Below are 110230 nucleotides of genomic sequence, written 5' to 3'. Positions count from 1 at the left end.
TGACCGCCAGCGGCCGTTTCCAGCAGGTGGCGGTGCAGGTGCGCCTGCGTTGCGGCGTGCCGCAGCTGGCGGCGGCGTTGCACGCGCTGGAAAGCGGCTCGCCACGGCTGTTCGTCGACAACCTCAACGTGCTGACCCAGCGCGGGTATCCGGGGCAGGCGGTGGCCAGCGGCGGGCTGGACGTCAGTTTCGACCTGTTCGGCTACCTGCGCCCGTCGGCAACCAGTGCAGCGGCGATGGACGCGAACGGGAATGGAGGCGCCGATGATGCGCCTTGAGACGATCGCCCCGCGCACCTGGTTGCTGCTGTCGATCGCCGCCTGGTCGGTCGTGGTCTGGGGCCTGGCGCTGTTCGGCCTGGGGGGACGGATCGTGCCGTTGCCGCTGGACCCCGATCAGGTCGCGAACCTGCCGCACTGGCAGTCGCCGCCGCCGGAGCGGCTCGGGTCGCTGGATCAGTATCCGGACTTCGGCTCGCGTCCGCTCTACTTCGAAGGGCGGCGGCCGTTGCCGTTCTTCATCGAAGGCGCCGACGACGGCGCGCCGCGCGAGTTCGATTACCGGCTGAGCAGTGTGCTGATCACGCCCGGCCTGCGCATGGCGATCCTGGCCGGGCAGGACGGACAGCGGCTGCGGGTCCGCGAGGGCGAGGCAGTGCAAGGCCTGCCGAACTGGCGACTGCAGCAGGTGCAGCCGCGCAGCGCCGTGCTGGAAGGCCCGGACGGCACGCGCACGCTGGAGCTGGAGGTCTTCGACGGGGTCGGCGGCGAGGCGCCGACCGTGCTGGCGGTGCGCCCGGCGCCGGCGACTCCGGCACGCCGCGCTGCGGAAACACCGGCGTCGTCGCCTGCGCCGCCGCCCGGAGCGGTGACGGATGCCGCGGCGCCCCCCGGCACGCCGGCCACGACGGCACCGGCCGCCGAGGCGCCGGCGATGACCACCGAGCAGCAGATGGACGCCATCCGCAAACGCATCGAAGCCCGCCGCCGGCAGATGCGTGAATCCCCGGCTTCACGGCCTTCCCCCGCCCCGACACGGTAAAGTGCAGATTCCATGAAGTTTCGCCACGTTCCATCGATCTTCCTGTGCGGCCTGCTGGCCGCGTGCGTCAGTGCGCCGGTGCCGGAGGTGCGCCGCGACGCCGATGTGGTGCAGGGGACTGCCGCCGACGGCGCCCAGACCCTGCCGTTGCCGTCCGCACCGGAGCCGGTCGCCGGGCCGCAGGCGCAGATCCGCCGCGGCAACGGCCAGGTGATCAATCGTGCCGCCGCGTCCGCGCCGCTGCCGTCGCCGTCGGCGGCCAGCAGCGGCAGCGCGACCTTCAATTTCGAAGGCGAATCGCTGCATGCGGTGGTCAAGGCGATCCTCGGCGACATGCTGGGGCAGAACTACGTGATCGCGCCGAATGTGCAGGGCACGGTGTCGCTGGCCACGCCGCGCCCGGTCAGTCCGGCGCAGGCGCTGACCCTGCTGGATCAGGTGCTGGCGCAGAACAACGCGCGCATGGTTTACAGCGACGGCCGCTACAACATCGTTCCGGCCGACCAGGCGCTGACCGGCAGCGTCGCTCCGCGCACCGGCGGCGCGGCCAATGCTCGCGGCTATGAGGTCAGGGTGGTGCCGCTGCGGTTCATCTCGGCCGCCGAAATGAAGAAGGTGCTGGAGCCGTACGCACGCGCCAACGCCATCGTCGCCACCGATCCGGCGCGCAACCTGATCACCCTGGCCGGAACCCGCAGCGAACTGGACAACTACCTGCGCACGGTGGAGATCTTCGACGTCGACTGGCTGAAGGGCATGTCGGTCGGGGTGTTCCCGCTGCGCTCCGGTCGCGCCGGCAAGGTGGTGGCCGACCTGGAGAAGGTGTTTGGCGAGGACAGCAAGACGCCCAGCGCCGGCATGTTCCGCTTCCTGCCGCTGGAAGGGGCCAATGCGGTGCTGGTGATCACCCCGCAGTCGGCCTATCTGGATGAAATCCAGTCCTGGCTGGACCGCATCGACGGTGCCAGCGACGGCGCACAGTTGTATTCCTACGAGCTCAAGTACATCCGCGCCCGCGACCTGGCCGACCGCCTGGCCGAAGTGTTCGGCGGCGGCGGTGGCGGCAGCAGTGGCGACAGCGGCAATGTGTCGCTGATGCCGGGCACCAGCCCGGTGCAGATGAACGACAGCGGCCTGGACGGACGCGACAGCAGTGTCGATTTCGGCAATGGGTCCTCGTCGTCGGGGTCGGGTACTGGCGATTCGATGTCGCTGAATCCGCGCAGCGGCGGCGGCAACGGCCGGGTGACGCTGGAAGTCGACGGCGATCGGGTCGGGGTGTCGGCAGTGGAAGAAACCAACACCCTGCTGGTGCGCGCCAGCGCCGGCGCGTGGCGCTCGATCCGCGATGTGATCGAGAAGCTGGACGTGATGCCGCTGCAGGTGCATATCGAAGCGCAGATCGCCCAGGTGTCGCTGGAAGGCGAGCTGAGCTACGGCGTCAACTGGTATTTCGAAAATGCGGTCACTGCCGCTGTCGACGATGGTGGCGCCGGCCTGGCCAGCGCGCTCGGTCGGCCGATCTGGGGCGATATCGCCGGCAGCGTCACCGGTGCCGGGGTGGGCTGGACCTTCCTCGGCAAGAATGCCGCGGCAGTGATCAGCGCGCTGGACAAGGTCACCAACGTGCGCATGCTGCAGACACCGTCGATCTTCGCCCGCAACAACGCCGAAGCCATCCTCAACGTCGGCAGCCGCATCCCGGTCACCTCGGTGACGGTCAACTCCGGCCTCAGTGACAGCAGCTACAGCTCGGTGCAGTACCTGGACACCGGCGTGATCCTGAAGGTGCGGCCGCGGATCACCCGCGACGGCATGGTGTTCCTGGACATCGTGCAGGAAGTCAGTTCGCCGGTCGGACAGCCGGACGAAAACGGCAACTACACGATCAAGAGCCAGAAGGTGAAGACCGAGGCGGCGGTGCACGAAGGCGACACCATCATGCTGGCCGGACTGATCGAGGACAGCGTCAGCGACGGCAGTTCCGGCTTGCCGGTACTGAGCCGCATCCCGCTGATCGGCGGCCTGTTCGGCAGCAAAAGCACCAGCAACAACCGCAGCGAAACCATCATCCTGCTGACGCCGACCATCGTCCGCGACCCGCAGGAAGCGCGTCAGCTGACCGACGAATACGGACAGCGGTTCCGCGCGCTGGAACCGTTGCATCCACCGCGCAAGCAGTGAGCCAGGCGCCGGCGCTGCCTGTCGTGCTGTTGCCGGTGGGCGTCGACGACGACGCCCTCGACGCCTGTCTGGCCGCGCTGGACGCCGGCACCCCACCGCGGACGCGGGTGTGGCTGGCCGACGACGCCCAGGCCGGGCCGCGCGGCTTGGCGATCATCGAACGCTGGCTGCAGCGCACGCCGTTGCAGGCCGAATACACGCGCCGCCAGCAGGTGATCGGCGAGGTGGCGCACCTGGACGAAATGCTGCGGGTCTGCGCCGGCGACGACGTGGTGGTGCTGGCGCCCGACGCGCAGCCGCTGTCGGGCTGGCTGCTGCAGCTCTCGGCCTGCCTAGCGCGCGATGCCGCCATCGCCACTGCCACGCCGTGGTGCAACGCCGGCGAATCGGTGTCGTGGCCGCGGCTGGGCGACGTTTCGCCGCCGCCGCTTGATTCCGAGCGTACCGCGCTGGCCTGTGCGGCGATGCCGCCGATCCATCCGGAGATTCCGGCTGCGGTCGGTCACGCGGTGGCCTTGCGCGGCAAGGCACGCCAGCGCGTCGGCGGACTGGACGCCAGCAGCTACGCTTCGTGTTATGCGGCGCTGATCGACCTGTCGCTGCGACTGGCCGGACTGGGCTGGCGCAACGTGCTGTGCGAAACCGCCTTCGTCGCCCGCGGCGGCGAAGGCGGCCCCAGCGATGGCGACATGGACGTGCTCAACGCGCGCTGGCCAGCCTGGAACGCGCGCATGGCCCAGTTCCTGATGCAGGACCCGCTGCACGAGCAGCGCGAACGCCTGGCCTCGCTGTATGTCGATGCCGGCGCCCCGGAGCGGCAGCGTGAACTGTTCCTCTGAATCCGCGGACACCATCGCCGCCGTCGTGGTCAGTCACCAGAGCGCCGAAACCATCGGCGACTGTCTGCAGCGTCTGCGCCAGGCTCAGGGTGTCGGCGAAATCCGGGTGGTCGACAACGGCTCGGATGATGGCACCCTGGAGATCGTGCAGCGGCTCGCGCTCGTCGACCCGCGCCTGCATTTCATCGGCAATCCGGACAACCCGGGCTTCGCCGTGGCCTGCAACCAGGGCGCGACCGATTCGCAGGCGCCATGGCTGGCCTTCGTCAATCCGGACCTGCTGGTCGAACCGGACACGCTGGCGCGATTGCGTACGCACGCCGTCGCGTCCGGCGCCGCGCTGCTGGGCGCCGACCTGGTCGACGAAGCCGGCAATCATGACGTCGCCGCGCGCCGCCGCGATCCCGACTTCGCCGCGATGCTGGCCTCGCCAGCTGCGGCACGGCTGGGACTGGCGGCGGACCCGGCGCTGGTCGTGCAGCCGGTCGATGCGGTGTCCGGCGCGCTGATGCTGACGCCGAGGCCCTGGTTCGAACGCGTCGGCGGCTTCGACGAGGGCTACCGGCTGCACGCCGAGGACCTTGACCTGTGTCGGCGCATCCGCGAGGCAGGTGGCCAGGTGGCGGTTGCCAACGACATTGCAGTACTGCACGTGCGCGGTGTTTCCAGCCGCGCCCGGCCGCTGTTCGTCGAGTGGCACAAGCACCGTGGACTGTGGCGGTATTTCCGCAAGTTCGAGTCGCCACGGCGCGGTGTGGCGACTCGCCTCGCGGTATGGCTGGCAATCTGGGCGCGGTTTCCGCTTGCGGCTCTGAAACGCATCCTGGACCGCTAGGAGCAGCGTCAGCCGCGACCGGGTTTTCAGGGGTAGGCCACTCGCGGCTGACGCCGCTCCTGCCCCTTTGCCGCAAGAGGCCTACTTCAGTGCCTTGAACCGCAGCCGATGCGGACCGGCGTCGTCGCCGAGGCGGCGCTTCTTGTCTTCCTCGTACTCGCGGTAGTTGCCCTGGAAGAATTCCACGTGCGAGTCGCCTTCGAAGGCGAGGATGTGGGTGGCGATGCGGTCCAGGAACCAGCGATCGTGTGAAATGACGAAGGTGTTGCCGGGGAACTCCAGCAGCGCGTCTTCCAGTGCGCGCAGGGTTTCGATGTCGAGGTCGTTCGACGGTTCGTCCAGCAGCAGCACGTTGCCGCCCTGCAGCAGGGTCTTGGCCATGTGCAGGCGGCCGCGTTCGCCGCCCGACAGCGAGCCGACCATCTTCTGCTGGTCCTGGCCCTTGAAGTTGAAGCGGCCGATGTAGGCGCGCGACTGGATCTCGGTGCCGTTGATGTTGAGGATGTCCAGGCCGCCGGAGATTTCCTGGAAGACGTTGTGGTTGCCTTCCAGCTTCTCGCGGCTCTGGTCCACGTAGGACAGCTGCACGGTCGGGCCGATGACGATTTCGCCGGAGTCCGGCTTTTCATGCCCGGTGATCATCTTGAACAGGGTCGACTTGCCGGCGCCGTTGGGGCCGATGATGCCGACGATCGCGCCCGGCGGCACGATCATCGACAGGTTGTCGATCAGCAGGCGGTCGCCGAACTTCTTGCTGACGTTCTTGAACTCGATCACCGAGTTGCCCAGGCGTTCGCCCGGCGGGATGAAGATTTCGTTGGTCTCGTTGCGCTTCTGGTAATCGACCGACTGCAATTCCTCAAGTCGCGCCAGTCGCGCCTTGCCCTTGCTGCGGCCGCCCTTGGCGTTCTGCCGCGACCATTCCAGTTCTTTCTGGATCGCCTTCTGCCGAGCCTTCTCCTGGTTCTCTTCCTGCTTCAGGCGCTCGTCCTTCTGCACCAGCCAGTCGGTGTAGTTGCCCTTCCACGGAATGCCGCGGCCGCGATCCAGCTCCAGGATCCACTCGGCGGCGTTGTCGAGGAAGTAGCGATCATGGGTGACCGCCACCACGGTGCCGGTGTAGCGGGCCAGGAACTGTTCCAGCCATTCCACCGACTCGGCGTCCAGATGGTTGGTCGGTTCGTCCAGCAGCAGCATGTCCGGCTTCTGCAGCAGCAGCCGGCACAACGCCACCCGGCGTTTTTCGCCGCCGGAGAGCTTGCCGATCACCGCATCCCACGGTGGTAGGCGCAGCGCGTCCGCAGCCACTTCCAGCTGGTTCTCCAGCGTGTGCGCGTCGCCGGCGGCAAGGATCGCCTCCAGCCGCTCCTGCTCCTTGGCCAGCGCATCGAAGTCGGCGCCTTCCTCGGCATAGGCGGCATACACGGCGTCCAGCGCGGCCTGCGCCTGCAGCACGTCGCCGACGCCTTCCTCCACCGCTTGGCGCACGGTCATCTCGGGATCCAGCTGCGGTTCCTGCGGCAGGTAGCCGACCTTGATCCCGGGTTGCGGACGCGCTTCGCCTTCGAAGTCGGTGTCCACCCCGGCCATGATCTTCAGTACGGTCGACTTGCCGGCACCGTTCAGGCCCAGCAGTCCGATCTTGGCGCCGGGGAAGAAGCTCAGCGAGATGTCCTTGATGATCTGCCGCTTGGGCGGAACCACCTTGGACACGCGGTTCATGGTGTAGATGTATTGCGAAGACATGCAGGCTCCGGAGGCATGCGCCGCCGCCCGTGCGGACAACGGGCGCAACGGCAAAAGGGATGCGCCAATTATAGCCGCTGGCTGGCAGATGAACGCGGTCCGGGCGATCCGGCGATAGCAGGCTGGGGTTCAGACGCCGGGCGCATCATCGAAGCGTGTCAATCAGTTTGGGGGTCGCTATGAAAACCAATCGAATCGCCCTGATCGCCCTGTCGGCCGTACTCGCTGCCGCCACTGCCGTTCCGGCCATGGCTCGCGACCATGACCGTGGCCGCGGCAACGATCGCCAGAGCCACAGCCAGTCCGACAAGGGTCGCCACGACGACCGCTATTCGCGCAGCAACGACAGGTCGCGCAACAACGACAGGAACCGTCGCAACGACCGTCGTCATGACGATCGCAGTCGCTACTACGCCGACCATCGCGACTACCGGGCACCGACCCGTACCGTGGTCTACAAGCAGCGGCCCGTGCGTACCGTGGTCTATCGCCCACCGACCCGTACCGTCGTCTATCGTCCGGCGCCGCCGGCGTATGGCTGGCGGCGCGGCGTGCGCTATTACGACTACGGCTATGCGCCGACCTACGTGGTCAACGACTACTACCGCTACGGCCTGCACCATCCGCCGCACGGCTACTACTGGCGTCGCAGCGACGCCGGCGACTACCTGCTGGTGGCCATCGCGACCGGCATCATCGCCGACCTGATCCTGAACCGCTGAACGGATCGGGATTTGCTCCCCGCAAGCGCGCCTCCGGGCGCGCTTGTCGTTTTGGAAGACATCGGCTCAGACCTGGCCCATCAGCGACTGCACCAGCAGGCTGCTGACGGCGACCGCGACCCAGGTTCCCAGGCCCAGCAGCAACGGTCGCGGGCCGGTCGCGGCCATCCGGCGCAGGTCGGCCGACAGGCCGATGGCGGTCAGCGCCACCACGATCAGGAAGCCGGCGGCCAGGTGCAGCGGTTCCTGAAGCGCCACCGGTACCGCGCCGGCGCTGCGTAGCGCCGAGGCCAGCAGGAAGCCGAGGATGAACCACGGAAAGATCCGCATCAGGCTGAAGTCGCCGCCACCGCGCCGATGCTGGCGCCAGGCTTCCCACAGGGCCAGCACCAGGCAGATCGGGATGATCAGGGTGGCGCGGGTCAGCTTGACGATGGTCGCGTAATCACCGGCGGCATGGCTGTACTGGTAGCCAGCGGCGACCACCGACGAGGTGTCGTTGATCGCGGTGCCGGCCCACAGCCCGAAACCCGCATCGGACAACTGCAGCAGGTGCCCCAGCCACGGGAACAGCAGCACCGCGACCAGGTTGAACAGGAAGATTGTCGAGATGGCGAAGGCGGTGTCGTGTTCGTCCGGCTTGACGATCGGGGTGACCGCGGCGATCGCCGAGCCGCCGCAGATGGCGGTACCGACGCCGATCAGCAGGCTCAGCTTGCCATGCACCTTCAGCAGCCGGCCCAGCCCCCAGGCCACCAGGAAGGCCGTGCTCAGCGTGATCATGGTGACCGCCAGCGAGTCCAACCCGGTCCGCGCCACCTGGCCCAGGTTGAGGCCGAAGCCGAGCATGATCACCGAAGCCTGCAGCACGTACTTGCCGGTGAAGCCGACACCGGACGCGAAACGGGCGCCGGGGCGGAACAGGTTGCGCACCAGCATGCCCAGCACGATGCCGAATACCGCGCCGCCGACCAGCGGCAAGGCCCGGCCCAGGCCCCAGGCCAGCACCGCCAGCGCAAGGCTCAACAACAGGCCGGGCCACAGCGAAGGCGCACGAGGGGAGGCGGGAGTCGTGTCCATGCAAGTACTCAGGAGGATCGGGAGGCGCCAGTGTCCGCCGGCTTCATATTCAATAAAAGTTTCAATTTCTTACTTGATAGGTAAGATTATCTGATGATTCATGTCAGTCCACGCCAACTCGAGGTGTTCGTGCAGGCCGTGGCCGGCGGCAGCCTGCGGGCGGCCGCCGAGGCGCTGCACCTGACCCAGCCGGCGGTCAGCATGGCCCTGGCCGACATGGAGCGGCTGCTGGGCGGACAGCTGTTCGATCGTCGGCGTGGGCGCCTGCATCTCAATGCCCGCGGTCGCGAAGTGCTGCCGCTGGCGCAGGAGCTGCTGGAGCGCCATGCCGAACTGGTGGCGGTGGCGGCCGACGGTGGCGGGCCGCATGGTGAACTGCGCATCGGCACCAGCAATACGGTCGGCAACTACCGGGTCGGGGAACTGCTGGGCGAGTTCGTCCGCCGCCACCCGGACGCCGGGGTCAACCTGCAGGTCGGCAATACCGGGGACATCGCCCAGGCGGTACGGGAGCACCGGCTGGACGTGGGCTGCGTGGAGGGCCCAGTGATCCACGCCGAACTCGAGTTGCTGCCCTGGCGCGAGGACCGCCTGCAGATCTGCGTGGCGCCCGATCACCTGCTGGCCGGACGCAGCGGCCTGGAGCCGGCCGATTTCGCCGACCAGCGCTGGATCCTGCGCGAACCCGGTTCGGCCACCCGCAGCCTCAGCGAGCAGGCGCTGGCGCGGTTGCCGGCGCCGCAACGGGTGCTGCAGCTGGACCAGACCGAAGCGATCAAGCAGGCGGTGGCGGCCGGGTTGGGCATCGCCTGCCTGCCCGAGGTCGCGATCCTCGACGCGGTGGCGGCCGGTCGCCTGTGCGCGCTGCAGACGCCGTTCCTGCAGCTGCAGCGCACGTTGTCGCTGCTGCTGCACCGGGGGCGCTATCGCGGCGCCCTGCTGCGGGCCTTCCTGCAATCGCTGCAACTACCGTCGGCTGGCTGAAACGGACTAGAAACGGCCGAATTGGTCGCCGGCAGCGGCGGGGAATACAATTCGACATCCCATCCCCTGCGCCTTGGCCGGCGCCCGACCCCGGAGTGACGATGTTCCCGCGCGATGCCCGCATTGAAGGTTACGACCCCGAACTGGCCCAGGCTATCGCCGACGAGCGCCAGCGCCAGGAAGACCACGTCGAGCTGATCGCCAGCGAGAACTACGCCAGCCCGCGCGTGCTCGAGGCCCAGGGCAGCGTACTGACCAACAAGTACGCCGAAGGCTATCCGGGCAAGCGCTATTACGGTGGTTGCGAGTACGTCGACGTGGCCGAGATGCTGGCCATCGAGCGGGTCAAGCAGCTGTTCGGTGCCGACTACGCCAACGTGCAGCCGCACAGCGGCTCGCAGGCCAACCAGGCGGTGTATCTGGCGCTGTTGCAGCCGGGCGACACCATCCTGGGCATGTCGCTGGCCCACGGCGGCCACCTGACCCACGGCGCCAAGGTCAACGTGTCCGGCAAGCTGTTCCACGCAGTGCAGTACGGCGTCGACGACGACGGCCTGATCGATTACGACGAGGTCGAGAAGCTGGCACTGGAACACAAACCGAAGATGGTGGTGGCCGGGTTTTCGGCCTATTCGCAGGTGATCGACTGGGCACGCTTCCGCGCCATCGCCGACAAGGTCGGCGCGTATCTGTTCGTCGACATGGCCCATGTCGCCGGCCTGATCGCCGCCGGCGTCTATCCTAATCCGCTGCCGCATGCGCACGTGGTCACCAGCACCACCCACAAGACCCTGCGCGGCCCGCGCGGCGGCATCATCCTGGCCAAGGGTGCCGACGAGGATCTGGTCAAGAAGCTGCAGAGCATCGTCTTCCCCGGCATCCAAGGCGGCCCGCTGATGCACGTGATCGCGGCCAAGGCGGTGGCGTTCAAGGAAGCGCTGGAGCCGGAATTCGCCGCCTACCAGCAGCAGGTGGTGAAGAACGCCAAGGCGATGGCGAACACGTTGATCGCGCGCGGTTACAAGATCGTGTCCGGCGGTACCGAGAACCACCTGATGCTGATCGACCTGATCGGCAAGGACGTGTCCGGCAAGGACGCGGAAGCGGCGCTCGGCAAGGCTCACATCACCGTCAACAAGAATTCGGTGCCCAACGACCCGCGCAAGCCGTTCGTCACCTCCGGCCTGCGTATCGGTACACCTGCAGTGACCACGCGTGGCTACAAGGAACCGGATTGCGTCGCGCTGGCCGAGTGGGTCGCCGACGTGCTCGACAAACCGAACGACGAGAACGTGATTGCCGGGGTGCGCGAGAACGTAACCCTGCAATGCAAGCAGTTCCCGGTATACGAATGAGAAGCGAGGAACGCGTGGAGAGAAACGAGGAATGAGTGCTAGCGCCGCCACTCGTTTCTCACTCCTCTTCGCTCTACACTGATCCTATGCATTGCCCTTTTTGCCAGCACAGCGACACCAAGGTCATCGATTCGCGCGCGTCGGAAGACGGTGCGACGATCCGTCGCCGGCGCGAATGCGAGGCTTGCGGCGAGCGCTTCAGCACGCTGGAAACCATCGAACTGAAGCTGCCGGCGATCATCAAGGGCGACGGCCGCCGCGAGGCGTTCGACGCACGCAAGCTGCGGTTGAGCATGGAGCGCGCGCTGCACAAGCGCCCGGTCTCCGAGGAGCAGTTGGAAGCCGCGATCCGTTCGGTGGTGCACCAGGTGCGGATGAGCGGCGAACGTGAATTGCCGTCGCGCCGGATCGGCGATTTCGTCATGGCCGAAATGCGCAAGCTGGACCACGTCGGCTACGTGCGCTTCGCCTCGGTGTACCGCAGCTTCGAGGACGTGGCCGATTTTCGCGAGGAAATCGAGATGCTGGAACGCGACCTGCCAGTCGGCAGCGAGCAGTTGCCGCTGCTGCAGGCCGATGTGATCCCGATCGACAAGAAGTCGGGCAAGAACGGCAAGCGCTGATCGCTTGTCCTTCTGTCGCCAGAGAGCCGGATCGTCAATCCGATGAGTGCATTCACCGCGATCGATCACGAGTGGATGACCCGCGCGCTGCGTCTGGCCGAACGCGGCACTTACACCACCAAGCCCAATCCGATGGTCGGCTGTGTCATCGTCCGCGACGGCGAGATCGTCGGCGAAGGCTGGCACCAGCGCGCCGGCGGCCCGCATGCGGAGATCCATGCGCTGCAGGCGGCCGGCGAGCACGCCCGCGACGCGACCGCCTACGTCACCCTGGAGCCCTGCGCGCATGAAGGCCGGACCGGACCCTGCGCCGATGCGCTGATCGCGGCCGGCGTCGGCAAAGTGATCGCGGCGATGCGCGACCCGTTCCCGAAGGTCGATGGTGCCGGTTTCGACAAGTTGCGCGCGGCCGGCGTCGAAGTCGCAAGCGGCTTGCTGGAAGCGCAGGCTAGGCAACTCAACGCCGGCTTCTTTTCGCGCATCGAGCGCGGTCGGCCGTGGGTGCGGGTCAAGCTGGGCACCAGTCTGGACGGGCGCACGGCGATGGCCGATGGCGACTCCAAGTGGATCACCGGCGAGGCTGCGCGGCGCGACGTTCACCACTGGCGCGCCCGCAGCGGCGCCATTCTGGCCGGTGCCGGCACCGTGTTGCAGGACGACCCGCAACTGACCGTGCGTCTGGAAGACGGTCGCGATTTCGTGCCGCCGCTGCGGGTGATCCTTGATCCGGGACTGGCCACCGTTGCCCGCGGCCGTGTGCGCGAAGGCGATGCGCCCACGCTGTACGTGCATGCGCCCGATGCCAAGCCGCCACGCGAATTGCAGGCGCAGCGCGTGGCGGTGCCGGTTCGCGACGGTCGCTTCGACCTGCATGCGGTGCTGGCGCTGCTGGCCGCGCGCGAGGTCAATGAGGTGCAGGTCGAATCCGGCGCCACCCTGGCCGGTGCCTTGCTGGCCGAAGGACTGGTCGACGAGGTGCTGCTGTACGTGGCACCGGTGCTGCTGGGCGAAAACGCGCGTCCGCTGTTTGCCGGGCTGGGCATCCAGGCCATGGCGCAGCGGTTGCAGTTGCAGGCCGTGGAAACCCGCCAGGTCGGAGCCGACACCCGCCTGCTGTTGCGGCCAGGCTCTCCATAGGAGCGGCGTAAGCCGCGCCGGACTTTCATCGGAAAGCTTCATCGCGGCTTACGCCGCCCCTACCAAGAGGGCGGGCGTGGAATGCTCCGTCGCGTCCAGCGCCGCAGGGCCGGGTGGTAGAATGCGCTCCGCCGGTTCGCCGGCATCCATGACGTCTTCAGGGCGGGGTGCAATTCCCCACCGGCGGTAGGCGCGGCTTTCATCGAAAGCTCCGCGCAAGCCCGCGAGCGCTTCGGCCCCTTCGGGCGGAAGGTCAGCAGATCCGGTCCGATGCCGGAGCCGACGGTCACAGTCCGGATGAAAGAAGACGGCGCATGTCGCGTTCCGCATTGCGGGGCGGTCATGCCTGCGCCCTGGGGGCGTTCGCGCATTCGTCATTGCGGAGAACGTTCCATGCCTCTTTTCATCGTCGCCCTGTTCCGTCGCTTCCGGCCGGAGGCGCGCTGACATGTTCACGGGCATCATCGAAGGTGTCGGCCGGCTGGCTGCGCGTCAGGATCTGGGCGGCGACGTGCGCTTCACGTTCGAAACCGGCAGTCTGCCGTTCACCGACGTGCGGATGGGGGAGAGTATCGCCGTCAATGGTGTCTGCCTGACCGTGGTCGAATTCGACACCACCTCGTTCCAGGCTGACGCGTCGAAGGAAACCCTGTCGCTGACCACGCTCGGCGCGCTGTCGATTGACGCGGCGCTGAACCTGGAACGAGCGATGCGTCCGACCGATCGATTCGGTGGGCATCTGGTCAGCGGCCATGTCGATGGCTGCGGCAAGGTCGTTTCGATTGCCGAAGACGCACGCGCTCAGCGCTGGCGCTTTTTCGCACCGGCCGCGCTGCTGAAATACGTGGCGAAGAAGGGCTCGATCTGCGTCGATGGCGTCAGCCTGACCGTCAACGCCGTGGACAGCGAAGGCTTCGAAGTCGCGCTAATCCCGCACACGGTGGCGCAGACGCGCTTCGCGCAGACTGCCGTCGGTGACGCGGTGAATCTGGAAATCGATCTGGTCGCGCGCTACGTCGAGCGCCTGTTGGGCGAAAGGAGCGCGTCATGAACTTCGCCTCCATTCCCGAATTGCTTGATGAAATCCGTGCCGGTCGCATGGTGGTGATCGTCGACGACGAGGATCGCGAAAACGAGGGCGACCTGATCATGGCGGCCGAACAGGTGTGCCCGGCCGACATCAATTTCATGGTCACCCATGCGCGCGGTCTGGTCTGCCTGTCGATTCATCGCGAGCGCGCCGCCCAGCTCGGGCTGGCGCCGATGGTCCAGCGCAACACCGCGCAGTTCCAGACCAATTTCACCGTCAGCATCGAGGCCGCCGAGGGCGTGACCACCGGCATTTCCGCCCATGACCGCGCGCACACCATCCGCACCGCAGTGAAGCCGGATGCGCGGCCATCCGACCTCAGCCAGCCGGGGCACATCTTTCCGCTGGTCGCCCAGCCCGGAGGCGTGCTGACCCGGGCCGGGCATACCGAGGCGGCCTCCGACCTTGCGCGGCTGGCCGGATTCGAGCCGGCCGGGGTGCTGGTCGAAGTGCTGAACCCAGACGGCAGCATGGCGCGGCGACCGCAGCTGGAGGTGTTCGCCCGCGAGCACGGCCTGAAGATCGGTTCGATTGCCGACCTGATCGCGCACCGGTTGCATACCGAGCACACCGTCGAGCGCATCGACGAGCGCGATATCGACACCGAATTCGGCCCGTTCCGGCTACTGACCTACCGCGACCGCATCGCCCACGACCTGCACTTCGCCTTGGTCAAGGGCCAGCCGACGGCCGAGACCCCGACCCTGGTGCGGGTGCAGGTGGAGAATCCGCTGGCCGATCTGCTGCATTGGCGGCGCGAGGATTTCGGCGTGGCTGCCACCGACGCGCTGCGTGCGATCCAGGCCGAAGGGCAGGGGGTGATGGTGGTGCTGAGTGAGCCGCGCGACGGCGATGCCCTGCTGGCGCGGTTGCAGGCCAGGCCGGAGCGGCGCGATGCCCGCGACGTCGGCCAGCGGCGGCGCAACGGCGCCGGCGCGCAGATTCTGGCCGACCTCGGCCTGGGCAAGCTGCGCGCGCTGGGCACGCCGCGCCGGCAGATCGGCCTGGCCGGTTTCGGGCTGGAGGTGGTCGAATGGGTCGGGGCGTCCGCAGCGGCCCCGGCTTGTTAAACTGCGCTGCCCCGTCCGATCGGCGACCCCATGACCCATTACGAAGGCGATCTGCGTGTCAACCCGGACGCGCGCTTCGCGATCATCGCCAGCCGCTGGAATGCCCGTATCGTCGATGCGCTGGTGGCCGGTGCGCGACAGAGCCTGGCCGACAACGGCATCGATGAGGCGGCGGTGGACGTGATCCGGGTGCCGGGGGCGTGGGAAATCCCGGCGGCGGCGGCGCGTGTGGCCGCTGCTGGCCGGCACGCGGTCATCATCGCCCTCGGCTGCGTGGTGCGCGGCGATACCCGTCATTACGAACACGTCGCCGACGGTTGTGCCGATGGCCTGATGCAAGTGTCGCTGCGGTCTGGTTTGCCGGTATTGAACGGTGTGCTGGCGGTCGAAGATATCGTCGATGCCGAGCGTCGTGCCGGCGGCAGCCACGGCAACAAGGGCGAGGAGGCCGCGCTGGCGGCGATCGAGATGGTCAACTTGCTGGAGCAGCTGTCTTGAATTCGCGGCGCAAGGACGGCATCGACCCGGTGACCCGCGCGCGCGCGCGCCGGCGTGCGTTGCAGGCGGTCTATGCCTGGCAGGTGTCCGGCGGCAACGCGCAGCAGGTGATCGCCCAGTTCGCCCACGAGCAGGCGCACGAAGTGGCCGACCTGGAATACTTCGAGGATCTGGTTCGCGGCGTGCTGGCGCATTGCGCCGAGCTGGACGCCGATCTGGCCGAGTACCTGGACCGCACGGTGGAGGAAGTCGATCCGGTCGAGCGCGCGGTGCTGCGCATCGCCACCTACGAACTGCGTCACCGGCTCGACGTGCCGTATCGCGTGGTGCTGAACGAGGCGGTGGAAATCGCCAAGCGCTTCGGCTCCGAGCACGGCCATACCTACGTCAACGGCGTGCTGGACCGGGCGGCGATGCAGTGGCGGCCCGCCGAAACCGGCGCCCGAGCCGGTTGAACGACGCGGCGCGGCCGGCATGGCAGCCCACGAATTCGACCTGATCCGGCGCATCCGCGAACGCGTCGCCAAGCGCGACGATGTCGTGCTCGGCATCGGCGACGATACCGCGCTGTTGCAGCTGCCGCCGGATCGGCAACTGGCGGTCACCACCGACACCCTGAATGCCGGCGTGCATTTCCCGATCGATACCGCTGCCGCCGACATCGGCTGGAAGGCGCTGGCGGTCAACCTGTCCGATCTGGCGGCGATGGGCGCCGAACCGGCCTGGTGCACGCTGTCGCTGTCGTTGCCGCAGATCGACGACGACTGGCTGGACGGTTTCCTGCAGGGTTTCTTGTCGCTGGCCGAACGACATGGTGTCGCCCTGGTCGGCGGCGACACCACGCGCGGACCGTTGTCGGCCTGCGTGACCGCGATGGGAACGCTGCGCCCGGGCGCAGCCCTGCGCCGGGCCGGTGCGAAGGTCGGCGACGATATCTGGGTCACCGGCACGCTCGGCGACGCGGCGGCGGCACTGGCCTTGTTGCAGCAAGGCGAGGCGCCGGATGCGACGCTGCGCGAACGACTGGACCGGCCGACGCCGCGGGTCGCGGCCGGCATGCGTCTGGCCGGGCTGGCGCATGCCTGTGTCGATGTCTCTGACGGACTGTTGGCCGATCTGGGCCATGTTTGCGAGGAAAGCGGCGTTGGCGCCGAAGCCCGCATCGACGCCTTGCCCGCTTCGCCGGCCCTGCTGCAGATCGGCGCCAATTCGCGCAGCGCCTGGCAGGCTGGTGGTGGCGATGACTACGAACTGTGCTTCACCGCATCGCCGCAGCTGAGCGAAGACATCCAGCGGGCGATGGATTTCGCCGAAACCGCAGTCACGCGCATCGGCAGGATCGTTGCAGGGCAAGGCGCGCGTGCGCTCACCGCGCATGGCCACGAATGGGAGCCGCCACTGCTGGGCTACGAGCACTTCGCGCGCTAGCGTGGATCGTGCGTGCGCGGCGATCGCGTCATCAGCCGCCAGAGCATGGCGCCGGTCAGCATCGGCAGCCAGACCCAGCGCAGTTCCGACAGCAGGGTCGCCAGTCCGCGCGCGCTGAAGAAGCCGTTGGCAAACGGCGACACCAGGATCGGTCGCCACGGTGCGAACAGGCGTTCGTTGCTCCAGGGCCAGTACAACGCCACCCCCAGTCCGCCCGAGGTCATCGCATCGAGTAACGGATGCGAAAGAGTGCACAGTCCCAGCCACAGCCCGGCTTGCAGTGGGGTACTGCGCAACGGTCGCGCGCACACGGCGCCGAGCGCGGCCAGGATCAGCGCGAACAGCAGCGAATGGCTGGCGCCACGATGGCCGAAGGCGTCTGCGTAGGGAATCTTCAGGGCGAAGGCCAGCACGTCGGCATCCGGCAGCATCGCCGCGGCGATGCCGGCCAGCAGCAGCCGGCGCGGGATGACCGGTTTGCCGTCGCGACGGCCGGCCGCCAGGCTCATTGCCAGCGGCACTACCGCATGAGTGAGGATGCTGGGCATGTCAGATGTCGTCGGCGCGAAATGCGTCCTTCAGCCAGGCGATGCGCGGGGCTTGCGGATCGCCATCGGCCTCGACCACGTCGAAGCGGCACGGCAGATCGGCATACGTGCCGGATTCGGCGAGGAAGGCCTGCGCCGCATGCACCAGCTTGCGGCGCTTGCGCAGGTCGACCGAGGCCGCGCCGCCGCCGAAAGCGTTCGATTTCCGGTAGCGGACTTCGACGAATACCAGCACTTCGCCATCGCGGTCGCGGTCCAGCATCACCAGGTCGATTTCGCCGCCGCGGTACTGCGCGTTGGCGCGTAATTCGCGCAGGCCCGCGCGTTGCAGGGCGTCGCGGGCGGCGCGTTCGGCGGCCTGGCCGCGGCGCTGCGGTTCAGCCACCATCGGCGATGGGCGTGGCCACACCGCCGCGGAAGGTCGACCAGGCCGGCGTGCGCAGGACGTTGCCGAAGCCGTCCAGGTACAGGGTGCCGGTTGCACCTTCGAGTTGCGCATTGCCGCGGGTGACCAGCTTTTCCAGATAGGCGGTCAGTTTCCAGGCGTCGTAGCCGAAGGCGAGCAGGCGCGCGGCCGGGCCGCGTGCGGTCGGCAGGGTGATCGCGGCGACGCTGGCCGCGGGCAGGCCGGGGCTGCCGCGCGAGGTCCAGGCTTCGGTCGGGAACACGATGCCGTCCAGCGCGCTGTCGACCTCCGGTTTGCCGGTGCCGGACAGCAGTTGCGAGGTGCCGACGCGACTGCTGCCGCCCAAGCCGGCCAATGCCAGCTGTGGCGTCAGCGCACGGGCGATGTCGCCCTTGACCGCCAGGAACACCGCGTCGGCGCCGCTGGCCTGCGCCAGACTGGCCGACAGGTCGCCGGGCGGGTCGCCGACGTTCAGCGTGGCGACCACGTTGCCGCCGCGTTCGATGAAGCGTTCGCGGAAACTGCGCGCCGCACGCGCGCCGCTGTCGTCGTTGCCGGCGATGATCAGCACGTTGCCGCGCTCGCGTGCCAGCAGGTATTCGGCGGCGATCACGCCATCGTCCTCCGGCGCCAGCGAGAAGCCGGCGTTGCCGGCCGGCGGCGCGACATCGCCGCGATTCAGCGCCAGCACCGGGATCGCCAGATCGCCCTGGCGGAACAGCGCGCTGACCTCGTCGCGGCCGAGCGGGCCGAGCACGAAGTCCGCACCGTCGGCACTGGCCTGGGTATACGCGGCCAGCGTGCCGGTCGCGGTGCCGGCGGTATCGTAGAAGTCGATCTGCGGGCGGCGGCGGTTTTCGCCGTAATAGCCGGCCAGCAGGCCGTCGCGGACCGGCGCGGCGGCCACCGCCAACTGCCCGGATAGCGGCAGCAGCACGGCCAGTTTCACCGGCGGCCGGTAGCCGTCGGCATCGGCCGGCGGCCGGCCATTGAGGTCGAAACGCCAGCGCGCGGCGCTGTCGAATGGACGCGGCAGCGGCAGACCGCGGCGCAGCAGCGCTTGCCCGGCGAAGTCGTACAGCGGATCGCCGACCGGCAGTGCGGCGGCGTTGCGCGCCAGTGCGGCATCGTCCATCCGCGCCAGCAGCGCATAGATCTGCCGCGCGTTGTCGGCGCGTGCATCACCCTGCAGCGACGCATGGTTGCCGGCCAGTGCGCCGGCTTCGACGAACACCGCATGCATGGCGCTGGCCGGGGTTTCGCGAACGTTCTGGCTGCCGGTGCAGGCCGCCAGCAGCAGCGCCAGCAGAACCATCAGTGCAGTAGCGCCTTTCCGGATCGTTCGCCTGTCCATTTGCTTGTCCAATCGCATGTCCATCGGCACTCGCTCGAATCCGTCGGCAACCGGCCGGCGTTCGGGGAGTAGGATTCTAACCCCTTGCCCGGATCGTGACCGCCGATGTCGAACGCCGCTTCTCCCGGTTGCCTGTACGTGGTCGCCACCCCGATCGGCAACCTGGCCGACCTCTCGCCGCGCGCGCAGGAGACCTTGCGCACGGTCGATGCGGTCTGCGCCGAGGACACCCGGCACAGTCGCCAGCTGCTGGCGCATTTCGGCATCGAACGGCCGCTGCTGGCCCTGCACGAACACAATGAGGACGAACTGGCGGGCCGACTGGTGGCGCGGATGCAGGCCGGCGAATCGCTGGCCGTGGTCAGCGATGCCGGCACGCCGCTGGTCAGCGATCCGGGCTACCGGCTGGTGCGGGCGGCGCGCCAGGCCGGGCTGAAGGTCAGTCCGGTGCCCGGACCCAGCGCGCTGATTGCCGCGCTCAGCGTGGCGGGGTTGCCCAGCGACCGCTTCGCCTTCGAGGGCTTCCTGCCGGCGAAGGCATCTGCGCGGCGTGAGCGGCTGGCCGCGCTGGCGGGCGATACGCGCACGCTGATCTTCTACGAATCCGCGCACCGGATCGACGAAATGCTGGCCGATGCGGTTGCGGCTTTCGGCGGCGAACGTCCGGCGGTGCTGGCGCGCGAACTGACCAAGCTGTTCGAAACCGTGCTGGACGGCAGTCTGGCCGAGCTGCAGGCGCGGGTCGGCGCGGACGCCAACCAGCGCAAGGGCGAGTTCGTGGTGATGGTGCAGGGCGCGGCCGACGAAGGCGAGGCGAAGATCGTCGAAGGTCGCCGCGTGTATGCCCTGCTCGGCGCGCACCTGCCGCCATCCACCGCGGCCAAGCTGGCCGCCGAGATCAGCGGCGCACCGCGCAAGGCGCTGTACGGGCAGTCGGGCTGAAACGCACCGTACGCGGTGCGGCTTATTCCGCCTGCGCGGTGAATTCCTCGTAGGCGCGCACCGCTTCGGCGGCGTACATCAGGGTCGGGCCGCCACCCATGTAGGTGCACACGGCCAGCGTTTCCATCAGCTGTTCGCGGGTCACGCCCAGACGGATCAGCGCCTTGACGTGGAAACCGATGCAGGCGTCGCAGCGCGAGGACACGCCGATCGCCAGCGCGATCAGTTCCTTGTGCAGGGCGCTGACGCTGCCTTCCTGCAATGCGCCCTGGGCGAGGGCGCTGAAGCCTTTCATCGCGTCCGGGGCCTCCTTGCGCAGGGTGGCCAGCGCCTTGGAGACATCGCCGGTGATCCGGGTGAAAGATTTGCCTGCCATGAGCGGATTTCCATTAAATTAGAAAAGACTAATATAAATAAACCAAGCGCAGCGGGCAAGTACCGCGTTGGCAGCGTGCGACAATGCGCCCTGGCGGAGTCGGCCAGACAGTCGCGTCACCCCTTGCGGGTGCCGAGGAAAGTCCGGGCTCCACAGGGTACGGTGCCAGGTAACGCCTGGGCGGCGCGAGCCGACGGAAAGTGCAACAGAAAGATACCGCCGATGGCCCGCAAGGGATCAGGCAAGGGTGAAATGGTGCGGTAAGAGCGCACCGCGAGCCTGGCAACAGGCCGGTACGGCAAACCCCACCGGGAGCAAGGCCAAATAGGGACCTCATGACGTGGCCCGCGTCGGGTCCGGGTAGGCTGCTCGAGCGTAGCGGTGACGCTGCGCCTAGAGGAATGACTGTCCACGACAGAACCCGGCTTATCGGCCGGCTCCGCCGCTTTCCTCTGCGCCGCAGGGCGTTTCACTGTCCTGGCTTGACGGAATCGGCAGTGCGGTTTCGCCTTCGAACACGCCATCGGGGCCGAAGCGGCGTTCGCGGATCCAGCCGGTGCCGTCGTGGCCGATGGCGATGAGTGTGCAGGCGCGGGTGCCGTATTCGCGGCCATGGATGAACACCGGCGACAGCCGGCGCTCCAGTTCCGGCCCCACGCCGGTGTCCGGCAGTTCGGCGTCGGTTGCCGGGGTGTCGTCGGCCAGCGCCTGCCACAAGGCATCCGGGTCGTCGGCGGGGCCTTGTAGCCAGTCTTGCAGTGCCGTGCACAGCCGCCGGGTCTTCGGCCAGGGGGTGTCGAAGCCGCCATTGGACATGCCGTGGATACCGGCCGGCACGGCGCGGGTCTCGATGGCCGGGTGATTGCCCAGGTAGTGGCAATGGTCGGCATCGGCCATCAGCAGGTTGAACGGGGCGTACTGGTCGGCCTGCGGCAGTAGTCGCGCGGCGGTTTCGGCCGGTGTCGCGGTATCGGCGAGGAAGGCCAGCGGCAGGCGGCCACGGGTGGGTCTGGCCGAAGGCGGCGCCAGCGGGTCGCGCACGTTGGTGACCACCGCGCAGCGGCCGCGAGCATCCACGCCGGTCCAGGTACCGCCGGATTGCAGGTCGCGACCGGCCAGCAGGCCCGGGATCTCGGTCCAGGCCGCCAGCGGCGCGGCCGGTCGCGGGTGGAATTCATCGCGGTTGCCGGCCAGCAGCAGGCGCCAGCGGGGGTGGGTGTTCCAGGCCAGGGCGACGACGCACATCGGCACATTCTGGACCGGCGGGCGCATCGGCGGCAGTCCGTGATTGACGGTCTTCACGGCGCCTGATCGGAGCTGAATCAGGGGTCATTCTCAAAAATTGAGACGAATCAGTTGCTTGTGGATAAAGCTTGAACAACTTTATAAAGTTTGCTGCAAGTCATTGACTGTGAAGGTGAAATCTCGTCCCGAAACATGTTGACAACCCGATGACCGGCTCATAAGGTGGCACTTCGTGGGAAAACATGGTTTTTAGTGGTTTTCCGGATATAGTGAAGCCCGCTTCAGACGGGCATCAAAGGGCAGGCTGTCTGTGTTCCAGGGCGAAACCGCCATCACGATCGACGACAAGGGCCGGCTGGCGATTCCGACCAGCTACCGGGACCTGGTCGCGCGCGAGTGCGGAAACCGTCTGGTGCTGACCTACAACCCGTTCGAGTCCGGCAGCCTCTACCTGTACCCGCAGGCGGTCTGGGAGCGCGTGCGCGACCAGGTCAACGCCCTGTCGCGGACCAAGAGCACCAACCGCGCGCTGCAGCTGAAGCTGGTGGGCGCGGCGACCTTCCTCGAACCCGATGGCAGCGGCCGCATCGGCTTGCCGGCCAGCCACCGCAATGCGGTCGGCATCGAGAAGAAGGCGGTGCTGCTGGGCATGGGCGAGAAATTCGAATTGTGGGGCGAGCAGGCGCATCACGCACAGATCAGGCAGACGCTGGGCGATGCCGATATGGGCGACGACCTGGTCGATTTGCAGTTGTGACGGCGGAGCGCGCGGAGACCTGCTCCGCGCACCTTCCGGTGATGTTTTCGCAGGTCATGGAAGGGCTGCGCGTGAGGGAGGACGGGACGTATCTGGATGGCACGTTCGGGCGCGGGGGGCACGCACGCGGCGTGCTGGAGCGTCTGGGCGCGAAGGGGCGGCTGCTGTTGATGGACAAGGATCCGGAAGCGATCGCGGTGGCGCAGGCCGAATTCGCCGGCGATGCGCGCGTCTCCGTGCGCCGCGGCAGCTTCGCCGGCCTGGCCGACTGGGACGCGACCGCCGACGGGCTGGACGGAGTGCTGTTCGATCTCGGCGTGTCCTCGCCGCAGCTGGACGTGGCCGAACGCGGCTTCAGTTTCGGCAAGGACGGTCCGCTGGACATGCGCATGGACCCCGAATCCGGCGAGAGCGCGGCGCAATGGCTGGCGCACGCCAGCGAGCAGGACATCGCCGAGGTGCTGTGGAAGTACGGTGACGAGCGCATGAGCCGGCGCATCGCCCGCGCCATCGTCGCCCGCCGCGGCCAGCAGCCGATCGTTCGCACCGCCGAACTGGCCGAACTGATCGCCGCGGTCGTGCCGCGCGCCAAGCCCGGACGCGGACACAAGGAAACCCATCCGGCCACGCGCTCGTTCCAGGCCATCCGCATCCACGTCAACCGCGAACTGGAGGACGCCGGCGCCGGACTGGAAGCCGCGCACGCGCGCTTGCGCCCCGGCGGCCGACTGGCGGTGATCAGCTTCCATTCGCTGGAAGACCGGCTGACCAAGCAGTTCATCGCCCGGCACGCCAAGGCGCCGGCCGGCAATCGCCGGCTGCCCGAGGCGCGCCCGTTCGTGCCCAGCCTACGCGCGGTGGGCGATGCACAGAAGGCCGGTGCCGACGAACTGGCGAGCAATCCGCGCGCGCGCAGCGCCGTGCTGCGGGTAGCCGAGAAACTGCAGGTGGCGGCGTGATGCGCGTGCTGCTGACCATGCTGATCGTGCTGAACGTGGCCACCGCCATCGGCATCGTCTACGCGCGGCACAAGCATCGCGTGCTGTTCGTCGAGCTGACCCGGCTGGAGAAGGATCGCGACGAGCTGAACATCGAGTTCGGCCGGTTGCAGCTGGAGCAGGCCACGGTGGCCGAAAGCACCCGCATCGACGCGATGGCGCGCGGCAAGCTGGACATGAAGTTTCCGGAGGCGACCGACGTGGTCGTGATCCGCCCATGAAGCTGCCGCAGATCAAGTGGCCATGGCGACGCGACGGCGAACGCAAGCCGGCCGCGCCGATGCGCAACCGCAACCGTGCGCGCTTCGACCTGCGCAACCGCCTGCTACTGGTCGGTGGTGCGCTTGCGTTGTGTTCGGTCAGCCTGGTCGGCCGCGCCGCCTACGTGCAACTGGTCGACAACGAGTTCTACCAGAAGGAAGGCGATGCCCGCTTCGTGCGCGAGATCGCCATCCCGACCTCGCGCGGCATGATCACCGATCGCAACGGCGAGCCGGTGGCGGTGTCTTCGCCGGTCGAATCGGTCTGGTGCGACCCGCAGGAGCTGATGGAGAAGGCGCCGGACCGGTTGCCGGAGCTGGCGCGCGCGCTGGGCGAGCCGGCCGACGCGCTGACCCGTCGCGTCGGCCAGCGCGCCGACAAGGAGTTCATGTACCTCAAGCGGCGGATGAACCCGGACGCGGCCCGTCGCATCGTCGACCTCGGCATTCCCGGCGTGTACTCGCGGCGGGAATTCCGTCGTTTCTACCCGCAGGGCGAGGCGATGGCCCACGTGCTGGGCTTCACCAACATCGACGACCGCGGGCAGGAGGGGCTGGAGCTGGCTTTCGACGACTGGCTGCGCGGCAAGCCGGGCACGATGCGGGTGATCCGCGACCGCAAGGGCCGCATCGTCGAGAACCTCGACCTGGTGCAGGCGGCCGAACCGGGCCGCGACCTGACCCTGAGCATCGACCGCCGCATCCAGTACCTGACCTATCGCGAACTCAAGCGCCGGCTGTGGGAAACCGGCTCCAGCAGCGGTTCGGCGGTGGTGCTGGACGTGGCCACCGGCGAAGTGCTGGCGATGGCCAACCTGCCGACCTTCAATCCGAACGCCTCGGCGCTGGGCAAGCCGGAGACGCACCGCAACCGCGCGATCACCGACGTGGTCGAACCGGGATCGACGATGAAGCCGATCACCGTGGCCGCGGCACTGAAGGCCGGTGTGGTCACGCCGAATACGCTGGTCGACGTGTCACCCGGCTACATGGCGCTGGATCGGCGCTGGACCGTGCACGACACCCACAACTACGGGGTGCAGACCGTCACCGGCCTGATCACCAAGAGTTCCAACATCGGCGCGGTCAAGCTGTCGGCCAAGTTGCCGGACCAGCAGTACTACGATTTCGTCCGCAGCTTCGGTTACGGGCAGAAGCCCGGCAGCGGTTTTCCGGGCGAAAGCACCGGCAGCGTGCCGCCGCCGCCGCGCTGGAGCGGCACCACCAAGGCGACGATGTCCTACGGCTATGGCCTCAACGCCACGCCGCTGCAGATCGCCCGCGCCTACGCGGCGCTGGCCAACGGCGGCAAGCTGATCGCGCCGAGCTTCGTCAAGGGCCAGCACAACGAAGCGCAGCAGGTGCTGGATCCGGCGATCGCCGGCGAAGTGATGAAGATGATGCAGACGGTGACCGAGCCGGGCGGTACCGCCACCCAGGCCGCGATCCTGGGCTATCACGTCGCCGGCAAGACCGGCACCGCGCGCAAGTCGGCCAACGGCGGCTATTCCAATCGCTACATCTCGCTGTTCGCCGGGGTGGTGCCGGTCGAGCATCCGCGCTTCGCGATGGCGGTGGTGGTCAGCGAACCCGATCCGTCCAAGGGACATGGCTATTACGGCGGTCTGGTCGCCGCGCCGGTGTTCCACAACGTCATGGACGGCGCGCTGCGGTTGATGGACGTGCCGCCGGACGACATCGAAACCTGGCTGGCGGTGCAGGCGAGGACCGAGGCGAAGGCCGGAGGCGCGCGATGAGGCGCTCGATGGTGCTGGCCGACCTGCTGCCGGACGTGGACGTGGCGCGCGGTACCGTGATTCGCGGGCTGGTGCAGGACAGCCGCATGCTGCAGGCGGGCGACGCCTTCGTCGCCATCGCCGGTTTCGGCACCCATGGGTTGGCCTTCGCCGAGCAGGCGCGCGAACAAGGCGCTGCGGCAATCCTGTTCGAACCGCCGGCGCCGGCCGAATATCCGGCCCCGGCCGACGCCATCGCCGTGCCCGGTCTGCGTGCGCGGATGGGAGAGATGGGCGACCGTTTCCACGCGCGGCCTTCGCGCGAGATGCGGGTGGTCGGGGTCACCGGCACCAACGGCAAGACCTCGACCGTGCAGCTGCTGGCCCAGGCCTGGCGCCTGCGCGGCCAGCGCGCCGGCAGCATTGGCACGCTCGGCGTGGGACTGGATGGCGATGTGCAACCGACCGGGTTCACCACGCCGCTGGTGCTGCAGGTGCATGCGCTGCTGGCGCAGCTGCGCGACGCCGGTGCCAAAGCCGTGGCGATGGAAGTCAGTTCACACGCGCTCGACCAGGGGCGGGTGGACGGCGTGCGCTTCGAGGTGGCGGTGTTCACCAACCTGACCCGTGACCATCTGGATTACCACGGCGACATGGCCGGGTATGGCGCGGCCAAGGCCAGGCTGTTCGCGACCCCGGAGCTGCAGGCCGGGGTGGTTAACCTGGACGACGATTTCGGCCGCGAACTACTGGCCGGGTTGCCGGCGGGTGTGCGCGCCATCGGGGTCAGTTCGCGTGGCCAGACTGAGGCGACGCTGCGCGCCGAAGGCTTGCGGCTGGAACCGGCCGGGATCGGTTTCGAGCTGACGATCGGCGACGAGGCCTGGCCGGTGCAGTCGCCGCTGCTCGGGCGCTTCAACGTCGACAACCTGCTCGCGGTCGCCGGTGCGATGCACGCGCTGAGCGAGCCGGCGGCCGACATCGCGCGCACGTTGTCGCGCCTGCAACCGGTGCGCGGTCGCATGAACCGCCTCGGCGGCGAGGCGGGGCAGCCGCTGGTGGTGATCGACTACGCGCACACCCCGGATGCGCTGGAGCAGGCGCTGTCCAGCCTGCGCGAGCATGCGCACGGGCGCATCGTCTGCGTGTTCGGTTGCGGCGGCGAACGCGATGTCGGCAAGCGTCCACAGATGGCGGCGATCGCCGAACGGCTGGCCGATGCGGTGATCGTCACCGACGACAATCCGCGCCGCGAGGACGGCGACGCGATCGTCGCCGACATCCTGGCCGGCTTCGCCGCACCGGATGCGGTGACCGTGCAGCGCGACCGCGCGCAGGCGATTGCGCGCGCGGTCGGCGAGGCCGGTGCTGACGACATCGTGCTGATCGCCGGCAAGGGCCACGAGCCTTACCAGGACATCGGTGGGGTGCGCCACGATTTCGATGACACCGCGCAGGCGCGCAAGGCGTTGGAGCAAAGGCAGGCGGTGGAGGTGCGCGCATGAGACGCCTGCCCCTGTCCCTGCTCGCCCATTGGGCCGACGGCGAACTGCATGGCGAGGACGTGGCGGTCGATGCCCTGAACAACGATACCCGCAGTCTGGTCCCGGGCAGTGTCTATGTCGCGCTGCGCGGTGAACGTTTCGACGGTCACGATTTCACCTACGACGCGGCGATGCGCGGCGCGGCGGCGTTGCTGGTCGAACACGCGGTGGAAGTCGAGGTGCCGCAAGTGGTGGTTGCCGACAGCCAGCTGGCGCTGGCGAAGATCGCCGCGGCATTGCAGCGCGACCGTACCGGCAAGGTGGTGGCGATCACCGGCAGCAACGGCAAGACCAGCGTCAAGACGCTGGCGCAGGCGGTGTTCGAGCGCGCTGGCGCCACCAGCATCAATCCCGGCAACCGCAATAACGAGATCGGCCTGCCGCTGGCGGTGATCAACGCGCCGGAAGATGCCGAGTTCTATCTCTACGAAATGGGTGCCGGCAAACCCGGCGACATCGCCTACCTGACTGACATCGCCCGCCCGGACGTAGCCCTGGTCAACAACATCGCGCCGGCGCACCTGGAGCGGATGGACACCCTGCTGGGCGTGGCCGAGACCAAGGGCGCGATCTATGACGCGCTGCCTGCGGACGGGGTGGCGGTGGTCAATGCCGACGATGCTTTCGGCGAGTATTTCGCCGCGCGTGCGCAGCCACGCCGGGTACTGCGCTTCGGTCTGGACGTCAGCGCCGACCTCACCGCCGCCGACATCGACCTGCAGACCAATGGTTCGCGTTTCATGCTGCGCACGCTGCAGGGTGATGCCGCGGTCGCGCTGGCCCTGCCGGGACGCCACAACGTGCTCAACGCGCTGGCGGCGGCGGCACTGGCGACGGCCTGCGACATCCCGCTGCCGGTGATCGTCGCCGGCTTGGCCGCCGCGCAGCCGGTGCCGGGGCGGCAGGTTGCGCACCGGCTGCCACACGCGGTGCTGATCGACGACAGCTACAACGCCAACCCGGGTTCGTTGGCCGCGGCAATCGACACGCTGGCGGTCGGCGACGGCCCGGCCTGGTTGGTGTTGGGCGACATGCGCGAACTGGGCGCGGAAGGGGAGCGCCTGCATGCCGAAGCCGGACGCCGCGCGAAGGCCGCCGGCATCGCCCGCCTGTATGCGCTGGGCCCGTTGAGCGAAGCGGCCGCCTCGGCGTTCGGCGCCGGCGGACAGGTGTTCGACAGCCATGCGCAGCTGGCCGAGGCGCTGGCCGCCGACATCGCCGCGGCCAACGGCGCCGATGCGCTGCGGGTGCTGGTGAAGGGGTCGCGCGGCAGCGCGATGGATCGCGTGGTCGCGGCATTGCTGGCCGCCGACAACGACAACGACGGCACACGGGGGACCGCGAATGCTGCTTGAGCTTGCCCGCTGGCTGCAGCAACTGGAGGACCTGTTCCGGCTGTTCGGCTACCTGTCGTTCCGCGGCATCCTGGCCGCGCTGACCTCGCTGTTCCTGTCGCTGTGGCTGGGGCCGGCGGTGATCCGTCGTCTGGGCCAGTTGAAGGGCGGTCAGCCGATTCGTCAGGACGGTCCGCAGTCGCACTTCTCCAAGGCCGGCACACCGACCATGGGCGGCGCGCTGATCCTGGTCACCGTGCTGCTGTCGGTGTTGCTGTGGGGCGACCTGCGCAACCGCTACGTGTGGCTGGTGCTGGCGGTGATGCTGGCGTTCGGCGCGATCGGCTGGTACGACGACTGGATCAAGATCGTCCGCCGCGATCCGAACGGACTGAAGTCGCGCTGGAAGTACCTGCTGCAGTCGATCTTCGGCCTGGCCGCCGGCGTGTTCCTGTACTACACCGCCGACGTGCCGGCGGCGACCACGTTCTACATTCCGCTGTTCAAGGCGGTGGCGCTGCCGATGGTGGGGATCAGCTTCGTCGCCATCGCCTATTTCTGGATCGTCGGCTTCTCCAACGCGGTCAATCTGACCGACGGCCTCGACGGGCTGGCGATCATGCCGACCGTGCTGGTCGCCTGCGCACTGGGCGTGTTCGCCTATGCGACCGGCCACGTGAAATTCTCCGAATACCTGCAGATCGCCTACATTCCCGGCGCCGGCGAGCTGATCATCATCTGCGCCGCCATCGCCGGCGCGGGTCTGGGTTTCCTGTGGTTCAACACCTATCCGGCGATGGTGTTCATGGGCGACATCGGCGCACTGGCGCTGGGTGCGGTGCTGGGCACGATGGCGGTGATCGTCCGCCAGGAACTGATCCTGGTGCTGATGGGCGGCGTGTTCGTGATCGAAACACTGTCGGTGATGATCCAGGTCGCCTCGTTCAAGCTGACCGGCAAGCGCGTGTTCCGGATGGCGCCGATCCACCACCACTTCGAGCTGAAAGGCTGGCCGGAGCCGCGGGTGATCGTGCGCTTCTGGATCATCTCGGTGATCCTGGTCCTGATCGGCCTGGCCACGCTGAAGGTGCGCTGATGAACGACCATCTGCGCCAGGCTACCCGACTCGAGGCGATCAGCGGCCGCTACGACCCGTGGCTGCTCGGCGCCGCGCTGGCGCTGGCCGCGCTCGGCGTGGTGATGGTGGCCTCCAGCTCGATCGCGCTGGAGAGCGACCCATTCCACTACCTGAAGCGGCACGTGGTGTTCCTCGGCATGGGCATCGTCATGGCCTGGACGGCGATGCGGATCGAGCTGAAGCAGGTGGAGAAGTACAACCAGTTGCTGCTGCTGGCCTGCTTCGTGCTGCTGGCGCTGGTGTTCGTGCCGGGGCTGGGCGTGGTGGTCAACGGCGCGCGGCGCTGGATCAACCTTGGCGTGTCGCGCTTCCAGGTGGTCGAGGCGGTCAAGGTGCTGTACATCGTCTGGCTCGCCAGCTATCTGGTGCGTTTTCGCGACGAGGTCAACGCGACCTGGCCGGCGATGCTGAAGCCGGTGTACGCGGTCGGGGTGCTGGTGCTGCTGCTGCTGTTGCAGCCGGATTTCGGCTCGTCGAGCCTGCTGCTGGCCGTCACCGTCGGCATGCTGGTGCTGGGCGGGGCGCAGATCAAGCGCATGATCCTGCCGATTTTGCTGCTGCTGCCGGGCATGATCGCGCTGGTGATCATCGAGCCGTACCGGGTGCGCCGTTTCACCTCCTTCCTCAATCCGTGGGCGGATCAGCAGGGCTCGGGCTACCAGCTGAGCAACGCGCTGATGGCGATCGGTCGCGGCGAATGGTTCGGTGTCGGCCTCGGCAGTTCGGTGCAGAAGCTGAACTACCTGCCGGAAGTGCATACCGATTTCATCTTCTCGGTGATCGCCGAGGAGCTGGGTTTCGTCGGCGTGTGCCTGGTGATCGGGCTGTACGCGCTGCTGGTCGGTCGCGCGTTGTGGCTGGGCTATCGCTGCGTGGAGATGCGCCGCCACTTCGCCGGCTACATCGCCTTCGGCGTGGCGCTGTGGATCGGCATGCAGACCTTCGTCTCGATCGGAGTCAACCTTGGCATCCTGCCGACCAAGGGCCTGACTCTGCCGCTGATTTCCTCCGGCGGCTCCAGCGTGATGATGACCTGCGCGGCGATCGGCTTGCTGCTGCGCGTGTCCTACGAGCTGACCCGCGCCGAGAAGCAGGTCGCGCTGTACCGCGGCGACGTGCCTGCCAATCGCGATGACGCGCCGGAGCTGGCGCAGCCGTCACCCGCTCCGCGCAGTACCAGCCGGCTGAAGCCGCGGATCGAGCCGACCTTCGAGAGGATCCTGTGAACGAAGTGGCCAGCCACGACAACGTCGTCCGCATCGGCGCCCGCGAGGATGCGCCGGTGATGATCCTTGCCGGCGGCACCGGCGGGCATATCTTCCCGGCGCTGGCGGTGGCGCGCGCGTTGCGTGCGCGCGGTGTGCCGGTGACCTGGCTCGGGGCCGAGGCGGCAATGGAAACCCGGCTGGTGCCGCAGCAGGGCATCGAACTGGACACCATCGCCATCAGCGGTCTGCGCGGCAAGGGCAAGCTGGCCCTGCTCGGCGCGCCATGGCGCGTGCTGCGCGCGGTGGTTGCCGCGGGCAAGGTGCTGCGCCGGCGCGATCCGCGCGCGGTGGTCAGCTTCGGCGGTTTCGCCGCCGGTCCCGGCGGCATGGCCGCGGCCCTGCAGCGTCGTCCGTTGCTGGTGCACGAGCAGAACCGCGCACCCGGATTCACCAACCGGGTGCTGGTCCGCTTCGCGCGGCGAGTGATGAGCGGTTTTCCCGGCGCTTTCCCCGGCAAGGAGGAAGCGGTCGGCAATCCGGTGCGCGGGGAAATCGCCGCCGTCGCCGCGCCGTCCGCACGCCTGACCAATCGCGACGGCGCACTGCGCCTGCTGGTGCTGGGTGGCAGTCAGGGCGCGCGCGCGCTGAACCTTGCGCTGCCGAAGGTGCTGTCGTCGTTCGGCGATCACGTCATCGAAGTGCGCCACCAGTGCGGCGAGAAACTGCGCGACGAAGCCGTTCGCGCCTATGCCGAGGCCGGCGTGCCGGCCGGCGTGGAAGCCTTCATCGCCGACATGGCCGCGGCCTACGCCTGGGCCGACCTGGTGGTGTGCCGCGCCGGCGCCTCGACCCTGGCGGAGTTGTGCGCGGCCGGTGTCGGCAGTGTGCTGGTGCCGTTGCCGACCGCGGTCGACGACCACCAGACCCGCAACGCCGAATACCTGGCCGAACACGGCGCCGCGATCCTGCTGAAGCAGGACGAGCGCTTCGAAACGAACCTGCAGGCCGCGCTTGCCGAGCTGCTGTCCGATCCGGCGCGGCGCCTGGCCATGGCCGACGCCGCGCGCCGGCTGGCCCGCACCGATGCCGCCGAGCGCATCGCTGACATCATCTTGGAGGAAGCGGCATGATTTCCGCCGCGCGCGAGCGCCGTCTGCAACATACCGGTGACCTGGCCGAAGCGTTCCGTCGCGTGCATTTCGTCGGCATCGGCGGTTCCGGCATGAGCGGCATTGCCGAAGTGCTGTGCACGCTCGGCTACGAAGTGTCCGGCTCGGACATGGCCGACAACGCGGCCACCCGCCGCTTGACCGCACTCGGCGCGCGGGTGATGCGCGGCCACAACGCCGCCAACGTGCTCGGTACCGACTGCGTGGTGGTGTCCAGCGCGATCAAGTCCGACAACCCGGAACTGATGGAAGCGCGCAGCCAGCGCATCCCGATCGTGCCGCGCGCGGCGATGCTGGCCGAATTGATGCGCTTCCGCCGCGGCATCGCGGTAGCCGGCACCCACGGCAAGACCACCACCACCAGCCTGATCGCCGCGGTGCTCAGCGAAGGCGGATTGGACCCGACCTTCGTGATCGGCGGCCAGCTGCTGGCCGCCGGCGCCAACGCCAAGCTTGGTGGCGGCCAGTGGCTGGTGGCCGAGGCCGACGAGAGCGACGGCAGCTTCCTGCGTCTGAATCCGCTGATGGCGGTGATCACCAACATCGATGCCGATCATTTAGAGAACTACGGCAACGATTTCGCCCGGGTGCAGGCGGCGTTCGCCGAATTCCTGCAACGGCTGCCGTTCTACGGGCTGGCGGTGCTGTGCGTGGACGATGCCGAAGTGGCGGCGCTGGCAACGGATACGCCGCGCCACGTGATGAGCTACGGCTTCGCCGCCCATGCCGATGTGCGCGCCGAGGACGTCAGTCAGGATGGCGCGCGCATGCGCTTCACCCTGCGCCTGCCGGAAGACACCAGCCTCGAGGTCGGCCTGGCCCTGCCCGGCCGGCACAACGTGCAGAACGCGCTGGCCGCCGCCGCGATCGGCTGGCAGCTGGGGGTGGCGCCGGAGGCCATCGCGCGCGCGCTGAGCGGTTTCGCCGGCGTCGGCCGTCGCTTCAACGATCTCGGCGAGGTGATGACGCCGACCGGTGCGCGGGTGCGCCTGGTCGACGACTACGGTCATCATCCGCGCGAGCTGGCCGCGGTGTTCGACGCGGCCCGTGGCGGCTGGCCGGAGCGGCGGCTGGTGGTGGCGTTCCAGCCGCACCGCTACAGCCGTACCCGCGACCAGTTCGACGCCTTCGCCGCGGTGCTGTCCGATGTCGATGCGCTGGTACTCAGCGAAGTCTATCCGGCCGGCGAGGCGCCGATCGCCGGCGCCGACGCGCGTTCGCTGGCGCGGGCGATCCGTGCGCGCGGGCGCAACGAACCGGTGGTGGTCGGGCAGGTGGGCGATCTGGTCGGCGTGCTGCCCGACGTGCTGCGCGACGGCGACTTGCTGCTGCTGATGGGCGCCGGCGACATCGGCCACGTCGCCCAGCAACTGGCGGCCAACGGTTTCGGGGGGCGCGAATGAGCCAGCCGTCGCTGCCGCCGCTGCGCATCGCCGACCCGGCCCGCTTCGGCCGCGTCGCCGTGCTGATGGGTGGCGAATCGAGCGAGCGCGAAGTGTCGCTGGATTCCGGCCGCAACGTGCTGGCGGCACTGCGCGCACGCGGCGTCGACGCGCAGGCGGTGGACGGCGTGCCGAACCTGGTACGCGAACTGCAGGAAAAGCATTTCGAACGCGTCTTCAACATCCTGCACGGCGGCGCCGGCGAGAATGGCGTGGTGCAGGGCATGCTGGAGGCGCTGGGCGTGCCGTACACCGGGCCGGACGTGCTCGGTTCGGCGCTGACGATGGACAAGATCCGCACCAAGCAGGTGTGGGTTGCGGCCGGGTTGCCGACCGCGGCCTTCGTGCGCATCCCGCCCGGCGGCGACCTGGCCATGGCGGTGCGCGAACTGGGCCTGCCGGTGTTCGTCAAACCGTCGGCCGAAGGGTCCAGCGTCGGCGTGTTCCGCATCGCCACGGCCGCGGACCTGGCGCCGGCGGTGGAATTCGCCGCCGACTATCGTGGCGAACTGCTGGCCGAACAGATGCTGAGTGGCGGCGAATTCACTGTCGGCGTGCTCGGCGAGGTGGCGTTGCCGTCGATCCGCATCGTGCCGGCCGGCGACTGGTATGACTACCACGCCAAATACGTGGCCGAAGACACCCAGTATCTGTGCCCGGGCCTTGAAGGCGAAGAGGAACAGGCGATCCGCGAACTGGCGTTGCAGGGTTTTCGCGCCGCCGGCTGTGGCGGCTGGGGCCGGGTCGACATCATGCGTCATGCCGACGGCCGGCTGATGCTGATGGAGGTCAACACCGCGCCCGGCATGACCAGCCATTCGCTGGTGCCGAAGGCGGCGCGCGAGCTGGGCGTCGATTTCGAAGAGTTGTGCTGGCGCATCCTCGAGCAGACCGTGGCGGAGGTGGCGACGCGATGAACGCGATCCTGCGCATCGCCGCCTGGCTGCTGGCCCTGGCCTTGGTCGTGCTGCCGGTGGTGGCCGTGTTCAACGGCTGGATCGGCTCCGATCGCTGGCCGCTGACCCGTTTGCGCGTGCATGGCGAGTTGCAGCGCGTCGATGCGGCGCAGTTGCGCCAGGTGGTGCAGCCGTATGCGCAGCGCGGTTTCTTCGCCGTGCGCCTGCGCGATGCCCAGGATGCCGTGCAGGCCTTGCCGTGGGTCGAGCACGCGGAGGTGCGAAAGCGCTGGCCCGACGTGATGGAAATCCGGATCGTCGAGCACCGACCGTTCGCGCGCTGGGGCGAAGACCGGCTGCTGTCCGAGCAGGGGCGGCTGTTCCCGGTGCCCGAGGGGCTGGCGGTGGATGCGTTGCCGCAGCTGGACGGCCCCGACAACCAGACCCGTGAAGTGGTCGCGCTGTACAACGAGGCGCGGCAAATGTTCGGTGCGCTGGGCCTGGGCGTCGACACCCTGGGCATGGACCGCCGCGGCAGCTGGTCGCTGCAGTTGAGCAACGGCACCCGGGTGGTGGTCGGCCGTGCCGACGCGCGTCCGCGGCTCGGTCGTTTCGCGCGGATGCTGCCGCAGCTGCTGTCGCGCCACGCGGCGCCGTTGCTGCGCGCCGACCTGCGCTACACCAACGGGTTCGCGCTGCAGTGGGGCAAGGCCTCCGCGACCGCGGCCGTTTCCTTTTCTTCTATTGCTGGCATTACGACATGAATCGCAAGGGCGACAAATCGCTGATCGTCGGCCTCGACATCGGCACTTCCAAGATCACCGCGCTGGTCGGCGAGTATTCGCCGGGCAACCCGATCGAGGTGATCGGCATCGGCACCCACGAATCGCGCGGGCTCAAGCGCGGGGTGGTGGTCGACATCGAATCGACCGTGCAGTCGATCCAGCGCGCGGTCGAGGAGGCCGAGCTGATGGCCGGTTGCGAGATCCGCTCGGTCTACGCCTCGATTTCAGGCAACCACGTGCAGTGCAAGAACTCGCCCGGGATCGTGCCGATCCGCGACGGCGAAGTCACCTGGGGCGACCTGGACCGGGTGCTGGACGCCGCCAAGGCGGTGGCGATTCCGGCCGACCAGCGCATCCTGCACGCGATCCCGCGCGAATACGTGCTGGACGACTCGCAGGAAGGCATCCGCAACCCGGTCGGCATGACCGGTGTGCGCCTGGAGGTGCACGCGCACCTGGTGACCTGCGCGCAGTCGGCGGCGCAGAACGTCAGCAAGTGCGTGCAGCGTTGCGGCCTGCAGATCGACGACCTGATCCTGTCCTCGCTGGCCTCCAGCGTCGCGGTGCTGACCAGCGACGAGCGCGAGCTGGGCGTGGTGTTGGTCGATATGGGTGCGGGCACCACCGACCTGGCGGTGTTCGTGCAGGGCGCAATCTGCCACACCGCCTCGTTGCCGATCGCCGGCGATCACGTCACCAACGACATCGCGCACATGCTGCGCACGCCCACGCCGGAAGCCGAGCAGATCAAGGTGCGCTACGCCTGCGCGCTGGCGCAGCTGGCCACCGCCGAGGAAAGCATCCAGGTGCCCAGCGTCGGCGACCGCCCACCGCGGCGGCTGCCGCGGCAGTCGCTGGCGCAGGCGGTGCAGGGCCGCTACGAGGAAATCTTCGAAATGGTGCAGGCCGAACTGCGCCGCTCCGGCTTCGAGGAACTGGTCCGTGCCGGCATGGTGCTGACCGGCGGCGCTTCGAAGATGGAAGGCGTGGTCGAACTGGCTGAGGAGATGCTGCAGATGCCGGTGCGGATCGGCATTCCGCAACACGTCAGCGGTCTGGGCGAAGTGGTCGGCAACCCGGTGCATGCCACCGGCGTCGGCCTGCTGCTGATGGGCAGCCAGATCGAACATCCACGACGCCCGTCCCTGCCCACCGGCAAGGCGGGCAGCGTGTTCAAGAAGCTCAAGAACTGGTTCAGCGGAGAGTTCTGAAGGGACGGGAAGTGAGCGTAGAGGAGCGAGAAGTGAGGCAAGACATGTTCTCACTCCTCGCAGAAAGAGGCGAAGACGAAGGCAGTGCAACCCCGCATCACCGATTCACGCAACAACACATAACTAAACTAGAGGACACGGACATGGCACATTTCGAATTGGTCGAGAAGATGGCACCGAACGCGGTGATCAAGGTGGTCGGCGTCGGCGGCGGCGGCGGCAACGCGGTCGCGCACATGGTCAACAGCAGCGTCGACGGTGTGGAATTCATCACCGCCAATACCGACGCGCAGGCGATCAAGAACTGCGGCGCCAAGCTGCAGCTGCAGCTTGGCAGCAACGTCACCAAGGGACTGGGCGCCGGCGCCAATCCGGAAGTCGGCCGCCAGGCCGCGCTGGAAGACCGCGAGCGCATCATCGAGGCGCTGGACGGCGCCGACATGGTCTTCATCACCGCCGGCATGGGCGGCGGCACCGGCACCGGCGCCGCACCGGTAGTGGCGCAGGTGGCCAAGGAGATGGGCATCCTGACCGTGGCCGTGGTGACCAAGCCGTTCCCGTTCGAAGGCCGCCGCCGCATGCAGGTGGCGCTGAAGGGCATCGAGGAACTGAGCCACCACTGCGACTCGCTGATCACCATTCCCAACGAGAAGCTGATCACCGTGCTGGGCCGCAACGCGACCATGATCCAGGCCTTCCGCGCCGCCAACGACGTGCTGCTGGGCGCGGTGCAGGGCATCGCCGACCTGATCGTGCGTCCGGGCCTGATCAACGTCGACTTCGCCGACGTGCGCACCGTCATGTCCGAAATGGGTCTGGCGATGATGGGTACCGGCCATGCCAAGGGCGACGACCGGGCCCAGGCCGCCGCCGAATCGGCGATCCAGAACCCGCTGCTGGACGATGTCAACCTGTCCGGCGCCAACGGCATCCTGGTCAACATCACTGCCGGCCCGGACTTCACCATGGCCGAGTTCGACGAGGTCGGCCGCACGGTCGAGGGCTTCGCCTCCGAGGACGCCACCGTGGTGGTCGGCACCGTGCTTGATCCGGAAATGAAGGACGAGGTGCGAGTGACCGTGGTCGCCACCGGCCTGAACCGCGCCGTCGCCCGCCAGCCGGTCCGCGATCGTGGCGATCTGTCCGGCGGCTTCCGCGAGCCGATGCGTGCGCCGATCAAGCTGGTTCGTGACGCCACCACCGGCCTGCCGATCGACGACGTGGCCCCGGCCGATCCGATCGCCAATGCGGTCGGCGGCCTCGGCCTGCGCCGTGGTGGCGTCGAGACGGCGGCGGCCTCCGCCGCGGCTCCCGCCCCGGACGCGGGCCACGCCGAACTGCCGGGTGATTACCTGGACATTCCGGCGTTCCTGCGTCGCCAGGCCGACTGAGCGCGGCTCCGTTCCGGAGTCCGGGACGGGCGGGCGTCAGCGTGGGTCGGGCGGATCGCCGCCTGGCCCGCGGCGCTTCCGCCGCGGACCCGAGGAGTGTTGTACAGATTTCCATGTCCCTTGCTGCCGGGCCGTCGCTGGCCCGGCAGGTTTTTCCACCAAGCTGAACAGGCTCCTGCCAAATCCTTGTTGCAAAGGTGAGACAGAGCGATCCTTCCGTTAAGATTCAGCTAATTACGTGCTATTCTCGCCGCCCGCTCATTCCATGACCGCCTTCGTTCCCACCATGTCCAGGCAGCGCACACTCAAGAATGTGATCCGCGCCACCGGCGTGGGCCTGCACAGCGGCGAGAAGGTGTACATGACCCTGCGGCCGGCCGCGGCCGATACCGGCGTGGTGTTCCGCCGCATCGATCTGGACCCGGTGGCGGAAATTCCCGCCCAGGCCCAGCTGGTCACCGAAACCACCCTGTGTACCGGCCTGACCGGCGACGGTGCCAAGGTGCTGACCGTCGAACACCTGATGTCGGCGCTGGCCGGGCTCGGCATCGACAATGTCTACGTGGAACTGTCCTCGGCCGAGTTGCCGATCATGGACGGTTCCGCCGGTCCGTTCGTGTTCCTGCTGCAGTCGGCCGGCATCGAGGAGCAGGCGGCGCCGAAGCGCTTCATCCGCATCGTCGAACCGGTCGAGGTGCGCGACGGCGACAAGATCGCCCGTTTCGAGCCCTACGACGGCTTCCGGGTCGGCTTCACCGTGCAGTTCGACCATCCGATGATTCCAGCCTCGCAATCGCGTGCCGAGGTCGATTTCTCCTCCGACGCCTATGTCAAGGAAGTCTCCCGCGCACGCACCTTCGGCTTCATGCGCGACCTGGAGTACATGCGCGAGCGCAACCTGGGACTGGGCGGGTCGATGGACAACGCCATCGTGCTGGACGAGTTCCGCGTGCTCAACGAGGACGGCCTGCGCTATGCCGACGAATTCGTCCGCCACAAGATCCTGGATGCCATCGGCGACCTGTATCTGGCCGGCCGCCCCATCCTTGGCGCCTACGAGGGCTACAAGTCCGGGCATGCACTGAACAACAAGCTGGTGCGCGCGCTGCTGACCCAGACCTCGGCCTGGGAAGAGGTCAGCTTCGGGCTCGACGACGATACCGCCGCCGCCGCGCCTTCCATTGCCTATGGTCTGCCGTCGACGGCCAGCTGAGACGCCGTGCCGCCACAGGCCGGGTATCCGGCGGCCGTTCAAACTGTGAGGTCGGGCGGTTCTCCCGGCACTATATAACGAAAATTTAACTTCTGACTAACGACTGCGGGTCGATTGGCCGGTACCATGCGCGGAATGCGTGCACCCGCCCCGGTCAGCGTTTCGGGCGCCGTGCCGCAGAGGAAGAGTCACCGGGTTTCGCCGGCGTGCCGGCGTTGCCCGGAGCGTCCAGGGAGTCCAGCGCGGCCTGCAATGCGGCGCGCGCGGAGGCTGAAATGGAGATTCCTGCCGTCGGTTCGCCGGCGGCGGGCGCAGGATGCAGAGGTTGCAAGGTGGTCTTGACCATCACTTCGGTGACGGTCATTCCGATGGATTGGGCCTGATCGACCAGTCGGGGGGCGGCCAGCCGCAGTTTGGCCTTCCACACCGGCGAGTCGACGAGATATACCAGCCGGTTTCCGGTCACGTTGGCCAGCCTGCAATGGCCGGCCAGGACAGGGGGCAGGAGGGGGCGGAGCAGCTGTTCCAGCGCGTCCAGCCGAATGGCGCGGCGCACCGGGTCGGTTTCGGCGTCCGACATCGCGGCCTGCAGGGCCGGGAGCGGAGTCGATGCGCGGCGCGGCTTGGACATAGGACTAGACATCGGAACCCATGAAATTCCACGACATCGTAAACAATTCCCGCGCCCGACTGGCCCATGATCTGGCGCGCCGTTCGCTGCAGGCGCAGCACCGCTTCCATTCCCGCCCCTGGCTGTTCGCCGGCATCGTGCTCGCGGCCGGTCTGCTGGTCGGCGTGGGTGCGCGCAGCGCATTCGGCCTGGTTCAGGTGTCGATGCTGCAGGCCAAGGTCGACCGTCAGCAGTCCGAGCTGGAGCAGGTCCGCCGCGGCGCCCAGCAGGAGGTCAATGCCCTGGCCGCGCGGCTGGGCGAATTGCAGGCGCAGGCCAACCGGCTGAACGCGCTGGGCGAGCGCCTGACCCGGATGGGCCAGCTGCAGGACGGCGAATTCGACTTCGAAGAGCCGGTCGGCATCGGTGGCGCCGAGGCCAGCCACGACATGGCGCCGGGCGAACTGGCGGGCGGCCTGGACCAGTTGGGGCACACCTTCGAGGACTCCGGCAAGCAGCTCTCGGTGCTGGAAGCGCTGCTGTTCAACCGCGAGCTGGACCGCAACGCCACCCCGTCGCGGGCGCCGGTCAACAGCTATATCACCTCGGGCTTCGGCGGCCGCGCCGATCCGTTCGGCGGCGGTGGCCAGTTCCACAAGGGCATCGACTTCAAGGCCTCGGTCGGCGACCCGGTGCGGGCGGTGGCCGATGGCGTGGTCAGCTTCTCCGGAGTCAAGAGCGGCTACGGCAACGTGGTCGACATCGATCACGGCAACGGCTACGTGACCCGCTACGCGCACAATTCGCGGCTGTCGGTGAAGGAAGGGCAACTGGTCCGGGTTGGCCAGGAAATCGCCAAGGCCGGCTCTACCGGTCGTTCCACCGGCGCCCACGTCCATTTCGAGGTCTGGGAAAACGGCAACGTGGTCAACCCGCGCAAGTTCCTCGGCAGCGGCCCGACTCCGGTGCAGGCCGCCAAGCACGGCTGAGCCGCGGCGAGGGCGCCGATGCGGGGTTGATTCCCCGGTGGCCGCCCCCAGCTACAATAGGCACTTGTCCAGACGGGGCGCATTGCGCCCTGTCCTGTTTTCGGGCCGGCGACGCGGCCGCCCCGGGCTCCCTTCCAACCGGTTCCGTACATGATCAACAACCTGCTCACCCGTGTTTTTGGCAGCCGCAACGAGCGCCTGTTGAAGCAGCTCCAGCGCACCGTCGCCAAGATCAACGCCCTCGAGCCGGAACTGGAAAAACTGTCCGACCAGCAACTGAAGGACAAGACCCCGGAATTCAGGCAACGCATCGCCGATGGCGAGTCGCTGGACAAGGTCCTGCCGGAAGCGTTCGCGGTCTGCCGCGAAGCCGGCAAGCGCGTGCTCGGCATGCGCCACTACGACGTGCAGCTGATCGGCGGCATGGTGCTGCATCTGGGCAAGATCGCCGAGATGCGTACCGGCGAAGGCAAGACCTTGGTCGCGACCCTGCCGGTGTACCTCAACGCGCTGGAAGGCAAGGGCGTGCATGTGGTCACCGTCAACGACTACCTGGCGCGCCGCGACGCGGCGTGGATGGGCCGGCTGTACAGCTGGCTGGGCCTGAGCGTCGGCGTGGTCTACCCGGGCATGCCGCACTCGGACAAGCACGAGGCCTACGGCGCCGACATCACCTACGGCACCAACAACGAGTTCGGCTTCGACTACCTGCGCGACAACATGGCGATGTCGAAGGACGACCGTTACCAGCGCGGGCTGCATTACGCGATCGTCGACGAGGTCGATTCGATCCTGATCGACGAGGCGCGCACGCCGCTGATCATCTCCGGCCCGGCCGACGAATCGCCGGAGCTGTACATCAAGGTCGACCGCATCGTCCCCGAGCTGAGCCGGCAGGAAAGCGAGGAAGGCGAGGGCGACTACTGGGTCGACGAGAAGTCCAAGCAGGTGCACCTGTCCGAAGCCGGGCAGGAGCACGCCGAAGACCTGCTGCGCCGGGCCGGCATCCTGGCCGAGGGCGACGACCTGTACTCGCCGCAGAACCTCAGCGTGGTCCATCACCTGAATGCGGCGCTGCGCGCGCACGCCATCTACCAGCGCGACGTGGATTATCTGGTCCGCGACGGCGAGGTGGTGATCGTCGACGAATTCACCGGCCGTACCTTGGTCGGTCGCCGCTGGTCCGACGGCCTGCACCAGGCGGTCGAGGCCAAGGAAGGCGTGCCGGTCCAGCGCGAGAACCAGACCCTGGCCAGCGTCACCTTCCAGAACCTGTTCCGCATGTACGACAAGCTGTCGGGCATGACCGGCACCGCCGACACCGAAGCCTACGAGTTCCAGAGCATCTACGGACTGGAAGTGGTGGTCATTCCGCCCAACCGGCCGACCGTGCGCAAGGATTCGTCGGACCAGGTGTTCCTGAACCGCAACGGCAAGTTCAACGCGGTGCTGGCCGACATCCAGGACTGCTACCAGCGCGGGCAGCCGGCGCTGGTCGGCACCACCTCGGTGGAGACCTCCGAGTTCCTGTCCGACTTCCTGCGCAAGGCCGGAGTGCCGCATGAAGTGCTGAACGCCAAGCAGCACGAACGCGAGGCGCACATCGTCGCCAACGCCGGCCGTCCGGGCGCGATCACCATCGCCACCAACATGGCCGGCCGCGGCACCGACATCGTGCTGGGCGGCTCGCTGGAAGCCGACCTGGCCGCGCTGGGCGATGAGGCCGGCGAGGCCGAGCAGGCGCGGGTCAAATCCGAATGGCAGCAGCGCCACGACACGGTCAAGGCCGCAGGCGGCCTGCACATCGTCGGTACCGAACGCCACGAGTCGCGCCGCATCGACAACCAGCTGCGCGGCCGTTCCGGTCGCCAGGGCGACCCGGGTTCCTCGCGCTTCTACCTGTCGCTGGAAGACAACCTGATGCGGATCTTCGCCTCCGACTGGGTGCAGAAGGCGATGAAGCTGATCGGCATGAAGGAGGACGACGTCATCGAGGACCGTCTGGTCAGCCGGCAGATCGAGAAGGCGCAGCGCAAGGTCGAAGCGCACAACTTCGACATCCGCAAGAACCTGCTGGACTTCGACGACGTCAACAACGACCAGCGCAAGGTCATCTACGCCCAGCGCGATGAGCTGCTGGAAGCCGAGTCGGTCAAGGACAACATCGACGGCATCCGCGAGGACGTGGTCGCCGACCTGGTCGCGCGCTACGTGCCGCCGGATTCGATCGACGCCCAGTGGGACCTGCCGGGCTTGCAGGCCGCGCTGGAGGCCGAGTTCGGCCTGCAGCTGTCGACCGCGGAATGGTTGAAGGAAGAAACCGAACTGGACGCCGAAGGCGTCGAGCAGCGCGTGCAGGCCGCGCTGGCCGGCCACTTCGAGGCCAAGGAAGCCGCCGTCGGCGCCGAGACCATGCGCATGCTGGAAAAGCACGTCATGCTCACCGTGCTGGACAAGAGCTGGAAGGAGCACCTGGCGCGCATGGACTACCTGCGTCAGGGCATCCACCTGCGCGGCTATGCGCAGAAGCAGCCCAAGCAGGAATACAAGAAGGAAGCCTTCGAGCTGTTCTCGGAAATGCTGGAGAACGTCAAGCGCGAGGTGGTCACCATCCTGGCCCGCGTGCGCATCCGCACCGAAGAGGAAGTGGCGGCGATGGAGGCGCAGGAGCGCGCAATGGCCGAGGCCCGTGCCCGGCAACTGCAGTTCCAGCACCAGGACGCCGGCGGCTACGGTGCCGACGAGGAAGCCGCGCAGGTGCAGGCGGCCCAGGCCGCCGCGCAGGCGCAGCAGACCGTGCAGCGCGAGGGTCCCAAGGTCGGCCGCAACGATCCCTGCCCGTGTGGCAGCGGCAAGAAGTACAAGCATTGCCACGGGCAGTTGAACTGAGACAGCACGCGGCAGGAGCAGCAGTAGGAGCGGCGTAAGCCGCGATGAGGCTTTCCCATGAAAGCCCTTTCGCGGCTTACGCCGCTCCTACTGCTGCTACTGCACGAGTCAAGGTGGATATCCGTTCCGGGATGTTCCGGATTTGCCTTCCGCCCGGCGCAGCCGGCAAGCTAGCGGCATGAAGTCTTCCCTGCGCTCCATCCACGTCGTCGCCGGCCTGATCACCGATCCGAAGGGCAGGGTGCTGCTGGCGCGGCGCACCGAGGCCAGCGACCACGGCGGGCTGTGGGAATTCCCCGGCGGCAAGCGCGAGCCCGGCGAAACCTCCGAACAGGCGCTGGTGCGCGAACTGCAGGAAGAACTCGGCATCGCCGTCGAAGTCGGCGAGCGGCTGATGGAAGTGCCGCAGCGGTATCCGGACAAGCGCCTGCGGCTGGAACTGCGCCGGGTTACCAGCTGGAGCGGCAAGCCGCGCGGGATCGAAGGGCAGGCGCTGAGCTGGGTGGCGAGGGACAAGCTCACGCGCTACCACATGCCTCCGGCCGACCGGCCGGTGGTCGGCATGCTGCTGGATCCGGATCGCTATCTGGTCACCCCGGAGCCGCAGGGCGACGGCAGCGACTGGCTGTTGCGACTGGGCATGGCGGTCGACGACGGCATCGCCCGCGTGCAGCTGCGGGTCGGCGATCCCGCGCGCTGGTCGGGGTTGCTGGAACAGGCGGTCGCGCGCTGCCGCAAGGCCGGTGCTGAAGCATTGGTTGGGGGCGACATCGAACTGGCACTCCGGCTCGGCGCCGGGGTGCAGTTGCGGGCCGCGCAACTGGCCGGACTGGACCGACGCCCGTTACCGGCGGAACTGCCGGTGGCGGCGTCCTGCCATACGGCCGAGGAATTGCAGCATGCGCAGCGGCTGGATTGCGATTTCGCCGTACTCGGTTCGCTGCAGGCCACGCCCAGCCATCCGGGGATCGCGCCGCTGGGTTGGACCGGCTTCGATGCGCTGCGCGAGTCGGTGTCGCTGCCGCTGTACGCGATCGGCGGACTGGGGCCGGACGACATCCCGCAGGCCCGCAACCACGGCGCCCAGGGCATTGCCGCCATCCGCGCCCTGTGGCCGAAGGACTTGTAGGAGCTGCGTCAGCCGCGATCCGGACGTTTCCCATGTAGGAGCGGCGTCAGCCGCGACCGGGCTTTCAGGGGGAAGCTTCATCGCGGCTTGCGCCGCTCCTGCCGCGTGGCGGCCAGCCGGCGGTACAGCGCATCCAGCCCGGCGGCAGCCGTGCGCAGGTGTTCGGGATCGCCGTCGTTGACCACGATATCGTCGGCGATGGCGAGTCGCCGTTCGCGGCTGGCCTGCGAAGCGATCATCCGTTCCGCCAGCGCGGCGTCGATGCCGTCGCGCTGCATCAGTCGCGCCTGCTGCGTTCCCACCGGCACGTCCACGACCAGGATCCGGTCCAGCCACGGATAGCTGTCGCGCCCGCTGCCCTCGGCCAGCAACGGGATCATCGCCACGGCATACGGGCCGGCAGCCTGGCGGCAGCGTTGTTCCAGCCGCTGGCGGATGCGCGGGTGGGTGATGGCTTCCAGCGCCTTGCGTTCGGCCGGGTCGGCAAATACCCGCCGGCGCATCGCGGCGCGGTCGAGGCGGCCTTCGGCATCCAGCATGTTCGTACCGAAGCGGGCGGCGATTTCATCCAGCGCCGGCTGGCCGGGCTCGACGATCTCGCGGGCGATGGCGTCGGCGTCGGCCACGGTCACGCCCAGCGCGACGAATTCCCGCTCCAGCGCGCTCTTGCCGGAGGCGATGCCGCCGGTCAGTCCGATCAGGTAGTCGCTCATGTGCCGATTATGCCGTCCTGGCGAACGGCGGGTTCCGTGGGAGCGCGTAGGAGCGGCGCAAGCCGCGATGAAGCTTTCCCATGAAGGCCGGGTCGTGGCTTGCGCCGCTCCTACAGGGGGCTGCCGTGGCCTATTTCAGGCCGGCGATGCGCATGTAGGCGTCGATCAGCTGCTCGCCCCACATGAACACGATCCAGCCGGCGATCGCCAGGTACGGGCCGAACGGGATCGGCGTGGCGCGGTCGCGGCCCTTGATTGCCAGCCAGATCGAGCCGATCACCGCCCCGACCAGCGAGGACAGCAGGATGGTCGGCAGGATGCCCTTCAGCCCGGTCCAGGCGCCGATGGCGGCCAGCAGCTTGAAGTCGCCGTGGCCCATGCCTTCCTTGCCGGTCAGCTGCTTGAACAGCCACCACACCGACCACAGCGAGACGTAGCCGGCGATGGCGCCCAGCAGCGCCGGCTTGGCAGGCATGTACAGGTTGTCGGTGCTGGCGATAAGCCCCAGCCACATCAGCGGCAGGGTCAGCTGGTCGGGCAGCAGCTGGGTACGCAGGTCGATGCCGGACAGCGCGATCAGGAAGCAGCTGAACAGCGCCGCGCCGAAGCCCTGCCAGCCGAAGCCGAACTTCCACACGCAGGCCAGGGTCAGCAGGCAGGTCAGCAGTTCCACCAGCGGGTACTGCGGCGAGATCGGCGCCTTGCAATGCCGGCATTTGCCGCCCTGGATCAGCCAGCTGAACAGCGGGATGTTCTCGTACCAGGACAGCCGGTGCTTGCAGTGCGGGCAGTGCGAAGGCTCGACCACGATGCCGGGCGGCGGCGGGTCGTAGATTTCCGGTTGTTCCAGGATCTCGACGGCATCGCGCTTCCACTGCCACTCCAGCCGCCGTGGCATCCGCAGGATGACCACGTTGAGGAAGCTGCCCACCATCAGGCCAAGACCGGCCGCCAGTGGATACCCCAGGGCGGGGTTCTGGTCGAGGAATGCCATCGTGCAGGGTCAGACCGTAGCGGCCAGCTTGAAGATCGGAAGGTACATGCCGATGACCATGCAGCCAACCAGGCCGCCGATGAACACCATAATCAATGGTTCAATCAGGCTGCTCAACGCATCGACGGCATTGTTGACTTCCTGCTCGAAATATTCAGCGACCTTGAATAGCATGGTGTCCAGTGCGCCGGCTTCCTCGCCGATGGCGGTCATCTGGATCACCATGTGCGGGAACAGGGCGGTCTGCTTCATCGCCATGTTCAGCGGGTAGCCCACGGCCACATCATCACGCATACGGTGTACGGCCTTCTCATACACGGTATTACCGGTGGCACCGGCCACGGTGTCCAGCGCCTCGACCAGCGGCACGCCGGCCTTGAAGGTCACTGCCGTGGTGCGGGCAAAACGGGCGATCGCACTGTTGTGCATGATCTGGCCGATAATTGGCACTTTCAGAATCAAGCGGTCAAGGAAATGCTGGAAAGTTGGCGAGCGCTTCTTGAAGAAAAAGAAAGCAAACAAACTACCCACAGTAACAAGCAATCCCAGCCACCAATAATGTACTGCTATACGTGAAGCTGCGACTATCAATTTGGTGAAAGCAGGGAGATCGGCGCCGAAGTTTTTGAATACCGATTCAAACTGAGGCACCACGAATATCAACAATATCGCGCTAACGATCAGGGCAACCGCGATGGTCATGGTTGGGTAGAACAAGGCCTTCTTGATCTTGCCCTTCAGGGTTTCGATGTTTTCCTTGTAGCTGGCGATGGTGTCCAGCACTGTTTCCAGCACACCGGCGCCTTCGCCGGCACGCACCAGGTTGCGGTACAACTCGTCGAACTGGACCGGATGCTTGCTGATGGCTTCATGTAAAGACGAGCCGCTCTCGATGTCGGCACGGATTTCACCGACCAGCTTTTGCATGCGGACGTTCTTGTGGCCGCTGCCGATGATCTCCAGCGCCTGCACGATCGGCACGCCGGATTTCATCATCGTGGCCATCTGCCGGCTGAAGAAGGCGATCTCCTTCGGCGTGACCGGCTTGCCGGCCGAACCGAACAGCGGTTTGGGCTTGGGCTTGACCACGGTGGGGGTAATGCCCAGGCGGCGCAGCTCCGCGCGCAGCAGGTTGGCATTTTTCGCCTCCTGCTCGCCCTTCATCTTGACCCCGCGCTTGTCGGTGCCCTCCCATACGAAAGGCGCCAACTGCTTGGTCTCGCGCTGTGCGGGCGCGCTCTTCTTGATGGCGGTACGGCTCACGGACATGTCTCGATCCCCTGCCGGCATCCCCGGCCGGTCTGGCTATGCCACGGATGGTAACTGGTTACAAGGCCAAGGGAAAATCCCGGGTGTGACGGGCGGCAAGGTTCGCCCGGCAATCCGTTCATGGAACGACCTCGGCGCTCTTGCAGGAGTGGCGTAAGCCGTGATCCGGCCCCGTTCCTCCTCCTTGTAGGAGCGGCGTAAGCCGCGAATGTCTTTCATTTGGATTGTCGCGATTTGGCCGAAAGGCATTCGCGGCTTGCGCCGCTCCTACAAGGGCGATGTTCCCTCAGTCCTTGGTGACGCGGTTGATCTCGGCCAGGCTGGTCACGCCCTGTTTGACCTTCCACAGGGCCGATTGGCGCAGGTCGCGGACGCCTTCCTGCTGCGCAACCTCTGCGATCTGGATGGCGTTGCCGCCGGCCAGCACGATACTGGCGATCTGGTCGGTCATCGGCATGACCTGGTAGATGCCGGTCCGGCCCTTGTAGCCGTCGCTGCATTCGTCACAACCCACCGGCTCGTACACGGTGAAGCCTTCCCGGATCTCGGCCTCGGTAAAGCCTTCGGCCAGCAGGGCATTCTCAGGCAATTCCACCGGTCGTTTGCACTTGCTGCACAGCCGGCGCGCCAGACGCTGGGCGATGACCAGGGTGACCGAACTGGTGATGTTGTACGGGGCGATGCCCATGTTCATCAGGCGGGCGATTGTCTGTGGCGCGTCATTGGTATGTAGGGTGGACAGCACCATGTGGCCGGTTTGCGCCGCCTTGATGGCGATCTCGGCCGTTTCCAGGTCGCGGATTTCGCCGACCATGATGATATCCGGATCCTGGCGCAGGAAGCTGCGCAGCGCAGCGGCGAAGGTCATGCCGCGCTTGTTGTTCTGCTGCACCTGGTTGACGCCCGGCAGGCGGATTTCCACCGGGTCTTCGGCGGTGGAGATGTTGCGGGTTTCGTCGTTCAGGATGCCCAGCGCGGTGTACAGGCTGACCGTCTTGCCCGAGCCGGTGGGACCGGTGACCAGCACCATGCCGTAGGGCTTGTGGATGGCTTCTTCGAACAGTTTCTGCTGATCCGGCTCGTAACCCAGCTTGTCGATGCCCAGCTTGGCCGCGCTGCCGTCCAGGATGCGCAGCACCACCTTCTCGCCGAACAGGGTCGGCAGGGTGCTGACGCGGAAGTCGATCTGCTTGCTCTTGGACAGGTTCAGCTTGATGCGGCCGTCCTGCGGTACGCGCTTCTCGGCGATGTCCAGCTGGGCCATGACCTTGAGGCGGGCGGCGATGCGCTGGCTCAGCTTGATCGGCGCCTTGGCCACCTGCTTGAGGATGCCGTCGATGCGCAGGCGGACCCGATATTCGGTTTCGTAGGGCTCGAAGTGGATGTCCGAGGCGCCGCGCTTGATGGCGTCCACCAGCACCTTGTTGACGAACTTGACCACCGGGGTGTCGTCGCCCTTGGCGTCCACGCCACTGTCGCCGCCCGGCTCTTCGTCGGCGTTGCCGACTTCCAGGTTTTCCAGCCCTTCGTCGTCCTCGCCGAAGGTCGAACCCAGTGCGTCGGAGGCATTGCTCCACTGTTCCAGGCTGCGGCGCAGCTGGTCCTCGGCCACCAGGATCGGTTCCACCACCAGGTTGGTGTGGAACTTGATGTCGTCCAGCGCCCGGGCCTGGGTGGGGTCGCTGATGCCGACGAACAACCGGGTGCCGCGCTTGAACAGCGGCAGCACCTGATGCTTCTGCAGCAGTTCCTCGCTGACCAGCTTGATGGCGCTGTGCTTGGGGTCGAAGGCGGTCGCGTCCAGCAGCGGGATGCCGAATTCGATGGCGTTGGCCGCGGCCATGTCGGCCGGGGCAACCAGTTTGTTTTCCGCGATCCACTGCGCCAGCGGTTGCCTGGCCTCGGTGGCATTGGCCATGGCGGAACGGGCGGTGGCCTCGTCCATGGCGCCGTCCTGCACCAGACGGCGGGCGATGCCGGTAATGCCGACTAGGTTGGGAGCAGCGACTGCGTTCATGGGATGCCTCTGATGGGACAGACCAAAGGTTACTGCAAACTTCGTGCCATGCTCGAAAGTGCGGTGCTTGTTTCGCAAGCTGCTTCGGAGGGTGTTCGGCCAAACTCCAGGAGAGGTGGTCATTTGGCCGTGAAGGAGGGGGCTTTCTCAGGTCCGGCATTCGGCCGGAACATGTTTGTTCTCGCCGGCGGTGCGTTCGCAGGTCCAGGTGACAGGCTCGTCAGCTCCGAAGGCAGGTGTCAGCGTCAAGGTCACGGAACCTGCCGCTGCCGTGGTGGTTGCAGTCAGCACGCCATTGCCGGCGCAATCGAAGCTGGCTAGGTTGGCGGTAGCCGCTGCCAAGGAGGTAACGCCACTGCATGCGGAGGCATTCAGCGCATTTTGATTGCTGATGTTTTCGGTAACGGCGGCCTTGGCGGCGCCTGCAAAAACGAGTGCTTCAGAGACTCTGGCGCGGACGGTTAAGTCTTGATACGCCGGCAAAGCGATAGCGGCCAGAATGGCGATGATGGCGACAACGATCATCAATTCGATCAAGGTGAAGCCTTGTGTAGATCGTTGCATTTTGAATCCCCCGGCCGCCTCAGCTGAGCGGCTTAAGAGGTTCACGCACGTACCATGCCAAAAAGAAACCCCGCCGAAGCGGGGTTTCTTTGGGAACGGCTGTTCCGATTTAGCCGAAAATTAACGGCACTGCGACGGGAGGTACTTCGTCGCGATGGTGGTTCCATCGGCCGCTTTGCAGCCCCACTCGATGACATCGGCCGGGATGGTGCCGGCGGCCAGGTCGGCACCGGCAGAGGAAGGCTTGAACACCAGATTCGCGCCACCGGCGATAGCAGTGGTGGTCACGGTGATGGTGCCGTTGGTGCCATCGACGGCGACCGCGGCCACATTCTCCGTAGCGGACGGAGCCGTGAAGCCACTGGCAAGGCTGGCATTGCCGCTGGCGGCGTTCTCGGCCACCAAGGTCTTCAGCGCGTCGGCAGCGACAGCTGCTTCCGAAACGCGGGCGCGAACAGTGTAATCCTGATACGCCGGCAGAGCGATGGCGGCCAGGATGGCGATGATGGCGACAACGATCATCAGTTCGATGAGGGTGAAGCCCTGCATGTTCTTCTTCATTGCGTAAATCCTTCTGTTTGGATGGGTTGGTTCTGGGACACTCATCCCCCGTGTCCCTGGTGTGTGGACCGTGGGTGCCGTGGACACTCCACGTGCAGGAAGGTAAATGCAGAAAGCGTGCCAACTGTCACGGAATCCGCTCCGTGACGCGGTATCCCCCGGAACTGCGACGGTTTCGACAGTGCGGGACCACGGTTTCACCCTCGTGACGCCCAACGTCACAATGTGACGCTGGCAGTCATATCGTCCGGGACCGGGGCAGAAACGAGGTCAGCCGACCGCCTGTAATGTGAGGATTGGCCCGTGTAGGAGCGGCGTGAGCCGCGAAAGGGCGTTCACGGGAAAGCTTCATCGCGGCTGACGCCGCTCCTACATGGGAAACACCCGGGTCGCGGCTTACGCCGCTCCTACATGCCCCAATGTGCGCCCGCTTGTCATTCCGATGCGGAGATAATCGATTACCACTGATGTGGAGGAAACCCCTGTGAACCGTCCTGTCAATCACATGCGACCCGTGCATCCGGGCGAGGTCCTGCGCGAGGAATTCCTGATTCCGCTGGGATTGAGCGTGAATGGCCTGGCCAATGTCCTGGCCGTGCCTGCCACGCGCATACACGAAATCGTGAAGGAGCGGCGCGGTATCAGCGCCGATACCGCCGAGCGTCTGGCGCGCTATTTCGGTGGTGACGCCGCCAGCTGGATGAACTTGCAGGCGACCTACGATTTGAAGACATTGCCGACCCGCGAGGAAATCCTGCGCCGGGTGGAGCCGCGAGCGGCCTGAGCGTTTTTGCAGGAGCGGCGTGTAGGAGCGGCGTAAGCCGCGAAAGGGCGTTCACGGGAAAGCTTCATCGCGGCTTACGCCGCTCCTACCTGTCGCGATTACTCCATATCCAGCTTTTTCAGCTTGTAGCGCAGGGCGCGAAAGGTGATGCCAAGCTGGGCGGCGGCCTTGGTCTTGTTCCAGCGATTGTCTTCCAGTGCCTTCTGGATGGCGGCGCGCTCCAGCTGTTCCATGTAGCCGGGCAGGGCGGCGTTGGCGTCGGGGCCGGGCGGCAGGCCGGGATCGGCGGCGGCCGGTGCGGCTGCTCCGGGGCCGGCCTGGGTGGCTGCGGGGGCCGAGTCGCCGATGCGGCGGTTGTCGGCCTGCGGCAGGTGCAGGTCCGGGGCGGCGATGACCTCGCCGTCGGCCATGGCCATGGCGCGTTCCAGGATGTTTTCCAACTCGCGCACGTTGCCGGGGAAGGGGTAGGAAGACAACGCAGCCACCGCGTCGGCGGCCAGTTGCGGTACCGCGCGGCCTTGGCTGCCGGCCAGGCGGGCGAGGATGGCGCCGGCCAGCTGCGGCAGGTCGCCGCCGCGCTCGCGCAGCGGCGGCACGCGCAGCTCGATGACGTTGATGCGGTAGTACAGGTCGTGGCGGAAGCGGCCATCGTTGGCCAGTTCGCCCAGGTCCTTGTGGGTGGCCGACAGGATGCGCACGTCCACCGGCACTTCGGCGGAAGCACCGACCGCGCGCACCGACTTCTCCTGGATGGCGCGCAGCAGCTTGACCTGCATCGGCAATGGCAGCTCGGCGACTTCGTCCAGGAACAGGGTGCCGCCGTTGGCGGCCTGGAACAGCCCCGGCTTGTCGGCGTGGGCGCCTGTGAAGCTGCCCTTCTTGTGGCCGAAGAACTCGCTTTCCATCAGCTCGGCGGGGATGGCGCCGCAGTTGACCGGGATGAACGGACCGGCGCTGCGCGCGCCCTGCTCGTGGATGGTGCGGGCGACCAGTTCCTTGCCGACGCCGGATTCGCCCAGGATGTATACCGGCGCCTGGCTGCGGGCGACGCGGGCGATGGTGTCGCGCAGCTGGACCATGGCCGGCGATTCGCCGAGCAGCTTGTTGGCGTGCTCCGGCGGCGGCGGCGGCGGCGCGGGGCGCTCGCTGTTGTTCAGTTCCAGCGCGTGCTGCACCAGCCGCCGCAGCACGTGGATGTCGACCGGCTTGCTGACGAAGTCGAAGGCGCCCGCCTTCAGCGCTTCCACCGCCAGCTCGACGTTGCCGAAGGCGGTGATCATCGCCACCGGGGTATCGGGATGGTTCTGCGAGATTTCGCCGACCAGCTCCAGACCGTCGCCGTCGGGCAGGCGCATGTCGGTGAAGCACAGGTCGTAGCGGTTGCGGGTGAGCTGCTCGCGGGCTTCGGTCAGGTTGGCCGCGGTGTCGATGCGCAGGCCCATGCGCCCCAGGGTCAGGGTCAGCAGCTCGCGGATGTCGCGTTCATCATCGACGATCAGGGCGCTGCGGGTCTCGCTCATGGGTACCTCGGGGATCCTTCGCGGCAGTGTGCCAGTTTCACATTAGATATTACAGCGTGCAGGCGGTTTCAGCCGTCGTGCAGGGCGTGCGGGCCGGGCAGGATGATGCGGAAGCAGCTGCCGCCGCCGGGCACGGTGACGTATTCCAGGGTGGCCTGGTTGGCCCGGCACAGCTCGCGGGCGATGTACAGGCCCAGGCCGGTGCCGTGCTCGGAGGTGGTGAAGAACGGCCGGAACAGCTGTGCGGCGGTGGCCTCGGGAATGCCGGGTCCGCGGTCCAGCACGTCGATCATCGGCCGGCCTTCGGACTGGAAGGCGCGCACCCGCACCCGCGCCGGTTCGCCGGGCAGGCGGCCGTAGTTCAGCGCGTTCTGCACCAGCACGGTCAGCACCTGCTGCAGGTGGCGCGGATCGACCAGGGCGCGGATCGGCGCGGTGCCGGTGACCGCGACCAGGCTGTCGGTCTCGATCGACATCGATTGCTGGTAATCGTCGACGAAACGGCGCACGTAGGGGTTCAGCTCGACGTGTTCGGGCGAGGCGCGTTCGCGCCGGGCCAGGCCGAGCACGCTTTCGACGATGCTGTTGGTGCGCTGGCACTGCTGGTGGATGATCTGCAGCAGGCGGCGGTCGCCGTCGGCCAGCTGTCGCGATTCTTCCAGCAGCTGCACGGCGTAGTTGATCGCCGCCAGCGGGTTGCGGATCTCGTGGGCCAGGCTGGCCGAAAAGCGGCCCAGCGCGGCCAGGGTCAGCGATTCGGCGCGGCGCGAGACCACGGTGGCGTCGTCGAGGAAGATCAGCGACAGCTCGCTGCCGGCCAGCAGGCGGGCGAAGCGCGGCTGCACCTCGGCCTGGTCCGGGGCCAGTTGCATCGGGCTGTCGTCGCCCTTGCTGTCGTGGCGCCAGCGTTGCAGGCGGCGGTACAGCTCCGGCGCGGCCTTCGGCAGGTAGACGCCTTCGCCGTGGCCGTGGTCCTCGCCACTTTCGCCGAGCAGCAGGTTGGCGGCTTCGTTGGCCAGCTTGATGTGGTTCTGCGCGTCGATCACCAGCACGCCGGTGCGCATGCGGCGGATGATCAGCTCGTTGACCTCGACCAGGTTGGCGACCTCGGCGCTGCGCTGTTCGGCCAGGGCGGCATGGCTGCGCGCGCGCTGGCCGATCTGGCTGGCCAGGATGCCCACCGCCAGGTAGCTGACGGCGAACATGATCACTTCGGCGACCGGACGCTCGTCGCCCTGGCCGGCCAGCAGGATCATTACGAAAGTCGCCAGGGTGGCCGCTGCGGCCAGCGTGGCCTGGGTGATGCCCAGCCGCATCGGCAGCAGCACGCCGGCGGCGGCGACGTTGAACAGCAGCAGCATGGCGATGCCGGCGGTGGCCTTGGGCATCGCGTAGGTGGCCAGCATGGCCACCACGATGTCCACGCAGACGCCGGTGAACACGATCCGGTTCAGCCATTCGGTGCGCCGGCTGAGGAACAGCATGACCAGGGCGAAGACCAGATAGACGATGGTCAGGGCCTGGGCCAGCGCGGGCGCGCGGATGACGCCGACCACGTCGGACAACGGGCTGTACAGCAGGCCGGCCAGGATGCCGGCCTCCAGCACGCGGTACAGGGCGAAGAAATAGAACTCGCGTTGCGGGGCGAATTCCAGCTTCGCGAAGATCGAACTGGCTTGGCTCAAGCAGGACAGCCATCGGGGGACTGGCCGACAGTATAAGGAGGTGCCGCACCGTGGCGAAGTTTTGCACCGCAGCAGTCGGTGCGCGACAATATGCCCCCCTCCACGCCCCCGGGCTGCGCCTGACGCGGCCGCAAGGGGCGCGGCGCGCCCGGATCCTCCCACAGACGGTGACCCATGAACTTCCACGAATACCAGGCAAAACAGCTGTTTGCCGACTACGGCATCCCGGTTCCGGCCGGTCGCATCGCAGCCACCGCGGAGGAGGCCGTCGAGGCCGCCCAGGCGCTGGGCGCGGGTCCCTGGATGGTCAAGGCGCAGATCCACGCCGGTGGCCGCGGCAAGGCCGGCGGAGTCAAGTTCTGCAAGACCACCGATGACGTGAAGGCCGCTGCGGCCGCCATGCTGGGCACGAAGATGGCCACCTACCAGTCGGCCGGCGTCGCCCTGCCAGTCAACCTGGTGCTGGTCACCGAAGCCGGCGACATCGCCAAGGAACTGTACCTGTCGGTGCTGGTCGATCGCGGTACCCGCTCGGTCACCTACATCGCCTCGTCCGAGGGCGGGGTGGAGATCGAGAAGGTCGCCGCCGAAACCCCGGACAAGATCCAGACCCTCAACGTCGACTTCGTCGAGGGCCTGCAGGCCTACCAGGGCCGCGAGATCGGCTTCAGGCTGGGCCTGACCGCCAAGCAGTCCAACCAGCTGGCCGGGATCATGGGCGGGCTGTACAAGCTGTTCAACGACAAGGACCTGTCGCTGGTGGAACTGAACCCGCTGGCGATCCTGGCCGACGGCAACCTGTTCGCCCTGGACGGCAAGGTCAATTCCGACGACAACGCGACCTTCCGCCACAAGGACTTGGCCGCGATGCGTGACAAGAGCCAGGAAGACGAAACCGAGGTGCTGGCCTCGGAGAACGACCTGAACTACGTGACCATGGACGGCGACATCGGCTGCATGGTCAACGGCGCCGGCCTGGCGATGGCGACGATGGACGTGATCAAGCTCAACGGCGGCGAGCCGGCCAACTTCCTCGATGTCGGCGGCGGCGCGACCAAGGAGCGCGTGACCACCGCGTTCAAGCTGATCCTGTCCTCGGACAAGGTCAAGGCGATCTTCGTCAACATCTTCGGCGGCATCGTCCGCTGCGACATGATCGCCGAGGGCATCATCGCCGCGGTCAAGGAAGTGGGCGTGCAGGTGCCGGTGGTGGTGCGGCTGGAAGGCACCAATGTCGAGGCCGGCAAGAAACTGCTGGCCGAATCCGGCCTGGCCATCATCCCCGCCGACGACATCAACGATGGCGCCAAGAAGGCCGTCGCCGCGATCGCCTGATTCAGTGAACCCTTCTCCCACTTGCGGGAGAAGGTGCCCATAGGGCGGATGAGGGTTTTTGCCAAGGCGCCCTCACCCCAACCCTCTTCCGCAAGCGGGAGAGGGGCCAAAACACCTAAGGATTAAACATGAGCGTTCTGGTCAACAAAAACACCAAGGTGATCGTGCAGGGCTTCACCGGCCAGCAGGGCACCTTCCACGCCACCCAGATGGTGGAGTACGGCACCCAGGTGGTCGGCGGCGTGACCCCCGGCAAGGGCGGCACCACCCACATCGAACTGCCGGTGTTCAACACCGTGCGCGAGTCGGTGGACGCCACTGGCGCCGATGCCTCGGTGATCTACGTGCCGCCGCCGTTCGCGGCCGACGCCATCCTGGAAGCGGCCGCGGCCGGGATCAAGGTCATCGTCGCCATCACCGAGGGCATCCCGGTGCTGGACATGCTGCGGGTCGAGAACGTGCTGAAGTCTCACCCGGACACGGTGCTGATTGGGCCGAACTGCCCCGGCATCATCACTCCGGGAGAATGCAAGATCGGCATCATGCCGGGCCACATCCACCAGCCGGGCAAGATCGGCATCGTTTCCCGTTCCGGCACGCTGACCTATGAGGCGGTCAAGCAGACCACCGACGTCGGCTTGGGCCAGTCGACTTGCATCGGCATCGGCGGCGACCCGATCAACGGCCTGAACTTCGTCGACTGCCTGACCCTGTTCAACGAAGATCCGCAGACCGAGGGCATCATCATGGTCGGCGAGATCGGCGGCGACGCTGAGGAAGCCGGTGCCGAGTACATCAAGGCCCACGTGAAGAAGCCGGTAGTCGGCTTCATTGCCGGCGCTTCGGCCCCGGCCGGCAAGCGCATGGGCCATGCCGGTGCGATCGCCTCCGGCGGCAAGGGCACGGCCGAAGGCAAGTTCGCCGCGATGGACGCTGCAGGCGTCAAGACCGTGCGCTCCCCGGGCGACCTGGGCGCGGCGATCGCCTCGCTGCTGTAAGCCGGCGCTACGCACCATCGTGTTGTGGAAAGCCGCCTTCGGGCGGCTTTACTTTTGGGGTTCGCCCTCATCCGCCCCTTCGGGGCACCTTCTCCCGCAGGCGGGAGAAGGGGGCTCGTGCGGCGTGACTTCAGACTCCACACCCGGAATTGAACCCCTCTCCCGCGTGCGGGAGAGGGGCAGGGGTGAGGGCGGAGCATTGCCAATCCCACCGGACAACGCGGGATTTCCCTACAGACAGGCCCCGGAGGTCTGGCGATGCTGCTTGTGGTCCACGGAACGGATGCCACGACCATGCGCGAAGGACGCAAGACCGCATTCGCCCGCCACTTGCGGCGCACGATGACGGATGCCGAGCGTTTGCTCTGGCACCATCTGCGCAATCGTGCGTTGGTGGGCTTCAAGTTCCGGCGCCAGCACCCGCTGGGGCCGTATATCGTCGGTTTCGTCTGCCTGCAGCGCAGTCTGGTGGTCGAACTGGATGGCAGTCAGCATCTGCAACCTGGGTTCGACCGGCATCGCGATGCCTTCCTGGCGCAGTGCAGATACCGCGTTCTGCGTTTCTGGGACAATGAGGCCTTGTCCCATCCACAGGCGGTGCTTGCCGTGATCCTCGATGCCCTGAATGTTTCTTTGCCCGTCGCCGAACCGCAAGCGGGTGAACGGGCATGACCGGCACCTTGCGCATCGCCCTGGCCCAGTTCGATTTCCCGGTGGGTGATGTGAGCGGCAACGCCGAGCGCATCGCCGCCATGATCGTGCAGGCGCGCGACGAGTACGCGGCCGACGTGGTGCTGTTCCCGGAATTGGCGATCAGCGGCTATCCGCCGGAAGACCTGTTGATGCGGCCCTCGTTCCTGGCCGATTGCCATGCGGCGCTGGAGCGGGTCGCGGCGACGGCGACCGGTATCGTCGCCGTGGTCGGCTGGCCGGAGACGGCCGGCAGCGTGCTGTACAACTCGGCCAGTGTGCTGCGCGAGGGCAAGGTGGCCGCGACCTACCGCAAGCGCGAACTGCCCAACTACAACGTGTTCGACGAGCGCCGCTACTTCCACGTCGATCCGGATGGCGGTTCGTGCACGTTCGAGGTCAAGGGCGTGCCGCTGGGCGTGGTGGTTTGCGAGGACCTGTGGTTCCCCGAGCCGCTGGCCGATACTGCCAAAGCCGGTGCGCAGTTGGTGCTGGTGCCCAATGCCTCACCGTTCGAGCGCGAGAAGCATGCCCAGCGCGACGCGCTGCTGGCCCAGCGCATCGCCGAGACGGGAGTGGCGCTGGCCTATCTGAACGCCGTGGGCGGGCAGGATGCACTGGTATTCGACGGCTCGTCGGTGGTCGCCGATGGCGACGGCACCGTGCATCCGGCCGCGGCGGCCTTTACCGACCAGTGGCTGGTGGTGGATTACGACGTGCGCCAGCGGCGTTTCTCGCCAGTGCAGTGGATCGACGATGGCGACGAAAGCCGCGATGCGCTGGCCTGGCGCGCCATCGTGCGCGGCATCCGCGACTATTGTGGCAAGAACGGCATCGGCAAGGTCTGGCTTGGCCTGTCCGGCGGCATCGATTCGTCGCTGGTGCTGGCGCTGGCGGTAGACGCGCTGGGAGCCGATGCGGTGACCGCGGTGCGGATGCCGTCGCGCTATACCGCCGGGCTGTCCAACGATCTGGCGCAGGAGCAGTGCGACGCGCTGGGGGTGAAGCTGATGACCCTGCCGATCGAACAGCCGTTCCAGGGATTGCTGGACACATTGGCCGATGCGTTCGCCGATACCGAGGTCGACACCACCGAGGAGAACCTGCAATCGCGTACCCGCGGCGCGTTGCTGATGGCACTCAGCAACAAGTTCGGCGGCATCCTGCTGACCACCGGCAACAAGAGCGAATACGCAGTCGGCTATGCGACGATCTACGGTGACATGTGCGGCGGCTATGCGCCGATCAAGGACCTGTACAAGACCGAGGTGTTCGCGCTGGCGCGCTGGCGCAATACCGTGGGTGGCGCGCCGGTGATTCCGCCGGCGGTGATCAGCCGGCCGCCGACCGCCGAGCTGCGCGAAAACCAGCTGGATGCGCATTCGCTGCCGCCCTACGACGTGCTCGACGCCATCCTGTTGCGCTATGTGGATCAGGAACAGTCGCGCGACGACATCGTCGCCGCCGGCTTCGATGCGGCTGTGGTGGACAAGGTGTTGCGGCTGGTGCGGATCAGCGAATGGAAGCGGCATCAGGCCGCACCCGGCCCCAAGGTGTCGCGGCGCGCCTTCGGCCGCGAGCGGCGCTACCCGATCAGCAATCGCTATTCCGGCTGAACGCCGGCCGCTTGGCCGGCCTCAGTCTTTCGGCGGCGTGTAGTCGACAGCCGACTTTTCGCTGGCAAACGGGTTCAGTCGGCGCGCCAGCCACGGTTGTTTTGGCCAGTCGCCGCTCAGCCAGGGGTGCTGCGGGTCGTTGAGTTCCAGCACGCGGCGGGCATCGGCGGCCAGGGTCTCGTTGCCGAGGTGGGTATAGGCTTCGCCAAGTACGGCGACGGCGTCGTTCTGGAAACCGCTCTGCGGATAGGTCTCCAGCAGGTACTTGGCGCGGCCGGCGGCGGCCACCCAGGCGTCGCGGCGCAGGTAGTACACGGCCGTTTCCAGTTCGTGGCGGGCGAACTGGTCGCGCAGGCCGATCATCCGCGCGCGCGCGTCGGCGGCGTAGCGGCTGTTCGGGTAGCGTTCGGCCACGGTGCTGAAATCGTTGTAGCCCTGCATCGGCGTAGCCAGATCGCGGCGGCTGGCGTCCAGGCGCCAGACCTTCTGCAGGAACACCGCGTCGCGGCTGGAGTTGGCCAGTCCGCGCAGGTAATACATGTACGGGATATTGCGCTGGGTCGGATAGGTACGGATATAGCGATCGATGCTGGAAATGGCGTCATCCAGCTTGCCGGCCTTGTACTGGGCGTAGGCGGTTTCCATCATCGCCTGCTCGGTATACGGGCCATAGGGATACTGCGCGATCAGCGCGCGGAAGCCGATCTCGGCCTTGGCCCAGTTGCTGTGGGTCATGGCTTCGTGCGCTTCCTGGTACAGGGCTTCGACCGAGCGCCCCTCCAGCGAGTCCTTGTCCTTCTTGAAGATCTTGCCGCAACCGCTGGCGCCAACGGCGACGATCAGGGCCAGGGCAATGGTGCGCAGCAGGGCGGAACGGGAAGACGGAACGACGGAACGCTGGGTCATGGGACGGCAGGCAGGGAAAGCAGAAGGGCGATGATAGCCTAGGCGGGCCCCGGGCCATGAACGCCCGGCCAACATCCCGCCTGCCAATGACCCCGACGGACCCCATTCCTGCCGATCTTGCCGATCCCGCGGCCCCACGTAGCGCCACGATCCCCGGATCGGCTGCCGGTCGCCGCTTCGACGCCGTGCTGGCCGAGCTGTTCCCCGAGTACTCGCGCTCGCGGCTGAGCGCCTGGATCAAGTCCGGTGATGCCCGCCTGGACGGCGAAACCGCACGACCGCGCGATCCGGTGCGGCCCGGCCAGCAGGTCAGTTTGGCGGCGGTGGACGAGGTCCGCACCGAGGCCGTGGCCGAGGACATCCCGCTGCGGGTGCTGTACGAGGACGCGCAGGTCTTCGTGCTGGACAAGCCGGCCGGGCTGGTGGTGCATCCCGGCGCCGGCAATCCGGACGGCACCCTGGTCAACGCGCTGCTGCACCGCGATCCGGCGCTGGCCGCGTTGCCGCGCGCCGGCATCGTGCACCGGCTGGACAAGGACACCAGCGGGGTCATGGTGGTGGCGCGCACGCTGCAGGCGCAGGCGGCGCTGGTCGAACAGTTGTCGGCGCGGCGAGTGCACCGGCAATACCTGGCAGTGGTGGTCGGGGCGATGGTGGCCGGTGGCACCGTCGATGCGCCGATCGACCGGCATCCGCGCGACCGCCTGCGCATGGCGGTGCGCGAGGACGGGCGCGAGGCGGTCACCCACTACCGTCTGCGCGAACGTTTCCGCATGCATACCGCGCTGGAATGCCGGCTGGAAACCGGTCGTACCCACCAGATTCGCGTGCACATGGCGCACATCAAATACCCGATCGTCGGCGATCCACTGTACGGCGGCCCGGTGCGGTTGCCGAAGGGCGCCGACGACGCGTTGGTCGCGGCCCTGCGCGGCTTCGGCCGTCAGGCCCTGCATGCCGAAGTGCTGGAATTCGAGCATCCGGCTAGCGGCGAACCGCTGCGGGTGCAGGCCGAAGTGCCGGCGGACATGCTGCGGCTGATGGACCTGCTGCGCGCCGACGCGCAGGCGCATCCGGCATGAGCGCAGTCCCCGGTGCGATCCTGCCGGCCAACTGGCCCGCGCCGGCGGGCGTGCACGCCTTCACCACGTTGCGCCACGGAGCCGGGGTGTCTGCGCCACCGTTCGACAGCTTCAACCTGGGCGCGCGTTGCGGCGACGATTCGGAGGCGGTGCGGGCCAACCGCGCCGAACTGCAGCGCCGAGGGTTGCCGGCGGCCCCGCACTGGCTGCAGCAGGTGCATGGCACCGGTGTGATCCGTTTCGACGCCGCGAGCCTACCCGGGCAAGGCGACGAACCGGAAGCCGACGCGGCGGTCACGGCCAGCGCCGGCACCGTGCTGGCCATCCTGACCGCCGACTGCCTGTCGGTGGTGTTCGCGGCGAAGGACGGTCGCGAGGTGGCCGCGGCTCATGCCGGCTGGCGTGGGCTGGCCGGCGGCGTGCTGGAGCGGACGCTCGAGGCCATGCATGCGCCTGCGACACAGGTACTGGCCTGGCTGGGGCCGGCGGCCGGACCGCAGGCCTACGAGATCGGCGCCGAAGTGCGCGATGCCTTCCTCGCGGAGGATGCCTCGGCCGGGACCGCCTTCGTTCCGACCCGGCCGGGTCACTGGACCGTCGATCTGTACGCGCTGGCCCGCATACGGCTGCGGCGTGCGGGGATGGCCGACGCCGACATCCACGGTGGCGGCCTGTGCACGATTTCGGACCCGCAACGGTTCTATTCGCACCGGCGCGATGCGCGCACTGGGCGCATGGCGACTCTGGTCTGGATCGACCCGTGAGCGCGCCCGCGCCCACCCTGTACCAGCGACTGCTGGGCGCGGCCTTCTTCAAGTTGCCCGAAAGCCTGCGCCGGCTGCATGCGGTACGCGGTCGCGCCGTGTATGCCGGCATGTCGATGATCGAGCGCGGCGACGGCCTGTTGGCCCGGTTGTGCGGAAAGGTCGCCGGGCTGCCGCCGGCGATGTGCGATGCGCCGACCCGGGTCGAATTCCTGTGCGACGAGCGCGGCGAGACCTGGCGCCGCGAATTCGGCGGCCACCGGATGACGTCGCGGCTGTCGTTCCGCGATGGCTGGCTGCACGAGCGTCTGGGCCTGCTGCGGTTCCGTTTCGATCTGCATGCGCGCGACGGCATCGTCTGGTGGAGTTGCAACGGGGCACGGCTGCTGGGCGTGTTGCCGCTGCCGGCGCGGATGCTGTCGCAGTTGCAGTGCCGCGAGCGCGAACACGAAGGCCGCTACGAATTCCGGGTCGATGTGCGGATGCCGCTGGTCGGGCGATTGATCCGCTACGAAGGCTGGCTGCAACCGGCGATGCAGGCGAGCCCGGACGAAGGTCGGGAAGCGCTTTCCGTCGCCAAATCCTGAGCCTTGCACGGGCGCTGCCGGATGCCCGGTCCCAGGCCGGGGAAACCCTTGAAACAACCCCGTCAGCCCGCATTTCAGGAACATTGCCGGCACGGCCGGCCCCCGAATTCCGGAGTATCCCCATGCGGATGGACAAACTGACCTCGCGCTTCCAGCAGGCCATCGCGGACGCGCAATCGCTGGCTGTGGGCCGCGACCACAACATGATCGAACCGGCGCACCTGCTGGTGGCGCTGATCGACCAGTCCGGCGGCGGCACGCGGCCGTTGCTGACCCAGGCCGGGGTCAACGTGCCGGCACTGCGCGAGCGGTTGGGCGAAATCCTCGACAAGCTGCCGAAAGTGTCCGGACAGGAAGGCAACCTGTCGGTCGGCAACGACCTCAACCGCCTGCTCAACCTGACCGACAAACTGGCCCAGCAGCGCGGTGATGCCTACATCGCCAGCGAACTGTTCGTGCTGGCCGCGCTGGACGACAAGGGTGATGCCGGCAAGGCGCTGAAAGCCGCCGGGGCGAGCAAAGAGAAGATCGAGACGGCGATCGCCAACGTGCGCGGCGGCCAGAGCGTACAGGACGAGAACGCCGAAGAATCGCGCCAGGCACTGGAAAAATACTGCGTCGACCTGACCGCGCGTGCCGAGAGCGGCAAGCTGGACCCGGTGATCGGCCGCGACGAGGAGATTCGCCGCACCGTGCAGGTGCTGCAGCGGCGGACCAAGAACAATCCGGTGCTGATCGGCGAGCCCGGTGTCGGCAAGACCGCCATCGTCGAGGGCCTGGCCCAGCGCATCATCAACGGCGAGGTGCCGGAAGGCCTGCGCGGCAAGCGTGTGCTGGCGCTGGACATGGGCGCGCTGATTGCCGGGGCCAAGTTCCGCGGCGAATTCGAGGAGCGCCTGAAGGGCGTGCTGAACGACCTGGCCAAGAACGAGGGCCAGATCATCCTGTTCATCGACGAGTTGCATACCATGGTCGGCGCCGGCAAGGCCGACGGCGCGATGGATGCCGGCAACATGCTCAAGCCGGCGCTGGCGCGCGGCGAGCTGCACTGCATCGGCGCGACCACGCTGGACGAATACCGCAAGTACATCGAGAAGGATGCCGCGCTGGAGCGCCGCTTCCAGAAGGTGTTCGTCGGCGAGCCGTCGGTGGAAGACACCATTGCCATCCTTCGCGGATTGAAGGAGCGCTATGCGGTGCACCACGGGGTGGAAATCACCGACCCGGCGATCGTCGCCGCGGCCACGCTGTCCAACCGCTATATCGCCGACCGCCAGCTGCCGGACAAGGCCATCGACCTGATGGACGAGGCGGCTTCGCGCATCCGCATGGAAATCGATTCCAAGCCGGAAGAGCTGGATCGCATGGAGCGCCGGCTGATCCAGCTGAAGATCCAGCGCGAGATGCTGAAGAAGGAGAAGGACGACGCTTCGAAGAAGCGCCTGGCCGACTTGGAGACGGACATCGACGCGCTGGAGCGCGAGTTCTCGGACCTGGACGAAATCTGGAAATCGGAGAAGGCGTCCCTGCAGGGCGCGACCAAGATCAAGGAACAGATCGAGCAGGCGCGGATCGACCTGGAGGGTGCGCAGCGGCGGCAGGATTTCGCCCGCATGAGCGAAATCCAGTACGGCCTGCTGCCGCAGCTGGAGAAACAGCTGGAAGCGGCGAACGCGGCCGAGGACAAGGAGTTCAAGCTGGTGCAGGATCGCGTCACCGCCGAGGAAATCGCCGAGGTAGTCAGCCGCTGGACCGGCATCCCGGTCAGCAAGATGCTGGAGGGCGAGCGCGACAAGCTGCTGCGCATGGAAGACGTGCTGCACCAGCGCGTGGTCGGGCAGGAAGAGGCGATCCAGGTCGTGTCCGACGCGGTCCGTCGTTCGCGCGCCGGCCTGTCAGACCCCGACCGCCCCAGCGGCTCGTTCCTGTTCCTGGGTCCGACCGGTGTCGGCAAGACCGAACTGTGCAAGGCGCTGGCCGATTTCCTGTTCGACAGCAGCGACGCGATGGTGCGCATCGACATGAGCGAGTTCATGGAGAAGCATTCGGTCGCGCGCCTGATCGGCGCCCCTCCGGGCTATGTCGGCTACGAGGAAGGCGGCTATCTGACCGAGGCGGTGCGCCGTCGCCCGTACAGCGTGATCCTGCTGGACGAGGTCGAGAAGGCGCATCCGGACGTGTTCAACATCCTGTTGCAGGTGCTGGACGACGGTCGCCTGACCGACGGCCAGGGCCGCACGGTGGATTTCCGCAACGCGGTGATCGTGATGACCTCCAACCTGGGCTCGCACCAGATCCAGGAACTGTCGGGCGACGATTCGGCGGAGGCTTACACGCAGATGAAGGCGGCGGTGATGGGCGTGGTGCAGGCGCACTTTCGTCCGGAGTTCATCAACCGGCTGGACGACATCGTGGTGTTCCACCCGCTGGACAAGCAGCAGATCAAGCAGATCGCACGGATCCAGATGGCCGGGCTGGAGAAGCGGCTGGCCGAGCGTGGGCTGCAGATCAAAGTGTCCGACAAGGCCTTCGAACTGCTGGGCAATGTCGGCTTCGATCCGGTGTACGGCGCGCGCCCACTGAAACGTGCGATACAGCAGCAGCTGGAGAACCCATTGGCCCAGCGCATCCTGGCCGGCGACTTCGCCAGTGGTGACACCGTCAAGGTCGATGCCGAAGGCGGGCAATTGGGATTCGCCAAGGACTGATCCGGTACCTTCATTCCCGCATGGCATGAATACATGCCTTGCGGGAATCGGTTTCGGGTGCAACCACGCGCAAAATCACCTTGTCGGTCGGCTATGGTTCGGCGTTCGTCATCCGTCTTGCGAGCCCGACATGTCAGAACCGAACTGGAAACCCGAAACCCTGGCCGTGCACGCTGGCTATTCGCCGGACCCGACCACGCGCTCGGTGGCGGTGCCGATCTACCAGACCGTGGCCTACGCCTTCGACAACACCCAGCACGGTGCCGACCTGTTCGACCTGAAGGTGCCGGGCAACATCTACACCCGGATCATGAATCCGACCAATGATGTGCTGGAGCAGCGGGTGGCGGCGCTGGAAGGCGGCATCGCCGCGCTGGCGCTGGCCTCGGGCTCGGCGGCCGTCACCTACGCGATCCAGACCATCGCCGAGGCCGGCGACAACATCGTCTCGTCCAGTGCGTTGTACGGCGGCACCTACAACCTGTTCGCGCATACGCTGCCGCAGTTCGGTATCGAGGTCCGGTTCGCCGACTACCGCGAGCCGGGTGCGTTCGAGAAACTGATCGACGAAAAAACCAAGGCGGTGTTCGTCGAATCGGTCGGCAACCCGCTGGGAAACGTCACCGACATCGAGGCCATTGCCAAGGTCGCGCACGCGCATGGCGTGCCGCTGATCGTCGACAACACGGTACCGTCGCCGTACCTGTTGCGACCGATTGATTTCGGCGCCGACATCGTCGTGCATTCGCTGACCAAGTACCTGGGCGGGCACGGCAACAGCATCGGCGGCGCCATCGTGGACAGCGGCAAGTTCCCATGGGCCGAGCACAAGGCGCGCTTCCCGCGCTTGAACGAGCCGGATGTCAGCTACCACGGTGTGACCTATACCGAAGCGCTTGGGCCGGCAGCCTACATCGGTCGCGCGCGGGTGGTGCCGTTGCGCAACATGGGTGCGGCGCTGTCACCGTTCAACGCTTTCCTGATCCTGCAGGGGATCGAGACGCTGGCGCTGCGGATGGATCGCATCTGCCAGAACACGTTGGCGCTGACGCAGTACCTGCAACGGCATCCGAAGGTGGCCTGGGTCAATTACGCCGGGCTGGAAGACCACCCGGAACATGCGCTGGCGAAGAAATACCTGCCCAAGGGCGCGTCCGGGCTGTTCACTTTCGGCTTGCCGGGCGGGCGCGAAGCGGGGGCGAAGTTCCTCGACGCGCTGCAGCTGTTCACCCGTCTGGTCAACATCGGCGACGCCAAGTCGCTGGCCACCCACCCGGCCTCGACCACCCACCGCCAGCTGTCGGCCGAGGAACTGGCCAAGGCTGGCGTCAGCGCGGACACCGTGCGCCTGTGCGTGGGCATCGAGCACATCGACGACCTGAAGGGCGACCTGGAGCAGGCGCTGGCGCAGGCCTGAGGACCAGTGCGGCGGCGCGATACCGAATCGATCAGGCCTTGGCAGCCCAGGTATCGCGCAAGGTCACGCTGCGGTTGAACACCGGCGTCCCGGCGCGGTGGTCGCGGCGGTCGGCGACGAAATAGCCGGTGCGCTCGAACTGGAACGACTGCTCGGGTTCGGCCGCCGCCGCCGCGGGTTCGACGTAGCCGTGGACCACGCGGCGTGACTCGGGGTTGAGGTGATCGCGATAGCTCTTGCCATCCGATTCGTCGTCCGGCTTCTCGATCGAGAACAGGCGGTCGTACAGGCGGATTTCGGCGGGAATCGCGTGCTTGGCACTGACCCAGTGGATCGTGCCCTTGATCTTGCGGTTGGCGCCTTCCATGCCCGGGCGCGATTCCGGGTCCAGCCAGCCGTGCAGTTCGGTGACGCGACCATCGGCGTCCTTGATCACCTCGTCGACGCGGATGATGCCGGCGCCGCGCAGCCGCACTTCGCCGCCCGGGACCAGCCGCTTCCAGCCCTTCGGCGGCACTTCGGCGAAGTCCTCGCGCTCGATCCACAGCTCGCGGCCGAACGGCACTTCGCGGCTGCCCTGCGATTCGTCCTTCGGATGATTGGGGAAGACCAGCGTTTCCTCGTGATCGTCAGCCAGATTGGTCAGCACCAGTTTCAATGGATCGACCACCGCCATCCGCCGCGGCGCGTGCGCATCGAGGTCGTCGCGCAGGCAGCCTTCCAGCACGCCGAAGTCGATCACCGAGTTCTGCTTGCTGATGCCGACCCGGTCCACCAGCAGGCGCAGTGCAGCCGGCGTATAGCCGCGCCGGCGCAGGCCCTGCAGCGTGTACATGCGCGGATCGTCCCAGCCGTCCACCAGGCCATCCTGCACCAGCGCGACCAGCTTGCGTTTGCTCATCACCGTGTAATTGATGTTCAGGCGTGAGAACTCGATCTGCCGCGGCTTGGCCGCTTCCAGCGGCAGCCCCTTGTCCAGCAGCGGCTGCAGCAGTTGCGGATGGCCGGCCAGGTCGACGTTGTCCACGCACCAGTCGTACAGCGGGCGATGGTCCTCGAACTCCAGCGTGCACAGCGAATGGGTGATGCCCTCGATGGCATCACCGATGGAATGGGCGAAGTCGTACATCGGGTAGATCGGCCACTCGTTGCCGGTGTTCTGGTGCTCGACGTGCTTGATCCGGTACAGCGCCGGGTCGCGCAGGTTCATGTTGCCGCTGGCCATGTCGATCTTCGCCCGCAGCGTGCGCGTGCCATCGGCGAACTCGCCGGCGCGCATGCGCCGGAACAGGTCGAGGTTCTCTTCGACGCCACGCTCACGGTACGGGGAATCACGACCGGGCTCGGTCAGGGTGCCGCGGTATTCGCGCACCTGTTCGGCCGACAGGTCGCAGACGAAGGCCTTGCCGTCGCGGATCAGTTTCTCTGCGGCCAGGTAGTACACGCTGAAGTAGTCCGAGGCGTGCCGCAGCGAGTTCCACTCGAAGCCCAGCCAGCGCACGTCGTCCTGGATGGCCTGGACGAACTCGGGGTCCTCCCTGGCAGGATTGGTGTCGTCGAAGCGCAAGTTGCACAGACCGCCGAATTCGGCGGCGATGCCGAAATCCAGGCAGATGGCCTTGGCGTGGCCGATGTGCAGGTAACCATTGGGCTCCGGCGGAAAGCGGGTCTTGATCGCCCGGTGCTTGCCGCTGGCCAGATCCTCGCGGACGATCTGGCGGATGAAATCCTTCTTTTCCGGGGAGGCATCGGCGGCGGGGGAATCGGACATGCGGGCGGTGGGTCGCGGGACGGGAAAAGCGCAAGTTTAGCCGAGCCCGGTGCGCATGGCTGCGCGCGGCCGTCCCGCTGGCGGTATGCTGCCGGCATGCAGACCGTCTACCGCGCCGAAAACCTGTTCGACGCCCATCTGGCCCGGCACGTGCTGGAACAGGCCGGCATCCCGGCCTTCGTGTTCGGCGAACAGTTGCTGGGCGCCGGCGGCGAGTTGCCGCTGTTCGGCGTACTGCGGGTCTGCGTTCCCGACTCGGCGCGGCCGGAAGCGTTGTCGGCGTTGCAGGCCGAAGGCTTGCTGGACGTCGATGGCGACCCCATCTGCGGAGAGGGATCCGCACCGGATCCGCTGCCCGCCTGAACCGGCGGGCCACCGTCACAGGAGGCGAGCCATGCTGGAATCCCTGCGCGAGAAGCTGGGCATTGGAGCGTTCAAGCAACGGCTGCCGCGCGAAGACGAGGCGCTGCCGGGACGTGCCGAGCCCTTGCCGCTGCATAACTTGCACTTCGTCAACGCGCGGCCCTTGCGCGACGACGACGGCACTGCTTTCGCGGGACTGGAGACGATCGATCTTGGCCTGGGCTGCTTCTGGGGTGCCGAGCGTCGTTTCTGGCAGCTGCCGGGCGTGTTCGTCACCGCGGTCGGTTACCAGGGCGGCAGCACGCCCAATCCCACCTACGAGGAAGTCTGCTCCGGCCTGACCGGGCATGCCGAGGTGGTGCGGGTGGTGTTCGACCCGGCGCAGGTTTCGCGCGAGCAGGTGCTGCGCACGTTTTGGGAGAGCCATGACCCGACCCAGGGCATGCGCCAGGGTAACGATGTCGGCACCCAGTACCGTTCGGCAATCTACGCCCACACCGCCGAACAGCAGCAGGCGGCGCTGGCTAGCCGCGAGGCCTACCAGTCGCGGCTGCGGACCGCAGGCCATGCCGACATCACCACCGAGATCGTGTTTCCGCCTCCACCGTTCTACTACGCCGAGGACTACCACCAGCAATACCTGGCCAAGCATCCGGGCGGCTATTGCGGCCTCGGCGGCACCGGGGTCAGCTGCCCGCTGGGGCTGGAGGCGTGATCGTCGCGCCGGGAACGCGATGAAGACGTTGCTGTTCGTCTGGCACAGCCAGACCGGCGGTACGGCGGCGATGGTCGAAGCGGCAGTGCAGGCCGCTCGTGAGCATGCAGAGGAATCCGGTTTGCAGGTAAGGAGCCTGCGGGCGGAGGAAGCCGGGGCGGACGACGTGCTGGCTGCCGACGCGGTGGTGTTCGCCACCCCGGAGAACCTGGCGGCAATCAGCGGCCGGCTGAAGGATTTCTTCGATCGCAGCTACTACGCCCTGCTGGATCGCTGCGAAGGCAAACCATGCGGATGGATGGTGTGCGCTGGTTCCGACGGCCAGGCGGCGATCGCCCAGCTGCGCCGCATCGCCACCGGCCTGCGCCTGCGCGAGGTCGCCGAGCCGGTGCTGGTGTGCACGCATGCGCAGACGCCGCAGGCGATCCTGGCGCGCAAGCGGCTGGATGCCGTACAGCTGGCGCCGTGCCGGGAACTTGGCGCAACGCTGGCGGCAGGGCTGGCGCTGGGCCTGTATTGACGCTGGCTCAGTGCGTGGTCAGCGCGCAGACGTAGACGAGTTCGCAGGCGCCATTGCCGCTGTCGTCGCGGCTCAGTGAACTGCGCCAGCGCCAACCATCTCCCGATTGCGCTTCCACCAGCCAGCCGTCGATGCGCACACGGCTGTCCTTGCCGACGGCATTCAGCGCGCGTGCCACGCTGCGGTCGGCGGGGATCATGTGCATGTTGGCGCTGTTGCGGACCATTTCGGTCGGCGGCAGCGGCGGAGAATCCCGCCAGCGGTAGTGATACCAGCGTCCGGACTGGCTGATCTGCAGCTGCGAGAGTACGGCGTCTTCGCTCATGCGGCCCCAGCCGAGGGCGAGGTCGGTCGGCGACAGTTCGCTCTCGCGTCCACTGCGGTAGTCCTTGCGCGACAGCACGCGCGCTTCGATGCTGAAGCCTGCCAGAGGGGTCAGCCGATAACCGTCGCGGTTGAACGCAGGCATCGAAGCTGGTGGACGGGTTTGCTGCGGAGCCTGTCCTGCGAGCGCAAGCGGCGGCAACGGGCAGCCGACGCGGGTTCCATCGGATGGAGTTCCGGTAGAACCCGAGTCCCGCGACCACCACCAGGTGCCTGCCACGATCAACGCCATTGCCAGCACGGCATGGCTCCAGGTGAACTTCATCCCAGCCGTTCGGCGATGCCGGCTCGCAGTGCCTGCAGATCCTTGGCGAAGGCGTCGATGCCGGTGGCCAGTTTCTCCTTCGCCATCGTGTCGGCGTCCAGCGCGGCGGCGAAGCTGTCGGCGGTCACCGGCGCGTAGTCGCCAAGGATGGTAGCGGCGGGGGACAGCAGGCGCGGCAGTTCGCCAAAGTCGGCATCGAGCTTTTCCAGCAGATCCGGCGAGATGGTCAGGCGGTCGCAACCGGCCAATGCTTCGATCTGTGCGGTCGAGCGGAACGAGGCGCCCATCACCACGGTGGCATGGCCGCGCTGCTTGAACTCGGCATACACGCCACGCACGAACTTCACCCCGGGATCGTCGTCGATGCTGGCCGGGGTTTGCCCGTTGGCCACATACCAGTCGAGGATGCGGCCGACGAACGGCGAGATCAGGAACGCACCGGCCTCGGCGCAGGCCAGCGCCTGGGCCGGGTTGAAGATCAGGGTCAGGTTGCAGTCGATGCCTTCGGCCTGCAGCTGGCGCGCGGCCTGCACGCCTTCCCAGGTAGCGGCGACCTTGATCAGCACCTTGTCGCGATCGACGCCGCGCTCGGCATACATGGCGATGAACTTGCGCGCCTTGGCCACGGTGGCGGCGGTGTCGTGGGCCTGGTCGGCATCCACTTCGGTCGAGATGCGGCCCGGGATCAGCGCGCTGAGCATGGCGCCGACGCCGACGGTCAGGCGGTCGGCCACTTCATCGACCACGGCGTCCTTGTCATCGGTCTGCGTACGCGCCCAGGCCAGCTCGCGCTCGATCAGCTCCGCGTAGACCGGCAGGTCCAGCGCCTTCTTCACCAGGGTGGGGTTGGTGGTGCAGTCCACCGGCTTGAGCCGGGCAATGGCGTCGTAATCGCCGGTGTCGGCGACCACCACGGTCATCTCGCGCAATCGGGTCAGCTTGGAAACGGAGCTCATGGATCGGGTCCTGGGCAAAAGGTACTCGCGCATTTTCCCACGGATACCGAGCCCTGCTGAAATTTCACCAGATGGTTGACAATCATCTTGGGTGGCGTATATTCAACCTTATGGTTGAAGATAAATCCCGTCGTCTCGACACCGTGTTCCATGCACTCGCCGATCCTACCCGGCGGGCGATGCTGAACGACCTTTCCACGCGACCGCGCACCGTCGGCGAGCTCGCCGCCCCGCACGCCATCTCGCTGGCGGGCGCGTCCAAGCACATCCAGGTACTCGAGCGCGCGGGCCTGATCGCGCGCGAGGTGCAGGGTCGGGTGCATACCTGCCGGCTCGATGCGCGTCCATTGCACATGGGTGCCGAGTGGATTCGCCATTACGAGCAGTTCTGGAGCGGCCGGCTCGATGCCCTCGAAACCCTGCTGCTGGCCGAGGACGCCGCCGAGCCTGAGACGAAATCTGTCCGCAAATGCGCTCAACCCCGCAAGCCGCGCAAAACCCCGAGGACGCCATGAACATCACCTCTCCCGAAGCCGATTACGCCGCCATCGTCGCCCCCGATACGGTACGCATCCAGCGCCTGCTGCCCGGTCCGGTCGAACGTATCTGGGCGTACCTGACCGAGAGCGACTTGCGCCGGCAGTGGCTGGCGTCCGGCCAGATGCAGCCGGAGGCGGGCACGGGTTTCGAACTGGTGTGGCGCAATCATGAATTGACCGATCCGCCGGGCCAGAGGCCGGAGGGTTTTGGCGAGGAGCATCGGATGCAAAGCCGCATCGTCGAATTCGATCCGCCGCGCCGGTTGGTCTTCACCTGGGGCGAAAGCGGCCAGGTCGCTTTCGACCTGAAGCCGCAAGGGGACCGGGTCCTGCTGACGATCCTGCACGAGGGGATTTCCGATCGCGGCAACATGCTCAAGATTGGCGCCGGTTGGCACATGCACCTGGATGTCCTGGTTGCGCGTGCGAACGGTCGCAAACCCGAGCCGTACTGGGATGGCTGGATGCGGCTGCGCGACGAGTACGATCAGCGCGTGCCGTCCTGAATCGATTCGCTCATGAATGAAAGCGGCGGAAGGGCGCGATTCAGTGCGGTGTCGTTGCCGCGGATGTGTTGCCGTGTTGCGGTACGGGAGCAGATGACGGCGGCGCGAACAGCGAGGCCGGCAAGCTCTGGAATACCTGCGCCAGCTGCTTGAGGAAGTCAGCCATCGCCGAACTGCGACGCCAGACCATGGCGATCTGCCGGCTGGGGCGGGCACCATTGAAGTCGAGCAGGTGGATGTTGGCCGGCTGCGTGACCGGGGGCTGCACGGCCAGGTTCGGCAGCAGGGTGATGCCGACATTGGCCGCGACCATCTGCCGCAGCGTTTCCAGGCTGGTGGCGCGGAACTCGGATTTCTCGCTGGCGCCGGCCAGCCGACACACGTCCAGCGCCTGCTCGCGCAGGCAGTGGCCGTCTTCCAGCAGCAGCAGGTGCAGGTCGGAGAGTTCATCCAGGTCGAGCGAATCGCGCGCGGCCAGCGGATGCTGCGCCGGCACCGCCAGCAGGAAGGCTTCCTCGAACAGGAACTCGACGTGCAACTGGTCGTCGTGCAACGGCAACGCCAGCAACGCCGCATCCAGCTTGCCTTCGCGCAGCTGTTCCAGCAGCAGGTCGCTTTTTTCCTCGACCAGCAGCAGCTCCAGCTGCGGGAAGCGTTCGCGGATGCGCGGCACCACGTGCGGCAGCAGGTACGGGCCGAGAGTGGGGAAGATGCCCATCCGCACCGTGCCGGCCTCGGGATTGCGACTGCGTCGCGCCGCCTCCTTCATCTGTTCGACCTCGGCGACGATGCGGCGCGCGCGGTCGGCGGCATCGTGCCCGGCCGGGGTCAGCATGACCTTGCGCGGCGCGCGTTCCACCAGGGCCACGCCGAGTTCCTCTTCCAGCTTGCGGATCTGGGTGGACAGGGTCGGCTGGCTGACGAAGCAGGCGGCCGCGGCCTTGCCGAAATGCTTGTGCTCGGCCAGGGCCACCAGATATTTCAGATCGCGCAGGTTCATGGTGGCAAGCCTAGTCGATGGTGCCCGGCGGCCCCGTTCAGGCCGCCCTGGCTTCCGCTGCGGCCGGGACCGAACTGCGGATCAGGTGGTCGAAGGCGCTGAGCGCGGCGGTAGCGCCGGCGCCGGCGGCAATCACGATCTGCTTGTACGGCACCGTGGTGCAGTCGCCGGCGGCGAACACGCCTGGCACGTTGGTCTGGCCCTTGGCGTCGATCACGATCTCGCCGAAACGGCTCAGTTCCAGCGTGTCCTTCAGCCATTCGGTGTTCGGCACCAGTCCGATCTGCACGAATACGCCGGCCAAGGCCTCTTCGTGCTCGCCGCCGCCGACGCGGTCGCGCCAGCGCAGGCCGGTCATCTTCTGGCCGTCTCCGACCACCTCGGTGGTCTGCGCGTTCACGTGGATGGTCACGTTGGGCAGGCTGCGCAGCTTGTCCACCAGCACCTGGTCGGCCTTCAGCTGGTCGGCGAACTCCAGCAGGGTCACGTTGCGGACCACGCCGGCCAGGTCGATGGCGGCCTCGACGCCGGAATTGCCGCCGCCGATCACCGCTACATCCTTGCCCTTGAACAGCGGGCCGTCGCAGTGCGGGCAGTAGGCGACGCCCTTGGTGCGGTACTCGGCCTCGCCAGGCACGTTCATGTTGCGCCAGCGCGCGCCGGTCGACAGCACCACGCTGCGCGCCTTCAAAGCGCCGCCGTTGGCCATCTTCACCTCTATCAGGCCGCCGGGTTCGCCAGCAGGCACCAGCTGTTCGGCGAGCTGCAGGTTCATCACATCCACATCGTAGTGGCGCACCTGCGCTTCCAGTGCGGCGGCGAACGCCGGGCCGTCGGTTTCCAGCACCGAGATGTAGTTCTCGATGGCCAGGGTGTCGTTGACCTGGCCGCCCAGGCGCTCGGCGGCCACGCCGACGCGGATGCCCTTGCGCGCGGCATACACCGCCGCCGCGGCGCCGGCCGGGCCGCCGCCGACGACCAGCACGTCGTAGGGCGCGCGCGCATCGAGCTTGGCCGCTTCGCGTTGCGCCGTACCGGTATCCAGCCGGGCGACGATCTCTTCCAGCGAGGTGCGGCCGGAAGCGAACATCTCGCCGTTGAGGAACACCATCGGCACCGCCATGATCTCGCGCGCCTCGACTTCCTGCTGGAAGGCACCGCCCTCGATCACCGTGGTCTTCACCTTCGGGTTGACGATCGCCATCAGCGCCAGCGCCTGCACCACGTCCGGGCAGTTGTGGCAGCTCAGCGACATGTAGGCCTCGAAGTCGAAGTCGCCGTCCAGCGCCTGGATCGCGTCCAGGGTTTCCTGCTCGACCTTGGGCGGGTGGCCGCCGGTCCACAGCAGGGCCAGCACCAGCGAGGTGAACTCGTGGCCCAGCGGCAGGCCGGCGAAACGCACGCCGTTGGTTTCGCCTTCGCGGGCGATCACGAACGAGGGCTTGCGCGCGTCGGTGCCGGAGACATCCAGCGAAACCTTGTCGGACAGGCTGTCGATGTCCTGCAGCAGCGCGCGCATCTCCTGCGAGGCGGCGCCGTCGTCCAGCGAGGCGATCAGCCGGATCGGCTGGCGCAGCATACCCAGGTATTCCTGCAACTGGGCCTTGAGGTCTTGCTCGAGCATGGGGGATCCTTGGGGGGGAGAGTCGTTGCATCAGTGCCGCTGGTGCATGGGCCTGCGGACAAGCCCATGCGCCAGCGAAGCTGGGGTGCCGGAACGGGCGTCGCGCCCGCTCCGGCGAGCCGGATCAGATCTTGCCGACCAGCTTCAGCGACGGCGCGATGGTCTGCGCGCCTTCCTTCCACTTGGCCGGGCACACTTCGTTCGGGTGCGCGGCGACGAACTGCGCGGCCTTCAGCTTGCGCAGGGTCTCGGACACGTCGCGGGCGATGGCGTTGTCGTGCACTTCCATCGTCTTGATCACGCCTTCCGGGTTGATCACGAAGGTGCCGCGCAGGGCCAGGCCTTCTTCCTCGATATGCACGCCGAAAGCGTGGGTCAGCTGGTGGGTCGGATCGCCGACCAGCGGGAACTTGGCCTTGCCCACGGCCGGCGAGGTTTCGTGCCAGACCTTGTGCGAGAAGTGGGTGTCGGTGGTGACGATGTAGACCTCGGCGCCGGCCTTCTGGAACTCGGCGTAGTTGTCGGCGGCGTCTTCCACTTCAGTCGGGCAGTTGAAGGTGAAGGCGGCCGGCATGAAGATCAGCACGGACCACTTGCCCTTCAGGCTTTCATCGGTGACTTCGATGAACTCGCCATTGTGGAAGGCATTGACCTTGAACGGCTGCACCTGGGTATTGATCAGCGACATGGGTTTTCCTTGTGTTGTCAGGGGTGGATGGGAGGGAGGACGACAACTATGGTAGGCGCCGTCAATCGATTCATCAAATTGATTAGTGGAATCATATCAATAGATTAAAACTATTGATTGACGGAACCTGAACCTTGGGCCATCAATAACCACGATGAATGACATGGCCATGAACACCCCAGCCGCGCTGGTTCGACGGGCGGTTGGACGGATTTCCGGTGATGCACCGCGCCATCAGGCGGAACTATTGCTGATGCAGGCGCTGGGCTGCGAGCGTGCCTGGCTGTTCGCGCATGCCGACGAGGTGCTGGCCGATACGGCTGTGGACCGTTTCGAAGCCTTGTTGCAGCGCCGCGAAGCCGGCGAGCCATTGGCCTACGTGCTGGGGCGGCAGGGTTTCTGGAGCCTGGACCTAGCGGTCACGCTGGCGACCCTGATCCCGCGCCCGGAAACCGAGTTGCTGGTCGAACTGGCCCTGCAGCGGCTGTCGCAGGAGCACCCGCTGCGGGTGGCCGACCTGGGCACCGGCAGCGGCGCGGTGGCGCTGGCGATCGCTCGCGAGCGGCCGCTGGCGACGGTGGTGGCGACCGATGTCAGCGGGCCGGCGCTGGGTGTCGCGGTCGACAATGCGCGCCGCAACGGCATCGACAATGTCTGGTTCCGCCGCGGCGACTGGTGCACGGCGCTGGGCGGCGAGCGCTTCGACCTGATCGCCAGCAATCCGCCGTACATCGCCGAAGACGATCCGCATCTGCGGCAGGGCGACCTGCCGCACGAACCGGCCGCTGCGCTGGCGTCCGGCGCCGATGGCCTGCAGGCGATCCGCAGCATCGTCGCCGATGCGCCGCGGCATCTGGTACATGACGGTTGGCTGCTGCTCGAACATGGCCTGGAGCAGGGCGCGGCGGTGCGTGCGCTGCTGCACGCCACCGGTTTCGTCGAGGTGTCCACGCAACGCGATCTGGAAGACCGCGACCGGGTGACGCTGGGGCGCATCGGTTGAAGCGGTGGCAGGCTGCGGGACATGTGCGCGGAGCCTGTGTGGCGGGCCGGGGCCCGCCCTACGGTAAAATGGGCGCGTATTCCGCACCGGACCTGCCATGCGCACGCTGTATCCCGAGATCGCCCCGTACGAAACCGGCACCCTGAAAGTCGACGAACGTCACACGCTGTACTACGAGCAGTGCGGCAATCCCGAGGGCAAGCCGGTGGTCCTGCTGCACGGCGGTCCCGGTGGCGGCTGCAGTGCCAACATGCGCCGTTTCCACGACCCGGCCAAGTACCGCATCGTGCTGTTCGACCAGCGCGGCGCCGGCCGCTCCACCCCGCACGCCGACCTGGTCGACAACACCACCTGGCACCTGGTCGGGGACATCGAGAAGCTGCGGCAGAAGCTGGGCATCGAGCGCTGGCAGGTGTTCGGCGGCAGCTGGGGCTCGACCTTGGCGCTGGCCTATGCCGAAACGCATCCCGAGCGGGTCACCGAACTGGTCCTGCGCGGCATCTTCATGCTGCGCCGCTGGGAGCTGGAGTGGTTCTACCAGGAAGGCGCCAACCGGCTGTTCCCGGATGCATGGGAGCATTACATCGCCGCGATCCCGCCGGTCGAGCGCCACGACCTGATCTCGGCCTTCCATCGCCGCCTGACCGGCAACGACGAGGCGGCCCGCCTGGCCGCGGCGCGTGCCTGGAGCGTGTGGGAAGGCGCCACCTCGTTCCTGCGGGTGGACGAGGATTTCGTCAGCGGCCACCAGGACGCGCGCTTCGCGCTGGCCTTCGCTCGCATCGAGAACCACTACTTCGTCAATGGCGGCTTCTTCGAGGTCGAGGACCAGCTGCTGCGCGACGCACACCGCATAGCCGAGATCCCCGGCACCATCGTGCACGGCCGCTACGACGTGGTCTGCCCGCTGCAGAGCGCCTGGGACCTGCACAAGGCCTGGCCGAAATCGACGCTGGAGATCAACCCGACTTCGGGCCATTCGGCCTTCGAGCCCGAGCACGTCGATGCGCTGGTACGCGCCACCGACGCCTTCGCCTGAGCGTGCCGCGCCGGGCATTTCCCCACACCCACACAGCCGGCGGGCCTGGGCCCGCCCTACGGAGACGGCATGTCGGACGAAGACGAAATCGTGGTCAAGGACAGCAACGGTAACGTGCTGCAGAACGGTGATTCGGTCACCGTGATCAAGGACCTGAAGGTCAAGGGCACCTCGGTCACGCTCAAGCGCGGCACCCTGGTCAAGAACATCCGCCTGACCGACGACGAGGATCTGATCGAGTGCAACGCCGACAAGGTCAAAGGCCTGGTGTTGCGGACCGAGTTCCTGAAGAAGGCCTGATCCGGGTCGGCGCGATTCGGGTTCAGCCGCCGGCCCGTTCCGGTGCCGACACGTCGACCTGCATCCGCCGGTAGACGCGTTCCAGTTCGAAACCGCCGCGTGGCATCGGACCGCCGGAAATGTTGATGTGCACGCGCAGGGTGCCGTCGGTGTCGATCTGGTAGCGGTAGCTCACCAGCAGTCCGTTCGGCGTAGTTGCCTGCAATTCGGGCTGTCCATCGGTCTCGGTCATTTTCACCGTGACGCCATTGCCCAGCGCGGTCTGGTCTTCGAACGGGACAATGACCACGCTTGCGCTTTCACCACGGCCGAACACCATGGCTTGGCGCATGCGTTGCAGGATCAGGCTGTCCTGGCTTGGCGCGGCGAATGCCAGCTCGGCCGGCAGCAGGCCCGACAAGCTGGGTTTCGCACGCCGTCCGCCGCCCGGGGGCGGGCCACCGCCGGGAGGACCGCCTGCACCGCCGCCGGGCGCACCGCCCATGCCGCCGCCATTGGGAGGCGGGCCACCGCCGCCACCCCGGTCCCCGCCGGGTCCACCTCTAGGGGGTGGACCGCCCTGCCTGCCTTCGGGAGGCTGCATTTCCTTTGCAGCCTTCTTGAAGGCTTTCTCCGCTTCCTTGAACAACTTGTCATTCTGCTTGCTGTCGGGCTGCCATTGTCCGGAGGCGGACGCGGCGCTCTCCTGGGCCGATGAGGGGGAGGACACGGCCAGCAGGGCCAGCAAGGTCAAGCTGAGTCGGGAGAAGGTCAAGACAGGGACTCCGGCGGGCGGGGGGCACGCAGGAAACGCATCAGTGGCAGTTGCGATGACCGCCTGAGCGGAACGACTCAGCCGCGATTAAGCCTGGCGGCGACTGCCGTCCAGGTTGTGCTCGATCATCCACAGTCCGGCCCACAGCTTGGCGTCCAGCTCGTAGCCTTCGCCAAGCTTCTGCACCAGCCAGGCGGCGGCCTGCGCGCGCGGGATTTCATGCACGGTGATGTTTTCGTCACCGTCGCCGCCGCCCGGACCGACCTTGCGCAGCCCGTTGGCGCGGACGAAGGCGATCTTCTCGCTGCTGCTGCCCGAGGAGGTCGGTCCGATCAGCAGCACTTCGGCCTGTTCGGCGGTCCAGCCGGTTTCCTCCTCCAGCTCGCGGATCGCCGAGACTTCGATCGATTCGCCGGCGTGGATGTCGCCGACCAGCCCGGCCGGCATCTCGATGGTCGGCGCCTGCAGCGGCACCCGGAACTGTTCGACGAACACCACCTTGTCGTCTGGGGTGACCGCGATGATGATCGCGGCCAGCCCGCCGGCATGGGTGCGCTCGCAGTATTCCCAGTTGCCGCGCACGACCATGCGCAGGTACTTGCCCTCGAAAACGGTGTGTGGCGCGGTGGTCTTGCGGTTGTCCATGGCGTGGCGGTCCGTGAAATGCGAATCAGGTGAACGTGGTCGTGCGACTCAGCCGGCCGGTTCGAGCCCGGCGGCCTGGCGCAAGCGGCGCCGGGTCATCGGGCCGAAGCGCAGGGCCTCGGCCAGTGCGTCGAGCATGTCGGCATCGGCGTCGGCGCGGGCGAAGTCGTCTTCGACCCCGTCCAGCGGCGCGTCGAGGGCGATGGTGGTCAGCTGCCGCCACAACAGGGCCTGTTCGCGCTGCTCGCGCAGACGTACGGCCATCTGCGCGGCGCCGCGCAGGCGCAGGAAGGCGACCTCGTCGGCGCGCGCCAGCAGGCTGTCGAGGTCGCCGAAGTGCGCCAGCAGCACCGCGGCCGACTTGCTGCCGATGCCGGGAATACCGGGGATATTGTCGATGGCGTCGCCGCACAGCGCCAGGTAATCGGCGATCTGGTGCGCGTGCACGCCGTGGCGCGCCTTCACCCCGTCCGCGCCCCAGCGCTGGCCGCGGGCGAAATCCCATTGCTCGTCGTGTTCGTGCAGCAGCTGCGACAGGTCCTTGTCGGCCGAGACGATCACCCCGCGAAAACCGCGCGGCCGCGCGGCGTGCAGGGCCGAGCCGATCAGGTCGTCGGCTTCGTATTCGCCGTGCGCCAGCACGTTCAGCCCCAGTGCCGCGGACAGTGCTTTGCAGTGGGCGAACTGGCGGCGCAGTTCGTCCGGCGCCGGCTCGCGGTTGGCCTTGTAGTCCGGGTACAGGCGATTGCGGAAGCAGCTGTCCAGCGCCTCGTCGAAGGCGATCGCGATGTGCCGCGGCCGCTCGCGTTCCAGCAGTTCGAGCAGGAAGCGGGCGAAACCGTGCACCGCATTGGTCGGCCAGCCCTCGGCATCGTGGAACTGGTCGGGCATCGAGTGCCAGGCCCGGAACACGTACAGGCTGGCATCGACCAGGTGCAGGGACGGTTTCGCGGTCATGCGGGCCTGCGCATGCGCCTCACGCCGCCGCGCCCCCGTCCCACCATTGCAACAGGGTCGCCGGGTCCGGGCGGTCGCGTTCCGGGGCCTCCAGCTTCGGCGTGCCGATATGGATGAAGCCGGCGATGCCCTCGTCTTCGGCCAGCCCGAGGTGATGCAGCACGGCGGGGTCGGTGGCGGCCCAGCCGGTCAGCCATTGCGCGCCGTAACCCAGCGCCTGCGCCGCCTGCAGCAGAGCGAAGCAGACGCTGCCGGCGGTCAGCCACTGTTCCTGCTCGGGAACCTTGGGATGGGCAACCGAGCGGGCGACCACGGCCACGATCAGCGGGGCGAACGAGAACCGCTGGCGGTCCTTTTCCACCGCCGCCGTCGGCGCCTGCGGATCGCGTTGCAGGCTGCGCGCGGCCAGGAATTCGCCCAGCGCCAGGCGGTCGTCGCCGGCGATGGCCAGCAAGCGGAACGGCACCAGCTTGCCGTGGTCCGGCACCCGCACGGCGGCCTGCAGCATGCGCTGCAGGGTGGCGTGGTCGGGGCCGGGCTCGCCGAGCTGGCGGGAAGGCACGGAACGCCGGGCGAGCAGGAAGTGCAGGGGGTCGTCAGTCGTCATGCGGGGGCGGTATTGTTCTGTTTCGGTCACACTTTGCTTGTGAAGGCCGGCAAATTGCGCCACGCTCACGACGGGCTACCGGGCTGGATGCCACAGTGTAGCGTCGCCGATTTGCGCCGTCCCCAAGCCACAGGATGTCTGCTTACGTGCCGTCGAATGTATCGCCCGACAAACCGGACAGCTCGAACCAGCGTCTGCTGACCCTGCTCAGGGAGACGGTGCTGCCGCCGTTGCAGGATGCGTTCACCGATGTCATCGACGGCCTGCGCGAGAGCGTGCTGGAGCGCGCCGAGCGTCTGGAGATGGACCGTGGCCCGGTCCAGGAAGGCCTGTTCGCCGTGCGCCAGCGCCGCGACGCCATGCTGGCCGCGTACCGGACCCATCTGGTGCGCGCCTGGCAGGCGCTCGAATCCGGCGAGGCGCTGCCGACCCAACTGGCGTTCGACGACGAGGCGTCGGATCTGGGACTGGTGCAGAACGACCAGCTGGAAGTGCAACTGGCGACCGGGCACCTGGCCGAATCGCTGGCGCGCGAGTGGAAGTCCGAGCTGCTGGCGCTGAACGGCTATCTGAGCTGGGTCGATCCCGGCCTGCGCATCCATGCCGAAGGCCACCCGTTCTCGCCGCTGCAGATCGCCATGGCCGTGTACCGCGCCTTCGTCGTGATCGACGTGCCCGGCCCGGTGCGGCGGCTGATGGTCGAGTGCTGCGAACGCGATCTGGTCGAACTGCTCGGACCGATCTACGAAACGGTGTTGAGTTGCCTGGTCCGCGAATTCGGCAATCCCGACAGCCTGACCGCGCGCAGCCGGCGCGGTAGCGCCATCCCCAGTTCCGAGGAGACCCAGGAACCCGAACCGGACTGGCTGACCCGGTTCTTCGTCGAATGGGAGGGCGTGGTCGGCGCCCCCGGTTCGGCCAAGCCGGCTGCCGACGCGGACAAGGCGCCCACCCTGCCGCCGGAACTGCATGCCCTGCTGGAGGAATCGCGCGGACTGCGCGAACAGGCCGGCGAACGCACGCTGGTGACCGCGCGCGGCCCGCAGAACGTGCTGGGCCAGCGTGAACTGGTCTCCGCGTTGACCCTGATGCAGATCGCGCCGGAACCGGTGCTGGCGGCGATGATGCAGCCGCTGGAGCACCTGCTGGAACACTTCAAGCAGGAACTGTTGCAGACCGTGACCCGGCTCGGGGTGGAACCGGGCGCGGTGCGGCTGTCGGCCGAGGACGAGAACATCATTGACCTGGTCGGCATGCTGTTCCAGGTGATCTTCGAGGAAAGCCAGTTGGAACCGCGCCAGCAATTGCTGCTGGGCAAGCTGATGGCGCCACTGGCCAAGGTCGCGTTGCAGGATCGGCAACTGTTCCTGCAGTCGACCCATCCGGCGCGGCGGCTGCTGAACATCCTGGTCGACGCCTGCGACGGCAACAGCGGCCAGACCGCGCCGGAACAGGACGTGCTGAAACAGGTCGAGCAGACCATCAGCCGGCTGATCGAGCAGTTCGACGAGAGTCAGGCGGTGTTCCGCGGATTGCGCGCCGACTTCAATGCCAGTTACGCCGATTATCGTGCCGAGACGGAAGAAATCGAACGCGAAACGGCCGAACGCGAGCGTCTGGCCGAGGCGACCCTGAACGCGCAGGCCTGGGCACGCGAACTTCTGCAGCAGAAGCTGGCCGGGCGCAGCCTGCCGTTGCCGCTGATGCAGTGCCTGCTGGACGACTGGGTGCCGTACGCGGCGGGCATGCAGGCGCGCGGGCGCGCGCAGGCCGGAACGACCCTGCTGGATGGCCTGCTGCAGGCGCAGGGCTCGGTCAAGGGCGCCGAAGACGCCGGCGGTTGGCAGGCGATGCTGGACTGGTTGCAGCCGGCATGGATCGCGCAGGGCCGCAATCCGGCCGATATCCGCGACATCAAGGCCCGGCTGGTGGCCGAACTCGGCTCGGCGGCATCGGCCGACGCCGCCGCGACGGTGCAGCAACTGAGCGCGGAGGCGCCCGCACCCGCGCCGGTCGAAGGCAGCCTGGAAGCCGACGCCCGGGCCGAGGTCGAGATCGACACGGTCACCGCCGAGTACTTCAGCCAGTTGCCGCTGGGGAGCTGGCTGGACTTCGTCGACCGCAACAACCGCGTGCAGGCCGGCAAGCTGTCGTGGATCAGCCCGATCTCGTCCAAGCGGATGTTCGTCAGCCGCACCGGCGCGCGCATCTGCGTCGCCTCGCCCGAGGAGCTGGCGGCGCTGGCCAAGCTGCAGCGGGTCCGCCAGCATCGCGACGAGGACGCCTTCTACAGCGCCATGCAGGGCGTGGTCGATCGCCTGGACGCTGCCTGACCGAATCCGCGTTACAGCTCGTATCGGAATGCCGGGAGAGCGCCGAACTGCCCATCCGATCACGGATATTGCACTGCAAAACTCCATAGAATGCCCGGGTACCGGGTTGTGGTTCGGCCCGGGCGACACGAGTTCATCCGCAGGGGGGAGCCTTGCGCATGCCGGACCAGACAGCCGCCGTCACGGATCGCCGCGACCCGAGGATTCTCGAGTGGGCGCGCGAGGGCGCGATTTCGCCGTTGACCAGCCTGTTCGTCGCCTCGCTGGGGCGCTTCGACGACGCGCTGTTCGACCGCGCCGAGCGTGCCGGCCCCAACCAGATGCACTTCCTCGACGGCATGCGCGAACTGCGCCGCCGCCGCGACGAGATCGCCTCCCGTTTCGACGAGCACCTGCGCAGGGCCTGGGCCGCGCTGGAGTCCGGGCAGCCGCTGTCGATCGACAGCGTTCAGACCGCGACCGCGGACAGCCAGGACCTGAGCCTGGTGTCCGAGCAGGACTTGGAATCGCGACTGGCCGCGCACAATCTGGCCAGCGTGATCCAGCGCGAACACAAGCCGGTGCTGGCGAGGCTGGACCGGCGGCTGGCATGGATCGCCGGACTGTCCGAACTGGATGCGCAGCAGAATCCGATCGGCCCCGGCCACGTCGGCCAGGCCGTGCAGGAAGCGTTCGCCACCTGCGAGCTGATGCTCGAGGTCCGGCTGGTGGTGGTCAAGCTGTGCGAGCGCCTGCTGGTGCCCGGCATGGGCCGCTACTACGAGGAGTTCGACCGCCGGCTGGAGAAGGCCGGCGTGATCCCGGAAATGCCGGCGGCGCAGCGGCGGGTATCGCGGGCCGCGTCGATGCCGGCGCCGGCCGGCGAGCCCGAGGATGCTGATGCCGACGCCGGGGGCGGTTATGCCGAGGCCACGGCCGAGGAGATGTTCGCGCCGATGTGGGCCGAACGCTTCCACAGCCGCATCGCCGCCTTCCGCGATGCCCATGCCGAAGGCAGCTCGACTGCCGTCGGCGCGCCCCCGTCGGCCGTGGTCGGTGGCAACGAAGCGCAGGACCTGCTGCTGCAGGCCCTGCACCAGCTGCTGCAGGAGTCGCGCGGCAGCCATGCACCGGTCGTGGAGGACGTGGCGCAGCAACGGGCGATGTCGCAGACCGAGATGATGTCGGTGCTGTCGCTGTTGCAGTCCGCGCCCAGCGCCACCTTGCGCGCGGCGATCGGCGACACCAGCGAATCGCTGTCGCAGCGGCTCAAGAACGAAGTGCTGAACAGCGCGAGCAAGATTGGAATGGACACGTCGGCGACCAAGCTGGCGCCGCTGGACGAGGATGCCATCGACCTGGTCGGCATGCTGTTCGACGTGATGATGGACGAGCGCGACCTCGAGGGCCGGCCGCGCGAACTGATCGGTCGGCTGGTGGTGCCGTTCGTCAAAGTCGCGCTGCTGGACCGGCGCATGTTCGTGCAGAAGACCCATCCGGCGCGGCGCCTGCTGAACGCGCTGGCCGAGGCCTGCGAAGGCAACAGTGGCGAGAGCGCCGCCGAACGCACGCTGATGGCCAAGGTCGAAGAGGTCGTCGACCGGCTGGTGGCCGAGTTCAACGAGAACCTGGCCATCTTCATGATGCTGGAAGAGGAATTCCGCGACTTCCTGGCCCAGCACCGGCGCCGGATCGAGATCGCCGAACGGCGCGCGACCGAGATCCAGCGCGGGCAGGAGAAACTGGAGGCCGCGCGCGCCCGGATCGACAGCGAACTCGGCGCGCGCCTGGACGGGCGCAGGCTGCCGGGGGCGATCGAGGAATTCCTGCGCCAGCCCTGGGCCCACCATGCGGCGATGGCGGTGCTGCGCGAGGGCGAGGACGGCCCGACCCTGGCCGAATCGCTGGCCCTGGCCGATGGTGTCCTGCAGGAACTGGGCGAGGCGCAGATGCAGTTCGTCGGCAAGCCGTGGTTGCAGGCCTGGCGCCCGCAGCTGCAGAAGGTGTTCGCCAGCGTCGGCATGAACGCCGATGCGGCCAGCACCGCCATCGATGCGCTGCACGACACTCTGCAGGCGGTGGCGGCTTCGCGTCCGGACCTGGAGAAGCGGCTGCCGGAACTGCCGCAGGTGGCCTTGCCGCGCCCGGCGCAGAGCGAGGACAGCACGGTCATCCAGCTGGTCGGCGGCACCGATCTGCTCGACGAGTTCGACAGCACCGACGCCGACCATTTCCGCCACCTGCCGCTGGGCACCTGGCTGGACTTCATCGACAAGGACAACAAGGTCCAGGCCGGCAAGCTGTCCTGGGTCAGCCCGATTTCCTCGCGCCTGCTGTTCGTCAACAAGCGTGGCGTGCGTTTCTGCGTGGCCTCGCCGGAAGAACTGGCGGTGATGGTGCGCATGGGTCGGCTACGCAAGCACGAGGATGAAGACGCCTTCGACGCCGCCATGCAGGGCGTGATCGATCGCCTGGATACCGGCAAGGCCGTCGCCTGATTCGTCCGGAAAACGCCTGCGGCAGCGGCGGCTTTGCTAGCATCTGCCCCCTGTGCGTGGATGCGGCGAGGCGGATATGGCAGTGCGGGTAGCGGTACTGAAGGAAACAGCGTCGGGCGAGCGGCGCGTGGCGGCCACGCCGGAGACGGTGAAGAAGCTGACGGTTGCAGGCGCAACGGTTGCGGTGGAACGCGGCGCCGGGCAGGCGGCCGGTTTCGTCGATGCTGCCTATGCCGAAGCCGGAGCGCAGGTCGTGGATGCGTTGGCGCTGGATGAAGCCGACATCGTGCTGTGCGTGCAGCCGCCATCGGCGGCGGCGATCGCCGGCCTGAAGCCGGGCGCGGTGCTGGTCGGTGCCCTGCATCCGCAGGCCGACGAGGTGCGTGCGCAGGCGATCCGCGACCGCGGCATCGTCGCCTTCCCGCTGGAGCGCCTGCCGCGGACCACGCGCGCGCAGGCGATGGACATCCTGAGTTCGCAGGCGGGTATGGCCGGCTACAAGGCCACCCTGATCGCCGCCCAGCTGGCGCCGCGCTTCTTCCCGATGCTGACCACCGCCGCCGGCACCATCCGGCCGTCCAAGGTGTTGGTGGTCGGCGCCGGCGTGGCCGGGTTGCAGGCCATCGCCACCGGCAAGCGTCTCGGCGCCCAGATCGAAGGCTTCGACGTGCGCCCGGAAACCCGCGAGCAGATCGAGTCGCTCGGCGGCAGGTTCCTTGACCTCGGCGTCAGCGCCGCAGGCGAAGGCGGTTACGCGCGCCAGCTGACCGACGAGGAACGTGCGGAACAGCAGCGTCGGTTGGCCGAGCACTTGAAGGGCATCGACGTGGTGATCTGCACCGCGGCGGTGCCGGGACGACCGGCGCCGAAGATCATCAGCGCGGCGATGGTCGCGGGCATGAAGCCGGGCAGCGTGATCGTCGACCTGGCCGCCGAGACCGGCGGCAACTGCGAACTGACCCACCCCGGCGAGACGGTCGAACAGGGTGGGGTGACAATCGCCGGTCCGCTGGACCTGGCCAGCATGGGTGCGGTGCACGCCAGCGAGATGTTCGCCCGCAACGTGTTCAACTTCGTCTCGTTGTTGCTGAAGGACGGCGCGCTCGCCTTCGACTGGGACGACGAGTTGCTGGCCAAGACGGTCTGGCCCGAGCGGGTGCCGGCGGCGGCCGGCTGAGAGCGGCTCAGCGCGGCGGCGGGCCGGGTGGCGGGTCGCGCGGCGGGTTGCGTTCGACCCAGGCGCGGCGCTGCTCGGGCGTCATCGCCTTCCATTCGGTCACCAGCTGCTTGCGCTGTTCTGCGCCCATACCCTGCATCTTCTCGAACAGGGCGCGGGCTTCGCGGCGCTGTTCGGGCGACATCTTCTCGAAACGGCGCATGCCGCGATGGGCCTTCTCGCGTTGTTCGGGCGTCATCCGTTGCCAGCGTTGTGCGTGCTCCAGCATGCGGGTCCGTTGTTCCGGCTCGCTGTCCCAGCGTTCGCGGATCGGGGCGATCAGCTGTTCGCGTTGCTGTGCCGTCAGCTTGTCCCACTCGGGCAGGGCTTGCGGGTCGCCGGCGACTGCATGGCCGGTGGCCAGCAGCAGGCCCAGGGCCACGATTCGAAAATTGCGCAGGGATTGGTTCATGTCCTTACTCCACCGCCATCAAGGACGGGTCGGAAGCCAGCCACAGGTACAGGTCGGGGTTCTCGTCCAGCGGGCCGGTATAGCCGTCGGTTTCGGTGGCGACGGTCGTGCCGGTCTGGGGCGTTGGCGCCGACGGCAGGAACTGCACGCCGATGGCCACCGCCAGCAGCGCCGGAAACGCGGCTGCGGCGAACCAGCGCCATCCGTGCCGGCGGCGGGTCGGGACGCCGGCCTGCTGCCGCGCCGTACGCAGGCGGGCCAGGGTCTGCGGCGACAGGTTCGCCAGCGCATCGGCATGCAGCTGCCGGATCCGGCCGTCGAAGCGTTCGTTGTCGATGTCCGAAGTCATCGGAAATCCTCCAGTTGCTTTTGCAATGCGTCGCGCGCGCGCGACAGATGGGTCTTGACCGAGCCTTCCGAGCAGCCCATGACCCGGGCAGTGTCGGCCACGTCCAGTTCCTCCAGCACGCGCAGGGTGAAGGCCTCGCGCTGGCGGGCGGGCAGGCCGCGCAGGGCGCGGACCAGCTGCTGGTAGGCCTCGCGCTGGTCGTGCGCCTGCGACGGACCGGCGCCGGGGTCGGCCCAGTCGATCAGGCTGTCTTCGCTGCGCTCGCTGGCCGGGACCAGGAAGCGCAGGCGGAAGTTGCCGCGCCGCTGCAGGTCGACCATCTTGCGGCGCAGGATGCTCCAGAACAGCGGCGTCCACTCCTCGGCCGGGCGGTCGGCATAGGCCAGCATCTTCATCATCGCCTCCTGCACCGCGTCCAGCGCATCCTCGCGCTGGCGCAGGCCGGATTCGGCGAAGCGGAAGGCACGGGTGCCGACACCGGCCAGAAACGCCTCCAGCGTGGCCGGCTGCTGCGTCCGCACGGGGGTTTCGGCTTCGGTAACGGTCGAGGTGCTCACCAACACAGCTTAGGCCCTGTCTGCAGCGGGTTCACGACCGGTAGAACGCTTGCAGGCGAAACCGGTTGACCGCTCGCCACGAAATTCAGCCGGCGGTTATCATGCGGGCCAGGCACCGTATCCGGGAGGGTAGTCGATGAGCGATGGTTTCGTGGCCTTGTACATCTTCATGCTGGCGGCGATCGCCGGGCACGTGATCATTTCGCGGGTGCCGGTGATCCTGCATACGCCGCTGATGTCCGGCTCCAACTTCATCCACGGCATCGTGCTGATCGGGGCGATGGTGGTGCTTGGCCACGCCGACACCACGCTCGAGAAGGCCATCGGCTTCGTCGCCGTGCTGCTGGGCGCCGGCAACGCGGCCGGTGGCTACGTGGTCACCGAGCGCATGCTGGAGATGTTCAAGTCCTCGAAGAAGCCTGGAGACGCCAAGTGAGCGTCCTGACCCTGGTCAAGCTGAGCTATTTCATTGCCGCCACCCTGTTCCTGCTGGGCCTGCAGCGCATGGCCAGCCCGAAGACCGCGCGCAGCGGCATCCAGTGGGCGGGCGTTGGCATGGTGCTGGCAATCCTCGCCACGTTCTTCCTGCCCGGCCTGCACAACATCGCGCTGATGCTGGTCGCCATCGTGCTGGGCGTGGCGCTGAACTGGGTCTGGGGCAGGAAGGTGGCGATCACCGACATGCCGCAGATGGTGGCGCTGTTCAACGGCATGGGTGGCGGCTCGGCCGCGGCGATCGGTGCGGTGGAACTGGTGCGGTATTCCTCAGGCGAACCGGCGCCTTCGACCTTCACCCTGACGCTGGCCGTGATCGGTGCGTTGATCGGTGCGGTGTCGCTGACCGGCTCGATCATCGCTTGGGCCAAGCTCGACGGGCGCATGGACAAGCGCTACACCTTCCCCGGCCAGCAGTGGTTCAACGCGCTGGTCGCGCTGGCCGCCATCGGTTGCGGGGTGATGGCGCTGGCCACGCTGGCAATGCCGTGGATCGTGGCGTTCTTCGCGCTGGCGTTGGCGCTGGGCGTGTTGATGACGCTGCCGATCGGCGGCGCCGACATGCCGGTGGTGATCTCGCTGTACAACGCCTTCACCGGCCTGGCGGTGGCGTTCGAGGGTTACGTGCTGGGCAACGAGGCGCTGATCATTGCCGGCACCATGGTCGGCGCGGCCGGCATGCTGCTGACCCGGCTGATGGCCAAGGCGATGAACCGCAAGATCGGCAACGTGCTGTTCTCCAACTTCGGTGGCGGTGGCGCGGCGATGCAGGAGATCGGCGGCTCGATGAAGCCGATCGAGGCAAGCGATGTGGCCGCGATGATGGCCTACGCCGAGCGCGTGGTGATCGTGCCCGGCTACGGTCTGGCGGTGGCGCAGGCGCAGCACAAGATCTGGGAGCTGACGCAGAAGCTGATCGAGCGCGGGGTGAAAGTGAAGTTTGCCATCCACCCGGTGGCCGGACGCATGCCGGGGCACATGAACGTGCTGCTGGCCGAAGCCGGCGTGCCGTACGACCTGATCGCTGACATGGACGACATCAACCCCGAATTCGCCAACACCGACGTCTCGCTGGTGATCGGCGCCAACGACGTGGTCAACCCGGTGGCCAAGACCGATCCGGCCAGCCCGATCTACGGCATGCCGATCCTGGACGTGGTGAATTCGAAGAACACCATCGTCATCAAGCGTGGCAAGGGCACCGGGTTTGCCGGGATCGAGAACGCGCTGTTCTACGCCGACAACACCCGCATGCTGTACGGCGACGGCTCCGAGATGGCCAATGCGCTGGTCAGCGAGCTGAAGGCGCTCGACGGCGGCCACTGAGGCCGGCGCCGAGCAGAGCGGCCACGGCCAGCGCCGCCAGCGACCACAGCCGTTCTGGCACACCGTTGGCGAGCTGGGCCAGCTGCCAGGCCAGCGCTGGACCCATCTTCAGCAGTGCATCCAGCGGCCCCAGCCCCATCGGTGCGCCGATCTGCATCGCGGCGATGCCCCAGTTGGTCAGCGCAATGGTCGCTGCGGTCGCCAGCACGGCCAGCAGCGTGCGCGCCATCCCCGGTGCCATGCCGGACAGTCGCAACAGCAGCACCGCATCCACCGCGCCGACGACGGCCATCCACCCGCATTGGCGTTGAAGCTGCAGTGCCAGCATCGTCCACAGCAGCGCCAGCAGGGCCATGCCTGGCAGCAGCAGTGCCGGGATCAGCCAGCGCTGCGGGCGTGGAGTTTCGGAGGACGGCATCGGGATTCCGGCAGGGCGGGACAGGATACCGTCCCGCCCTGCATCGTCCCAGCCGGTTCAGAATCTGGCGATCACGTTGACGCCATAACTGCGCGGCTCGCCGGCGATGACGGTGGGAATGCCGAAGGTCGCGCCGGTGTTGCCGGCGTCGATCAGGTATTCCTCATCGGCCAGGTTGTTGCCCCACAGCCCGATCTCCCAGCGCGAGCCGAAGCGCATGCCGGCGCGCAGGTTGAACAGGCCGTAGGCGTCCTGTTCCAGCCCGGCCTGGTTCTCGTCGGTGAAATACACATGTGAGCGCCAGTTGTAGCTCGGGCGCAGGTACAGGCTGCGGTCATTGCCGAGCGGAATGCTCCAGTCCAGACCCAGCGCCAGCGAGTTTTCCGGTGTCAGCCGGAAGGCGTTGCCGGCCAGTTCCTGGTAGGTGCCGTCCTTGTCGAAGGCGTTGAAGCCGCCCTTGATGTAGCCATAGTTGAGGTAGCCGCCGAAGTGCTCGCTGAAGCGCGTAAACAGCGAGGCTTCAACGCCCAGCGCATGCGCGCGGCCGGCATTGGCGGTGATGAAGAACGGTGGTGGCGCGTCGTTGGTGATCGAGGCCTGGAAGTTGCTGTAGTCGTAATAGAAGGCCGACACGTCGTAGACGAAACGGCCGTCGGCGGCCGCGCCCTTCACGCCCAGCTCGTAACTCCAGACGATTTCGGCCGATACTTCCTCGCTGCCAAGATCGTTGACGTTGAGCATGTTGGGACGGCGTCCGCGCGAGACGCTGGCATAGCTGTTGATGTCGTCGGAGATCTGCCAGCCCAGTACCGCACGGCCGACCCACGAGGTCCAGCTGCCTTCGTCGCTCAGGCGTCCGGCCGTGGCCGGGTACAGCAGGTTGGTGCACGCGGCCGTGGGATCGGCGCAGGCCGGCGTGCCGCGTCCGGACAGCAGGTAACCCAGGCCGGTGTAGTTGCCGGGGTCGGCGTGGTAGCCGTATTCGACCTGCTCGTGGGTGGCGCGCAGACCCAGGGTCAGCGACCAGCGGTCGTCGAAACGCCAGGTGCCATCGGCGAACAGGTCGAAGGCGCGGATGGCCACGTCGTTGCCGAAGGTTTCCATGTGCGCCGGGTTCAGCGGAATCGGCAGGAAGCCCAGCGGGTTGGTCGCCGTAGGCGGCATCACCGGAGCGGGCAGCCAGGTCGAGGTAACCGAGGTGTTGGGGCTGGCGTCGGCGTTGAGGATCGAGGTGATCGGGTAGTACAGGTCGGCGTATTGCGCGGCGATCGCGGCGGCGGTCGCCGCATCCAGGTTGTACGGGGGCGCCTGGAAAGTGGCATCGAGGATGCCGGTCACGGTGTCGTTGAGCGTAGACGAATACAGTGCATACAGCTGACGCTCGTCGCCCTGATAGGTCAGGTCGCGACTGGCCTTTTCGTCGAAATACGAGCCGCCGACGAAACCGGTCAGTGCGCCGCCGTTGTCGTAGTCGAAGCGGAATTCCTGGCTCAGCTGGCGGCCCCAGGCATGTTCGTCGAATTCGATCAGATCGGTCTGCGAGCCGTCGGAATCGAAGATGTCCATGCCGTCGTAACGACGCCAGCCAGTGATGCTGGAGAGCGTCCAGGCGTCGTTGAGGGCGAAATCGCCGAGCAGGGTGGCGCCGTAGACCTCGCGGTCGGTGCCCAGTGCCTCGCCGCGCTGCGAGTTGGCCACATAGGGGTCCAGGCTGCCGCGGGTGTTGGGAATGACCATGCTGCGGAACGCGGTGCCGGGTGGGGTGTCCTTCTGGTAGTTCAGGATCAGGTCCATGCCGCTGGAGTTGCCGATGTCGAAATGCAGCGAACCGCGCACGGCGCGGGTGTCCTTTCCTTGCAGGGTGCCGCCGTCCAGGTTCTCCACATAGCCATCGCGGGTCTCGTAGAAGGCGGCGATGCGGCCCTGCACGTTTTCGCCCAGATCGGTGTTGTAGTAGCCGGTGAACCGGCGCTGGTCGTCGCTGCCGGCGCCGAGTTCGAAGCCGGCGGACGTACCCTTGCGGGCCTTGTTCTGGATGAAATGCAGGGCGCCGGTTTCGGCGGCGCGCCCGAACAGCGTGCCCTGCGGGCCGCGCAGCACCTCGACCCGTTCCATGTCGAACATCTCCACCGACGAACCGCGCGAGCGGCTGATCGACACCCCGTCCTGGAACAGCGAAATGCGCGGCTCCTGGGTCGGATCGTCGAGGTCGGCAGTGATGCCGCGGATCGAGATGCTGGGGTTGCTGACGCTCTGCGTGCGCACTTCCAGGCCCGGCACCAGGCTGCCCAGGTCGCCGTAGTCGCGCACGCCGTTGTCCTGCAGGAACTGTCCGGAATAGGCGTTGATCGCGATCGGCACTTCCTGGATCTGCTGTTCGCGCTTCTGTGCGGTCACCGTGATGCGGTCCAACTCGGTTGCATCATCCGCAGCGGGGAGCTGCTGCGCCCATGCGGGTGCAGTCAGGCTGGCGGCGAGGGCGAACGACAGGACGCTGCGTTGCAGACAGACCGGATGGAATGGCGACGGGCGGGGCATGCGGGGCTTCTCCGTGGGAGGATTCCGGGAAACATGCTGTCAGTCCTCCTTGGGCCGACAGCTGCCATGGCGAGCCCGTTTATACCCTTTGGCGCGCCGTATGGAAGGGTAAGACGGTAAGATGACAGCTTGTGCAAAGCAGCACCGCCCCCACCTGTCCGTCATGTATTCCCGCGCCAGCGAACCTGTCCAATTCGAACGCGATTGCCCGGCGGTGATGGTGCCGCAGGGTGATGCCGTGACCCTGCCGGCGGGCAGCTACGGCTACATCACCCAGGCGTTGGGCGGCAGCTATACCGTGTTCGTGGACGGCAACCTGTTCCGGATCGCCGGCAAGGATGGCGATGCCATCGGCAAGGAACCGCCGCCGGCGCTGGAACTGCCGGCTGACGCCAGCGACGACGAGGTTGAGAAGCTGGTCTGGCGGCAGTTGCGGACCTGCTTCGATCCGGAGATCCCGTTCAACATTGTCGATCTCGGCCTGATCTATTCGGCCGAGGTGCAGGCGCGCGAGGACGGCCAGCGCCAGGTCGAGGTGAAGATGACCCTGACCGCGCCGGGCTGCGGCATGGGCGAGATCCTGGTCGACGACGTGCGCAGCAAGCTGGAGATGATTCCGACCGTGTCCGAGGCCGACGTGGAACTGGTATTCGATCCGCCGTGGGGACGGCACATGATGTCCGAGGCCGCGCGGCTGGAAACCGGAATGTTCTGAACGGACGGACGCCGGGTCGCCCCTGCCTTCGCCCGGGCGAAGGCGTATCCTAATGGTCTTTCCGCGCAACCAGCGAAGACCACGATGCTGACGTACACGATCACCCGCAATCCGAATCCGTGCAGCGCCGCCGAGCGGGCCGCCGTTCTGGCCAACCCCGGCTTCGGCAAGCACTTCACCGATCACATGGTCGCCATCGACTGGAGCAAGGACGGCGGCTGGCACGATGCGCGGGTGATGCCTTACGGGCCGCTGTCGCTGGATCCGGCCGCCTCGGTGCTGCACTACGGGCAGGAAATCTTCGAAGGCATCAAGGCCTATCGGCATGCCGACGACAGCATCTGGACCTTCCGGCCGCAGGCCAATGGCGAGCGCCTGCAGCGTTCGGCACGGCGACTGGCGCTGCCGGAATTGCCGGTGGACGAGTTCGTCGAGTCGTTGCGGCAACTGGTCGCGGTGGACGGTGACTGGACGCCGGGCGAGCCGGAAACCAGTCTGTATTTCCGCCCATTCATGATCGCCACCGAGGCCTTCCTCGGCGTGCGCGGTGCGCATCAAGCCAGCTATCACGTGATCGCCAGCCCGGCCGGTGCCTATTTCGCCAAGGGCGTGGCGCCGGTGTCGATCTGGCTGTCGACCGACTACGCACGTGCGGCCAAGGGCGGCACCGGCGCGGCCAAGTGCGGCGGCAACTACGCTGCCTCGCTGTTGCCGCAGCAGCAGGCCTACGAGCAAGGCTGTTCGCAGGTGCTGTTCCTCGACCCGGTCGAGGGTCGGTACCTGGAGGAGCTGGGGGGGATGAACGTGTTCTTGGTCCATCGCGATGGCAGCATCGTCACCCCGGAGATCTCCGGCAGCATCCTTGAGGGCATCACTCGTTCCAGCCTGCTGCAGCTGGCACGCGATCGCGGCCATCGAGTCGTGGAGCGCAAGGTCACACTGGACGAATGGCGAGACGGCGTGGCTTCGGGCGAGGTGACCGAAGTGTTCGCCTGCGGCACGGCAGCGGTGATCACCCCGATTGGTCAGTTGAAGGGCGAGGATTTCAGCGTCGGTGACATCAATGCGCCGGCTGGCGAGACCACCTTGGCGCTGCGCCAGGCGCTGACCGACATCCAGTACGGTCGTGCCGAGGATCGGCACGGCTGGATGGTCAAGTTGCGCGATTGAGACAACCCGCCGCCTGCGGGCGCCGGTTGACTATTCCGCCGCCTCGAAGCGGTTGGCTTCGACGTTCTTACGCACCTTGGCCGGGTCCCAGACCCGGCCGTTCATGGCGATGTACACGCCGGTCGGCAGCGATTGCACGGCGCCGACCGCGCAGCCGATGTTGAACTCGGCGTCCGAGCCGCGGAAACGTGCCGGGCTCAGCGCACCGGTCAGCACGATGGTCTTGTCCGGGATCGACCTCAGCACCATGCCGGTAGCGACCATGCTGTCGGTGCCGTGGGTCACCAGCACGTGGCGGGTGGGCTGTGCGGCGATGGTGGCGCGGACCAGTTCGCGGTCGGCATCGGTGATGTGCAGCGAATCCTTGCGCAGGATCGGGATCACGCTGAAGCGGAAGCCCACGCCCAGCTCGCGCAGGATCATGCCGATCTGCGGCTCGCCGATCTGGTAATCGGACTTGTCGTCGAAGTAGATCTTGTCGATCGTGCCGCCGGTGGTGACGATCAGCAGGTCATCCATCATCAGTGCGAACCCGGATGCAGCCAAAAGCGGATTCTACTCCGCGCTATGGCGCCGGCGGTCGCCTGCGGCCGAACCGCGCTCGCAGCCCAGGCCAGCTCGAGGCCGTGATCACGGCCAGCGACAGCGCGATCTCGGCCCAGGCCTGTGCCGCTTCGGCCGGCCGCGACCACGCCACCATCACCCCGTGGCTGAACCAGAACAGCGCCAGCACTCCGGCCCAGAACGCTGCCCGCGCGCTCCCCAGCATCACGCCGGTCAGGCACAGCAGCGTCGGCAGCGCGAACACCAGCATCGCCGCCAGCCGGTACTTGTCGTCGCGGAACCAGAAGGCGTACAGCAGCGCCAGCGCCGCCAGCGCCACGATCAGCATGATCCGTGCGAACTTCACGATGCGGTTGTCAGGCGTTGGGCGATCTCGGCCACGCGCTTGCCCAGCGCGCGCGCCAGTGCGGCTTCCTCGTCGCTGGGTTCCGGTTCGTCGTCGGCGCCGGCGACGTGGCTGGCGCCATACGGCGTGCCGCCGCTGCGGGTGGTGTTGAGCTGCGGTTCGGTGAAGGGAATGCCGACGATCAGACAGCCGTGGTGCAGCAGCGGAATCTGCATGCTCAGCAGGGTCGATTCCTGTCCGCCGTGCTGGGTGGCGGTGGAGGTAAACACCGCCGCCGGCTTGCCGGCCAGGGTGCCGCTGGCCCACTCGGCGCCGAGGCCGTCGATGAAATGTTTCAGCGGTGCGGCCATGTTGCCGAAGCGGGTCGGGCTGCCCAGCAGCAGGCCGCTGCATTCGGCCAGGTCCTGCGGCTCCACGTAGGGCGCGCCATCTTCGGGTACCGGTGGCGCGGCGCGGGCGGTGACCGTGGCAACCGGTGGCACGCTGCGCAGCCGCGCCTGCATGCCCGGCACTTCCTCCACGCCGCGCGCGATCTGCCGCGCCAAGCGCGCGACCGAACCGCCGCGGCTGTAGTAAAGCACCAGGATATCGCCCAAGTCCGTTGTCCCGATCTTCGCCAGAGGGCACAAGTATGGTCGATATCGCCGACTGCGTGCATCGGTTACCCTTCGCCGGATGGAGCCGCTGGACACCCTCAACCGCTGGAGCGAACGCCTGCGCGACCGCGAACGCATCGGCACCTTCGCCCGCTTCTTGGCCCGGCGCTTCCTCGACGACCGGCTGTTCCAGGCGGCCGCCGCGCTGGCCTACACCACGGTGTTCGCGCTGGTGCCGCTGGCGATGGTGGTGCTGGGCGTGCTGTCGGCGTTTCCTGTGTTCGACCAGTGGCGCGACCAGCTGATCGAATACGTGTTCTCCCACTTCGTGCCCGGCGCGGCCAGTGCGGTGATGAACACGCTGATCGGGTTGTCCGACAACATCGGCAAACTGACCGTGGCCGGTGCGGTCGGCCTGATCGTGTCGCTGCTGATCACGCTGAACAGCGTCGAGGGCGCCTTCAACCGCATCTGGCGGGTGGTTGGCGCGCGTCCGCAGATTTCCCGCTTCCTGGTGTACTGGACGGTGCTGACGCTGGGCTCGTTGCTGGCGGCCGCTTCGTTCGCGATGTCGGTGCAGCTGTTCGCGCTGCCGCTGTTCTCGACCGAGGAAGGCAAGACCCTGCAGCGGATCATGCTGGGCATGACGCCGGTGCTGATCCAGTTCGTCGCCATCACCGCGATCTACCGGGTGGTGCCGCACCAGCACGTCAAATGGCGCTACGCCACCGCTGGCGCGCTGCTGGCGACCATTCTGCTGGAACTGATCAAGTGGGGGCTGGGTGCGTATCTGGGCAGTTTCAACGCCTACCAGAAGGTCTATGGCGCGCTTGCCATCGCGCCGATCTTCCTGCTGTGGACCTACCTGTGCTGGGTGACGATCCTGCTGGGAGCGTCGTTCGCCTCGGCGATTTCGGCGTTCCGTTACCAGCCGCTGTCGATGCGGCTTCCGGTCGGCTACGAGGTCTACGGCCTGTTGCGCATGCTGGGCAGGTTCGAGCAGGCGCGTGTGCACGGGCGCGGCCTGCACAGCGACGAGATCCTGGAACTGGAACCGATGTTGACCGATTCGCTGATCGAGCAGTTCCTCGGCCAGCTGTCGTCGATCCAGCTGGTCCGCAGTACCGAAGGAGAGGAATGGCTGCTGGCGCGCGACCTGGACGACGTGACCCTAGCCGAACTGTACGAAGCTTGCCAGCTGCGTCTGCCGATCGCCGAAGCGGTGCTGCCGCAGCGCGACGATGCCCTTGGCCAGGACGCGCTGCAGGCGCTGGACCGGCTGCGCATGCCCTTGCGCGACCTGCTGAAGCAGCGCGTCGGCGATATCTACACCCATGTACGCGAGGAATCCGCATGAGACTGCACTTGTTGGCTTGCGGGCTGTTGCTGGCCGTTTCGGCCTGCAGCGAAACGCCTTCGACGGCCACCGCCGAACCCCCCGCGGATTCGCAACCCCGGCAGGTTGCCGCCAGCGACGTCACCGCCGAGATCCCCGCGCTTGATCTGGCTACCGTCGATGGCGCGCGCTACGTGCTGGCGGACCATCGCGGTCGCTGGGTGGTGGTGAACTTCTGGGCGACCTGGTGTTCGCCGTGCCTGAAGGAAATGCCCGAGTTGTCCGAATTGCACGAGCGTCGCGACGACATCGAGGTGGTCGGGCTGGCCTACGAGGAAATCGAAGCTGCCGACATGCAGGCTTTCCTGCAGGGGCGTCCGGTTGCCTATCCAGTCGCGATCATCGACACCTTCGCGCCGCCGGCGGATTTTGCCACCCCGCGTGGCCTGCCGATGACCTATCTGATCGCTCCCGATGGCAGGGTGGCGAAGAAGTTCCTCGGCCCGGTCACGGCCAGGGAAATCGAGGACGCGGTCGCCGCCGGTGGGCAACCGTCGGCGTGAGGCTCGCCGCACGCTTCATCGTCGTCGGCCGTGTGCAGGGTGTGTACTACCGCGTTTCCACCCGCAAGCAGGCGCTGCGCCTGGGCCTGCGCGGGTACGCGAAGAACCTGGCCGACGGCAGCGTGGAAGTGCTGGCCATCGGCGATGCTGCCGCCATCGATGCGCTGGAACGCTGGCTGTGGATCGGGCCGACGGCGGCGCAGGTCGAGTCGGTCGGGCGCAGCAATGCGCAGGCGGAAACGGTCGAAGACGGGTTCGTCACCATCTGACCGGCGGGAAGCCGGACTCAGGGTTTCCCCTTGCCCTTGTCCTGCTTCTTCTGCTGCCCGGGCGGGGTCTTGCCGGAGGCGCCGGCGGAATGACCGGAGTGGCTGGAATGGTTGTCCTTGCCGTGCGCCGGCTTGGACCAGTCGATGCGGCCATGATCGTCCAGTGCCACCGGATGACCCCACTGGTCGTAGCTGCGCACGAAACCGTTCTTCAGCGCGTGGAATTCGGCCGACCCCGGCTTGATGCCCATGCGCTTGGCGAGCGCGCCCCAGCCCTGGCCGGGATTGCGTTCGTATTCGTGGACCACGTCGAGGCAGGGCAGATGCAGCAGCGAGGCGATGGCGCAAGCATAGTAGATGTCGCCAGCCGACCAGTGGCGCCCGAACAGTTCGTTGACCAGCGAGCGTGGCGCATCGTAATGGCGATACATCTCGTCGACGAACGAATCGCGATGGTGCGAACCGTAGTCGTTGATCTCGCCCAAGCGCAGGTCGACCCAGGCATCGCCGGTACGGAAGTTGTAGCCCACGGTCTGTGCGACGACGGGGGTGGCGACGCCGGCCAGCGCCAGGGTGACGGTCAGCAGGGCGGGAGCGATGAGTCGAGAGGACATGGCGCGACTTCCGTGGCGGATGACAGCCCGGATTCTGGCAGCGACGACTGAATTCGGATTGAACGTGCGGTTTACGGGACAGAGGCCTTGATCGGCTTCAGCTCCCCGTAGCGTTCCTTTCGCAGCCGGCCCTTCAATGGCGGGTATTCGGGCTTTTCTTCGTCGATGTGCACATCGGGCAGGCGGTGCAGCAGGTCGCCGATCAGGGTCAGGCGGCCGAGCTTCTGGTCGTTGAAATCCACCAGCGTCCACGGCGCATGCCGGCTGTGGGTGGCCTTCAGCATGGCCTCGCGCGCACGGGTGTAGTCGTCGTACTTCTTGCGCGCTTCCAGGTCGATCGGCGACAGCTTCCAGCCTTTCAGCGGGTCTTCCAGCCGTTCGGCGAAGCGTTCCTCCTGTTTGGCCTGGTCCACGCACAGCCAGTACTTGAACAGCAGGATGCCGTCGTCGGTCAGCAGTTTCTCGAATACCGGCGCCTGTTTCAGGAAGGCGCGGTGCTGTGCGTCGCTGCAGAAGCCCATGACCTTCTCGACGCCGGCGCGGTTGTACCAGCTGCGGTCGAACAGCACGATCTCGCCGGCGGCAGGCAGATGCGGGGTGTAACGCTGGAAATACCACTGCGAGCCTTCGCGGTCGTTGGGTTTGGGCAGGGCGACGATGCGGCACTGGCGGGGGTTGAGGTGCTCGGCGATCGCCTTGACCGTGCCGCCCTTGCCGGCGGTGTCGCGTCCTTCCACCAGCACCAGGATGCGTGCCCCGGTACGGCTGGCCCAGCGCGCCATGGAACCCAGTTCCAACTGCAGCGACTGCATCCGGGCGTTGTACTGCTTGCGCTTGAGTTTGCTCATCGGCGGTTCCGTTCGCAGGTGGCTTGCAAGCATGCCCGATTCGGCCGGGGCGGGCGAGCCGACCGCCGCTGTCGCCTCATGCCGCCTGGGTCAGCAAGGCCAGCTGGTCGGCCTGATACTCGCGGGTCAGGCGATCGACCAGTTCGTCGAGGTCGCCATCGAGGATGTTCGGCAGGTCGTACAGGGTCAGACCTTCGACACGGTGGTCGGTGACCCGGCCCTGCGGGAAGTTGTAGGTGCGGATGCGCTGGCTGCGGTCGCCGCTGCCGACCTGCAGGCGCCGGCTTTCGGCCTGCGCGGCCAGTTGCCGGCTGCGTTCGGCTTCCAGCAGTTGCGCCTTCAGCCGCTTCATCGCCTTGTCGCGGTTGGCGTGCTGGCTGCGTTCGGTCTGGTTCTCGACCACGATGCCGGTGGGCAGGTGGGTGATGCGGATCGCCGACTCGGTCTTGTTGACATGCTGGCCGCCGGCGCCGGAAGAACGGAAGGTGTCGACCTTCAGATCGGCCGGGTTGACCTGCACATCCTCGACCGCCTCGTCGTCGGCGATGATCGCCACCGTTGCCGCCGAGGTGTGGATGCGGCCCTGCGATTCGGTTTCCGGCACGCGCTGCACACGGTGGGTGCCGGATTCGAACTTGAGCCGGGCGAAGGCGCCGCGGCCGCTGATGCGGGCGATGATCTCCTTGTAGCCGCCATGCTCGCCGGGGTTGTCCGATTCGATCTCGACCTTCCAGCCCTGGCGCTCGGCGTAGCGCGCGTACATGCGGAACAGGTCGCCGGCGAAGATAGCCGCTTCGTCGCCGCCGGTGCCGGCGCGCACTTCCAGGAACAGGTCGGCGTCGTCGCGGGCGTCGCGCGGCACCAGCAGCAGGGCCATCGTCTCGTCGAGTTCGGCCAGCCGCGACTGCGCGGCGGCGATCTCCTCGGCGGCCAGTTCGGCCAGCTCGGGATCGCCGCGCATGGCTTCGGCGGCGGTCAGGTCGGCACGCGCCCGTGCTTCGCCGGCCAGGGCGACGGCGACCGGCTCGAGTTGGGCGAATTCGCGCGAATAGTCGCGGAAGCGCGCGTTGTCGGCCGCCACGTCGGGGTCGGCGAGCAGGCGTTCGAGTTCTTCGCGGCGCTCGGCCAGCGCTTCAAGCTTTCGGCGCAGGGTCGGCGTCATCGTCGGGCGTGGGGTGGGAATAGGGCGCTTGCGCGGGGAACATGCGTTCGGCGGCGCGCACCAGTTCGGCATCGCCGCTGTGCGCGGCCTCGCGCAGCGCCGCGGTCGGCGGATGCAGCAGGCGGTTGGTCAGGGTATGGGCCAGGAAGTCCATCACCTCGGCCGGGTCGCGGCCGTTGGCCAGTTGCTGGCGCGCCTTGGCCAGCACGTCTTCGCGGGCGGCGTCGCCGTGCGCGCGCAGGCGCAGCAGCGGGGCCTGGCGACCGCTGGCCTGCACGGTCTCGATGTAGCGCGCGACCTGCAGGTCGATGATCGCCTCGGCCGCCTCGGCCGCTTCGCGCCGGCGGTTGCGGTTGTCTTCGACCGCGCGTTCCAGGTCGTCCACCGTGTACAGGTAGGCGTCGCGCAGTTCGGCCACCCGCGGGTCGATATCGCGCGGCACCGCCAGGTCGAACAGCAGCATCGGCTTGTGCCGGCGCGCGGCCAGGGCGGCGGCGACCTGGTCGTGGCGGATCACCGGCTCGCGACTGGCGGTAGCCGAGAACACCACGTCGGCTTCGGCAAGGTGGCGCTCCAGTTCGTCCAGAGGCAGGGCGTAGCCGCCGTGGCGGCTGGCCAGTTCCTGCGCATGCGCCAGGGTGCGGTTGGCGACCAGCAGCCGACGCACGCGGCCTTCACTCAGATGGCGGGCGGCCAGTTCGATGGTTTCCCCGGCGCCGACCAACAGCACGGTGGAATCGGCCAGGCGGGCGAAGGCGTTCTGCGCCAGCCGCACCGCGGTGGAGGCCACCGACACCGGGTTGCTGCCGACCCGGGTGTCGGTGCGCACGCGTTTGGCTACCGCGAAGCTCTGCTGGAACAGGCGGTCGAGCCGGCTGCCCAGCGCGCCGTGTTGGCGCGCCAGGGTCCAGGCTTCCTTCACCTGGCCCAGGATCTGCGGCTCGCCCAGCACCAGCGAATCCAGTCCGGTGGCGACCCGGAACAGGTGGCGCACGGCCTGGTCGTCGCGGTGCCGGTACAGGTAGCTGTCGAGGCCCTCGGCCTGGCGGCCAAGCCAGTCGGCCAGCACCTGGTCGGTTTCGGCCACGGCGTACAGTTCGGTGCGGTTGCAGGTCGACAGCAGCGCGATCTCGTTCACCTGCGGCAAGCCGCGCAGGTCGGTCAGCGCGGCCGGCAGCGAACCGGCGTCGAACGACGCCCGTTCGCGCAGGTCGATCGGCGCGGTCTGGTGGTTGAGTCCGAGAACCCACAGGGTCATCTGTTCAGGCGCTTGCGCTAAGCTGCTGGCGACAAACCCCTATTTTACGTCCGCTTCGGCCCGATGCCCGCAATGGTTCGCATTTTCCCCACCGTGGCCCGCTTGATGGGCGTTGCGCTGCTGCTGTCCGCCTGCGCCAGCGTGCCCCCGGATCCGGCCGGGAGCGGGGCGGCGGTGGCCCCGGCCGACCCCCTGGCCGCGGTGATGGCCGGTGAATTCGCCCTGCAGTCGGGCCAGCTGGAAGACGCCTCGCGCTGGTACCTGCAGGCCGCGCAGGCCGGGACCGATGCCGGCCTGGCCGAGCGCGCCACCCGGATTTCCCTGCTTGCCAACGAAGACGCGAACGCGGCGCAGGCGCTGGCCCTGTGGCGCCAGCGTGCGCCGGCGACCGAGGCGATGCGCTCGGCCGGGGTCGTGCTGGCGCTGCGCGAAGGCCGGGAGCAGGCCGCACACGAGGGACTGCTGGAGCTGCTGAAGGCCGATGACGAAACCGGCTGGCAGTACGCGCTGACCGTGCTTGGCGATGGCGGGCGCGATCCGGCGCTGTCGGCGCGGCTGCTGCAACGGCTGCTGGACGAACAGGCCCTCCCGGATGCCTTGCCGGCCTGGCTGGCGGCCGGTGGCCTGGCGCAGAAGCTGGACCAGCCGGAGTTGACCCGGCGGATCGTCGGCGAGGCCGCCGACCGTTTCCCCGACGAACCCGGGGTGGCCCTGCTGCATGCCAGCCAGTTGAACGATGCCGGCCAGGCCGACCAGGCGCGGGCGGTACTGGCCGGACTGGCGGAGGACCCCGGCCTGACCCCGGAACAGCGGATCAGCGTCGCCTACGAATACGACAACCTGGGCGATCCGGTCGCCGCCGCCGGGGTGCTGGCGATGGGCCCCCAGGACGGGCGCAGTTTCGGCTTCCGTGCCTGGCTGCTGGGCAAGGCCAAGGATGATGCGGCATTGGCTGCGCTGTACGACGAGGCACGGGCCGCCGATTCCGACCCCGACGACGAGCGCCGCCTGCTGCTGGGCCGCATCGCCGAGGCCCTGAAGCGCCACGCGCAGGCGCTGGACTGGTACCGCAGCATCCCGCAGGGCGAGCACTTCGCCGAGGCGCAGCTGCGCGCGGCCAACAGCCTGTACGCGCTGGAACGCAAGGACCAAGCCTTCGCCGAGGTCCATCGACTGCAGGGCGACGCCGGGCTCGACGACGAAGCGCGCGTCGGCGCCTATCTGCTGGAAGCCGAGCTGCGACAGAAGGACAAGGACGATGGCGGCGAACTGGATGCGCTGGCGCGCGGCCTGTCCGCCTACCCGGACGATGCGTCGCTGCTGTACGCGCGCGGACTGGCCTGGGAGCGCCGCAACCGGATCGATCGGGCCGAAGCCGATCTGCGCAAGATCCTGGTCATCGACCCTGAAGACACCGCGGCGCTGAACGCGCTGGGCTATACCCTGGCCGACCGCACCACCCGCTACCAGGAGGCGCTGGAGCTGATCGCCCGCGCCCGCGTGGCCGAGCCGGACAACGCCGCCATCATCGACAGCTACGGCTGGGTGCTGTACCGGCTGGGTCGCAGCGAAGAGGCTCTGGTCGAATTGCGACGGGCGTGGATGCTGATGAAGGATCCCGAAGTGGCGGCGCATCTGGGCGAGGTGCTGTGGGTGCTGGGCCAGCAGGACGAGGCGCGCAGGTTCTTCGACGAGGCGCGCAAGCTGGACCCGGAAAACCGCTCGCTGCTGCGTGCGCTGGAGAAGACCGGCGCATGAGGCTTCGGGAATTCGCGGCGGCTGCGCTGATCCTGGGCCTGGCCGCCTGCGGCACTACGCCGCCGCGCGCGACGCCGGCGGCGGTGCCGGCCGCCGAGGCGCAGCGGCTGCAGGATGCGCGTCAGGCCGCGCCGTGGACGCAGGCGGACTGGTCGCTGGCCGGGCGGGTGGCCATCCGCAACGCCGGCAAGGGCGGCAGCGGCAGGATCGAATGGGCGCAGACCGGCCCGGAGACAGAGGTTTCGCTGAGCGCGCCGGTGACCCGACAGAGCTGGCAATTGAAGCTCGGGCCGGCGGGCGCACGGCTGGACGGACTGGAAGGCGGCCCGCGGACGGGAGGCGATGCTGCGCAACTGCTACATGAGGCGACGGGCTGGGTGATCCCGGTCGACTCGCTGCGTTACTGGCTGCGTGGACTGGCCGATCCGCACCAACCTGCCGACGCCGAGGCCTACGACGCCGAAGGCAGGATGGCCGGTTTCAGCCAGGGCGGCTGGACGATTGCCTACCAGTGGCCGGAAACATCCGTGGACCGACCCATGTTGCCCAAGGGTGTGGAGGCGGTTCGCGGCGAGGCGCGGGTACGGCTGCGCGTGGATGACTGGCAATTGGCGGCGGATGTCCGTGAACAGGCGGCGAATGACGATGTATCCCCCTGAAGAGGAAGGTTTTTGGACCGCCTGGCCGGCGCCGGCCAAGCTGAACCTGTTCCTGCAGATCACCGGGCGCCGTGCCGATGGCTACCACGAGCTGCAGACCGTGTTCCGGCTGCTGGACTGGGGCGATACCGTGCACCTGCGGGTGCTGGACGACGACGACGGCATCTACCGGCAGAGTCTTTCGGTCATCGATCAGCCGTTTTTCCCCGAGAATGCGATTCCGGAAGCCTCCGATCTGACCGTCCGCGCGGCCAAAATTCTGCAAAAAGTATCCAATTGCAGCAAAGGTGCGGTTATCGGCATCGAAAAGCGAATTCCGATGGGTGGCGGATTCGGCGGCGGCTCCTCCGATGCGGCGACCGTGCTGCTGGCGCTGGACCGGCTGTGGGGCACCGGGCTGGGGATCGATGCCCTGGCTGCGCTGGGCTTGCAGCTGGGCGCCGACGTGCCGGTCTTCGTTCGCGGGGTCAGTGCCTGGGCCGAGGGGGTGGGCGAAAAACTGAGCCCGATCGAGCTGCCGCCGGCCTGGTACCTGCTGGTCGACCCCGGCGTCCACGTCCCCACCGCCGAGCTGTTCGCGGCTGCGGATTTGACGCGCAATGCCGCGCCCGCGAAAATAGCCGACTTCGCTTCGGGTCATCTGTTCGGCAATGCGTTCGAGCCGGTGCTGCGCCGCCGCGAGCCCGCCATCGAGGCGGTGTTCACGGCGTTGTCGCGGTTCGGTTCGCCTCGCCTGACCGGGACCGGCAGCGGTTGTTTCGTCGAATTCGCCGATCGCGCCTCGGCCGAGGCCGCGCTGGCGGAGTTGCCGGAAGGACTGCGCAGCCGGGTCGCGGCGGGGGTGCAGCGTTCGCCTTTGCTGGCGGCGCTGGCGGAGCACTGATGTTGGGGCGTCGCCAAGTGGCCTAAGGCACCGGGTTTTGATCCCGGCATTCGCAGGTTCGAATCCTGCCGCCCCAGCCACACTCGCGGGCATCGGGTTGGTCCCGGGCTCGCGGTTTCATCCACCGCTGAAGTCAGAGTGAAGCGGAGAAAGAACATGCAGCCGGAGGATCGTCCGTTGTTGGTATTTTCCGGTAATGCGAACCGGCCGCTGGCGGCCAGCATCTGCCGCGAGCTGGGCATCCGCCAGGGCAAGGCGCTGGTGTCCACGTTCTCCGACGGCGAAGTGCAGGTCGAGATCGAGGAGAATGTTCGCAAGCAGGAAGTGTTCGTGGTGCAGCCGACCTGCGCGCCGAGCGCGGAGCACCTGATCGAGTTGCTGGTGCTGATCGACGCGCTCAAGCGCGCATCGGCGGCCAGCGTCACCGCGGTGGTGCCGTACTTCGGCTACGCCCGCCAGGACCGTCGCCCGCGTTCGTCGCGGGTGCCGATCACGGCCAAGGTGGCGGCGAAGATGTTCAGCGCCGTCAGCGCCGACCGGGTGTTGACGGTGGATCTGCATGCCGACCAGATCCAGGGCTTCTTCGACATCCCGGTCGACAATGTGTATGCGTCACCGCTGCTGCTGGCCGATATCTGGCGCGCCTACGGCACGGAAAACCTGATCGTGGTCTCGCCCGACGTGGGCGGCGTGGTCCGCGCGCGCGCGGTGGCCAAGCGGCTCGACGATGCCGACCTGGCCATCATCGACAAGCGCCGCCCGCGCGCCAACGTGGCTACGGTGATGAACATCATCGGCGACGTCGAAGGCAAGGACTGTGTCCTGGTCGACGACATCGTCGATACCGCCGGCACCCTGTGCGCGGCCGCTGCGGCACTGAAGGAGCGCGGCGCCCACAAGGTGGCGGCGTACTGTACCCACCCCGTGCTCTCGGGCCCGGCGGTGGACAATCTGAACAAGTCCGTGCTGGACGAGCTGGTGGTGACCGACACCATCCCGCTGTCCGGAACGGCCAAGGCCTGCGGTCGCATCCGCCAGCTCAGTGTTGCCGAGCTGCTGGCCGAAACGATTCGCCGGATCGCCTTCGGCGAATCGGTCAGTTCGCTGTACGTGGACTGAGAAAGACGTGGGCGGCAGGCGGTTCGTGGACGGCGGGTTTCCGCCCATCCCGGCCCGGCTGTCGTCGACCTGAAGAGGCTTCCCTGGTCGCGGGGGAGTCGCCCCAGCCGCCGCAAGGCGGTCCATCAACCGAGTAGTGAGAAATGTCCAACACACATGTCATCAACGTGCAACGCCGAGAGGACGAGGGGAAGGGTGCGAGCCGCCGCCTGCGTATCTCCGGCAATGTGCCTGCCATCGTCTATGGCGGCGAGCTGGCCCCGGTCAGCATCCAGCTGAGCCATAACGATGTCTGGCTGGCCAGCCAGAACGACTGGTTCTATTCGTCGATTCTCGACCTGAGCCTGAACGGCGACGTGCAGAAGGTCCTGTTGCGCGACATGCAGCGCCATCCGTACAAGCAGCAGATCATGCACCTGGATTTCCAGCGGGTGAGCGAGAACGAGATCCTGCGCACCGCGGTGCCGCTGCACTTCGTCAACGAAGAGAAGTCGGCGGCCGGCAAGTCCTCCGAGGTGGTGGTCACCCACGAACTCAACGAAGTCGTGGTCGAGTGCCTGCCGAAGGATCTGCCCGAGTCGATCACCATCGACCTGGCCGAGCTGGCGGTCGGCGCGGTGATCCACCTGTCCGAGCTGAAGCTGCCGGAAGGCGTGGTCATCCCCGAGCTGAAGCTGGGCAAGGAGCACGACGTCGCCGTGGTCATCGCCAAGGCCAGCCGCGGCAGTTCGTCTGCCGAGGACGAGGCGGCCACGGACGAAGAAGCGCCTGCGGAAGGCGAGGAGAAGTAAGGCGCCGCTGCCGTGTCCGCCTCGGCGGGCACGGCCGGGGCCGCGCCGGCCATGTCGGGCTTGCGTCTCATCGTCGGACTGGGCAATCCCGGTGCCGAGCATGCACGGACCCGGCACAACGCCGGGTTCCGTTTTGTCGATGCCCTGGCCGAAAAGCACGGGGCGCGCTTCGGCGCGGACGGCAAGCTGTTCGGCGAGACGACGCGGGTGGAGATCGGCGGGCAGCCGGTCTGGCTGCTCAAGCCGGCCACCTTCATGAACCTCAGCGGCAAGTCGGTGCTGGCGGCGCTGCGGTTCTGGAAGCTGGAGCCGGAACAGGCGTTGCTGGCGCACGACGAGCTGGACCTGCCACCAGGCACGGTGCGGCTGAAGTTCGACGGCGGCCATGGCGGCCAGAACGGCCTGCGCGACACGATGCGGCTGCTGGGCCACGGCCGGTTCCACCGGCTGCGGATCGGCATCGGCCATCCCGGGCACAAGGACAAGGTCACGCCGTGGGTGCTGGGCCGGCCCTCGGCCGGGGACGACATCCTGATCGGGCGGGCCGTCGACGAGGCCATCGAGGTGTTGCCGCTGGCGGTGGCCGGCGACTTCAACGAGGCCATGAAGCGGCTGCACACGGCCAAATGAGGCGCGGGCCCGCCTGGCGGCGGTCCCGGGCCACTGGTTTCACCACCGGCGACGCGGTCGCCGAGCAACGGATCCGGAAAGCATGGGTATCAAATGCGGCATCGTCGGTCTGCCCAACGTCGGCAAGTCGACCCTGTTCAACGCGTTGACCAAGGCGGGCATCGCCGCGGCCAACTTCCCGTTCTGCACCATCGAGCCGAACGTCGGCGTGGTCCCGGTGCCGGATCCGCGGCTGAACCAGCTGTCCGAGATCGTCAAGCCGGAGCGGGTGGTGCCGACCGCGGTCGAGTTCGTCGATATCGCCGGCCTGGTCGCCGGCGCGGCCAGCGGCGAGGGGCTGGGCAACAAGTTCCTGGCCCATATCCGCGAGGTCGACGCGATCGCCCACGTGGTGCGCTGCTTCGAGCACGGCGACATCGTCCATGTGTCCGGCAAGGTCGATCCGGTGGCCGACATCGAAACCATCGACACCGAACTGGCCCTGGCCGACTTGGAAAGCGTCGAAAAAGCACTGAACCGCGCCGAACGTGCCGCCAAAGGCGGCGACAAGGACGCCATCGCGCGGAAACCGGTGCTGGAGAAGCTGCGCGCAGCGCTGAACGACGGCAAGCCGGCGCGCGGCATTGGGCTGGATGAGGAGGAGCAGGCGCTGGTCCGCGACCTGTTCCTGCTGACCCTGAAGCCGGTCATGTACGTGGCCAACGTGCTGGAGGACGGCTTTGCCGACAACCCGCACCTGGAAGCGGTCCGCGCCCGCGCCGCGACCGAAGGGGCTGAGGTGGTGCCGGTGTCGGCGGCCATCGAGGAGGAACTGGCCCAGCTGGACGACGAGGATCGCGATGTGTTCCTGGCCGACCTGGGCCTGGACGAGCCGGGCCTGAACCGGGTGATCCGCGCCGCCTACACCCTGCTGGGCCTGCAGACCTACTTCACCGCCGGGGTCAAGGAGGTCCGGGCCTGGACGGTCAAGGCTGGCTCCACCGCGCCGCAGGCTGCGGCGGTCATCCACACCGATTTCGAGAAGGGTTTCATCCGCGCCGAAACCATCGCGTTCGCCGATTTCATCCAGTACCGGGGCGAGGCCGGGGCCCGCGAGGCCGGCCGCCTGCGGCTGGAAGGCAAGGAGTACCGGGTCCAGGAGGGCGACGTGCTGCATTTCCGCTTCAATGTCTGAGGCGGCGCGTTGACAGGGCCGGGAATCCGGGCGAAAATCTCCGGCTGTTTCACTCCGACCTGAACAGGGCCGGAGCCGGACGCCGGACGCGGCATTCGGAGGGATACCCAAGCGGCCAACGGGGGCAGACTGTAAATCTGCTGGCTTACGCCTTCGGTGGTTCGAATCCACCTCCCTCCACCATTCGCGACCTGTGGTCCGGACACGTGGTACTGCAAGCGGTTCGTTGCAGCAAAGTTACAGGATGGTTCCCGGTGCGGGAGTAGTTCAATGGTAGAACCTCAGCCTTCCAAGCTGATGGTGCGGGTTCGATTCCCGTCTCCCGCTCCACCATTGGACAGCCGGAACCGCCAGCAAAACCCGCTCACGTAGCTCAGTCGGTAGAGCACCTCCTTGGTAAGGAGGAGGTCGATGGTTCGATTCCATTCGTGAGCACCAGTTTCGATCACCAACCCATCCAACGTTACACCTCGAGAATAAGCAGCCATGGCAAAGGGTAAGTTTGAGCGCACCAAGCCCCACGTGAACGTGGGCACGATTGGTCACGTGGACCACGGCAAGACGACGCTGACGGCGGCGCTGACGAAGATTGGCGCGGAACGCTTT

105 protein-coding genes, 4 tRNA genes, 1 other RNA gene, 4 pseudogenes and 1 riboswitch (1 of these 115 cut by a window edge) are annotated in these 110230 nt (G+C 67.5%); of the genes and pseudogenes, 75 read left to right on the top strand and 39 right to left on the bottom strand.

Translation table 11 applies throughout. The annotated features are described in order from the left end of the window. The 5 genes in view from gspM to CSC70_RS12435 are tightly spaced (at most 12 nt apart) and all read left to right on the top strand, a layout consistent with a single transcriptional unit that may run on beyond the window. Nucleotides 1-278: the end of a type II secretion system protein GspM gene (gene gspM, locus CSC70_RS12455; RefSeq protein ID WP_162456962.1), read on the top strand. It extends 376 nt beyond the left edge of the window; 278 of the gene's 654 nt are visible here — the last part of the coding sequence; the start codon falls outside the window, past its left edge; its stop codon occupies nucleotides 276-278. Then, nucleotides 265-1041 (top strand): general secretion pathway protein GspN, encoded by a 777-nt coding sequence (locus tag CSC70_RS12450; RefSeq protein WP_162456961.1) that lies wholly within the window; start codon nucleotides 265-267, stop codon nucleotides 1039-1041. Before gspM ends, CSC70_RS12450 begins: the two co-directional genes overlap by 14 nt. Nucleotides 1042-1053: 12 nt before the next feature. Continuing rightward, nucleotides 1054-3225 carry a type II secretion system secretin GspD gene (gspD, locus tag CSC70_RS12445; protein ID WP_162456960.1) on the top strand — a complete coding sequence of 724 codons (2172 nt, stop codon included), beginning with the start codon at nucleotides 1054-1056 and terminating at the stop codon, nucleotides 3223-3225. Then, entirely contained in the window at nucleotides 3222-4064 is an 843-nt protein-coding gene (locus CSC70_RS12440) for a glycosyltransferase family 2 protein (protein WP_246189428.1), read from the top strand. Before gspD ends, CSC70_RS12440 begins: the two co-directional genes overlap by 4 nt. Further along, complete coding sequence (locus CSC70_RS12435) at nucleotides 4048-4899, top strand: glycosyltransferase family 2 protein (protein ID WP_246189427.1); 852 nt, start codon at nucleotides 4048-4050, stop codon at nucleotides 4897-4899. The genes CSC70_RS12440 and CSC70_RS12435 overlap by 17 nt, the downstream gene beginning before the upstream one ends. A gap of 81 nt (nucleotides 4900-4980) precedes the next feature. On the opposite strand, the gene ettA is transcribed toward CSC70_RS12435, so the two are convergent. Beyond that, on the bottom strand, nucleotides 4981-6645 hold the full coding sequence (gene ettA, locus CSC70_RS12430; RefSeq protein ID WP_162456958.1) for an energy-dependent translational throttle protein EttA: 1665 nt from the start codon (nucleotides 6643-6645) through the stop codon (nucleotides 4981-4983). A 179-nt stretch (nucleotides 6646-6824) separates the two neighbouring features. Here ettA and CSC70_RS12425 point away from each other — a divergent pair, with 179 nt between their 5' ends. Continuing rightward, entirely contained in the window at nucleotides 6825-7367 is a 543-nt protein-coding gene (locus CSC70_RS12425; RefSeq protein ID WP_162456957.1) for an RcnB family protein, read from the top strand. Between the two features lie 66 nt (nucleotides 7368-7433). Here CSC70_RS12425 and CSC70_RS12420 read toward each other — a convergent pair whose 3' ends face one another. Further along, entirely contained in the window at nucleotides 7434-8447 is a 1014-nt protein-coding gene (locus CSC70_RS12420; RefSeq protein ID WP_162456956.1) for a YeiH family protein, read from the bottom strand. Nucleotides 8448-8540: 93 nt separating this feature from the next. Between CSC70_RS12420 and CSC70_RS12415 the strand changes: the two genes are divergently transcribed. The 9 genes from CSC70_RS12415 (at nucleotide 8541) to thiL (ending at nucleotide 16632) form a co-directional block, all read left to right on the top strand. Then, nucleotides 8541-9431: a LysR family transcriptional regulator gene (locus CSC70_RS12415; RefSeq protein WP_162456955.1), complete on the top strand. Its 891-nt coding sequence runs from the start codon at nucleotides 8541-8543 to the stop codon at nucleotides 9429-9431. A 101-nt stretch (nucleotides 9432-9532) separates the two neighbouring features. Continuing rightward, a complete protein-coding gene (gene glyA, locus CSC70_RS12410; protein ID WP_162456954.1) occupies nucleotides 9533-10786 on the top strand; it encodes a serine hydroxymethyltransferase in 1254 nt (417 codons plus the stop codon). Nucleotides 10787-10872: 86 nt separating this feature from the next. Next, a complete protein-coding gene (gene nrdR, locus CSC70_RS12405) occupies nucleotides 10873-11409 on the top strand; it encodes a transcriptional regulator NrdR (protein WP_162456953.1) in 537 nt (178 codons plus the stop codon). 42 nt (nucleotides 11410-11451) lie between these two features. Continuing rightward, nucleotides 11452-12546: a bifunctional diaminohydroxyphosphoribosylaminopyrimidine deaminase/5-amino-6-(5-phosphoribosylamino)uracil reductase RibD gene (gene ribD / locus CSC70_RS12400; protein ID WP_162456952.1), complete on the top strand. Its 1095-nt coding sequence runs from the start codon at nucleotides 11452-11454 to the stop codon at nucleotides 12544-12546. A 149-nt stretch (nucleotides 12547-12695) separates the two neighbouring features. After that, nucleotides 12696-12859: riboswitch (FMN riboswitch) on the top strand. 135 nt (nucleotides 12860-12994) lie between these two features. Beyond that, nucleotides 12995-13597: a riboflavin synthase gene (locus tag CSC70_RS12395; protein ID WP_162456951.1), complete on the top strand. Its 603-nt coding sequence runs from the start codon at nucleotides 12995-12997 to the stop codon at nucleotides 13595-13597. After that, entirely contained in the window at nucleotides 13594-14706 is a 1113-nt protein-coding gene (gene ribB, locus CSC70_RS12390) for a 3,4-dihydroxy-2-butanone-4-phosphate synthase (RefSeq protein WP_162456950.1), read from the top strand. Before CSC70_RS12395 ends, ribB begins: the two co-directional genes overlap by 4 nt. Before the next feature lie 30 nt (nucleotides 14707-14736). Next, the gene (gene ribH / locus CSC70_RS12385; protein WP_162456949.1) at nucleotides 14737-15204 is read left to right on the top strand and encodes a 6,7-dimethyl-8-ribityllumazine synthase; all 468 of its coding nucleotides are present in this window, start codon (nucleotides 14737-14739) and stop codon (nucleotides 15202-15204) included. Beyond that, the gene (nusB, locus tag CSC70_RS12380; RefSeq protein ID WP_162456948.1) at nucleotides 15201-15659 is read left to right on the top strand and encodes a transcription antitermination factor NusB; all 459 of its coding nucleotides are present in this window, start codon (nucleotides 15201-15203) and stop codon (nucleotides 15657-15659) included. The genes ribH and nusB overlap by 4 nt, the downstream gene beginning before the upstream one ends. Nucleotides 15660-15678: 19 nt before the next feature. After that, complete coding sequence (thiL, locus tag CSC70_RS12375) at nucleotides 15679-16632, top strand: thiamine-phosphate kinase (protein ID WP_162456947.1); 954 nt, start codon at nucleotides 15679-15681, stop codon at nucleotides 16630-16632. Here the strand turns inward: thiL and CSC70_RS12370 are convergent. The 3 genes and pseudogenes from CSC70_RS12370 to CSC70_RS12360 all read right to left on the bottom strand — a co-directional run. Beyond that, nucleotides 16629-17180 (bottom strand): metal-dependent hydrolase, encoded by a 552-nt coding sequence (locus CSC70_RS12370; protein WP_162456946.1) that lies wholly within the window; start codon nucleotides 17178-17180, stop codon nucleotides 16629-16631. The two genes, thiL and CSC70_RS12370, sit on opposite strands and share 4 nt — an antisense overlap. 1 nt (nucleotide 17181) lies before the next feature. Continuing rightward, on the bottom strand, nucleotides 17182-17568 hold the full coding sequence (locus tag CSC70_RS12365; RefSeq protein WP_162456945.1) for a YraN family protein: 387 nt from the start codon (nucleotides 17566-17568) through the stop codon (nucleotides 17182-17184). Further along, a pseudogene (locus CSC70_RS12360) lies at nucleotides 17558-18838 on the bottom strand (penicillin-binding protein activator); the annotation flags it as partial. The gene CSC70_RS12365 and the pseudogene CSC70_RS12360, both read right to left, overlap by 11 nt. Nucleotides 18839-19045: 207 nt before the next feature. On the opposite strand from CSC70_RS12360, the gene rsmI reads away from it, so the two are divergent. Further along, the gene (gene rsmI / locus CSC70_RS12355) at nucleotides 19046-19882 is read left to right on the top strand and encodes a 16S rRNA (cytidine(1402)-2'-O)-methyltransferase (protein WP_162456943.1); all 837 of its coding nucleotides are present in this window, start codon (nucleotides 19046-19048) and stop codon (nucleotides 19880-19882) included. A 22-nt stretch (nucleotides 19883-19904) separates the two neighbouring features. Here the strand turns inward: rsmI and CSC70_RS12350 are convergent, their stop codons facing one another. Next, a complete protein-coding gene (locus CSC70_RS12350; protein ID WP_162456942.1) occupies nucleotides 19905-20258 on the bottom strand; it encodes a carboxymuconolactone decarboxylase family protein in 354 nt (117 codons plus the stop codon). Between the two features lie 95 nt (nucleotides 20259-20353). Between CSC70_RS12350 and rnpB the strand changes: the two genes are divergently transcribed. Next, nucleotides 20354-20703: RNase P RNA component class A (gene rnpB, locus CSC70_RS12345), an RNA gene on the top strand. Nucleotides 20704-20747: 44 nt separating this feature from the next. On the opposite strand, the pseudogene CSC70_RS12340 reads toward rnpB, so the two are convergent. Beyond that, nucleotides 20748-21503: pseudogene (locus CSC70_RS12340) on the bottom strand (NRDE family protein); the annotation flags it as partial. Between the two features lie 310 nt (nucleotides 21504-21813). On the opposite strand from CSC70_RS12340, the gene CSC70_RS12335 reads away from it, so the two are divergent. From CSC70_RS12335 to lpxC, 15 genes and pseudogenes are all read left to right on the top strand, one after another. Continuing rightward, on the top strand, nucleotides 21814-22260 hold the full coding sequence (locus tag CSC70_RS12335; RefSeq protein WP_162456941.1) for a division/cell wall cluster transcriptional repressor MraZ: 447 nt from the start codon (nucleotides 21814-21816) through the stop codon (nucleotides 22258-22260). Further along, nucleotides 22257-23219: a 16S rRNA (cytosine(1402)-N(4))-methyltransferase RsmH gene (rsmH, locus tag CSC70_RS12330; protein WP_281349622.1), complete on the top strand. Its 963-nt coding sequence runs from the start codon at nucleotides 22257-22259 to the stop codon at nucleotides 23217-23219. The genes CSC70_RS12335 and rsmH overlap by 4 nt, the downstream gene beginning before the upstream one ends. Then, nucleotides 23216-23479: a cell division protein FtsL gene (gene ftsL, locus CSC70_RS12325; RefSeq protein ID WP_162456939.1), complete on the top strand. Its 264-nt coding sequence runs from the start codon at nucleotides 23216-23218 to the stop codon at nucleotides 23477-23479. The genes rsmH and ftsL overlap by 4 nt, the downstream gene beginning before the upstream one ends. A gap of 59 nt (nucleotides 23480-23538) precedes the next feature. Beyond that, nucleotides 23539-25242: pseudogene (locus tag CSC70_RS12320) on the top strand (peptidoglycan D,D-transpeptidase FtsI family protein); the annotation flags it as partial. Nucleotides 25243-25271: 29 nt separating this feature from the next. Further along, on the top strand, nucleotides 25272-26759 hold the full coding sequence (locus CSC70_RS12315) for a UDP-N-acetylmuramoyl-L-alanyl-D-glutamate--2,6-diaminopimelate ligase (protein ID WP_162456938.1): 1488 nt from the start codon (nucleotides 25272-25274) through the stop codon (nucleotides 26757-26759). Next, nucleotides 26756-28153: a UDP-N-acetylmuramoyl-tripeptide--D-alanyl-D-alanine ligase gene (locus tag CSC70_RS12310; RefSeq protein ID WP_162456937.1), complete on the top strand. Its 1398-nt coding sequence runs from the start codon at nucleotides 26756-26758 to the stop codon at nucleotides 28151-28153. The genes CSC70_RS12315 and CSC70_RS12310 overlap by 4 nt, the downstream gene beginning before the upstream one ends. Continuing rightward, the gene (gene mraY / locus CSC70_RS12305) at nucleotides 28143-29228 is read left to right on the top strand and encodes a phospho-N-acetylmuramoyl-pentapeptide-transferase (protein WP_162456936.1); all 1086 of its coding nucleotides are present in this window, start codon (nucleotides 28143-28145) and stop codon (nucleotides 29226-29228) included. The genes CSC70_RS12310 and mraY overlap by 11 nt, the downstream gene beginning before the upstream one ends. Beyond that, entirely contained in the window at nucleotides 29228-30496 is a 1269-nt protein-coding gene (gene ftsW, locus CSC70_RS12300; RefSeq protein WP_162456935.1) for a putative lipid II flippase FtsW, read from the top strand. The genes mraY and ftsW overlap by 1 nt, the downstream gene beginning before the upstream one ends. 59 nt (nucleotides 30497-30555) lie before the next feature. Next, complete coding sequence (murG, locus tag CSC70_RS12295) at nucleotides 30556-31608, top strand: undecaprenyldiphospho-muramoylpentapeptide beta-N-acetylglucosaminyltransferase (protein ID WP_162457063.1); 1053 nt, start codon at nucleotides 30556-30558, stop codon at nucleotides 31606-31608. Beyond that, nucleotides 31605-33050 carry a UDP-N-acetylmuramate--L-alanine ligase gene (gene murC / locus CSC70_RS12290; RefSeq protein WP_162456934.1) on the top strand — a complete coding sequence of 482 codons (1446 nt, stop codon included), beginning with the start codon at nucleotides 31605-31607 and terminating at the stop codon, nucleotides 33048-33050. Before murG ends, murC begins: the two co-directional genes overlap by 4 nt. Next, nucleotides 33047-34006, top strand: coding sequence for a D-alanine--D-alanine ligase (locus CSC70_RS12285; RefSeq protein ID WP_162456933.1), 960 nt, complete (start codon nucleotides 33047-33049; stop codon nucleotides 34004-34006). Before murC ends, CSC70_RS12285 begins: the two co-directional genes overlap by 4 nt. Then, nucleotides 34003-34749 carry a cell division protein FtsQ/DivIB gene (locus tag CSC70_RS12280; RefSeq protein WP_162456932.1) on the top strand — a complete coding sequence of 249 codons (747 nt, stop codon included), beginning with the start codon at nucleotides 34003-34005 and terminating at the stop codon, nucleotides 34747-34749. Before CSC70_RS12285 ends, CSC70_RS12280 begins: the two co-directional genes overlap by 4 nt. Continuing rightward, nucleotides 34746-35981 (top strand): cell division protein FtsA, encoded by a 1236-nt coding sequence (ftsA, locus tag CSC70_RS12275; RefSeq protein WP_162456931.1) that lies wholly within the window; start codon nucleotides 34746-34748, stop codon nucleotides 35979-35981. The genes CSC70_RS12280 and ftsA overlap by 4 nt, the downstream gene beginning before the upstream one ends. Before the next feature lie 143 nt (nucleotides 35982-36124). After that, on the top strand, nucleotides 36125-37372 hold the full coding sequence (gene ftsZ, locus CSC70_RS12270) for a cell division protein FtsZ (RefSeq protein ID WP_162456930.1): 1248 nt from the start codon (nucleotides 36125-36127) through the stop codon (nucleotides 37370-37372). 286 nt (nucleotides 37373-37658) lie between these two features. After that, nucleotides 37659-38585: a UDP-3-O-acyl-N-acetylglucosamine deacetylase gene (lpxC, locus tag CSC70_RS12265; protein ID WP_162456929.1), complete on the top strand. Its 927-nt coding sequence runs from the start codon at nucleotides 37659-37661 to the stop codon at nucleotides 38583-38585. A gap of 154 nt (nucleotides 38586-38739) precedes the next feature. Here lpxC and CSC70_RS12260 read toward each other — a convergent pair whose 3' ends face one another. After that, nucleotides 38740-39228: a DciA family protein gene (locus CSC70_RS12260; protein WP_162456928.1), complete on the bottom strand. Its 489-nt coding sequence runs from the start codon at nucleotides 39226-39228 to the stop codon at nucleotides 38740-38742. 8 nt (nucleotides 39229-39236) lie between these two features. Between CSC70_RS12260 and CSC70_RS12255 the strand changes: the two genes are divergently transcribed. The 3 genes from CSC70_RS12255 (at nucleotide 39237) to CSC70_RS12245 (ending at nucleotide 44202) form a co-directional block, all read left to right on the top strand. Next, nucleotides 39237-40184: a M23 family metallopeptidase gene (locus CSC70_RS12255; RefSeq protein WP_162456927.1), complete on the top strand. Its 948-nt coding sequence runs from the start codon at nucleotides 39237-39239 to the stop codon at nucleotides 40182-40184. Nucleotides 40185-40334: 150 nt separating this feature from the next. Next, the gene (secA, locus tag CSC70_RS12250; RefSeq protein ID WP_162456926.1) at nucleotides 40335-43073 is read left to right on the top strand and encodes a preprotein translocase subunit SecA; all 2739 of its coding nucleotides are present in this window, start codon (nucleotides 40335-40337) and stop codon (nucleotides 43071-43073) included. A gap of 178 nt (nucleotides 43074-43251) precedes the next feature. Next, complete coding sequence (locus CSC70_RS12245; RefSeq protein WP_162456925.1) at nucleotides 43252-44202, top strand: Nudix family hydrolase; 951 nt, start codon at nucleotides 43252-43254, stop codon at nucleotides 44200-44202. A gap of 77 nt (nucleotides 44203-44279) precedes the next feature. On the opposite strand, the gene coaE is transcribed toward CSC70_RS12245, so the two are convergent. The 6 genes from coaE to CSC70_RS12215 form a co-directional block, all read right to left on the bottom strand. Then, entirely contained in the window at nucleotides 44280-44915 is a 636-nt protein-coding gene (gene coaE, locus CSC70_RS12240) for a dephospho-CoA kinase (RefSeq protein WP_162456924.1), read from the bottom strand. Between the two features lie 130 nt (nucleotides 44916-45045). After that, the gene (locus tag CSC70_RS12235) at nucleotides 45046-45909 is read right to left on the bottom strand and encodes a prepilin peptidase (protein ID WP_162456923.1); all 864 of its coding nucleotides are present in this window, start codon (nucleotides 45907-45909) and stop codon (nucleotides 45046-45048) included. Nucleotides 45910-45918: 9 nt separating this feature from the next. Continuing rightward, a complete protein-coding gene (locus CSC70_RS12230; RefSeq protein WP_162456922.1) occupies nucleotides 45919-47178 on the bottom strand; it encodes a type II secretion system F family protein in 1260 nt (419 codons plus the stop codon). A 286-nt stretch (nucleotides 47179-47464) separates the two neighbouring features. After that, nucleotides 47465-49195, bottom strand: a complete 1731-nt coding sequence (gene pilB, locus CSC70_RS12225) for a type IV-A pilus assembly ATPase PilB (RefSeq protein ID WP_162456921.1) — start codon at nucleotides 49193-49195, stop codon at nucleotides 47465-47467. Nucleotides 49196-49342: 147 nt separating this feature from the next. Further along, nucleotides 49343-49759 carry a pilin gene (locus tag CSC70_RS12220; protein WP_162456920.1) on the bottom strand — a complete coding sequence of 139 codons (417 nt, stop codon included), beginning with the start codon at nucleotides 49757-49759 and terminating at the stop codon, nucleotides 49343-49345. A 120-nt stretch (nucleotides 49760-49879) separates the two neighbouring features. After that, the gene (locus CSC70_RS12215; protein WP_162456919.1) at nucleotides 49880-50320 is read right to left on the bottom strand and encodes a pilin; all 441 of its coding nucleotides are present in this window, start codon (nucleotides 50318-50320) and stop codon (nucleotides 49880-49882) included. A gap of 505 nt (nucleotides 50321-50825) precedes the next feature. On the opposite strand from CSC70_RS12215, the gene CSC70_RS12210 reads away from it, so the two are divergent. Beyond that, the gene (locus CSC70_RS12210) at nucleotides 50826-51104 is read left to right on the top strand and encodes a HigA family addiction module antitoxin (RefSeq protein WP_162457062.1); all 279 of its coding nucleotides are present in this window, start codon (nucleotides 50826-50828) and stop codon (nucleotides 51102-51104) included. Nucleotides 51105-51202: 98 nt separating this feature from the next. Here the strand turns inward: CSC70_RS12210 and CSC70_RS12205 are convergent, their stop codons facing one another. Both CSC70_RS12205 and CSC70_RS12200 read right to left on the bottom strand, forming a co-directional pair. Then, the gene (locus CSC70_RS12205; protein WP_162456918.1) at nucleotides 51203-52624 is read right to left on the bottom strand and encodes a sigma-54-dependent transcriptional regulator; all 1422 of its coding nucleotides are present in this window, start codon (nucleotides 52622-52624) and stop codon (nucleotides 51203-51205) included. 68 nt (nucleotides 52625-52692) lie between these two features. Continuing rightward, complete coding sequence (locus tag CSC70_RS12200; RefSeq protein ID WP_162456917.1) at nucleotides 52693-54309, bottom strand: sensor histidine kinase; 1617 nt, start codon at nucleotides 54307-54309, stop codon at nucleotides 52693-52695. A gap of 174 nt (nucleotides 54310-54483) precedes the next feature. Between CSC70_RS12200 and sucC the strand changes: the two genes are divergently transcribed. The 4 genes from sucC (at nucleotide 54484) to CSC70_RS12180 (ending at nucleotide 58948) form a co-directional block, all read left to right on the top strand. Continuing rightward, nucleotides 54484-55644 (top strand): ADP-forming succinate--CoA ligase subunit beta, encoded by a 1161-nt coding sequence (gene sucC / locus CSC70_RS12195; RefSeq protein ID WP_162456916.1) that lies wholly within the window; start codon nucleotides 54484-54486, stop codon nucleotides 55642-55644. Nucleotides 55645-55772: 128 nt separating this feature from the next. Beyond that, nucleotides 55773-56642 (top strand): succinate--CoA ligase subunit alpha, encoded by an 870-nt coding sequence (gene sucD, locus CSC70_RS12190; RefSeq protein WP_162456915.1) that lies wholly within the window; start codon nucleotides 55773-55775, stop codon nucleotides 56640-56642. 294 nt (nucleotides 56643-56936) lie between these two features. After that, entirely contained in the window at nucleotides 56937-57314 is a 378-nt protein-coding gene (locus CSC70_RS12185; RefSeq protein WP_162457061.1) for an endonuclease domain-containing protein, read from the top strand. After that, nucleotides 57311-58948, top strand: a complete 1638-nt coding sequence (locus CSC70_RS12180; protein ID WP_162456914.1) for an NAD+ synthase — start codon at nucleotides 57311-57313, stop codon at nucleotides 58946-58948. The genes CSC70_RS12185 and CSC70_RS12180 overlap by 4 nt, the downstream gene beginning before the upstream one ends. 21 nt (nucleotides 58949-58969) lie before the next feature. Here the strand turns inward: CSC70_RS12180 and CSC70_RS12175 are convergent, their stop codons facing one another. Further along, nucleotides 58970-59854 (bottom strand): outer membrane protein assembly factor BamD, encoded by an 885-nt coding sequence (locus CSC70_RS12175; protein ID WP_162456913.1) that lies wholly within the window; start codon nucleotides 59852-59854, stop codon nucleotides 58970-58972. Nucleotides 59855-59940: 86 nt separating this feature from the next. Between CSC70_RS12175 and rluD the strand changes: the two genes are divergently transcribed. The 5 genes from rluD to CSC70_RS12150 all read left to right on the top strand — a co-directional run bounded on the left by rluD (nucleotide 59941) and on the right by CSC70_RS12150 (nucleotide 66412). Then, on the top strand, nucleotides 59941-60936 hold the full coding sequence (gene rluD, locus CSC70_RS12170) for a 23S rRNA pseudouridine(1911/1915/1917) synthase RluD (RefSeq protein WP_162456912.1): 996 nt from the start codon (nucleotides 59941-59943) through the stop codon (nucleotides 60934-60936). Beyond that, nucleotides 60933-61700, top strand: a complete 768-nt coding sequence (gene pgeF, locus CSC70_RS12165) for a peptidoglycan editing factor PgeF (protein ID WP_162456911.1) — start codon at nucleotides 60933-60935, stop codon at nucleotides 61698-61700. Before rluD ends, pgeF begins: the two co-directional genes overlap by 4 nt. Continuing rightward, complete coding sequence (locus CSC70_RS12160; protein WP_246189424.1) at nucleotides 61697-62287, top strand: DUF4166 domain-containing protein; 591 nt, start codon at nucleotides 61697-61699, stop codon at nucleotides 62285-62287. The genes pgeF and CSC70_RS12160 overlap by 4 nt, the downstream gene beginning before the upstream one ends. 122 nt (nucleotides 62288-62409) lie before the next feature. Beyond that, on the top strand, nucleotides 62410-64995 hold the full coding sequence (gene clpB / locus CSC70_RS12155) for an ATP-dependent chaperone ClpB (protein ID WP_162456910.1): 2586 nt from the start codon (nucleotides 62410-62412) through the stop codon (nucleotides 64993-64995). A gap of 130 nt (nucleotides 64996-65125) precedes the next feature. Then, complete coding sequence (locus tag CSC70_RS12150) at nucleotides 65126-66412, top strand: O-acetylhomoserine aminocarboxypropyltransferase/cysteine synthase family protein (RefSeq protein WP_162456909.1); 1287 nt, start codon at nucleotides 65126-65128, stop codon at nucleotides 66410-66412. Between the two features lie 31 nt (nucleotides 66413-66443). Here the strand turns inward: CSC70_RS12150 and CSC70_RS12145 are convergent, their stop codons facing one another. Next, nucleotides 66444-68183: a glutamine--tRNA ligase/YqeY domain fusion protein gene (locus tag CSC70_RS12145; protein ID WP_162456908.1), complete on the bottom strand. Its 1740-nt coding sequence runs from the start codon at nucleotides 68181-68183 to the stop codon at nucleotides 66444-66446. Between the two features lie 96 nt (nucleotides 68184-68279). Between CSC70_RS12145 and CSC70_RS12140 the strand changes: the two genes are divergently transcribed. Genes CSC70_RS12140 through CSC70_RS12130 form a run of 3 tightly spaced genes read left to right on the top strand, consistent with a single transcriptional unit; the run spans nucleotide 68280 to nucleotide 69781 of the window. Continuing rightward, nucleotides 68280-68546 (top strand): putative signal transducing protein, encoded by a 267-nt coding sequence (locus tag CSC70_RS12140; protein ID WP_162456907.1) that lies wholly within the window; start codon nucleotides 68280-68282, stop codon nucleotides 68544-68546. Nucleotides 68547-68577: 31 nt separating this feature from the next. Continuing rightward, nucleotides 68578-69261: a peptide-methionine (S)-S-oxide reductase MsrA gene (gene msrA, locus CSC70_RS12135; protein ID WP_162456906.1), complete on the top strand. Its 684-nt coding sequence runs from the start codon at nucleotides 68578-68580 to the stop codon at nucleotides 69259-69261. Between the two features lie 19 nt (nucleotides 69262-69280). Continuing rightward, complete coding sequence (locus tag CSC70_RS12130; protein WP_162456905.1) at nucleotides 69281-69781, top strand: flavodoxin family protein; 501 nt, start codon at nucleotides 69281-69283, stop codon at nucleotides 69779-69781. Between the two features lie 7 nt (nucleotides 69782-69788). On the opposite strand, the gene CSC70_RS12125 is transcribed toward CSC70_RS12130, so the two are convergent. Further along, entirely contained in the window at nucleotides 69789-70250 is a 462-nt protein-coding gene (locus CSC70_RS12125) for a hypothetical protein (protein WP_162456904.1), read from the bottom strand. Between the two features lie 176 nt (nucleotides 70251-70426). Then, the gene (locus tag CSC70_RS12120) at nucleotides 70427-71386 is read right to left on the bottom strand and encodes a transaldolase (RefSeq protein WP_162456903.1); all 960 of its coding nucleotides are present in this window, start codon (nucleotides 71384-71386) and stop codon (nucleotides 70427-70429) included. Between the two features lie 110 nt (nucleotides 71387-71496). Here CSC70_RS12120 and CSC70_RS12115 point away from each other — a divergent pair, with 110 nt between their 5' ends. Together CSC70_RS12115 and CSC70_RS12110 are read left to right on the top strand one after the other, a co-directional pair. Further along, entirely contained in the window at nucleotides 71497-71901 is a 405-nt protein-coding gene (locus CSC70_RS12115) for an ArsR/SmtB family transcription factor (protein ID WP_162456902.1), read from the top strand. Then, nucleotides 71898-72431, top strand: coding sequence for an SRPBCC family protein (locus CSC70_RS12110; RefSeq protein ID WP_162456901.1), 534 nt, complete (start codon nucleotides 71898-71900; stop codon nucleotides 72429-72431). The genes CSC70_RS12115 and CSC70_RS12110 overlap by 4 nt, the downstream gene beginning before the upstream one ends. Before the next feature lie 40 nt (nucleotides 72432-72471). Here the strand turns inward: CSC70_RS12110 and oxyR are convergent, their stop codons facing one another. The 3 genes from oxyR to ahpC all read right to left on the bottom strand — a co-directional run bounded on the left by oxyR (nucleotide 72472) and on the right by ahpC (nucleotide 75743). Then, nucleotides 72472-73431: a DNA-binding transcriptional regulator OxyR gene (gene oxyR / locus CSC70_RS12105; protein WP_162456900.1), complete on the bottom strand. Its 960-nt coding sequence runs from the start codon at nucleotides 73429-73431 to the stop codon at nucleotides 72472-72474. A 37-nt stretch (nucleotides 73432-73468) separates the two neighbouring features. Continuing rightward, nucleotides 73469-75055 carry an alkyl hydroperoxide reductase subunit F gene (ahpF, locus tag CSC70_RS12100; RefSeq protein ID WP_162456899.1) on the bottom strand — a complete coding sequence of 529 codons (1587 nt, stop codon included), beginning with the start codon at nucleotides 75053-75055 and terminating at the stop codon, nucleotides 73469-73471. 124 nt (nucleotides 75056-75179) lie between these two features. Further along, a complete protein-coding gene (ahpC, locus tag CSC70_RS12095; protein ID WP_162456898.1) occupies nucleotides 75180-75743 on the bottom strand; it encodes an alkyl hydroperoxide reductase subunit C in 564 nt (187 codons plus the stop codon). Between the two features lie 163 nt (nucleotides 75744-75906). Between ahpC and prmC the strand changes: the two genes are divergently transcribed. The 3 genes and pseudogenes from prmC to CSC70_RS12080 form a co-directional block, all read left to right on the top strand. After that, nucleotides 75907-76746, top strand: a complete 840-nt coding sequence (prmC, locus tag CSC70_RS12090; protein WP_162456897.1) for a peptide chain release factor N(5)-glutamine methyltransferase — start codon at nucleotides 75907-75909, stop codon at nucleotides 76744-76746. Between the two features lie 97 nt (nucleotides 76747-76843). After that, nucleotides 76844-77785 (top strand): prolyl aminopeptidase, encoded by a 942-nt coding sequence (gene pip, locus CSC70_RS12085; RefSeq protein WP_162456896.1) that lies wholly within the window; start codon nucleotides 76844-76846, stop codon nucleotides 77783-77785. Between the two features lie 81 nt (nucleotides 77786-77866). Next, nucleotides 77867-78085, top strand: a pseudogene (locus CSC70_RS12080) (alkylphosphonate utilization protein); the annotation flags it as partial. Between the two features lie 22 nt (nucleotides 78086-78107). On the opposite strand, the gene CSC70_RS12075 reads toward CSC70_RS12080, so the two are convergent. From CSC70_RS12075 to CSC70_RS12060, 4 genes are all read right to left on the bottom strand, one after another. After that, entirely contained in the window at nucleotides 78108-78812 is a 705-nt protein-coding gene (locus CSC70_RS12075) for a hypothetical protein (RefSeq protein WP_162456894.1), read from the bottom strand. A gap of 114 nt (nucleotides 78813-78926) precedes the next feature. After that, a complete protein-coding gene (locus CSC70_RS12070; RefSeq protein ID WP_162456893.1) occupies nucleotides 78927-79484 on the bottom strand; it encodes an NUDIX hydrolase in 558 nt (185 codons plus the stop codon). Between the two features lie 48 nt (nucleotides 79485-79532). After that, a complete protein-coding gene (locus tag CSC70_RS12065) occupies nucleotides 79533-80441 on the bottom strand; it encodes a 5'-3' exonuclease (protein ID WP_162456892.1) in 909 nt (302 codons plus the stop codon). A 19-nt stretch (nucleotides 80442-80460) separates the two neighbouring features. Next, on the bottom strand, nucleotides 80461-81048 hold the full coding sequence (locus CSC70_RS12060) for a nitroreductase family protein (RefSeq protein WP_162456891.1): 588 nt from the start codon (nucleotides 81046-81048) through the stop codon (nucleotides 80461-80463). Between the two features lie 134 nt (nucleotides 81049-81182). Between CSC70_RS12060 and CSC70_RS12055 the strand changes: the two genes are divergently transcribed. From CSC70_RS12055 to CSC70_RS12045, 3 genes are all read left to right on the top strand, one after another. Next, nucleotides 81183-83381 (top strand): DUF1631 family protein, encoded by a 2199-nt coding sequence (locus tag CSC70_RS12055; protein WP_211369484.1) that lies wholly within the window; start codon nucleotides 81183-81185, stop codon nucleotides 83379-83381. A 158-nt stretch (nucleotides 83382-83539) separates the two neighbouring features. Beyond that, on the top strand, nucleotides 83540-85858 hold the full coding sequence (locus CSC70_RS12050) for a DUF1631 domain-containing protein (RefSeq protein WP_162456889.1): 2319 nt from the start codon (nucleotides 83540-83542) through the stop codon (nucleotides 85856-85858). A 76-nt stretch (nucleotides 85859-85934) separates the two neighbouring features. Next, nucleotides 85935-87035 (top strand): NAD(P) transhydrogenase subunit alpha, encoded by a 1101-nt coding sequence (locus CSC70_RS12045; RefSeq protein WP_162456888.1) that lies wholly within the window; start codon nucleotides 85935-85937, stop codon nucleotides 87033-87035. 7 nt (nucleotides 87036-87042) lie between these two features. Here the strand turns inward: CSC70_RS12045 and CSC70_RS12040 are convergent, their stop codons facing one another. From CSC70_RS12040 to CSC70_RS12030, 3 genes are read right to left on the bottom strand one after another with little or no spacing between them, the layout of a single operon-like run. Beyond that, complete coding sequence (locus CSC70_RS12040; RefSeq protein ID WP_162456887.1) at nucleotides 87043-87486, bottom strand: DUF3106 domain-containing protein; 444 nt, start codon at nucleotides 87484-87486, stop codon at nucleotides 87043-87045. Between the two features lie 4 nt (nucleotides 87487-87490). Then, nucleotides 87491-87835: a hypothetical protein gene (locus tag CSC70_RS12035; RefSeq protein WP_162456886.1), complete on the bottom strand. Its 345-nt coding sequence runs from the start codon at nucleotides 87833-87835 to the stop codon at nucleotides 87491-87493. Continuing rightward, a complete protein-coding gene (locus CSC70_RS12030) occupies nucleotides 87832-88398 on the bottom strand; it encodes an RNA polymerase sigma factor (protein WP_425501583.1) in 567 nt (188 codons plus the stop codon). The genes CSC70_RS12035 and CSC70_RS12030 overlap by 4 nt, the downstream gene beginning before the upstream one ends. Before the next feature lie 130 nt (nucleotides 88399-88528). On the opposite strand from CSC70_RS12030, the gene CSC70_RS12025 reads away from it, so the two are divergent. Both CSC70_RS12025 and CSC70_RS12020 read left to right on the top strand, forming a co-directional pair. Next, on the top strand, nucleotides 88529-88828 hold the full coding sequence (locus tag CSC70_RS12025; RefSeq protein WP_162456884.1) for an NAD(P) transhydrogenase subunit alpha part 2: 300 nt from the start codon (nucleotides 88529-88531) through the stop codon (nucleotides 88826-88828). After that, nucleotides 88825-90213 (top strand): NAD(P)(+) transhydrogenase (Re/Si-specific) subunit beta, encoded by a 1389-nt coding sequence (locus CSC70_RS12020; protein WP_162456883.1) that lies wholly within the window; start codon nucleotides 88825-88827, stop codon nucleotides 90211-90213. The genes CSC70_RS12025 and CSC70_RS12020 overlap by 4 nt, the downstream gene beginning before the upstream one ends. Here CSC70_RS12020 and CSC70_RS12015 read toward each other — a convergent pair. Both CSC70_RS12015 and CSC70_RS12010 read right to left on the bottom strand, forming a co-directional pair. Further along, nucleotides 90179-90631, bottom strand: coding sequence for a hypothetical protein (locus CSC70_RS12015; RefSeq protein ID WP_246189421.1), 453 nt, complete (start codon nucleotides 90629-90631; stop codon nucleotides 90179-90181). The two genes, CSC70_RS12020 and CSC70_RS12015, sit on opposite strands and share 35 nt — an antisense overlap. 57 nt (nucleotides 90632-90688) lie before the next feature. Continuing rightward, nucleotides 90689-93169 carry a TonB-dependent receptor gene (locus CSC70_RS12010; protein ID WP_162456882.1) on the bottom strand — a complete coding sequence of 827 codons (2481 nt, stop codon included), beginning with the start codon at nucleotides 93167-93169 and terminating at the stop codon, nucleotides 90689-90691. 163 nt (nucleotides 93170-93332) lie between these two features. On the opposite strand from CSC70_RS12010, the gene sufT reads away from it, so the two are divergent. Both sufT and CSC70_RS12000 read left to right on the top strand, forming a co-directional pair. Further along, nucleotides 93333-93884 carry a putative Fe-S cluster assembly protein SufT gene (gene sufT / locus CSC70_RS12005; RefSeq protein WP_162456881.1) on the top strand — a complete coding sequence of 184 codons (552 nt, stop codon included), beginning with the start codon at nucleotides 93333-93335 and terminating at the stop codon, nucleotides 93882-93884. Nucleotides 93885-93968: 84 nt separating this feature from the next. Continuing rightward, the gene (locus CSC70_RS12000) at nucleotides 93969-95054 is read left to right on the top strand and encodes a branched-chain amino acid aminotransferase (protein ID WP_162456880.1); all 1086 of its coding nucleotides are present in this window, start codon (nucleotides 93969-93971) and stop codon (nucleotides 95052-95054) included. A gap of 30 nt (nucleotides 95055-95084) precedes the next feature. Here CSC70_RS12000 and CSC70_RS11995 read toward each other — a convergent pair whose 3' ends face one another. From CSC70_RS11995 to wrbA, 3 genes are read right to left on the bottom strand one after another with little or no spacing between them, the layout of a single operon-like run. Further along, entirely contained in the window at nucleotides 95085-95573 is a 489-nt protein-coding gene (locus CSC70_RS11995) for an asparaginase domain-containing protein (RefSeq protein WP_162457058.1), read from the bottom strand. A 46-nt stretch (nucleotides 95574-95619) separates the two neighbouring features. Next, nucleotides 95620-95946, bottom strand: coding sequence for a DUF2069 domain-containing protein (locus CSC70_RS11990; RefSeq protein ID WP_162457057.1), 327 nt, complete (start codon nucleotides 95944-95946; stop codon nucleotides 95620-95622). A 14-nt stretch (nucleotides 95947-95960) separates the two neighbouring features. After that, the gene (wrbA, locus tag CSC70_RS11985) at nucleotides 95961-96560 is read right to left on the bottom strand and encodes an NAD(P)H:quinone oxidoreductase (RefSeq protein WP_162456879.1); all 600 of its coding nucleotides are present in this window, start codon (nucleotides 96558-96560) and stop codon (nucleotides 95961-95963) included. A gap of 79 nt (nucleotides 96561-96639) precedes the next feature. Here wrbA and CSC70_RS11980 point away from each other — a divergent pair, with 79 nt between their 5' ends. From CSC70_RS11980 to CSC70_RS11970, 3 genes are read left to right on the top strand one after another with little or no spacing between them, the layout of a single operon-like run. After that, nucleotides 96640-97917 (top strand): YihY family inner membrane protein, encoded by a 1278-nt coding sequence (locus CSC70_RS11980; RefSeq protein ID WP_162456878.1) that lies wholly within the window; start codon nucleotides 96640-96642, stop codon nucleotides 97915-97917. Next, nucleotides 97914-98459: a TlpA family protein disulfide reductase gene (locus tag CSC70_RS11975; RefSeq protein WP_162456877.1), complete on the top strand. Its 546-nt coding sequence runs from the start codon at nucleotides 97914-97916 to the stop codon at nucleotides 98457-98459. Before CSC70_RS11980 ends, CSC70_RS11975 begins: the two co-directional genes overlap by 4 nt. Beyond that, on the top strand, nucleotides 98456-98728 hold the full coding sequence (locus CSC70_RS11970) for an acylphosphatase (RefSeq protein ID WP_162456876.1): 273 nt from the start codon (nucleotides 98456-98458) through the stop codon (nucleotides 98726-98728). Before CSC70_RS11975 ends, CSC70_RS11970 begins: the two co-directional genes overlap by 4 nt. A 17-nt stretch (nucleotides 98729-98745) precedes the next feature. Here the strand turns inward: CSC70_RS11970 and CSC70_RS11965 are convergent, their stop codons facing one another. The 4 genes from CSC70_RS11965 to hemA all read right to left on the bottom strand — a co-directional run bounded on the left by CSC70_RS11965 (nucleotide 98746) and on the right by hemA (nucleotide 102610). Then, complete coding sequence (locus CSC70_RS11965) at nucleotides 98746-99342, bottom strand: hypothetical protein (RefSeq protein ID WP_162456866.1); 597 nt, start codon at nucleotides 99340-99342, stop codon at nucleotides 98746-98748. A 71-nt stretch (nucleotides 99343-99413) separates the two neighbouring features. After that, nucleotides 99414-100190: a polyphosphate kinase 2 gene (ppk2, locus tag CSC70_RS11960; RefSeq protein ID WP_162456875.1), complete on the bottom strand. Its 777-nt coding sequence runs from the start codon at nucleotides 100188-100190 to the stop codon at nucleotides 99414-99416. A gap of 76 nt (nucleotides 100191-100266) precedes the next feature. Continuing rightward, nucleotides 100267-101352, bottom strand: coding sequence for a peptide chain release factor 1 (prfA, locus tag CSC70_RS11955; RefSeq protein WP_162456874.1), 1086 nt, complete (start codon nucleotides 101350-101352; stop codon nucleotides 100267-100269). Then, nucleotides 101324-102610, bottom strand: a complete 1287-nt coding sequence (gene hemA / locus CSC70_RS11950; RefSeq protein ID WP_162456873.1) for a glutamyl-tRNA reductase — start codon at nucleotides 102608-102610, stop codon at nucleotides 101324-101326. Before hemA ends, prfA begins: the two co-directional genes overlap by 29 nt. A 63-nt stretch (nucleotides 102611-102673) precedes the next feature. Here hemA and CSC70_RS11945 point away from each other — a divergent pair, with 63 nt between their 5' ends. The 12 genes from CSC70_RS11945 to CSC70_RS11890 form a co-directional block, all read left to right on the top strand. Beyond that, nucleotides 102674-104368, top strand: a complete 1695-nt coding sequence (locus tag CSC70_RS11945; RefSeq protein ID WP_162456872.1) for a tetratricopeptide repeat protein — start codon at nucleotides 102674-102676, stop codon at nucleotides 104366-104368. Beyond that, a complete protein-coding gene (lolB, locus tag CSC70_RS11940; protein ID WP_162456871.1) occupies nucleotides 104365-105027 on the top strand; it encodes a lipoprotein insertase outer membrane protein LolB in 663 nt (220 codons plus the stop codon). Before CSC70_RS11945 ends, lolB begins: the two co-directional genes overlap by 4 nt. After that, a complete protein-coding gene (ispE, locus tag CSC70_RS11935; RefSeq protein WP_162456870.1) occupies nucleotides 105014-105910 on the top strand; it encodes a 4-(cytidine 5'-diphospho)-2-C-methyl-D-erythritol kinase in 897 nt (298 codons plus the stop codon). Before lolB ends, ispE begins: the two co-directional genes overlap by 14 nt. Before the next feature lie 3 nt (nucleotides 105911-105913). Further along, nucleotides 105914-105990: transfer RNA gene (locus CSC70_RS11930), tRNA-Gln, on the top strand. A 76-nt stretch (nucleotides 105991-106066) separates the two neighbouring features. Further along, entirely contained in the window at nucleotides 106067-107029 is a 963-nt protein-coding gene (locus tag CSC70_RS11925) for a ribose-phosphate diphosphokinase (RefSeq protein WP_162456869.1), read from the top strand. Nucleotides 107030-107172: 143 nt separating this feature from the next. After that, nucleotides 107173-107820: a 50S ribosomal protein L25/general stress protein Ctc gene (locus CSC70_RS11920; RefSeq protein WP_162456868.1), complete on the top strand. Its 648-nt coding sequence runs from the start codon at nucleotides 107173-107175 to the stop codon at nucleotides 107818-107820. A gap of 51 nt (nucleotides 107821-107871) precedes the next feature. Continuing rightward, nucleotides 107872-108450 (top strand): aminoacyl-tRNA hydrolase, encoded by a 579-nt coding sequence (gene pth / locus CSC70_RS11915; RefSeq protein ID WP_162457056.1) that lies wholly within the window; start codon nucleotides 107872-107874, stop codon nucleotides 108448-108450. Nucleotides 108451-108532: 82 nt separating this feature from the next. After that, the gene (gene ychF / locus CSC70_RS11910) at nucleotides 108533-109624 is read left to right on the top strand and encodes a redox-regulated ATPase YchF (RefSeq protein ID WP_162456867.1); all 1092 of its coding nucleotides are present in this window, start codon (nucleotides 108533-108535) and stop codon (nucleotides 109622-109624) included. Nucleotides 109625-109721: 97 nt separating this feature from the next. Next, nucleotides 109722-109807 (top strand) — tRNA-Tyr (locus CSC70_RS11905). Between the two features lie 73 nt (nucleotides 109808-109880). Beyond that, nucleotides 109881-109954 (top strand) — tRNA-Gly (locus tag CSC70_RS11900). 32 nt (nucleotides 109955-109986) lie between these two features. After that, nucleotides 109987-110062 (top strand) — tRNA-Thr (locus CSC70_RS11895). 48 nt (nucleotides 110063-110110) lie between these two features. Next, nucleotides 110111-110230: GTP-binding protein (locus tag CSC70_RS11890; RefSeq protein WP_049419246.1), on the top strand; the 120-nt coding region annotated here is incomplete at its 3' end.

The organism is Pseudoxanthomonas kalamensis DSM 18571, from assembly GCF_010211745.1.
Lineage (GTDB): Bacteria > Pseudomonadota > Gammaproteobacteria > Xanthomonadales > Xanthomonadaceae > Pseudoxanthomonas_A > Pseudoxanthomonas_A kalamensis.
The sequence above is the reverse complement of the archived record's forward strand: the minus strand, read 5'-3'. Positions and strand labels throughout refer to the sequence as shown.

What these genes read in the sequence shown, in the direction of transcription:
- CSC70_RS12450 (WP_162456961.1), top strand. Translation starts at nt 265, where the DNA reads ATGATGCGCCTTGAGACGATCGCCCCGCGCACCTGGTTGCTGCTGTCG.
- gspD (WP_162456960.1), top strand. Translation starts at nt 1,054, where the DNA reads ATGAAGTTTCGCCACGTTCCATCGATCTTCCTGTGCGGCCTGCTGGCC.
- ettA (WP_162456958.1), bottom strand. Translation starts at nt 6,645, where the DNA reads ATGTCTTCGCAATACATCTACACCATGAACCGCGTGTCCAAGGTGGTT.
- CSC70_RS12425 (WP_162456957.1), top strand. Translation starts at nt 6,825, where the DNA reads ATGAAAACCAATCGAATCGCCCTGATCGCCCTGTCGGCCGTACTCGCT.
- CSC70_RS12420 (WP_162456956.1), bottom strand. Translation starts at nt 8,447, where the DNA reads ATGGACACGACTCCCGCCTCCCCTCGTGCGCCTTCGCTGTGGCCCGGC.
- CSC70_RS12415 (WP_162456955.1), top strand. Translation starts at nt 8,541, where the DNA reads ATGATTCATGTCAGTCCACGCCAACTCGAGGTGTTCGTGCAGGCCGTG.
- glyA (WP_162456954.1), top strand. Translation starts at nt 9,533, where the DNA reads ATGTTCCCGCGCGATGCCCGCATTGAAGGTTACGACCCCGAACTGGCC.
- nrdR (WP_162456953.1), top strand. Translation starts at nt 10,873, where the DNA reads ATGCATTGCCCTTTTTGCCAGCACAGCGACACCAAGGTCATCGATTCG.
- ribD (WP_162456952.1), top strand. Translation starts at nt 11,452, where the DNA reads ATGAGTGCATTCACCGCGATCGATCACGAGTGGATGACCCGCGCGCTG.
- CSC70_RS12395 (WP_162456951.1), top strand. Translation starts at nt 12,995, where the DNA reads ATGTTCACGGGCATCATCGAAGGTGTCGGCCGGCTGGCTGCGCGTCAG.
- ribB (WP_162456950.1), top strand. Translation starts at nt 13,594, where the DNA reads ATGAACTTCGCCTCCATTCCCGAATTGCTTGATGAAATCCGTGCCGGT.
- ribH (WP_162456949.1), top strand. Translation starts at nt 14,737, where the DNA reads ATGACCCATTACGAAGGCGATCTGCGTGTCAACCCGGACGCGCGCTTC.
- thiL (WP_162456947.1), top strand. Translation starts at nt 15,679, where the DNA reads ATGGCAGCCCACGAATTCGACCTGATCCGGCGCATCCGCGAACGCGTC.
- CSC70_RS12370 (WP_162456946.1), bottom strand. Translation starts at nt 17,180, where the DNA reads ATGCCCAGCATCCTCACTCATGCGGTAGTGCCGCTGGCAATGAGCCTG.
- CSC70_RS12365 (WP_162456945.1), bottom strand. Translation starts at nt 17,568, where the DNA reads ATGGTGGCTGAACCGCAGCGCCGCGGCCAGGCCGCCGAACGCGCCGCC.
- rsmI (WP_162456943.1), top strand. Translation starts at nt 19,046, where the DNA reads ATGTCGAACGCCGCTTCTCCCGGTTGCCTGTACGTGGTCGCCACCCCG.
- CSC70_RS12350 (WP_162456942.1), bottom strand. Translation starts at nt 20,258, where the DNA reads ATGGCAGGCAAATCTTTCACCCGGATCACCGGCGATGTCTCCAAGGCG.
- CSC70_RS12315 (WP_162456938.1), top strand. Translation starts at nt 25,272, where the DNA reads ATGAGGCGCTCGATGGTGCTGGCCGACCTGCTGCCGGACGTGGACGTG.
- CSC70_RS12310 (WP_162456937.1), top strand. Translation starts at nt 26,756, where the DNA reads ATGAGACGCCTGCCCCTGTCCCTGCTCGCCCATTGGGCCGACGGCGAA.
- mraY (WP_162456936.1), top strand. Translation starts at nt 28,143, where the DNA reads ATGCTGCTTGAGCTTGCCCGCTGGCTGCAGCAACTGGAGGACCTGTTC.
- ftsW (WP_162456935.1), top strand. Translation starts at nt 29,228, where the DNA reads ATGAACGACCATCTGCGCCAGGCTACCCGACTCGAGGCGATCAGCGGC.
- murG (WP_162457063.1), top strand. Translation starts at nt 30,556, where the DNA reads ATGATCCTTGCCGGCGGCACCGGCGGGCATATCTTCCCGGCGCTGGCG.
- murC (WP_162456934.1), top strand. Translation starts at nt 31,605, where the DNA reads ATGATTTCCGCCGCGCGCGAGCGCCGTCTGCAACATACCGGTGACCTG.
- CSC70_RS12285 (WP_162456933.1), top strand. Translation starts at nt 33,047, where the DNA reads ATGAGCCAGCCGTCGCTGCCGCCGCTGCGCATCGCCGACCCGGCCCGC.
- CSC70_RS12280 (WP_162456932.1), top strand. Translation starts at nt 34,003, where the DNA reads ATGAACGCGATCCTGCGCATCGCCGCCTGGCTGCTGGCCCTGGCCTTG.
- ftsA (WP_162456931.1), top strand. Translation starts at nt 34,746, where the DNA reads ATGAATCGCAAGGGCGACAAATCGCTGATCGTCGGCCTCGACATCGGC.
- ftsZ (WP_162456930.1), top strand. Translation starts at nt 36,125, where the DNA reads ATGGCACATTTCGAATTGGTCGAGAAGATGGCACCGAACGCGGTGATC.
- lpxC (WP_162456929.1), top strand. Translation starts at nt 37,659, where the DNA reads ATGTCCAGGCAGCGCACACTCAAGAATGTGATCCGCGCCACCGGCGTG.
- CSC70_RS12260 (WP_162456928.1), bottom strand. Translation starts at nt 39,228, where the DNA reads ATGTCTAGTCCTATGTCCAAGCCGCGCCGCGCATCGACTCCGCTCCCG.
- CSC70_RS12255 (WP_162456927.1), top strand. Translation starts at nt 39,237, where the DNA reads ATGAAATTCCACGACATCGTAAACAATTCCCGCGCCCGACTGGCCCAT.
- secA (WP_162456926.1), top strand. Translation starts at nt 40,335, where the DNA reads ATGATCAACAACCTGCTCACCCGTGTTTTTGGCAGCCGCAACGAGCGC.
- CSC70_RS12245 (WP_162456925.1), top strand. Translation starts at nt 43,252, where the DNA reads ATGAAGTCTTCCCTGCGCTCCATCCACGTCGTCGCCGGCCTGATCACC.
- coaE (WP_162456924.1), bottom strand. Translation starts at nt 44,915, where the DNA reads ATGAGCGACTACCTGATCGGACTGACCGGCGGCATCGCCTCCGGCAAG.
- CSC70_RS12235 (WP_162456923.1), bottom strand. Translation starts at nt 45,909, where the DNA reads ATGGCATTCCTCGACCAGAACCCCGCCCTGGGGTATCCACTGGCGGCC.
- CSC70_RS12230 (WP_162456922.1), bottom strand. Translation starts at nt 47,178, where the DNA reads ATGTCCGTGAGCCGTACCGCCATCAAGAAGAGCGCGCCCGCACAGCGC.
- pilB (WP_162456921.1), bottom strand. Translation starts at nt 49,195, where the DNA reads ATGAACGCAGTCGCTGCTCCCAACCTAGTCGGCATTACCGGCATCGCC.
- CSC70_RS12220 (WP_162456920.1), bottom strand. Translation starts at nt 49,759, where the DNA reads ATGCAACGATCTACACAAGGCTTCACCTTGATCGAATTGATGATCGTT.
- CSC70_RS12215 (WP_162456919.1), bottom strand. Translation starts at nt 50,320, where the DNA reads ATGAAGAAGAACATGCAGGGCTTCACCCTCATCGAACTGATGATCGTT.
- CSC70_RS12210 (WP_162457062.1), top strand. Translation starts at nt 50,826, where the DNA reads ATGCGACCCGTGCATCCGGGCGAGGTCCTGCGCGAGGAATTCCTGATT.
- CSC70_RS12205 (WP_162456918.1), bottom strand. Translation starts at nt 52,624, where the DNA reads ATGAGCGAGACCCGCAGCGCCCTGATCGTCGATGATGAACGCGACATC.
- sucC (WP_162456916.1), top strand. Translation starts at nt 54,484, where the DNA reads ATGAACTTCCACGAATACCAGGCAAAACAGCTGTTTGCCGACTACGGC.
- sucD (WP_162456915.1), top strand. Translation starts at nt 55,773, where the DNA reads ATGAGCGTTCTGGTCAACAAAAACACCAAGGTGATCGTGCAGGGCTTC.
- CSC70_RS12185 (WP_162457061.1), top strand. Translation starts at nt 56,937, where the DNA reads ATGCGCGAAGGACGCAAGACCGCATTCGCCCGCCACTTGCGGCGCACG.
- CSC70_RS12180 (WP_162456914.1), top strand. Translation starts at nt 57,311, where the DNA reads ATGACCGGCACCTTGCGCATCGCCCTGGCCCAGTTCGATTTCCCGGTG.
- CSC70_RS12175 (WP_162456913.1), bottom strand. Translation starts at nt 59,854, where the DNA reads ATGACCCAGCGTTCCGTCGTTCCGTCTTCCCGTTCCGCCCTGCTGCGC.
- rluD (WP_162456912.1), top strand. Translation starts at nt 59,941, where the DNA reads ATGACCCCGACGGACCCCATTCCTGCCGATCTTGCCGATCCCGCGGCC.
- pgeF (WP_162456911.1), top strand. Translation starts at nt 60,933, where the DNA reads ATGAGCGCAGTCCCCGGTGCGATCCTGCCGGCCAACTGGCCCGCGCCG.
- clpB (WP_162456910.1), top strand. Translation starts at nt 62,410, where the DNA reads ATGCGGATGGACAAACTGACCTCGCGCTTCCAGCAGGCCATCGCGGAC.
- CSC70_RS12150 (WP_162456909.1), top strand. Translation starts at nt 65,126, where the DNA reads ATGTCAGAACCGAACTGGAAACCCGAAACCCTGGCCGTGCACGCTGGC.
- CSC70_RS12145 (WP_162456908.1), bottom strand. Translation starts at nt 68,183, where the DNA reads ATGTCCGATTCCCCCGCCGCCGATGCCTCCCCGGAAAAGAAGGATTTC.
- CSC70_RS12140 (WP_162456907.1), top strand. Translation starts at nt 68,280, where the DNA reads ATGCAGACCGTCTACCGCGCCGAAAACCTGTTCGACGCCCATCTGGCC.
- msrA (WP_162456906.1), top strand. Translation starts at nt 68,578, where the DNA reads ATGCTGGAATCCCTGCGCGAGAAGCTGGGCATTGGAGCGTTCAAGCAA.
- CSC70_RS12130 (WP_162456905.1), top strand. Translation starts at nt 69,281, where the DNA reads ATGAAGACGTTGCTGTTCGTCTGGCACAGCCAGACCGGCGGTACGGCG.
- CSC70_RS12125 (WP_162456904.1), bottom strand. Translation starts at nt 70,250, where the DNA reads ATGCCTGCGTTCAACCGCGACGGTTATCGGCTGACCCCTCTGGCAGGC.
- CSC70_RS12120 (WP_162456903.1), bottom strand. Translation starts at nt 71,386, where the DNA reads ATGAGCTCCGTTTCCAAGCTGACCCGATTGCGCGAGATGACCGTGGTG.
- CSC70_RS12115 (WP_162456902.1), top strand. Translation starts at nt 71,497, where the DNA reads ATGGTTGAAGATAAATCCCGTCGTCTCGACACCGTGTTCCATGCACTC.
- CSC70_RS12110 (WP_162456901.1), top strand. Translation starts at nt 71,898, where the DNA reads ATGAACATCACCTCTCCCGAAGCCGATTACGCCGCCATCGTCGCCCCC.
- oxyR (WP_162456900.1), bottom strand. Translation starts at nt 73,431, where the DNA reads ATGAACCTGCGCGATCTGAAATATCTGGTGGCCCTGGCCGAGCACAAG.
- ahpF (WP_162456899.1), bottom strand. Translation starts at nt 75,055, where the DNA reads ATGCTCGAGCAAGACCTCAAGGCCCAGTTGCAGGAATACCTGGGTATG.
- ahpC (WP_162456898.1), bottom strand. Translation starts at nt 75,743, where the DNA reads ATGTCGCTGATCAATACCCAGGTGCAGCCGTTCAAGGTCAATGCCTTC.
- prmC (WP_162456897.1), top strand. Translation starts at nt 75,907, where the DNA reads ATGGCCATGAACACCCCAGCCGCGCTGGTTCGACGGGCGGTTGGACGG.
- pip (WP_162456896.1), top strand. Translation starts at nt 76,844, where the DNA reads ATGCGCACGCTGTATCCCGAGATCGCCCCGTACGAAACCGGCACCCTG.
- CSC70_RS12070 (WP_162456893.1), bottom strand. Translation starts at nt 79,484, where the DNA reads ATGGACAACCGCAAGACCACCGCGCCACACACCGTTTTCGAGGGCAAG.
- CSC70_RS12065 (WP_162456892.1), bottom strand. Translation starts at nt 80,441, where the DNA reads ATGACCGCGAAACCGTCCCTGCACCTGGTCGATGCCAGCCTGTACGTG.
- CSC70_RS12060 (WP_162456891.1), bottom strand. Translation starts at nt 81,048, where the DNA reads ATGACGACTGACGACCCCCTGCACTTCCTGCTCGCCCGGCGTTCCGTG.
- CSC70_RS12055 (WP_211369484.1), top strand. Translation starts at nt 81,183, where the DNA reads ATGTCTGCTTACGTGCCGTCGAATGTATCGCCCGACAAACCGGACAGC.
- CSC70_RS12050 (WP_162456889.1), top strand. Translation starts at nt 83,540, where the DNA reads ATGCCGGACCAGACAGCCGCCGTCACGGATCGCCGCGACCCGAGGATT.
- CSC70_RS12045 (WP_162456888.1), top strand. Translation starts at nt 85,935, where the DNA reads ATGGCAGTGCGGGTAGCGGTACTGAAGGAAACAGCGTCGGGCGAGCGG.
- CSC70_RS12040 (WP_162456887.1), bottom strand. Translation starts at nt 87,486, where the DNA reads ATGAACCAATCCCTGCGCAATTTTCGAATCGTGGCCCTGGGCCTGCTG.
- CSC70_RS12035 (WP_162456886.1), bottom strand. Translation starts at nt 87,835, where the DNA reads ATGACTTCGGACATCGACAACGAACGCTTCGACGGCCGGATCCGGCAG.
- CSC70_RS12025 (WP_162456884.1), top strand. Translation starts at nt 88,529, where the DNA reads ATGAGCGATGGTTTCGTGGCCTTGTACATCTTCATGCTGGCGGCGATC.
- CSC70_RS12015 (WP_246189421.1), bottom strand. Translation starts at nt 90,631, where the DNA reads ATGCCGTCCTCCGAAACTCCACGCCCGCAGCGCTGGCTGATCCCGGCA.
- CSC70_RS12010 (WP_162456882.1), bottom strand. Translation starts at nt 93,169, where the DNA reads ATGCCCCGCCCGTCGCCATTCCATCCGGTCTGTCTGCAACGCAGCGTC.
- sufT (WP_162456881.1), top strand. Translation starts at nt 93,333, where the DNA reads ATGTATTCCCGCGCCAGCGAACCTGTCCAATTCGAACGCGATTGCCCG.
- CSC70_RS12000 (WP_162456880.1), top strand. Translation starts at nt 93,969, where the DNA reads ATGCTGACGTACACGATCACCCGCAATCCGAATCCGTGCAGCGCCGCC.
- CSC70_RS11995 (WP_162457058.1), bottom strand. Translation starts at nt 95,573, where the DNA reads ATGGATGACCTGCTGATCGTCACCACCGGCGGCACGATCGACAAGATC.
- CSC70_RS11990 (WP_162457057.1), bottom strand. Translation starts at nt 95,946, where the DNA reads ATGCTGATCGTGGCGCTGGCGGCGCTGGCGCTGCTGTACGCCTTCTGG.
- CSC70_RS11980 (WP_162456878.1), top strand. Translation starts at nt 96,640, where the DNA reads ATGGAGCCGCTGGACACCCTCAACCGCTGGAGCGAACGCCTGCGCGAC.
- CSC70_RS11975 (WP_162456877.1), top strand. Translation starts at nt 97,914, where the DNA reads ATGAGACTGCACTTGTTGGCTTGCGGGCTGTTGCTGGCCGTTTCGGCC.
- CSC70_RS11965 (WP_162456866.1), bottom strand. Translation starts at nt 99,342, where the DNA reads ATGTCCTCTCGACTCATCGCTCCCGCCCTGCTGACCGTCACCCTGGCG.
- ppk2 (WP_162456875.1), bottom strand. Translation starts at nt 100,190, where the DNA reads ATGAGCAAACTCAAGCGCAAGCAGTACAACGCCCGGATGCAGTCGCTG.
- prfA (WP_162456874.1), bottom strand. Translation starts at nt 101,352, where the DNA reads ATGACGCCGACCCTGCGCCGAAAGCTTGAAGCGCTGGCCGAGCGCCGC.
- hemA (WP_162456873.1), bottom strand. Translation starts at nt 102,610, where the DNA reads ATGACCCTGTGGGTTCTCGGACTCAACCACCAGACCGCGCCGATCGAC.
- CSC70_RS11945 (WP_162456872.1), top strand. Translation starts at nt 102,674, where the DNA reads ATGCCCGCAATGGTTCGCATTTTCCCCACCGTGGCCCGCTTGATGGGC.
- lolB (WP_162456871.1), top strand. Translation starts at nt 104,365, where the DNA reads ATGAGGCTTCGGGAATTCGCGGCGGCTGCGCTGATCCTGGGCCTGGCC.
- ispE (WP_162456870.1), top strand. Translation starts at nt 105,014, where the DNA reads ATGTATCCCCCTGAAGAGGAAGGTTTTTGGACCGCCTGGCCGGCGCCG.
- CSC70_RS11925 (WP_162456869.1), top strand. Translation starts at nt 106,067, where the DNA reads ATGCAGCCGGAGGATCGTCCGTTGTTGGTATTTTCCGGTAATGCGAAC.
- CSC70_RS11920 (WP_162456868.1), top strand. Translation starts at nt 107,173, where the DNA reads ATGTCCAACACACATGTCATCAACGTGCAACGCCGAGAGGACGAGGGG.
- pth (WP_162457056.1), top strand. Translation starts at nt 107,872, where the DNA reads ATGTCGGGCTTGCGTCTCATCGTCGGACTGGGCAATCCCGGTGCCGAG.
- ychF (WP_162456867.1), top strand. Translation starts at nt 108,533, where the DNA reads ATGGGTATCAAATGCGGCATCGTCGGTCTGCCCAACGTCGGCAAGTCG.